The organism is Burkholderia metallica, from assembly GCF_902832845.1.
Taxonomy (GTDB): Bacteria; Pseudomonadota; Gammaproteobacteria; order Burkholderiales; family Burkholderiaceae; genus Burkholderia; species Burkholderia metallica.
Window position 1 is genome coordinate 171,918 of record NZ_CADFDB010000011.1, and the last position, 88,865, is coordinate 260,782.

At 66.7% G+C, this 88,865-nt stretch carries 84 protein-coding genes, 3 tRNA genes and 2 rRNA genes (1 of these 89 only partly in view); 49 read left to right on the forward strand and 40 right to left on the reverse strand.

Features of this window, described 5'->3' with window-relative positions; translation table 11 throughout:
* The 17 genes from HWX08_RS27365 to HWX08_RS27445 form a co-directional block, all read right to left on the reverse strand.
* Positions 1–32 carry the 5' portion of an ATP synthase subunit I gene (locus HWX08_RS27365; RefSeq protein WP_174922545.1) on the reverse strand. 493 nt of this gene lie to the left of the window's left edge, so only the first 32 of its 525 coding nucleotides appear in the window; its start codon is at positions 30–32; its stop codon lies beyond the left edge, outside the window.
* A gap of 540 nt (positions 33–572) precedes the next feature.
* Entirely contained in the window at positions 573–1,703 is a 1,131-nt protein-coding gene (locus HWX08_RS27370) for an SLC13 family permease (protein WP_174922548.1), read from the reverse strand.
* A 10-nt stretch (positions 1,704–1,713) separates the two neighbouring features.
* Positions 1,714–2,607, reverse strand: a complete 894-nt coding sequence (locus HWX08_RS27375) for a ParB/RepB/Spo0J family partition protein (protein WP_069257909.1) — start codon at positions 2,605–2,607, stop codon at positions 1,714–1,716.
* Positions 2,608–2,638: 31 nt separating this feature from the next.
* Positions 2,639–3,418 (reverse strand): ParA family protein, encoded by a 780-nt coding sequence (locus HWX08_RS27380; RefSeq protein ID WP_069255407.1) that lies wholly within the window; start codon positions 3,416–3,418, stop codon positions 2,639–2,641.
* Between the two features lie 51 nt (positions 3,419–3,469).
* Positions 3,470–4,156, reverse strand: coding sequence for a 16S rRNA (guanine(527)-N(7))-methyltransferase RsmG (gene rsmG, locus HWX08_RS27385; RefSeq protein ID WP_107310811.1), 687 nt, complete (start codon positions 4,154–4,156; stop codon positions 3,470–3,472).
* Positions 4,153–6,123 carry a tRNA uridine-5-carboxymethylaminomethyl(34) synthesis enzyme MnmG gene (mnmG, locus tag HWX08_RS27390; protein WP_069255405.1) on the reverse strand — a complete coding sequence of 657 codons (1,971 nt, stop codon included), beginning with the start codon at positions 6,121–6,123 and terminating at the stop codon, positions 4,153–4,155. Before mnmG ends, rsmG begins: the two co-directional genes overlap by 4 nt.
* Positions 6,124–6,693: 570 nt before the next feature.
* A complete protein-coding gene (locus HWX08_RS27395; protein ID WP_174922544.1) occupies positions 6,694–7,449 on the reverse strand; it encodes an ABC transporter ATP-binding protein in 756 nt (251 codons plus the stop codon).
* A complete protein-coding gene (locus HWX08_RS27400) occupies positions 7,449–9,233 on the reverse strand; it encodes a branched-chain amino acid ABC transporter ATP-binding protein/permease (protein WP_174922543.1) in 1,785 nt (594 codons plus the stop codon). The genes HWX08_RS27395 and HWX08_RS27400 overlap by 1 nt, the downstream gene beginning before the upstream one ends.
* Positions 9,234–9,237: 4 nt before the next feature.
* On the reverse strand, positions 9,238–10,293 hold the full coding sequence (locus HWX08_RS27405) for a branched-chain amino acid ABC transporter permease (protein WP_107310813.1): 1,056 nt from the start codon (positions 10,291–10,293) through the stop codon (positions 9,238–9,240).
* Positions 10,294–10,491: 198 nt separating this feature from the next.
* A complete protein-coding gene (locus tag HWX08_RS27410) occupies positions 10,492–11,649 on the reverse strand; it encodes an ABC transporter substrate-binding protein (RefSeq protein ID WP_174922542.1) in 1,158 nt (385 codons plus the stop codon).
* Between the two features lie 82 nt (positions 11,650–11,731).
* Complete coding sequence (locus HWX08_RS27415) at positions 11,732–12,505, reverse strand: hypothetical protein (protein ID WP_174922541.1); 774 nt, start codon at positions 12,503–12,505, stop codon at positions 11,732–11,734.
* 267 nt (positions 12,506–12,772) lie between these two features.
* Entirely contained in the window at positions 12,773–13,747 is a 975-nt protein-coding gene (locus HWX08_RS27420) for a branched-chain amino acid ABC transporter permease (protein ID WP_069257908.1), read from the reverse strand.
* On the reverse strand, positions 13,747–14,631 hold the full coding sequence (locus HWX08_RS27425; RefSeq protein WP_069255400.1) for a branched-chain amino acid ABC transporter permease: 885 nt from the start codon (positions 14,629–14,631) through the stop codon (positions 13,747–13,749). Before HWX08_RS27425 ends, HWX08_RS27420 begins: the two co-directional genes overlap by 1 nt.
* A gap of 129 nt (positions 14,632–14,760) precedes the next feature.
* Complete coding sequence (locus HWX08_RS27430; protein WP_174922540.1) at positions 14,761–15,960, reverse strand: ABC transporter substrate-binding protein; 1,200 nt, start codon at positions 15,958–15,960, stop codon at positions 14,761–14,763.
* Positions 15,961–16,037: 77 nt separating this feature from the next.
* Positions 16,038–16,793: an ABC transporter ATP-binding protein gene (locus tag HWX08_RS27435; protein ID WP_069255398.1), complete on the reverse strand. Its 756-nt coding sequence runs from the start codon at positions 16,791–16,793 to the stop codon at positions 16,038–16,040.
* On the reverse strand, positions 16,790–17,569 hold the full coding sequence (locus tag HWX08_RS27440) for an ABC transporter ATP-binding protein (protein ID WP_107310817.1): 780 nt from the start codon (positions 17,567–17,569) through the stop codon (positions 16,790–16,792). Before HWX08_RS27440 ends, HWX08_RS27435 begins: the two co-directional genes overlap by 4 nt.
* A gap of 459 nt (positions 17,570–18,028) precedes the next feature.
* Positions 18,029–19,714, reverse strand: coding sequence for a GMC family oxidoreductase (locus tag HWX08_RS27445; protein WP_174922539.1), 1,686 nt, complete (start codon positions 19,712–19,714; stop codon positions 18,029–18,031).
* Between the two features lie 183 nt (positions 19,715–19,897).
* On the opposite strand from HWX08_RS27445, the gene HWX08_RS27450 reads away from it, so the two are divergent.
* Together HWX08_RS27450 and HWX08_RS27455 are read left to right on the forward strand one after the other, a co-directional pair.
* Positions 19,898–20,797, forward strand: a complete 900-nt coding sequence (locus HWX08_RS27450; protein WP_069255395.1) for a LysR family transcriptional regulator — start codon at positions 19,898–19,900, stop codon at positions 20,795–20,797.
* 136 nt (positions 20,798–20,933) lie between these two features.
* Positions 20,934–21,467: a class IV adenylate cyclase gene (locus HWX08_RS27455; protein WP_174922538.1), complete on the forward strand. Its 534-nt coding sequence runs from the start codon at positions 20,934–20,936 to the stop codon at positions 21,465–21,467.
* A 40-nt stretch (positions 21,468–21,507) separates the two neighbouring features.
* Here HWX08_RS27455 and HWX08_RS27460 read toward each other — a convergent pair whose 3' ends face one another.
* Positions 21,508–21,993, reverse strand: a complete 486-nt coding sequence (locus tag HWX08_RS27460; RefSeq protein WP_006408082.1) for an Lrp/AsnC family transcriptional regulator — start codon at positions 21,991–21,993, stop codon at positions 21,508–21,510.
* A 139-nt stretch (positions 21,994–22,132) separates the two neighbouring features.
* On the opposite strand from HWX08_RS27460, the gene phhA reads away from it, so the two are divergent.
* On the forward strand, positions 22,133–23,026 hold the full coding sequence (gene phhA / locus HWX08_RS27465; protein ID WP_217468055.1) for a phenylalanine 4-monooxygenase: 894 nt from the start codon (positions 22,133–22,135) through the stop codon (positions 23,024–23,026).
* 106 nt (positions 23,027–23,132) lie between these two features.
* Positions 23,133–23,510 carry a 4a-hydroxytetrahydrobiopterin dehydratase gene (locus tag HWX08_RS27470; RefSeq protein WP_076605843.1) on the forward strand — a complete coding sequence of 126 codons (378 nt, stop codon included), beginning with the start codon at positions 23,133–23,135 and terminating at the stop codon, positions 23,508–23,510.
* Between the two features lie 92 nt (positions 23,511–23,602).
* Here the strand turns inward: HWX08_RS27470 and HWX08_RS27475 are convergent, their stop codons facing one another.
* Positions 23,603–23,833 (reverse strand): DUF3717 domain-containing protein, encoded by a 231-nt coding sequence (locus tag HWX08_RS27475; protein WP_039351485.1) that lies wholly within the window; start codon positions 23,831–23,833, stop codon positions 23,603–23,605.
* Between the two features lie 122 nt (positions 23,834–23,955).
* On the opposite strand from HWX08_RS27475, the gene HWX08_RS27480 reads away from it, so the two are divergent.
* Positions 23,956–24,648, forward strand: a complete 693-nt coding sequence (locus HWX08_RS27480) for a response regulator (RefSeq protein WP_006401494.1) — start codon at positions 23,956–23,958, stop codon at positions 24,646–24,648.
* Positions 24,649–24,770: 122 nt separating this feature from the next.
* Positions 24,771–26,255 carry a sensor histidine kinase gene (locus HWX08_RS27485; RefSeq protein ID WP_069255393.1) on the forward strand — a complete coding sequence of 495 codons (1,485 nt, stop codon included), beginning with the start codon at positions 24,771–24,773 and terminating at the stop codon, positions 26,253–26,255.
* Positions 26,256–26,374: 119 nt separating this feature from the next.
* Here the strand turns inward: HWX08_RS27485 and HWX08_RS27490 are convergent, their stop codons facing one another.
* The 7 genes from HWX08_RS27490 to mnmC form a co-directional block, all read right to left on the reverse strand.
* Complete coding sequence (locus HWX08_RS27490; protein WP_174922536.1) at positions 26,375–26,905, reverse strand: SET domain-containing protein; 531 nt, start codon at positions 26,903–26,905, stop codon at positions 26,375–26,377.
* Between the two features lie 179 nt (positions 26,906–27,084).
* The gene (locus HWX08_RS27495; protein WP_174922535.1) at positions 27,085–28,197 is read right to left on the reverse strand and encodes an NADH:flavin oxidoreductase/NADH oxidase; all 1,113 of its coding nucleotides are present in this window, start codon (positions 28,195–28,197) and stop codon (positions 27,085–27,087) included.
* A 222-nt stretch (positions 28,198–28,419) separates the two neighbouring features.
* The gene (locus tag HWX08_RS27500) at positions 28,420–29,130 is read right to left on the reverse strand and encodes a glutamine amidotransferase (RefSeq protein ID WP_174922534.1); all 711 of its coding nucleotides are present in this window, start codon (positions 29,128–29,130) and stop codon (positions 28,420–28,422) included.
* Between the two features lie 28 nt (positions 29,131–29,158).
* Positions 29,159–29,797 (reverse strand): MarR family winged helix-turn-helix transcriptional regulator, encoded by a 639-nt coding sequence (locus tag HWX08_RS27505; protein WP_027788730.1) that lies wholly within the window; start codon positions 29,795–29,797, stop codon positions 29,159–29,161.
* Between the two features lie 508 nt (positions 29,798–30,305).
* On the reverse strand, positions 30,306–31,421 hold the full coding sequence (locus HWX08_RS27510) for a YbdK family carboxylate-amine ligase (protein ID WP_006490006.1): 1,116 nt from the start codon (positions 31,419–31,421) through the stop codon (positions 30,306–30,308).
* Between the two features lie 14 nt (positions 31,422–31,435).
* Entirely contained in the window at positions 31,436–32,650 is a 1,215-nt protein-coding gene (locus HWX08_RS27515) for a cation:proton antiporter (RefSeq protein WP_069255390.1), read from the reverse strand.
* 673 nt (positions 32,651–33,323) lie between these two features.
* Complete coding sequence (mnmC, locus tag HWX08_RS27520) at positions 33,324–35,294, reverse strand: bifunctional tRNA (5-methylaminomethyl-2-thiouridine)(34)-methyltransferase MnmC2/FAD-dependent 5-carboxymethylaminomethyl-2-thiouridine(34) oxidoreductase MnmC1 (protein ID WP_174922533.1); 1,971 nt, start codon at positions 35,292–35,294, stop codon at positions 33,324–33,326.
* 388 nt (positions 35,295–35,682) lie between these two features.
* Here mnmC and HWX08_RS27525 point away from each other — a divergent pair, with 388 nt between their 5' ends.
* Complete coding sequence (locus HWX08_RS27525; protein WP_006401505.1) at positions 35,683–35,961, forward strand: HU family DNA-binding protein; 279 nt, start codon at positions 35,683–35,685, stop codon at positions 35,959–35,961.
* A 118-nt stretch (positions 35,962–36,079) separates the two neighbouring features.
* On the opposite strand, the gene HWX08_RS27530 is transcribed toward HWX08_RS27525, so the two are convergent.
* Together HWX08_RS27530 and HWX08_RS27535 are read right to left on the reverse strand one after the other, a co-directional pair.
* Positions 36,080–37,375, reverse strand: coding sequence for a GTP-binding protein (locus HWX08_RS27530; RefSeq protein WP_174922532.1), 1,296 nt, complete (start codon positions 37,373–37,375; stop codon positions 36,080–36,082).
* Positions 37,376–37,534: 159 nt separating this feature from the next.
* Entirely contained in the window at positions 37,535–37,984 is a 450-nt protein-coding gene (locus HWX08_RS27535; RefSeq protein ID WP_069255387.1) for a lytic transglycosylase domain-containing protein, read from the reverse strand.
* A 366-nt stretch (positions 37,985–38,350) separates the two neighbouring features.
* Between HWX08_RS27535 and gspD the strand changes: the two genes are divergently transcribed.
* The 3 genes from gspD to gspF are packed head-to-tail and all read left to right on the forward strand — an operon-like array spanning position 38,351 to position 43,414.
* Positions 38,351–40,696 (forward strand): type II secretion system secretin GspD, encoded by a 2,346-nt coding sequence (gspD, locus tag HWX08_RS27540; protein ID WP_174922531.1) that lies wholly within the window; start codon positions 38,351–38,353, stop codon positions 40,694–40,696.
* Between the two features lie 5 nt (positions 40,697–40,701).
* Positions 40,702–42,192, forward strand: coding sequence for a type II secretion system ATPase GspE (gene gspE / locus HWX08_RS27545; RefSeq protein WP_420886978.1), 1,491 nt, complete (start codon positions 40,702–40,704; stop codon positions 42,190–42,192).
* 4 nt (positions 42,193–42,196) lie between these two features.
* Positions 42,197–43,414, forward strand: coding sequence for a type II secretion system inner membrane protein GspF (gspF, locus tag HWX08_RS27550; protein WP_069255384.1), 1,218 nt, complete (start codon positions 42,197–42,199; stop codon positions 43,412–43,414).
* A gap of 35 nt (positions 43,415–43,449) precedes the next feature.
* Here gspF and HWX08_RS27555 read toward each other — a convergent pair whose 3' ends face one another.
* Positions 43,450–43,860: a type II secretion system protein N gene (locus HWX08_RS27555; protein ID WP_069255383.1), complete on the reverse strand. Its 411-nt coding sequence runs from the start codon at positions 43,858–43,860 to the stop codon at positions 43,450–43,452.
* Positions 43,861–44,035: 175 nt separating this feature from the next.
* Here HWX08_RS27555 and gspG point away from each other — a divergent pair, with 175 nt between their 5' ends.
* From gspG to HWX08_RS27595, 8 genes are read left to right on the forward strand one after another with little or no spacing between them, the layout of a single operon-like run.
* Positions 44,036–44,488, forward strand: coding sequence for a type II secretion system major pseudopilin GspG (gene gspG / locus HWX08_RS27560; protein WP_039351904.1), 453 nt, complete (start codon positions 44,036–44,038; stop codon positions 44,486–44,488).
* A 39-nt stretch (positions 44,489–44,527) separates the two neighbouring features.
* Entirely contained in the window at positions 44,528–45,097 is a 570-nt protein-coding gene (locus HWX08_RS27565; protein ID WP_174922530.1) for a GspH/FimT family pseudopilin, read from the forward strand.
* A 2-nt stretch (positions 45,098–45,099) separates the two neighbouring features.
* Positions 45,100–45,501: a type II secretion system minor pseudopilin GspI gene (gene gspI / locus HWX08_RS27570; RefSeq protein ID WP_069257905.1), complete on the forward strand. Its 402-nt coding sequence runs from the start codon at positions 45,100–45,102 to the stop codon at positions 45,499–45,501.
* Between the two features lie 7 nt (positions 45,502–45,508).
* Complete coding sequence (locus tag HWX08_RS27575) at positions 45,509–46,168, forward strand: PulJ/GspJ family protein (protein ID WP_069255381.1); 660 nt, start codon at positions 45,509–45,511, stop codon at positions 46,166–46,168.
* A gap of 2 nt (positions 46,169–46,170) precedes the next feature.
* Entirely contained in the window at positions 46,171–47,301 is a 1,131-nt protein-coding gene (gene gspK, locus HWX08_RS27580) for a type II secretion system minor pseudopilin GspK (protein WP_174922529.1), read from the forward strand.
* 26 nt (positions 47,302–47,327) lie between these two features.
* Positions 47,328–48,689, forward strand: a complete 1,362-nt coding sequence (gene gspL, locus HWX08_RS27585; protein ID WP_069255380.1) for a type II secretion system protein GspL — start codon at positions 47,328–47,330, stop codon at positions 48,687–48,689.
* Positions 48,686–49,192, forward strand: a complete 507-nt coding sequence (gene gspM / locus HWX08_RS27590) for a type II secretion system protein GspM (protein WP_069257903.1) — start codon at positions 48,686–48,688, stop codon at positions 49,190–49,192. Before gspL ends, gspM begins: the two co-directional genes overlap by 4 nt.
* Positions 49,193–49,223: 31 nt before the next feature.
* Positions 49,224–50,012 (forward strand): type II secretion system protein N, encoded by a 789-nt coding sequence (locus tag HWX08_RS27595; RefSeq protein ID WP_069255379.1) that lies wholly within the window; start codon positions 49,224–49,226, stop codon positions 50,010–50,012.
* Positions 50,013–50,034: 22 nt separating this feature from the next.
* Here HWX08_RS27595 and HWX08_RS27600 read toward each other — a convergent pair whose 3' ends face one another.
* Together HWX08_RS27600 and HWX08_RS27605 are read right to left on the reverse strand one after the other, a co-directional pair.
* Positions 50,035–51,600 carry an efflux transporter outer membrane subunit gene (locus HWX08_RS27600; RefSeq protein WP_174922852.1) on the reverse strand — a complete coding sequence of 522 codons (1,566 nt, stop codon included), beginning with the start codon at positions 51,598–51,600 and terminating at the stop codon, positions 50,035–50,037.
* 269 nt (positions 51,601–51,869) lie between these two features.
* Positions 51,870–52,154, reverse strand: a complete 285-nt coding sequence (locus HWX08_RS27605; RefSeq protein ID WP_174922853.1) for a multidrug ABC transporter ATPase — start codon at positions 52,152–52,154, stop codon at positions 51,870–51,872.
* A gap of 174 nt (positions 52,155–52,328) precedes the next feature.
* On the opposite strand from HWX08_RS27605, the gene HWX08_RS27610 reads away from it, so the two are divergent.
* The 3 genes from HWX08_RS27610 (at position 52,329) to HWX08_RS27620 (ending at position 54,766) form a co-directional block, all read left to right on the forward strand.
* The gene (locus HWX08_RS27610; protein WP_069255376.1) at positions 52,329–52,820 is read left to right on the forward strand and encodes a MarR family winged helix-turn-helix transcriptional regulator; all 492 of its coding nucleotides are present in this window, start codon (positions 52,329–52,331) and stop codon (positions 52,818–52,820) included.
* 177 nt (positions 52,821–52,997) lie between these two features.
* Positions 52,998–54,560, forward strand: a complete 1,563-nt coding sequence (locus HWX08_RS27615) for a DHA2 family efflux MFS transporter permease subunit (protein WP_069255375.1) — start codon at positions 52,998–53,000, stop codon at positions 54,558–54,560.
* Entirely contained in the window at positions 54,557–54,766 is a 210-nt protein-coding gene (locus HWX08_RS27620; RefSeq protein ID WP_069257902.1) for a hypothetical protein, read from the forward strand. The genes HWX08_RS27615 and HWX08_RS27620 overlap by 4 nt, the downstream gene beginning before the upstream one ends.
* 95 nt (positions 54,767–54,861) lie before the next feature.
* On the opposite strand, the gene HWX08_RS27625 is transcribed toward HWX08_RS27620, so the two are convergent.
* The gene (locus tag HWX08_RS27625; RefSeq protein ID WP_069255374.1) at positions 54,862–55,788 is read right to left on the reverse strand and encodes a LysR family transcriptional regulator; all 927 of its coding nucleotides are present in this window, start codon (positions 55,786–55,788) and stop codon (positions 54,862–54,864) included.
* 141 nt (positions 55,789–55,929) lie between these two features.
* Here HWX08_RS27625 and HWX08_RS27630 point away from each other — a divergent pair, with 141 nt between their 5' ends.
* The 17 genes from HWX08_RS27630 to HWX08_RS27710 all read left to right on the forward strand — a co-directional run bounded on the left by HWX08_RS27630 (position 55,930) and on the right by HWX08_RS27710 (position 73,986).
* Positions 55,930–56,406, forward strand: coding sequence for a CidA/LrgA family protein (locus HWX08_RS27630; protein ID WP_069255373.1), 477 nt, complete (start codon positions 55,930–55,932; stop codon positions 56,404–56,406).
* A 13-nt stretch (positions 56,407–56,419) separates the two neighbouring features.
* Positions 56,420–57,142: an LrgB family protein gene (locus HWX08_RS27635; RefSeq protein ID WP_069255372.1), complete on the forward strand. Its 723-nt coding sequence runs from the start codon at positions 56,420–56,422 to the stop codon at positions 57,140–57,142.
* A gap of 254 nt (positions 57,143–57,396) precedes the next feature.
* Positions 57,397–57,933, forward strand: a complete 537-nt coding sequence (gene fliL / locus HWX08_RS27640; protein ID WP_069255371.1) for a flagellar basal body-associated protein FliL — start codon at positions 57,397–57,399, stop codon at positions 57,931–57,933.
* 22 nt (positions 57,934–57,955) lie between these two features.
* Positions 57,956–58,954 carry a flagellar motor switch protein FliM gene (gene fliM / locus HWX08_RS27645; protein WP_174922854.1) on the forward strand — a complete coding sequence of 333 codons (999 nt, stop codon included), beginning with the start codon at positions 57,956–57,958 and terminating at the stop codon, positions 58,952–58,954.
* A complete protein-coding gene (gene fliN, locus HWX08_RS27650; protein WP_069255369.1) occupies positions 58,947–59,438 on the forward strand; it encodes a flagellar motor switch protein FliN in 492 nt (163 codons plus the stop codon). The genes fliM and fliN overlap by 8 nt, the downstream gene beginning before the upstream one ends.
* Complete coding sequence (gene fliO, locus HWX08_RS27655; protein ID WP_174922855.1) at positions 59,435–60,016, forward strand: flagellar biosynthetic protein FliO; 582 nt, start codon at positions 59,435–59,437, stop codon at positions 60,014–60,016. Before fliN ends, fliO begins: the two co-directional genes overlap by 4 nt.
* Positions 60,017–60,052: 36 nt before the next feature.
* Positions 60,053–60,814, forward strand: coding sequence for a flagellar type III secretion system pore protein FliP (gene fliP, locus HWX08_RS27660; protein ID WP_174922856.1), 762 nt, complete (start codon positions 60,053–60,055; stop codon positions 60,812–60,814).
* A 20-nt stretch (positions 60,815–60,834) separates the two neighbouring features.
* A complete protein-coding gene (fliQ, locus tag HWX08_RS27665; protein ID WP_006491272.1) occupies positions 60,835–61,107 on the forward strand; it encodes a flagellar biosynthesis protein FliQ in 273 nt (90 codons plus the stop codon).
* Positions 61,108–61,135: 28 nt separating this feature from the next.
* Complete coding sequence (gene fliR / locus HWX08_RS27670; protein ID WP_174922857.1) at positions 61,136–61,918, forward strand: flagellar biosynthetic protein FliR; 783 nt, start codon at positions 61,136–61,138, stop codon at positions 61,916–61,918.
* 296 nt (positions 61,919–62,214) lie between these two features.
* Positions 62,215–63,219 (forward strand): ABC transporter substrate-binding protein, encoded by a 1,005-nt coding sequence (locus HWX08_RS27675; protein WP_069257901.1) that lies wholly within the window; start codon positions 62,215–62,217, stop codon positions 63,217–63,219.
* 121 nt (positions 63,220–63,340) lie between these two features.
* A complete protein-coding gene (locus HWX08_RS27680; RefSeq protein WP_048247995.1) occupies positions 63,341–64,138 on the forward strand; it encodes an ABC transporter ATP-binding protein in 798 nt (265 codons plus the stop codon).
* Positions 64,139–64,176: 38 nt separating this feature from the next.
* Positions 64,177–65,034, forward strand: a complete 858-nt coding sequence (locus HWX08_RS27685; RefSeq protein ID WP_107310438.1) for an ABC transporter permease — start codon at positions 64,177–64,179, stop codon at positions 65,032–65,034.
* Between the two features lie 88 nt (positions 65,035–65,122).
* Complete coding sequence (locus HWX08_RS27690) at positions 65,123–66,490, forward strand: sensor histidine kinase (RefSeq protein WP_174922870.1); 1,368 nt, start codon at positions 65,123–65,125, stop codon at positions 66,488–66,490.
* Positions 66,491–66,502: 12 nt separating this feature from the next.
* Positions 66,503–67,180 (forward strand): response regulator, encoded by a 678-nt coding sequence (locus tag HWX08_RS27695; RefSeq protein ID WP_069255365.1) that lies wholly within the window; start codon positions 66,503–66,505, stop codon positions 67,178–67,180.
* 282 nt (positions 67,181–67,462) lie between these two features.
* Positions 67,463–68,593 (forward strand): porin, encoded by a 1,131-nt coding sequence (locus HWX08_RS27700; RefSeq protein WP_069255364.1) that lies wholly within the window; start codon positions 67,463–67,465, stop codon positions 68,591–68,593.
* A gap of 348 nt (positions 68,594–68,941) precedes the next feature.
* The gene (locus HWX08_RS27705) at positions 68,942–70,960 is read left to right on the forward strand and encodes a site-specific DNA-methyltransferase (RefSeq protein WP_107310437.1); all 2,019 of its coding nucleotides are present in this window, start codon (positions 68,942–68,944) and stop codon (positions 70,958–70,960) included.
* Positions 70,960–73,986 (forward strand): type III restriction-modification system endonuclease, encoded by a 3,027-nt coding sequence (locus tag HWX08_RS27710; protein ID WP_174922858.1) that lies wholly within the window; start codon positions 70,960–70,962, stop codon positions 73,984–73,986. The genes HWX08_RS27705 and HWX08_RS27710 overlap by 1 nt, the downstream gene beginning before the upstream one ends.
* Before the next feature lie 54 nt (positions 73,987–74,040).
* Here HWX08_RS27710 and HWX08_RS27715 read toward each other — a convergent pair whose 3' ends face one another.
* The 4 genes from HWX08_RS27715 to egtB all read right to left on the reverse strand — a co-directional run bounded on the left by HWX08_RS27715 (position 74,041) and on the right by egtB (position 77,144).
* On the reverse strand, positions 74,041–74,292 hold the full coding sequence (locus HWX08_RS27715; RefSeq protein ID WP_069255361.1) for a hypothetical protein: 252 nt from the start codon (positions 74,290–74,292) through the stop codon (positions 74,041–74,043).
* Positions 74,293–74,329: 37 nt separating this feature from the next.
* The gene (locus HWX08_RS27720; RefSeq protein ID WP_069255360.1) at positions 74,330–74,620 is read right to left on the reverse strand and encodes a hypothetical protein; all 291 of its coding nucleotides are present in this window, start codon (positions 74,618–74,620) and stop codon (positions 74,330–74,332) included.
* A 303-nt stretch (positions 74,621–74,923) separates the two neighbouring features.
* Complete coding sequence (gene egtD, locus HWX08_RS27725; protein ID WP_174922859.1) at positions 74,924–75,937, reverse strand: L-histidine N(alpha)-methyltransferase; 1,014 nt, start codon at positions 75,935–75,937, stop codon at positions 74,924–74,926.
* Positions 75,921–77,144, reverse strand: coding sequence for an ergothioneine biosynthesis protein EgtB (gene egtB / locus HWX08_RS27730; RefSeq protein ID WP_174922860.1), 1,224 nt, complete (start codon positions 77,142–77,144; stop codon positions 75,921–75,923). The genes egtD and egtB overlap by 17 nt, the downstream gene beginning before the upstream one ends.
* 580 nt (positions 77,145–77,724) lie before the next feature.
* Here egtB and HWX08_RS27735 point away from each other — a divergent pair.
* Both HWX08_RS27735 and HWX08_RS27740 read left to right on the forward strand, forming a co-directional pair.
* Positions 77,725–78,201, forward strand: coding sequence for a carboxymuconolactone decarboxylase family protein (locus HWX08_RS27735; protein ID WP_174922861.1), 477 nt, complete (start codon positions 77,725–77,727; stop codon positions 78,199–78,201).
* A complete protein-coding gene (locus HWX08_RS27740) occupies positions 78,201–79,082 on the forward strand; it encodes a sigma-70 family RNA polymerase sigma factor (RefSeq protein ID WP_174922862.1) in 882 nt (293 codons plus the stop codon). The genes HWX08_RS27735 and HWX08_RS27740 overlap by 1 nt, the downstream gene beginning before the upstream one ends.
* Before the next feature lie 135 nt (positions 79,083–79,217).
* Here HWX08_RS27740 and HWX08_RS27745 read toward each other — a convergent pair whose 3' ends face one another.
* Positions 79,218–79,721 carry a DUF2628 domain-containing protein gene (locus HWX08_RS27745; protein ID WP_174922863.1) on the reverse strand — a complete coding sequence of 168 codons (504 nt, stop codon included), beginning with the start codon at positions 79,719–79,721 and terminating at the stop codon, positions 79,218–79,220.
* Positions 79,722–80,029: 308 nt separating this feature from the next.
* A tRNA-Val gene (locus HWX08_RS27750) sits at positions 80,030–80,106 on the reverse strand.
* A gap of 587 nt (positions 80,107–80,693) precedes the next feature.
* On the opposite strand from HWX08_RS27750, the gene HWX08_RS27755 reads away from it, so the two are divergent.
* From HWX08_RS27755 to HWX08_RS27765, 3 genes are all read left to right on the forward strand, one after another.
* The gene (locus tag HWX08_RS27755; RefSeq protein WP_174922864.1) at positions 80,694–80,954 is read left to right on the forward strand and encodes a hypothetical protein; all 261 of its coding nucleotides are present in this window, start codon (positions 80,694–80,696) and stop codon (positions 80,952–80,954) included.
* 31 nt (positions 80,955–80,985) lie between these two features.
* The gene (locus HWX08_RS27760) at positions 80,986–81,315 is read left to right on the forward strand and encodes a hypothetical protein (protein ID WP_174922865.1); all 330 of its coding nucleotides are present in this window, start codon (positions 80,986–80,988) and stop codon (positions 81,313–81,315) included.
* Between the two features lie 170 nt (positions 81,316–81,485).
* The gene (locus HWX08_RS27765) at positions 81,486–82,160 is read left to right on the forward strand and encodes a hypothetical protein (protein ID WP_174922866.1); all 675 of its coding nucleotides are present in this window, start codon (positions 81,486–81,488) and stop codon (positions 82,158–82,160) included.
* An 855-nt stretch (positions 82,161–83,015) separates the two neighbouring features.
* Here HWX08_RS27765 and HWX08_RS27770 read toward each other — a convergent pair.
* Positions 83,016–83,774: an anti-sigma factor family protein gene (locus HWX08_RS27770; RefSeq protein WP_174922867.1), complete on the reverse strand. Its 759-nt coding sequence runs from the start codon at positions 83,772–83,774 to the stop codon at positions 83,016–83,018.
* Entirely contained in the window at positions 83,771–84,292 is a 522-nt protein-coding gene (locus HWX08_RS27775) for a sigma-70 family RNA polymerase sigma factor (RefSeq protein WP_034200555.1), read from the reverse strand. Before HWX08_RS27775 ends, HWX08_RS27770 begins: the two co-directional genes overlap by 4 nt.
* A 157-nt stretch (positions 84,293–84,449) precedes the next feature.
* On the opposite strand from HWX08_RS27775, the gene HWX08_RS27780 reads away from it, so the two are divergent.
* The 6 genes from HWX08_RS27780 to HWX08_RS27805 form a co-directional block, all read left to right on the forward strand.
* On the forward strand, positions 84,450–85,544 hold the full coding sequence (locus HWX08_RS27780; protein WP_174922868.1) for a catalase family peroxidase: 1,095 nt from the start codon (positions 84,450–84,452) through the stop codon (positions 85,542–85,544).
* The gene (locus HWX08_RS27785; RefSeq protein WP_174922869.1) at positions 85,544–86,074 is read left to right on the forward strand and encodes a cytochrome b; all 531 of its coding nucleotides are present in this window, start codon (positions 85,544–85,546) and stop codon (positions 86,072–86,074) included. The genes HWX08_RS27780 and HWX08_RS27785 overlap by 1 nt, the downstream gene beginning before the upstream one ends.
* Positions 86,075–86,648: 574 nt before the next feature.
* Positions 86,649–88,181, forward strand: a 16S ribosomal RNA gene (locus HWX08_RS27790).
* Between the two features lie 63 nt (positions 88,182–88,244).
* Positions 88,245–88,321: transfer RNA gene (locus HWX08_RS27795), tRNA-Ile, on the forward strand.
* A gap of 36 nt (positions 88,322–88,357) precedes the next feature.
* A tRNA-Ala gene (locus HWX08_RS27800) sits at positions 88,358–88,433 on the forward strand.
* 342 nt (positions 88,434–88,775) lie between these two features.
* Positions 88,776–88,865, forward strand: a 23S ribosomal RNA gene (locus tag HWX08_RS27805); the annotation flags it as partial.

Sequence of the window (88,865 nt, forward strand, 5' to 3'; positions counted from 1 at the left end):
TCGTGCCTGTCGTCCGGCGCCTGACCCGCCATCGCAATCTTCCGCAAAATCCTTGAACCCGGCCCCAAGCTTTCTGAAAGCTTTCAGGGGTGCCTAGCTAACAAATCCGGGCGATTGTAAGCGATAGTTGCAAGTGATTCAAGGCTTTAGACGCGACAAAAACCTGCGTAAAACGACGCCTCATCATGTGAAAAAAGCCGCGATTCGACGACGTACGATGACAGTTGTAAGGTCGCCTTTTCGCGCCGGTATTTCTTGCCCAAAAAAGTCCGGCGACGACGAAATGGCGAGGAAACGATGCCCGATGCGGGCGCTGGAGAGGTGGCACGATCGCCGCTGAAAATTCAATGTGGCGCGGTTCGCGGGCTCGCGCTGCGCGCGAAGCGCCGGGCAGGCAAAACCGGGGGATCGACAGTCGTGCCGAATGCGCGAAATCCGGACCGACGCCGGCGCGTCGAATCATCCAATCAGTTGTCATGCCGCCACAGTCGATCGACTCTGGATTGCGGCACTTATCGACAGCCCCGTCACCCGCGCGAATGCCGTGCGCCCCGTACCCACTTCCGCCCCGCTCAACCGAGCGCGAGCAGCCACGCGGCAAGTGCGGCGCTCGCGAACGCGAACGGAATCGAGACCAGGTGGAACGGCAGCCACATGCGCGGCTCCTTCGCGAGACGCACAGCGATCAGGTTCGCAAGCGAACCGATCGCAAAGCCGAAACCGCCGACCGAGACACCGAATGCGAGCGCGCGCCAGTCATGCGTGAACTCCGACAACAGGATCGCCGCCGGCACGTTGCTGATGCCCTGCGACAGTACGGCACCGGCCGCGAATACACGCAGCGGCGAATCGAGACTCGCATGCGCGATCGCATCGTGGATGACCGGCAGCGCAGCCGCGCTGCGCAGCACGACGAACATCAGCACGAAGATCAGCAACAGCAGCCAGTCGATCTTCAGGACTGCATCACGTTTGACGGCGAGCAGGACGACGGCGACACCGACGAGCCCCGGCAGCGGATGATGTGCATCCGCGAGCAGCACGAACGCCGCGAACAGCACGGCCGCGATCAGCGCGTGCATCCGTTGCACGGGAACCGTGGCGGCATCGCCGGACAGGTCGAGCGGCTTCGCGCGAAACATGCAGGCGGTCACCACGAGCAGCAAAGCCATCAGCGCAATCGCGAGCGGCCCGAGCGTGACCACGAAGCGGCCGAACGACACGCCGCTCAATTGCCACAGGAAAAGATTCTGGGGATTGCCGAGCGGTGTCGCGACGGACCCCGCGTTGACGGCCAGCGCAACGACGATCACGAGGCGCCGGAACGGCAGCGGCGTCAGCGCACGCAGCGACACCATCAACGGCACGACGACGAACAGGGCGACGTCGTTGGTGAGCCACATCGACAGCACTGCGGCGAACCCGACCAGCAGCATCGCGAGCCCGCGCTCGGAATGCACGTGATGCACGATGCGGTGCGCGAGCCACATCAGGCAACCGGACAACTCGAGTGCCTTGGTCAGCATCAGCAGGCCCGCGAGCGTTGCGACGGTCTGCCAGTCGACGCGATCGGCCAACACGGAAAATGGTTGCGGGCGCAACCATTGCAGCAGGATCAGGCCCAGCGCGAGCACCGACAGCACGGGCTCCTGCGCAAGCCATCCCAACCACCGGCGCGGCACCGACGTGCTCGTCTCCCCCATGTGCGGCCCGTTACTCTTCAGCCGCGACGTTGCCGCGCAGCCGCGCGAGAATGCCCTCGAGCGCATCGAGATTGCCGAAGTCGATCGTCACCTGCCCTCGCCCGCGGCGGCCGAGCTTGATCTTCACGGTCGACGCGAGCAGGTCGGACAACTCCTCCTCGAGACGGCGCGTATCGCGGCCGCCGTCGTCCTTCGCCCGCGCCTTCACGGCCGGCGCTTCCTTCGTCGTATGCGCGACGAGTTTCTCGGTTTCGCGCACCGACATGCGCTTGTTGACGACCTGATGGGCGAGCGTGATCTGCGTGGCCGCATCGACGGCGAGCAGCGCGCGCGCGTGCCCCATGTCGAGATCGCCGGCGAGCAGCATCGTCTGCACCGGCGCTGCCAGGTTCAGCAGGCGCAGCAGGTTCGACACCGCGCTGCGCGAACGGCCGACCGATTCGGCCGCCTGTTCGTGCGTGAAACCGAACTCGTCGAGCAAGCGCTGGATACCGTGCGCTTCTTCAAGCGGGTTCAGATCCTCGCGCTGGATGTTCTCGATCAGCGCCATCGCAGCGGCGGCCTGATCCGACACATCCTTCACGAGCACCGGCACTTCATCGAGGCCCGCGAGGCGCGCCGCGCGGAAACGGCGCTCGCCTGCGATGATCTCGTATTTGTCTGACGAAATGGGGCGTACCAGGATCGGCTGCATCACGCCCTGCGCGCGAATGCTCGCCGCGAGCTCCTGCAGGCTGCCTTCGTCCATCCGCGTGCGCGGCTGGTATTTGCCGGCCTGCAGCTTGCCGAGCGTGAGCGTGTTCGGCGCCCCTTCGATCTTCACCGCTTCGGTGATATCGGCACTGCCGCCGAGCAGCGCTTCGAGGCCACGTCCCAAGCCCTTCTTCTTTGGTACCGCGTTCATGTCTTTCTTCCTCGCTTCGCTCATATCCGGATCACGACACTTCGAACGCACGGACGCGGTCGATCATCTCGGCACCGAACTGGAGATACGCTTGCGCACCGCGCGAGCTGCGGTCGAACACGACGCCCGGCAGCCCGTAACTCGGCGCTTCCGCCAGGCGTACGTTGCGCGGAATCACCGCGTCGAACACCTTGTCGCCGAAGTGCGCTTTCAATTGATCGGAGACCTGCTGCTGCAACGTGATACGCGGGTCGAACATCACGCGCAGCAAGCCGATGATCTTCAGGTCGCGGTTCATGTTCGCGTGAACCTGCTTGATCGTGTTGACGAGGTCCGACAGCCCTTCCAGCGCGAAGTATTCACACTGCATCGGGATCACGACGCCATGCGCCGCGCACAGCCCGTTCAGCGTCAGCAGCGACAGCGTCGGCGGGCAGTCGATCAGCACGAAATCGTAGTCGTCGGCCACGCGCTCGAGCGCCGCCTTCAGCCGGCGCTCGCGGTTGTCGATGCCGATCAGTTCGATCTCGGCGCCGGACAGCTCGCGGTTCGCGGGCAGCACGTCGTAGGTCACGCCTTCCGGACGCACGCGCGCATCGCTCACCGACACGCCGTCGACCAGCACTTCGTACACGGTCGATTCGCACGCGGCCTTGTCGATCCCGCTGCCCATCGTCGCGTTGCCCTGCGGGTCGAGATCGATCAGCAGGACTCGTTGCTCCTGCGCTGCAAGGCTTGCGGCGAGATTGACCGATGTCGTCGTCTTGCCGACGCCCCCCTTCTGGTTCGCAACGCAGAAGATCTTTGCCATCGTTGGTGTGTTCCCTTTACCTTCAAACAAACAGCGCGCTAACGCGCGCCTTCAATCCGCCTCGTCGACGGCCACTTCGAACAGATGCCGTTCGGCATCGAGCATCGGCACCGCCAGCCGGATCGTCTGCTTCACGCGGCTGCCTTCCGGCAATCGTGCAATCTCGTCGTCCGGGTGAACGCCCTTCATTGCCCAGATCGATCCACCCGGCGCGACCAGATGTCGAGCAAGTTTAACGAAGTCGGACAGATCAGCGAAGGCGCGGGAGACGATCATGTCGAATTTTTCCGGCACTTCGACACCCGGCTGCAGCGATTCGACCCGCCCGGTGACCACCGACAGATTCGCGAGCTTCAGCTCCGCGCGCATCTGGGTCTGGAATGCAGACTTCTTCTGCACGATATCGTTCAGTGTGACCTGCCAGTCCGGCTCGACGATCGCCAGCACGATGCCCGGCAACCCGCCGCCCGAGCCGACGTCGAGCACGCGGGCCGAGGCACGGCCACGCAGATGCGGGACGATGGAAAGCGAATCGAGGATGTGCTGAATCAGCATCTGCTTCGGGTCGCGGATCGCGGTCAGGTTGTAGACCGCGTTCCACTTGCCGAGCAGCCCGACGTAGTCGAGCAACTGGTTGCGTTGGGCATCCGTCAGTGCGAGGTCGAGCGCCGTCGTGCCTTCGACGAGCATCTGTTCCAGTACGTCCCGATTAACCGCCGGCGCGCGACGCGCCGTCATTGTTGCGTCGGGACGGTACCGTCCCCCTGCTCCGTTGCCGCTTCGGCAGTGCCAGGACGGCGGCCCAGGCCGCGGCGCTTCAGGTGCACCATCAGCAGCGAGATCGCCGCCGGCGTGACACCCGAGATGCGCGATGCCTGCCCGATCGTCTCCGGCCGGAATTCGTTGAGCTTCTGGCTCACCTCGAACGACAGGCCGCGGACTTCGCGGTAATCGATACCGTCCGGCAGGCGCGTGTTCTCGTTCGCATCGTTGCGTTCGATCTCCGAAGCCTGGCGCTCGATGTAGCCCTGATACTTGATGCCGATCTCGACCTGCTCCTTGATCTGTTCGAGCAGCACCGGATCGTCGGCCAATGGTTCTGCGGGGCCACATTCGCCGCCCTTCAGGCCGCACACGCCGTCATAGCTGATACCCGGACGGCGCAGCAGCTCCGCGAGACTGTATTCGTGATCGATCGCCTTGCCGAGCAACGCGGTCGCCTCTTCCGGCGGCAACGTCTTCGGCGTCACCCACGTCGACTTCAGGCGTTCGGTTTCACGTGAAACAGCGTCGCGCTTCCGGCTGAACGCATCCCAGCGCGCGTCGTCGACGAGGCCCAGTTCGCGGCCGATCTCGGTCAGGCGCATGTCGGCATTGTCTTCACGCAGGCTGAGGCGATACTCGGCGCGGCTCGTGAACATCCGGTACGGCTCGGCCACACCCCGCGTCACGAGATCGTCGACCAGCACGCCAAGGTAGGCTTGGTCGCGGCGCGGGCACCATGCGTCCTTCTCCTGCACATAGCGCCCTGCATTGAGGCCGGCCAGCAAACCCTGGGCGGCCGCCTCTTCATAGCCGGTCGTCCCGTTGATCTGGCCCGCAAAGAACAGCCCGTTGATCGCCTTCGTTTCCAGCGACGCCTTCAGCGCGCGCGGGTCGAAGTAGTCGTACTCGATCGCGTAGCCGGGGCGCAGGATATGCGCGTTCTCGAGGCCGCGCATCGAGTGCACGAGTTCGAGCTGAACGTCGAACGGCAGGCTCGTCGAGATCCCGTTGGGATAGAACTCGTTGGTCGTCAGCCCTTCCGGCTCCAGGAAGATCTGGTGCGATTCCTTCGATGCGAACCGGTGGATCTTGTCCTCGATCGACGGACAATAGCGCGGGCCGACGCCTTCGATCACGCCTGTATACATCGGCGATCGGTCGAGGCCGCCGCGGATGATGTCGTGCGTGCGCTCGTTCGTGTGCGTGACCCAGCACGGCAGTTGCTGCGGATGCTGCTCCGCGCGGCCCAGGAACGAGAACACGGGGATCGGATCAAGATCGCCCGGTTGTTCGTCCAGCTTCGAGAAATCGATCGAACGGCCATCGATACGCGGCGGCGTACCGGTCTTCAGGCGGCCCTGCGGCAGCTTCAGTTCCTTCAGGCGCGACGACAGCGACACGGCCGCCGGATCACCCGCGCGGCCGCCCGTGTAGTTGTTCAGGCCGACGTGGATCTTGCCGTCGAGGAACGTGCCGGCGGTCAGCACGACCGCACGGGCGCGGAAGCGGATGCCGATCTGCGTGACGGCACCCACCACGCGGTCGCCTTCGACCATCAGGTCGTCGACGGCCTGCTGGAACAGCCAGAGGTTCGGCTGATTCTCGAGCCGGTGGCGGATCGCCGCTTTGTACAGGATGCGATCGGCCTGCGCACGCGTCGCGCGCACGGCCGGCCCTTTCGACGAGTTCAAAATCCGGAACTGGATGCCGCTTTCGTCGGTTGCGGCGGCCATCGCGCCACCCAGCGCATCGACTTCCTTGACCAGATGGCCCTTGCCAATGCCGCCGATCGACGGATTGCAGCTCATCTGCCCGAGCGTTTCGATGTTGTGAGTCAGCAGCAGTGTCTTTGCGCCCATGCGGGCAGACGCCAGCGCAGCTTCCGTGCCGGCGTGACCGCCACCGACGACGATGACGTCAAATTCTGTGGGAAAAAGCATGGTGGATTCCGTACGCAGGACGGCGCACGAACCTATCTGAGAAATGTATGGGCCGAATTATAGCGGGTTCGCTTTTCAACCGAATGCCGTCCGAATGGTAGGGTCTGTGCATTTCGACGATTTTCGGCGACGGGCCGAGGAATCTGTGGCCCGGAACCCGCGCCGGCAGTGCGTCTGGACTTCCCGGCCGCACCTCGCGGCGCCTGTGCAAAGATCCGGCTGCCGGGAAGACTCTTGTGGAACACGCGGCCTATTCGATGCCTGTGACCAGCACGGCGCCCCGGACGAACCACCCTGTGCGACCGCACCACCCTCGTCCCCACAGAATTTTCGTCGGTTCGCCCGGCATTTATCCCCTGTGACCCGGCACCCATCGATCTGTGGAACACTCGGCAACCCTGCCGAACGGCCCCTCTTCCGGCTCCGCTGCACAGAACTTCCGACTGCTTTCCTGATACTTATCCCCGGGCTGCGACCCGCTAACGCATCGGCATCACACCCCACCCGAAAACAAAAACGGCGTGTTTCACGTGAAACACGCCGCCCGTTTCCCGCCACCTGCGCCATCGATCAGGCCGTCTTCTTCGCCAACCCAAGGTAGGTTTCGATCACACGCGGATTCTGCGCGAGTTCGGCCGCGGGCCCTTCGAGCGCAAACTCGCCCGTCTCCAGCACATAGCCGTAATCGGAGATCTGCAGCGCCGCCCGCGCATTCTGCTCGATCAGCAGCGTCGCGACGCCCGTACCGCGCAACGCGCTGATGATATGAAAGATCTCTTTGACGATCAGCGGCGCCAGCCCGAGGCTCGGCTCGTCGAGCATCAGCAAGTCGGGCTTGCCCATCAGCGCGCGGCCCACCGCAAGCATCTGCCGCTCGCCGCCGGACAGCGTGCCGGCAGCCTGCTTGCGTCGCTCCTTCAGCCGCGGAAACAGCGCAAACACGTGATCGAGCTGGTCGAGGAAGTTCGCTTCACCGGCCTGCTTGCGCCGATACGCGCCCAGCACGAGGTTGTCTTCGACCGTCATCGTGCCGAACAGCTCGCGTTTTTCCGGGACGAGGCACATCCCGCGCGCGACGCGCTGCTCGACCGGCAATGCACCGACGTCGTGGCCGCGATACACGACCGCGCCCGACGCATGTCCTGTCACCGGCAGCGCGCCCATGATCGCGTTCAGCAGCGTCGATTTGCCGGCCCCGTTCGGGCCGATCACGCTGACAATCTGCCCGGCCCCCACCTTGATCGCCGCGCCGTGCAGCGCCTCCACCTTCCCGTACCGGACCGCCAGCCGGCGTACTTCGAGAATCGGCATCGTCGTGTCCGTCATCACTCCACCCCGCCCAGATATGCTTCGAGCACCGCCGGATCCTGCTGCACGTCCTGCGGCAGCCCTTCCGCGATCCGTGTGCCGAACTCCATCACCACCAGCCGGTCGGTGAGATTCATCACGAAATCCATGTCGTGTTCGACGAGCAATACGCTCATCCCTTCGGCCTTCAGCCGCCGCAGCAGGTCGGCAAGTTGCTGCTTCTCCTGGTAACGCAGCCCGGCGGCCGGTTCGTCGAGCAGCAGCAGCGTCGGATCGCAGCACAGCGCCCGCGCGATTTCGAGAATCCGCTGCTGGCCCAGCGCGAGGCTCCCCGCTTCGTCGTACATGTGCTTTTCGAGCCCGACGCGGCGGATCTGGCGCGCGGCCTCGGCCAGCAACTGCGCTTCCTCACGGGCATTGAGCCGCGCCACGCTGCGCCACACGCCCGTGTGGCCGCGCAGGTGCGCACCGATCGCGACGTTCTCGAGCACCGTCATCGCCGGCAGCAGCTTCACGTGCTGGAACGTCCGGCCGATGCCGCGGCGGACGATCTGGCGCGATGTGAGCCCGTCGATGCGTTCGCCACGGAACGTGATCGTGCCGCCCGTCGGCTTCAGCACGCCCGTCACGAGGTTGAACGTGGTCGACTTGCCGGCGCCGTTCGGGCCGATCAGCCCGATAATCTGCCCCGCTTTCACGTCGAAGCTGACGTCGTTGACGGCCACGAGCCCGCCGAACTGCTTGCGCGCGTTGTCGACGACGAGCAGCGGCTCCCCGGCCGCCGGCTTCGCGCGCTGCGGCAACGGATCGGCGTGCTCGGGCACATGCGCACGCGGCCCGCGCGGGAACAGCCTCGCGACGAACGGCCACACGCCCTGGCGCGCGTACTGCAGTAGCAGCACCATCAGCACGCCGAACACGATGATCTCGAAGTTGCCTTCCGAGCCGAGCAGTTTCGGCAGCAGCGTCTGCAGGTAGTCCTGCAGCACGGTCAGGATCGCCGCGCCGAGCACCGCGCCCCACACGTGCGACACACCGCCGACCACGGCCATGAACAGGAACTCGATCCCGTGGTTCAGCCCGAACGGCGTCGGGTTCACCGCGCGCTGCAGGTGCGCGTACAGGAAACCCGACACGGCCGCGAGCACGGCCGCATAGACGAAGATCACGACGCGCATCCACGCGGTGTTCACGCCCATCGCCTCGGCCATCACGCCGCCGCCGCGCAGCGCGCGGATCGCGCGGCCCGGGCGGCTGTTCAGCAGGTTCTGCACCGACACGATCGCGGCCAGCACGACGGCCCAGATCAGGAAGTACAGGCTGCGGCCGCTTTCGAGCGCGATGCCGAACAGGTTCAGCGCCGGAATCCCGTTGATCCCGTCGTACTTGCCGAGCAGTTCGAGGTTGCCGAACAGGTAGAACAGCGCGAGGCCCCACGCGATCGTGCCGAGCGGCAGGAAGTGGCCGGACAGCCGCATCGTCACGGCGCCGAGCACGAGCGCGACGAGCGCCGTCAGCACGACGCCGACGATCAGCGCAAGCCATGGCGACACGCCGTACCGCGTCGTCAGGAACGCGGTCGCGTACGCGCCGATGCCGACGAACGCGGCCTGCCCGAAGCTCGTCATCCCGCCGACTCCCGTCAGCAGCACGAGCCCGATCGCGACGATCGCGTAGAGGCCGATGTAATTCAGCAGCGTGATCCAGTATTCGGGCACCTGCAGCGCGCCGGGCAGCACCGGCAGCGCGAACAGCACCACGAGAAACACCCAGAAGGTCTTGTTGCGCACTATCGTCTTCATCGTGTCACTCCTCTTCTTCTTCCGCGTGCGGCGTGGCGAAGCTGCGCCACAGCAGCACCGGAATGATCAGCGTGAACACGATCACCTCCTTGTACGCGCTCGCCCAGAACGACGAATACGATTCGAGCACGCCGACGAGCAGTGAGCCGGCGGCCGCGAGCGGATAGCTGACGAGCCCGCCGATGATCGCGCCGACGAACCCCTTCAGGCCGATCAGGAAGCCCGAGTCGTAGTAGATCGTCGTCAGCGGGCCGACGAGAATCCCGGACAGCACGCCGAGCCCCGCCGCGAACGTGAACGCGAGCCGCCCCGCGTCGGTCGTGCCGATGCCGACGAGCCGCGCGCCGAGCCGGTTCACCGACGTCGCGCGCAGCGCCTTGCCGGCGATCGTGCGGCCGAAGTACACGTAGAGCGCACCGATCAGCACGAGCGCCGTCACGACGACGAGGATGCTCTGCACCGACACGGTCATGCTGCCGATCGCGAGCGATGCGTCCGAGAAGCCGTTGGTGCGCGAGCCTTCCGCGCCGAACATCACGAGCCCGAGGCCGACCATCGCGAAGTGGACGGCGACCGACACGATCAGCAACAGCAGCGTCGTGCCTTCGGCGATCGGCTGGTACACGAGCCGGTAGACGAACGGCCCCATCGGCACGACGATCGCGAGCGTCAGCGCGATCTGCGCGAGCATCGGCATCGGCTGCGCGGCGAAACTGCGCGTGATCGCGAACACCGCGAGCGGCAGCAGCACGTAGCGGCTGCCGAGCGTCGCCAGCGTGCGGCCGAGCTGATGGCGGCGCTCGCGATGCCGGATCAGGCCGCCGACTTCGAGCAGGAAGCACGCGATCCCCATCACGAACAGCAGCCAGCAGGTGGCGGGAAATTTCTGCGCCTGCAACGCGGCAAGCGTCAGCGCGCCATAGGCGACGAATTCGCCCTGGGGAATGAAGATCACCCGCGTGACGGAAAACACCAGTACGAGCGCCAGCGACAGCAATGCATAAATGGCGCCGGTCGTGATGCCGTCTTGCGCGAGGATCGCTGCAATCGAGAGATCCATACGTTTCGTGTATCGAGAAGGCTGCGGGGAAACGAAGACGGGAACGGCCGGGGCGCGGGCGGCATGGTCGGCGCGATGGGCGCCATGCCGGCGGCCCCGGCGGTTCCGGGCGACACGGGCGCGGCGCGTCAGGCCCGCCGCCCTGCCGACGGCGCGCACGGCGCCATTCGCGCCGCGCACGCCGGTTTCACGTGATGCTTACTCGGCCTGCAGCTTCCACTTGCCGTCGACGATCTGCACCATCACGCGCGCACGCGTGTCGAAGCCGTTGTGGTCGGTCGGCGTCATGTTGATCACGCCGTGCGACACGGGCAGATCCTTCACGCTCTCGATCGACGCGCGCAGCGCTTCGCGGAACGCCTCGGTGCCCGGCTGGCCCTTCTTCAGCGCGTCCGGAATCGCACGCTGCAACAGCAGCCCGGCATCCCACGCATGGCCGCCGAACGTCGCCAGCGAACCCGCGCCGTATGCCTTCTCGTACGCGGCCTTGTAGCCGAGCGCCGGCTTCTTCACCGGGTTCGAATCGGGCAGCTGGTCGGTCACGAGCACCGGGCCGGCCGGCAGGATCTCGCCTTCGCAATCCTTGCCGCACACGCGCAGGAAATCGTTGTTCGCGACGCCGTGCGTCTGGTACACCTTGCCCTTGTAGCCGCGCTCCTTCAGCGTCTTCGCCGGCAGCGCCGCCGGCGTGCCCGAGCCGGCGATCAGCACCGCATCCGGGTTCGAGCCCAGCAGCTTCAGCACCTGCCCCATCACCGATGCGTCGGTGCGGTTGTAGCGCTCGTTCGACACGACCTTCAGGCCGTTCTTCGCGGCCGCCGCGCTGAACGTGTTGTACCAGCTGTCGCCGTACGCATCGGCGAAACCGATGAAGCCGACCGTCTTCACGCCGTGCTTCGCCATGTAGCCGGCGATCGCGTCGGCCATCAGCTGGTCGTTCTGCGGCACCTTGAACATCCACGCGCGCTTCGCATCCATCGGCGAGATGATCTGCGCGCTCGCCGCGAGCGAGATCGTCGGCGTCTTGCCCTGCGACACCGGATCGAGCATCGCGAGCGAGTTCGGCGTGACGGACGACCCGATGATCGCGTCGACGTGATCCTCGTCGATCAGCTTGCGCACGTTCTGCACCGCGCGGCTCGTGTCGGATGCGTCGTCAAGCACGATGTACTGCACGCTCTTGCCGGCGATTTCCTTCGGCAGCAGCGCGATCGTGTTCTTCTCCGGAATCCCGAGCGACGCGGCCGGCCCGGTGGCCGACAGCGTCACGCCGATCTTCACCTGCGCCGACGCCGTGGCCGCCGCGCACACGAGGCCCGCGGCAAGCACGGCCTCCATCCATCGATTCATCTTCATATACGTTGTCTCCAAACGCTGCTCGAAAAAGCCACGGGTCGCTCGGGCGGCTCCCGGCCCCCAAAACAAGTTAATAATTTAACTATCTCGTGTTGCCACGCCTACGCTCGTTTTCCCGTGAAACGCCGTACCCCGCGACGGCGCCCGAAATGCGGCACCGCGCACGGAGGCACCGCCGCCCGCTCGACACGGTCGTTCGACCGTCACGATGCGCGGCAGCGGTGTCGTCAGGATGAAGAAAGCGGGGAAATGCGCAATCGCGCGCGCACTCGATGCATGCGCAACGACCGACGAAAGCGCCGTCGATCCGGCCTGAAACGGCCAGGCCCGCGAGCGGCGCACGATCGGAAAGCCGGCCGCTCATGCGGATGCGGATGCGAAGACCGATACGGATGCGCGCGCAACGACCGGCGACGACGCGGGAACGCGCCGACGGGCCGCAGAACGGCTCGGGAAGGCCGCAGCGACGCCAGGCCCACCCCATGACGAACGAGCGGCACCTGCCGCCCTTCCTGCCCCGCACCATCGTCCTGCGCTGCTCATCCAACCGTACTCCCTCTTCTGCATTCTGCTTGTAGGAGAACTGCCGACCGTTTTTCCCGACCGCGCGGTCGGCGAAAGCCGAGTGTAACGGACGCGTTTTACGCACGCCAACCGGGTTAGCCCGAACGGCCGGCGTGCGAACGCGCGTCGTCTGCGAACGGATGGCGGAAAACGGAAAAACGGAAGGGAGCGGCGAAGCGCGGAAGAAGCGCGGTGCGAACGCAAGCGCGGGATACGGCCATTGCGCAGGCCGATGCACCATCGGCGGAAATCCGTGCACGCAAATGAAAAAGCGCTGTTGGATTCCGTCCAACAGCGCTTTGGGGTCCGGGCACTTTGTGCCTCGATTGTCTCCTCGTTCTCCACCTGCAAATTCGTTTCGCGGTGCATCAGAACTGAAACGAAGATTAAAGGACCTTTCACCCTGCGACAACTTAGCATTTACCCCTATGGTGCATCGCCGCACGAAAATGGGGCACCAGCGAGCCGCGCGGCGCCGGCCCGTGCCCGTTGCGACGCCCTTCCGGTGCATGGCCGATGGTGCTTCGCATCAACAAGCGGCACCCTGCGCGGCGCGCATTCATGACGCCCTGAGCGGCTTGATCCGCGCGACCATCTCGCCGACGATGCCGCGCCGGAACGCGAGCACGCACGCAATGAAGATCAGCCCCGTGACGATCGTCGCCGATTCGCCGAGCGAGTGGAACCACGCGACGCCCGTCGCCGACGCGAGCCATTCGCCGATGTCGCCGAGCCGGTCTTCGAGCGCGACGATCAGCGCCGCGCCCAGGAGCGGCCCGAACAGCGTGCCCATCCCGCCGACGAGCGTCATCAGCACGACGAGGCCCGACATCGTCCAGTACGCGTCCGACAGCGTCTCGAAGCCGAGCACGAGCACCTTCAGCGAGCCGGCCAGCCCCGCGATGCCGGCCGACAGGATGAACGCGAGCAGCTTGAAGCGGTCGGTGTCGTAGCCGAGCGAGATCGCGCGCGCTTCGTTCTCCTTGATCGCGACGAGCACCTGGCCGAACGGCGAATGCACGACCCGCACGATGAACGCGCACGCGGCGACGACCACCGCGAGCACGACGTAGTACAGCGCGACGTCGTTCGACAGGTCGAGCAGCCCGAACAGGCGGCCGCGCGGCACGCCCTGCAGCCCGTCCTCGCCGTGCGTGAACGGCGCCTGCAGGTAGATGAAGTAGACCATCTGCGCGAACGCGAGCGTGATCATCGCGAAGTAGATGCCCTGCCGGCGGATCGCGAACAGCCCGACGACGAGCCCGAGCAGCGTCGCGGCGACGGTGCCCGCGAGCACGCCGAGCTCCGGCGTGAAACCGAGCGTCTGCATCGAATAGCCGGTCGCGTAGCCGGCCGTCGCGAGGAACATCGCATGGCCGAACGACAGCAGCCCCGTATAGCCGATCAGCAGATTGAACGCGGCCGCGAACAGCGCGAACGTGAGCACCTTCATCACGAACACCGGATACGCGCCGATGAACGGCGCGGCGAGCAGTGCGGCGAGCAGCACGCCGTAGAGCACTTTTCTCTGCATCATTTTTCCTTGCCGAAGAGGCCTGCCGGGCGGAACAGCAGCACGATCGCCATGATCACGAACACGACGGTGGCCGACGCTTCGGGGTAGAACACGCGCGTGAAGCCCTCGATCACGCCGAGCAGCAGGCCCGTGACGATCGAGCCGAGAATCGAGCCCATCCCGCCGATCACGACCACCGCGAACACGGTGATGATCATCGGCTGGCCCATCAGCGGCGACACCTGGATCACCGGCGCGGCCAGCACGCCCGCGAACGCGGCGAGCGCCACGCCGAAGCCGTAGGTGAGCGTGATCATCATCGGCACGTTCACGCCGAACGCCTCGACGAGCTTCGGGTTCTCGGTGCCCGCGCGCAGGTACGCGCCCAGGCGCGTCTTCTCGATCACGAACCATGTCGCGAGGCACACCGCGAGCGACGCGACGACCACCCACGCGCGGTAGTTCGGCAGGAACATGAAGCCGAGGTTGGTCGCGCCGGACAGCTGCGACGGCACGTCGTACGGCTGGCCGGACGAGCCGTAGATCGACCGGAACACGCCTTCGACGACCAGCGTGAGGCCGAACGTGAGCAGCAGCCCGTACAGGTGATCGAGCTTGTACAGCCAGCGCAGCATCGAGCGTTCGATCAGGATGCCGAACGCCCCGACGACGAGCGGCGCGATCGCGAGCATCGCCCAGTACGGCAACCCGAAATACGACAGCCCCATCCACGCGAGCATCGCGCCCAGCATGAACAGCGCGCCGTGCGCGAAGTTGATCACGTTGAGCAGCCCGAAGATCACCGCGAGCCCGAGGCTCAGGATCGCGTAGAACGAGCCGTTGACGAGCCCGAGCAGCAACTGGCTCAGCATCGCCGGCAACGGAATGCCAAAGATTTCCATCGACTTAGCCGTCAGAATGAGTTTCGTTGCGCACGCAACCTTCCGGCATCGCGTACGCGGGCGGCGCAGCGGGCACATCGCTGCGGCCGCCACCGTGCGGCGCGCGCGTCGCGCGCCGCTACGCCCCGCTTACTTCCACAGCGCGCAGCGCGATTCCTGCTTGGTCGCGAACGCCTGTTCGCCCGGAATCGTCGCGAGCACCTTGTAGTAATCCCACGGCTCCTTCGATTCCGACGGCTTCTTCACTTCCATCAGGTACATGTCGTGGATCATGCTGCCGTCCGTGCGGATGTAGCCCTTCGCGTAGAAGTCGCTGATCTTGATCTTCTTCAGTTCGGCCATCACCTTGTCGGAGTCGGTCGTGCCGGCGGCCTGCACGGCCTTCAGGTAGGTCGTCACCGACGAGTAGTCGGCCGCCTGCAGGCTCGACGGCATCTTCTTCATCTTGCCGAAGTAGCGCTGCGCCCACTGGCGCGACGCCGCATCGCGGTTCCAGTACCAGCTGTCGGTCAGCACGAGGCCCTGCGTCGTCTCGAGGCCGAGGCTGTGCACGTCGTCGATGAACATCAGCAGCGCGGCGAGCTTCATCGTCTTCGTGATGCCGAATTCCTTCGCGGCCTTGATCGAGTTGATCGTGTCGCCGCCCGCATTCGCGAGGCCGAGGATCTGCGCCTTCGACGCCTGCGCCTGCAGCAGGAACGACGAGAAATCCGACGCGGACAGCGGGTGACGCACCGCGCCGAGCACCTGGCCGCCGTTCGCCTTCACGACGTCCGACGTGTTCTTCTCGAGCGCCTTGCCGAATGCATAGTCGGCGGTCAGGAAGAACCAGCTCTTGCCACCCTGCTTCACGACGGCCGAACCGGTGCCCTTCGCGAGCGCCATCGTGTCGTATGCGTAGTGGACCGTGTACGGCGTGCACTGCTCGTTGGTCAGCGTGTCGGCGCCCGCGCCGATGTTGATGTAGACCTTCTTCTTCTCGGCCGCGACCTGGTTCATCGACAGCGCGGTGGCCGAGTTCGTGCCGCCCACCAGCAGGTCGAGCCCGCCGCGGTCCATCCATTCGCGCGCCTTCGACGCGGCGATGTCGGCCTTGTTCTGGTGGTCGGCATAGACGACCTCGATCGGCTTGCCGAGCACCTTGCCGCCGAAGTCGGCGACCGCCATGCGGATCGCTTCGAGGCCGCCCTGCCCGTCGATGTCCGCGTAAAGCCCCGACATGTCGGTGATGAAGCCGATCTTCACGGTATCCGCGGCCTGCGCGGCGCCGGCAGTGAACGCGGCAGTCGCGAGCGCGAGACAGGCGTGTGCGAGGGTCTTCATTTTCATTGACGTCTCCTGTTGTTCTGATGCGTTGTGGTTGTTCGATGTCCGCCACGGCCAGCGGCAAGGGAAACGGGGCGGCGTCACACCCCGAGCAGGTCGTGCAGGGTCGGCATCTTGCTTTCCAGTTCGGCCGCCTGGAAATGTTCGACGATGCTGCCGTGCTCCATCACGTAGAACCGGTCGGCGAGCGGCGCGGCGAAGCGGAAATTCTGCTCGACCATCACGATCGTGTAGCCGCGCGCCTTCAGCGCGACGATCATCCGCGCGAGCGCCTGCACGATCACCGGTGCGAGGCCTTCCGAAATCTCGTCGAGCAGCAGCAGGTTCGCGCCGGTGCGCAGGATCCGCGCGACCGCGAGCATCTGCTGTTCGCCGCCGGACAGCCGCGTGCCCTGGCTCTGCCGGCGCGACGCGAGGTTCGGGAACATCGCGTAGATCTCGTCGATCGGCATCGCGTGTTCGCGCGGCCCGATCAGCGGCGGCAGCATCAGGTTCTCCTCGCACGACAGGCTCGAGAAGATGCCGCGCTCCTCCGGGCAGTAACCGATGCCGAAATGCGCGATGCGGTGCGTCGCGAGACCGATCGTCTCGTTGCCCGCGACCTTGATCGATCCGCTGCGGCGGCCCGTGAGGCCCATGATCGCGCGCAGCGTCGTCGTGCGGCCCGCGCCGTTGCGGCCGAGCAGCGTGACGACTTCGCCGCGATGCACGGTCAGGTCGACCCCGTGCAGGATGTGGGATTCTCCGTACCAGGCCTCCAGGCCCGTGATCTCCAGCGCGGGCGTACCGCTTTCGACGCCGCTCAATTCGCGTTCCTCCCGTTCGCTGTGCTTCATGCGTGCGCCCCCGCGAGCGCCGCGTCGGCGCTGCCCATGTAGGCTTCGATGACGAGCGGATTCTTCGACACTTCCGCATACGAGCCTTCGGCCAGCACCTCGCCGCGTTGCAGGACGGTGATCGTGTCGGAGATGCCCGCGATCACGTTCATGTTGTGCTCGACCATCAGGATCGTGCGGCCGCTCGCGACCTTCTTGATCAGCGCGGTCACGCGATCGACGTCCTCATGGCCCATCCCCTGCGTGGGCTCGTCGAGCAGCATCAGTTCGGGCTCCATCGCGAGCGTGGTCGCGATCTCCAGCGCGCGCTTGCGGCCGTACGCGAGCTCGACGGTCGGCACCTGCGCGAAATCGGTGAGGCCCACCTGCGTGAGCAGGTCCATCGCGCGATCGTCGAGCCGCCGCAGCGTGCGTTCGCTGCGCCAGAAATGGAATTCGGTGCCGAGCGCGCGCTGCAGGCCGATGCGCACGTTCTGCAGTGCGGTCAGGTGCGGAAACACGGCCGAGATCTGGAAAGAGCGGATGATGCCGCGCCGTGCGACCTGCGCGGGCCGCTCGTCGGTGATGTCGATGCCGTTGAAGACGATCTGGCCGGCCGTCGGCGTCAGGAATTTGGTGAGGAGGTTGAAGCAGGTCGTCTTGCCCGCGCCGTTCGGTCCGATCAACGCATGGATCGCACCGCGCCGCACACGCAGGTTCACGCCGTTGACGGCCGTGAAACCCCTGAACTCCTTGGTCAGTCCGCGTGTTTCCAGAATCGTGTCGCCGAGAATCATGTTCCCTTCCGTACGAAGTCAGGCGAAGCACCGGGAAAATTCGCGAGAAGCGGCCGCGAAACAAGTCGGCGGATAAGCAGGCTGCCCCGGGCGCCGTGTGACGCCTCGAGGATGGTCTCCCGCGCCGACGCGTATGCACACTGCGCCACATTGTCTCGCCGTTGGTGCAGTGCAATCATCGGGATTTGCACTTATAGGGCCGACCGCCATGTCGCACGCGGCTATGCACGGTTTTTTCACCGCGTTTTTTTGACACGTGCATCATCGACCGTTGCCCTTTCGCACGAGCCGGCAAGCAAGCGACAAAAAAGCCGTGCGGCTGCACGGCTTGCATGGAACTTGCCGGCGACGCGGGACCATCGGCGCGATCGGCACGCGGGTGGCATCGGCCGCTTGTTTCGCATATCGAATCAGCGGGCGGCGCAACAACGGCCCGCTGTCGTGCGGGTCGGCGTTCCGTCACGCAGCCGTCATCGTGGGCTCCGTGCGCACCGGCGTCGCTTCGCGTGCCGCGCGGCGATCGGCGCGGATCATGTCGCTCGCGCGCTCGGCGATCATCAGCGTCGGCGAATTGGTGTTGCCCGACGTAATGAAGGGCATCACCGATGCATCGACGATCCGCAGCCCGGCGATGCCGCGCACGCGCAACCGGCTGTCGACCACCGCACGCTCGTCGTCGGCGCGCCCCATCCGGCAGGTGCCGACCGGATGGAAGATCGTCGTGCCGACCGCGCCGGCCGCATCGATCAACTCGGCTTCGCTCCGGTATTGCGTGCCCGGCAGGATTTCTTCCGGCCGGTAGCGTGCGAGTGCCGGCGCGGACGCGATCCGGCGCGTGAGGCGCAGCGCGTTCGCGGCGACGTGACGATCGTGGTCGGTCGACAGATAGTTCGGCGCGATCGCGGGTGCGACACCCGGATCGGCGCTCGCGATATGCACGCTGCCGCGCGACGTCGGCCGCAGATGGCACACCGACGCCGTAAATGCGTTGAAGCCGTGCAGCGGCTCGCCGAAGCGTTCGAGCGAGAGCGGCTGCACGTGATATTCGAGATCGGGGCGCGTGAGTGCCGGATCGTCTGGATCGGATTTTGCGAACGCACCGAGCTGCGACGGCGCCATCGACATCGGGCCGCGCTGCAGCAGCGCATATTCGGCGCCGATCATCAGCTTGCCCCACCAGTGCGCGGACAGCGTGTTGAGCGTGCGCACGCCTTCCACGCGAAACGCCATCCGCAACTGCAGGTGATCCTGCAGGTTTTCGCCGACGCCCGGCAGATCCTGCACGACGTCGATGCCGAGCGCCTGCAGCCGCCGGCCGTCGCCGATGCCCGACAGTTCGAGCAGCTGCGGCGAATTCACCGCGCCGGACGTCAGCAGCACCTCCGCGCGCGCCCGTGCCACGTAATCGGTGTCGCCGCCGCGATACTCGACGCCGACCGCGCGCCGCCCGTCGAAGATCACGCGTTGCGCCTGCGCGCCGGTGATCACGGTCAGGTTCGGGCGCGCCATCGCGGGCCGCAGGAACGCCTTCGACGTATTCCAGCGCACGCCGCGCTTCTGGTTCACCTCGAAATAGCCGACCCCGGAATTGTCGCCGCGGTTGAAATCGTCGGTGGCCGGGATGCCGGTCTGCTGCGCGGCCTGCGCGAACGATTCGAGGATCTCCCAGCGCAGCCGCTGCTTCTCGACGCGCCAGTAGCCGCCCGCGCCGTGCGCGTCGCTCGCGCCCGCATGGTGATCCTCGCTGCGCTTGAAGATCGGCAGCACGCTGTCCCACGACCAGCCGGCGTCGCCGGTTGCCTGCGCCCAGCCGTCGTAGTCCTCGCGCTGCCCGCGCATGTAGATCATCCCGTTGATCGACGAGCAGCCGCCGAGCACGCGGCCGCGCGGATACGACAGCACGCGCCCGTTGAGCGCCGCTTCGGGCTGCGTCTTGTACAGCCAGTCGGTGCGCGGGTTGCCGATGCAATACAGATAGCCGACCGGGATGTGGATCCAGTGATAGTCGTCCTTGCCGCCCGCTTCGAGCAGCAGCACGTGGATGTCGGGATCTTCGGACAGGCGGTTCGCGAGCACGCAGCCCGCGGTGCCGGCGCCGACGATCACGTAATCGAATTCGCCTTCCAGCGTGCGTTGAGTGCTCACGGCGTGTCCCCTTCTGCGTTGTTGTGCGCCGCGCGGCGCGATGCCGCGCGTCATTTCCAGCATAGTGCGTCGCGAGCCGCGCTTGCGGCCCCGCGCCACGACGATGAAGCGTACTCCGGCGGCCGGCGGCCGATCCAATGAGTTATGCTGAAATGCGTTATAAGCAGCGCTCATATCACGACGATGGATCTCACCCTGCTCCGCGCGTTCGCGACGGTCGCGCGCGAAGGCAACCTGACGCGCGCCGCCGCGCAGCTGCACCTGACGCAGCCGGCCGTCAGCCTGCAGATCAAGCATCTGCAGGAAACGCTCGGCGTCACGCTGTTCACGCGCACGTCGCGCGGGCTCGCGCTCACGCGCGACGGCCAGACGCTGCTGCCGCATGCGGAACGCGCGCTCGCCGCCGCCGCCGACGTGCAGCGCGCCGCTGCTGCATTGCGGCACGAGGTGCGCGGCCGGCTGCGGATCGGCACGATCCTCGATCCGGGCTTCCTGCGCCTCGGCGGCTTCCTGCGCGCGCTCGTCGAAACCCATCCGCAGATCGAGACCGCGCTGCGGCACGGCATGTCCGGCTGGGTGATCGAGCAAGTGCGCACGCAGGCGCTCGACGTCGGCTACTACATCGGCCGGCCGGGCGACGACGATCCGCTCGACGGTGCGCAGTTCCACACCGTCACGCTCACGCATTTCGAATACCGCGTGCTCGCGCCGGCCGGCTGGAAGGAGCGCGTGCAGCGCGCGCACGACTGGCGCGCGCTCGCCGCGCTGCCGTGGATCTGGACGCCGCCGGCGTCCGCGCACCACCGGCTGCTGTCGCGGCGCTTCGCGGAGGCCGGCGCGCAACCGGTCAAGGTGGCCGAGGTCGACCAGGAGCAGTCGATGCTCGATCTCGTCAAATCGGGGATCGGCCTGACGCTCGCGCGCGATTCGACCGCGCTGGCCGAGGCGCACGCGCATGCGCTGACGATCGTCGACCGCGTGACGGTGCCGACCGAACTGACGTTCGTGACGCTCGCCGAGCGGCGCGACGAGCCGGCGATCGCGGCCGCGCTGCGGCTGATCGAAGCGCAGTGGGCGATATGAGCGCGACTGATGACGACATGGCGTGGGCCGCGCGCGTCATCTCGCCACGCCCCGGCCCGTCGTCACGCCACCATCGCGGGCTTTTTGCTAGATTGTGCGTTCGCACACCGCGAGACCCCGATTGAAGGAGACCCGCATGGCCCGCAACATCGAGATCAAAGCCCGCGCCCGCGAATTCGAGCACCTGCGCGAACAGGCGGCCAGGCTCGCGACCGAAGCGCCGCTGTTCTATCGCCAGCAGGATTTCTTCTATGACGTGCCGCGCGGCCGGCTGAAGCTGCGCCGCTTCGAGGACGGCACACCGGCCGAACTGATCTTCTACCAGCGCGACGACCGCGACGGCCCGAAAGCGTCGTACTACACGCGCAGCCCGGTGACGAATCCCGACGCGATGCATTCGCTGCTCGCGACCGCGCTGACCACGCGCGGGATCGTCACGAAGGAACGGCACGTGTATCTCGTCGGGCGCACGCGCATCCACCTCGACCGCGTCGACGGCCTCGGCGACTTCATCGAACTGGAAGTCGTGCTCGGCCCCGACGACGACGAAGCCGGCGGCGAAGCCGAAGCGCACGACGTGTTCGCGAAGCTCGGCGTGTCGCAGGACGATCTCGTCGCGGTCGCGTACGTCGACCTGCTGAACGCCGACACGCAGCACGAAGCGGCCTGATCCGGCCCTGCCCCGCGCCGCCTTCGACGCTGCCGCCGCGTCATGCGGCGCCGGGCGCCAGATGCGCGAGCGGCAGCGCGCCGTTGCGCTTGAAGGTCGTCAGCACGATGTTCGAGCGCACGCTGTCGACGCCCGGCACCCGCATCAGCTTCTTCATCACGAACTGCGACAGCGCGTTCAGGTCGGGCGCGACGATCCGCAGCAGGTAGTCGGCGTCGCCCACCACCGCATGGCACTCGAGCACTTCGGGCAGCACGTCGATCTGCTGCTGGAACTGCTCGATGATCGAATCGCCGTGGTGCTTGAGCTTCAGGCTCGTGAACGCGGTGACGCCGAGCCCGAGCTTTTCGGGGCGCAACATCACGCGGTAGCCTTCGATCACGCCGGCCGCCTCGAGCCGCTGCAGCCGCCGGCCGATCTGCGACGGCGACAGCGGCACCTCTTCGCCGAGCTGCTGGTGCGTCGCGCGGCCGAAGCGCTGCAGCACGTCCAGCAGCGCGAGATCGAAGTGATCGAGTTCCAGCATGAGCATTCTCCGCATTGAATTGTGATTTGATGCGCGATTATCGCATCATCCAACGAATCAACGCCGATATTGCGCCCATTCCGCGCGCAGCCCGCTCTACACTTGCATGGTTCCCTACCGCCACGTGCAGAGCCAGATCATGTCCACCGTCGTCACCGCGAAACTGCAGGAGCAGTTCAATGCGGGCCTCGAAACCCGCGCCGATTTCACCATCGACCAGCCGCTCGCGCGCTACGGCCAGGTCGACCACGCGGTGTGGACGCAGCTCTATGCACGCCAGTCGGCGCTGCTGCGCGGTCGCGCATGCGACGCGTTCGTCGCGGGGCTCGGCAAGATCGACCTGCCGGCCGATCGCGTGCCGTCGTTCGCCGACGTGAACCGCCAGTTGAAGCCGGCAACGGGGTGGGAAATCGTCGCGGTGCCGGGCCTCGTGCCCGATCGCGTGTTCTTCGAGCACCTGGCGAACCGGCGCTTTCCGGTCACCTGGTGGATGCGCCGCCCCGATCAGCTCGACTACCTGCAGGAACCCGACTGCTTCCACGACCTGTTCGGCCACGTACCGCTGCTGATCGACCCCGTATTCGCCGACTACATGCAGGCGTATGGCCGCACCGCGCTCGCGGTCGCCGACGACGCAGCGGCGCTGGCGCGGCTCGCGCGGCTCTACTGGTATACGGTGGAATTCGGGCTGATCCGCGACCCGCGCGGCACGAACGGGCTGTCGATCTACGGCGCCGGCATCGTGTCGAGCAAGGGCGAAAGCCTGTACAGCCTCGAAAGCGCGGCGCCGAACCGGCTCGGTTTCGACCTCGAGCGCGTGATGCGCACGAAGTACCGGATCGACACGTTCCAGAAGACCTACTTCGTGATCGACGATTTCGCGCAGCTGTTCGCGCTCGCCGACGTCGACGGCCGCGCGCTGGCCGACCGGCTGGCGGCGCTGCCCGAGTTCGCGGCCGGCGCGGTGCTCGACACCGATCGCGTGCTGCATCGCGGCACGGGCGAAGGCTGGCGCGACGACGCCGACGCGTGACGCGCGCGGGCGCCCGGACGCGCCGCGGCCGGTCTCCCGATCGCGTTCCCCGGCTGCCTGTTGCCGGCTGCCCGTCTCCGGATGGCCTTCCCGCAACTATGAAACAATGAACGATGCCGGCTTCGCCGCGCGGCGCAGCCGCACGCGAGCGCCGCTATCGAACGAGAGGTGCAAGATGATCCACAAGCTCACATCAGAAGAACGCAAGACCCGGCTCGAAGGCCTGCCACTCTGGACGGCCGTCCCGGGCCGCGACGCGATCCAGCGCAGCCTGCGCTTCGCCGATTTCAACGAAGCGTTCGGCTTCATGACGCGCGTCGCGATCAAGGCGCAGGAAATGAACCACCATCCGGAATGGTTCAACGTGTACAACCGTGTCGACGTCACGCTGTCGACCCACGACGCCGACGGTCTGACCGAGCGCGACATCGAACTCGCGCTGTTCATCGACCGTGCGGGCGCGCACGCGCACCCGGCCGCCTGAAGGGTTCCTCTACCGCCGCGCGTCTTTCGGCGCGCGGCGCGTCAACTTTTCATTTCGATGAACGTTTTCTAGGATGTAGTCAGCGGAAGCCTTCAGCTTTCCAAGCCATCCTTAAGGCGCACGTAAGTCTCGTACGCATTCCGTGCCTTGGGGTCCAAACCTTCCAGTTGCAGCGCGCTTTCGCGCTGTACAATCAGCAGCGCATACGGCTTGGAGAGCGCGCTGGCCTCTTCGCAGAGTTTGAGTTCGTCGCCGCTCGACGGCGAGCGGGCGCGCCAGAAATTGATCGCGGCTTCTAGGTCGTTGATCGAAATATCGGACATGATTGGATTTAATCGTTCGCTGGCCGCCATGCTTGATGTCAGGCTAAGCGGCGCCCCTGTGGAAACGGCGTCGTGCTGTCCGCGTGCCTGAACCGCCAACCCATTGTACTTGAGCGAACTTCATGCGACTCCTTCTGATCGAAGACGACCGCCCCATCGCACGCGGTATCCAGAGCAGCCTCGAGCAGGCTGGCTTCACCGTCGACATGGTGCATGACGGCATCTTTGCCGAACAGGCGCTGGCACAGAACCGCCACGAACTCGTGATCCTCGACCTCGGCCTGCCGGGCATCGACGGGATGACGCTGCTCACGCGTTTCCGCCAGACCAACCGCCACACGCCCGTCATCGTGCTGACCGCACGCGACGAGCTGAACGACCGGATCCAGGGCCTGAACTCCGGCGCCGACGATTACATGCTCAAGCCGTTCGAGCCGGCCGAGCTCGAAGCGCGCATCCGCGCGGTGATGCGCCGCAGCGGCCCGCACAGCGACATGCCGCGTCCGGAAGTGTCGCTCGGCGGCGTCCGCCTGTCGGGCGTCGACCGCCGGATCTTCAACGACGACAAGCCGCTCGAACTGTCGCCGCGCGAATTCGCGGTGCTCGAGATGCTGCTGCTGCGCCACGGCCGCGTGGTCAGCAAGGCCCAGCTGCAGGATCACCTCACGCACTTCGGCGGCGATCTCGGCGACACCGCGATCGAAGTCTACGTGCACCGCGTGCGCAAGAAACTCGAACAGTGCCGTGTCGAAATCGTCACGGTGCGCGGCTTCGGCTATCTGCTGCAGGAAATCCGCCAGACGGCGAGCGTCTGAGCGGCGCCGCGCGCGTCGGCCGGCCGCGGGCCGCCGGCGTGTGCGCGTCCTGCTCCGCGTCATCGCCCGGCGTACGACCGCGCCGCTCCCCGTGAGCGGCGCTTATCCATTTGCCCGTCGAAATGTCTCCTGATCCGGCTGTGACCACCAGCCTGCGCCGCTCGCTGCTTCGGCGCCTCGCCGCCCCGCTGTCGATGCTCGCGCTGATGAGCGGCCTGATCGCCTACTGGCTCGCGTGGCAATACACGCAGCACGTGATCGACCGCTCGCTCGCCGATCTCGCGACCGCCATCTCCAAACAGATCCAGATCGCCGGCCCCGACGCGCCGTTCACGGTGCCGCCGCTCGCGCAGGCGATGTTCTCCGATCCCGCCGAAGCGCTGATCTACCGGATCAGCGACGGCGAACAGGAACTCGCCGGCGATCCGAAGCTGCCGCTGCAGGGCATCAACGTACGCCGCATGCATCATGCGTACGTGTTCGAGGCCGAATACGACAACCGTGCGGTGCGCGTCGCGCAGGTGCGCGTCGACAACGTCGAAGGCGGCAAGCCGATGGTCGTCGAGGTCGCGCAGCCGGTGCGGCACCGCTACCGGATCGCGGCCGAATTCCTCGTCGCGATCATGATGCCGCTGCTGCTGCTGTTGCTCGCGGGCTGGGGCATCGTGTGGCGCGTCGTGAACCAGCAGCTCGGCCCACTCACGCATCTGGCCGATTCGCTGAACCGGCAGACCCACACGTCGCTGGAACCCGTCGACGAAACCGAGGTGCCGCTGGAAATCCGGCCGCTGACGAGCGCGATGAACGCACTGCTCGGCCGCCTGAAGACCGCGCTCGACGCGCAGCGCAAGTTCATCGCCGATGCCGCGCACCAGTTGCGCACGCCGCTCACCGCGGTGAAGCTGCACGCCGAGCAGGCGGCCGTCGCACGCGATCCGCATCAGACCTTCGCCGCGGTGCGCGAACTGCGCGCGGCCGCCGACCGCGCGGTGCGGCTGTCGAACCAGCTGCTGTCGCTCGCCCGTGCGGAACCGGGCGAACAGGCTGCGCGGTTCGTCGACGTCGACCTCGCGGCGATGGCGTTCGAGACGGGTGCCGAATGGGTGCCGCGCGCGCTTGCGTCGCACGTCGACCTCGGGTTCCAGCGCACCGACGATCCCGGTGACGACGAGAAGCTGGTCGTGCGCGGCAACCCCGTACTGTTGCGCGAGGTGATCGCGAACCTGCTCGACAATGCGCTGAAGTACGTGCCGCTCGCACGGCCGGTCGGCGCGCGGATCACGGTGAACGTCGCGCGCAGCGCGCTCGAGGACGGCCAGCCGGCCGCCGAGATCGTCGTCGAGGACAACGGCCCCGGCGTACCCGCCAACCAGCAGGCCGACCTGTTCAAGCGCTTCTTCCGCGGCGACGCGCAAAGCGGCAACGGCGTCGAGACGGGTGCCGGGCTCGGTCTCGCGATCGTGCACGACATCATCGCGATGCATGGCGGCGCCGTGTCGTACGAGGATGCACCGGAAGGCGGCTCGCGCTTCGTGGTGAAGGTGCCGCTGATCGCGCACACCGGGCAGCCGGCCAGCGAAACGCCGGCGGCCGCGTCGACGCACTGAGCCGAGCGATTCGCGGCGGGCCGTCGTCGGCCCGCCGGCCAGCGAACGCGGTAAAAACGGTTGCGACGCGGCAACCGTCCGCCGCGATGACAGCAGCGGCGCATGATGCGCCGCCCGTATTACTTCCTGCTTTTCTTGTCCTTCGACCGGGACTCGGACTTGCCGTCCTTCTTGTCCTTCTTCATTTTCTTCTTCCCGCCTTCGTCCGACGTCGCGAGCAGCGTACCGCGGCACGACTCCGCGCCGCAATGGCACGCGTATTCGCGCTTGAGCTTCTTCGTCAGCTTCGCGTCGATCACGAGGCCGTAGTCGTAGAACAGCTCCTCCTCCGGCCCGATGTCGCGCAGCGCGTGGATGTACACGCGGCCTTTGACTTCCTCGGCTTCGCAGTTCGGCGCGCACGAATGGTTGATCCAGCGCGCGCTGTTGCCGTCGATCTTGCCGTCGATCACGCCGCCTTCGTCGAGTGCGAAGTAGAACGTATGGTTCGGTTCGCTCGGGTCGTGCGGATGGCGGCGCAGCGCCTCCTTCCAGGAAATCCGCTCGCCCTTGTATTCCACTACGCGCTCGCCGGCCTTGATCGGCGCCACGGCGAACACGCCCTTGCCGTGTACTCCCGAGCGGCGCACCGCGATCCTGCGTGAACTCATCGAACGAATCCTTGTGAAGACGACTTGAATGGAAGCGGCCGCAAGCGCGGCTTGGCGTCGCGCCAAACGAAAACGCGGCACCGGTCGGTGCCGCGTCGGGGCATGCGGCGAATCACCCGCATCCTACACGTTCACGATTGCTTCGTTCAACATCATGCGCAATATTGCGCGCCCGGCGCTCAACGCTGGCCGAACGCGACGTCGCCGAACAACGCCTTGTGCTCGCGCGGCTGCGAGCGCCAGTATTGCGGCGGCGCCGTCACCTGCGCGCCGAGCTCGGCCGCCGCATGCCATGGCCAGCGCGGGTCGTACAGCATCGCACGCGCCATCGCGACGAAATCGGCATCGCCGGCCTCGATGAGCCGGTTCGCATGCGCGGGCTCGTTGATCAGGCCGACGGCGATCGTCGGCATGCCGACCGCGCGCTTCACGGCCTGCGCGAACGGTACCTGGTAGCCGGGCGACAGCGGAATCTTCTGCAACGGCGACACCCCGCCGGACGACACGTCGATCCAGTCACAGCCGCGGCGCTTCAGTTCGTGCGCGAACGCGATCGTATCGTCGAGCTCCCAGCCGCCTTCGACCCAGTCGGTCGCGGATACGCGCACGCCGACCGGCCGGTCTTCGGGAAACGCCGCGCGCACGATCTCGAAGATCTCGAGCGGAAAACGCATCCGGTTTTCGAGCGAGCCGCCGTATTCGTCGGTGCGCCGGTTCGCGAGCGGCGACAGGAACTGATGCAGCAGATAACCGTGCGCCGCATGCACTTCGATCGCGTCGATGCCGAGCCGCGCGGCACGCCTGGCCGCGGCCGCGAACGCTTCGCGGATCCGGTTCAGGCCCGCGGCGTCGAGGGCAAGCGGCGGCGTCTCGCCGTCCTTGTGCGGCACGGCGGACGGCCCGTGCGGCAACCAGCCGCCGTCGGCGACCGACACGAGCTGGCCACCCTGCCACGGCACCGCGCTCGACGCCTTGCGCCCCGCATGCGACAACTGCATCGCGACGCGGATCGGCGAATGCTTGCGGATCGCGGCCAGCACCGGCTTCAACGCGGCTTCGGTCACGTCGTCCCACAGGCCGAGGTCGCCCTGCGTGATGCGCCCGTCGGGTTCCACGGCGGTCGCTTCGATGCAGAGGAGCCCCGCGCCCGACAGTGCGAGATGGCCGAGGTGAATCATGTGCCAGTCGGTCGCTTCACCGCGTTCGGCCGAATACTGGCACATCGGGGAAATCACGATCCGGTTCGGAAGGGTCACGCCGCGCAGCGTGAACGGGGAAAACAGCGCAGTCATGGAAGCCGCTCGCCTGGAAGGGAAAGAGCGAACGAGCGTAGCACGCAGGCGGCAAGCGTGCTGGCGGGGCGCGCGGCAGTAAGCGGACGGTCAGGTACGGCGCGCGGCGGGTGGCCGGCAATGCGGGAACGCAGGCGAACGCCGCGCGGACGGCGATGCGTGGGCCGGCAACGGATACGGACGGGCAAGCCCTTCGCGGCTACGGGCGCGCCGCTTGCAGCGTCAGAGCCCGACGCTGTCGAGCCACTCCGCGAACATGCGTCGCGCGGCCGCCTCGAGCGCAGGGCCGTTCTGCGCGGTATCGGCGCGCAGCTGGCGCGCGTCGATGCCGGGCGTCGCCGCGATTTCGCCAGCGTTCGCGATCAGCCACGGTTCGAAGCGCTCGGTGCGGATTTCCGGATGACATTGCAGCGCCAGCACGTGCTGCCCCCACGCGAATGCCTGGTGGCGGCATGCCGGCGTCGACGCGAGATGGATCGCCCCACCCGGCAGGTCGAACGTGTCGCCATGCCAGTGCAGCATCGACGTCGCGGCAGCGTCGAAATGACGCAGCGGCGATGCGCGGCCGGCGTCGGTGAGCGTCAGCGGCGCCCAGCCGAGTTCGTGCTGCGCGGCCGGATAAACACGTGCGCCGAGCGCCCGGGCGACGAACTGTGCGCCGAGGCAGATGCCGAGGATCGGCAGCCCGGCGTCGATGCGCTGGCGCACGAGCGCCAGCAGCGGCGCGATCGTCGGATACTGCGCGTCGTCGTACACGCTGAGCGGCCCGCCGAGCACGACGAGCAACGACGGCTCGAGTACGTCGAGCACTTCGACCCGCGACGAACCGACGTCGACATAGCGCACCCGGCGACCGCGTTCGCCGAGCACCTGCTCGAAGCTCCCGAGATCCTCGAAATGCACGTGGCGGATCGCCACGACCTCAGCGTTCATCATCGGCCTCCCGGTCGATCGACGGACGTCAGCCGGCGAAAATCTTCCAGGTCTTCTTCTGCGTCGCCGCGTCGGCTTCTTCCTGCACCGAGCAGTCGAGACGCAGGTCGCTGTCGGACATCGAGATGTCGAGCGCCGCGCAGTGATGCACGGTCTTCTTCGACAGCTTGCCCGGCTGGAAGTGGGCGCACGTCAAGCACATGCGCTGCGGCGGCGTCGCACCGGCCACCTGCAGCTCGCGCAGTGTCTTCAGCAGTGCGCGATACAGGGCGCCCTGCTCGTCCGCGCCGAGCTTGCCGACGGCTTTCGTCAGGAATTCCGGCCATTGCAGCGCCTTCTTCGCGGCCGTACGGCCACGGGCCGACAGGCGCACGGCCAGCGCGCGGCCGTCGTCCAGCGCGCGGCGCTTCTCGACGAGCCCCTTCGTCTCGAGCGTGCTGACGGCATCGCTCGTGGTCGCCGCGGTCAGCTGCGTCTCGCGGGCGATCTCGCCGAGCCGCATCGGGCCCTTGCGCTGCAGCAGCAGCACGAGAATCTCGCCCTGCGTCGGCGTGAGGCCAGCGCCTTCCGCCCAATCCCATGCCTGGCTTCGCATGGCCGTACTCAACCGCAGCAGGCTGTGGGTCACACGTCCCGAAGCCTGATTCCCGTAAACGCCTTCGCTCATAGTCTTTTCGCTTTGCCGCCGCCCGGTTTGCCGAGCAGCCGTAGTGTGGAGATCGAATGTCTATCTCAAAACAGACACGCTCTTGCGAGGGTGTCAGCACGGCCGTCGCGAGGGCACACGCGGCGGTCGCGTTCGCGGCGACCGGTAAGACACGCATCGTTCCGGTGTCCGCAAAGCCGACATTCTAAGCGAGAGCGGAAAATCGCACAGCTAAGTTATCCCCTTCATTCTGTGGAAAATCGCTGGATAACCATAACTTTTCGTTGTGCCTGCAATGTCGAACGCCCGCCGAACCGTGCGTACGCGCATTTTCCTGTTCGGATCGGCCATCGGGCCGACTCCCCTGATCCACCGGGTTATCCCGTGCACAGATCGTTGACTTTGCAGCGGAATATCCAGTTATCCACAGATTTTCAGGACAACCGGCAACGATTTCGGCGCCGATCGGGGCTGCCGGTCGTTCAGCGAATCGCGACGCGGTCGAGCCCGTAATCTGCAAAACATTTTTTCACTCGCGCCAACGTAAGCACTGCTGGCGGACCGTCTCGTTGAGCGATTTTTCCTGCTTGAAAACGGTTCTCAGCCACGACGCGTCGTTCACGCGCGCCTTGGCGAGCGCGCCGATCTCGTCGAGCGCCGCGCGCGAACCGAGCGCGGCAGCATGCGGCGCGATCCGGTCGAGCGTGTCGAGGATGTCCTCGGCGATCGTGCGGCGCTCACCCGTCTGAGGATTCACGCAGGTGCCCTCAAGCCCGAAGCGGCACGCCTCGAAGCGGTTGAACGTGTAGACGAGGTAGTCGTCCTCCGACAGTTTCAGCGGCCGGTCGGTCAGCAGGTAGCGCGCGAGCGTCTGGATGTAGCACGCGATCGCCGCCGCGCGGTCGACCGACAGCGGTGTGTCCATCACGCGCACCTCGATCGTGCCGTAGCCGGGCTTCGGCCGGATGTCCCAGTAGAAGTCCTTCATCGAATTGACGACGCCGGTGTTCACCATCTTCGTGAAGTACTCCTCGAAGCTGTCCCAGGTCAGCACGAACGGCGCGCGGCCCGACAGCGGAAACGCGAACACCGAATTCAGGCGTGCCGAATGGAAACCGGTGTCGACGTTCTGCACGAACGGCGACGACGCCGACAGCGCGATGAAGTGCGGAATGAAGCGCGACATCGAGTGCAGCAGGAACAGCGCGCTGTCCGGATCGGGGCAGCCGATGTGCACGTGCTGGCCGAACACGGTGAACTGTTTCGCGAGATAGCCGTACAGCTCGGAGATGTACTGGAAGCGCGGCGCATCGTAGATCTGCCGGTCGCTCCATTGCTGGAACGCATGCGTGCCGCCGCCGGCCAGCCCGACGTTGAGCTGGTCGGCCGCCTTCACGAGCACGTCGCGGATCGCGTGCAGCTCGCTCACCGCCTGCTCGTGCGAATGGCAGATGCCGGTCGACAGTTCGATCATGCTTTCGGTGATTTCCGGCGTGATGTTGCCCGGAAAGGTCTCGCCTTGAATCAGCCGCATCAGGTCGGACGCCGCTTTGGTCAGGTCGTAGTTGTGCGTGTTGACGACCTGGATCTCCAGTTCGACGCCGAACGTGAACGGCTCGGAATTGACGAAGGTTTCGAGTGCCATAGCAGGTTCCGGAATCAGTTGCTGTCGCTGCGTTCACCGACCGCCGACAGACAGCGGTACACGATGAACGGGCTGACGAGCTGCAGGACCACGATCGTGCACATCACGATCGCGCGCAGGTGCGGGTCGAAATTCGGATAGAGCTGGTAGGTGTCGTCGACGAGCAGGTACGACAGCGCGGACATCGGCGTGAGCGCGATGCCGAGCGCGACGCCCTGCTTCATCCCGATGCCGCTCGGCTTCGCGAATGCGATGACGCCGGCCAGTTTCGCGACGAGGCGCGTAACGATCAGCACGATCGCGAGCAGCCCGCCGAGCGCGATGTCGCCCCAGGTGAACGACGTGAGCGTGAGCACGAACAGGATCACCGTCAGCAGCCAGCCGGCCGTGCCGAAATGCTCGGGCCACAGCTGCGGGCGCGCCTCGAGGTTTTTCACGATGATGCCGGCGAGCAGCAGCGTGAGCAGCGTCGACAGCTTCAACGCCTGGGCGACCGCGATCGCAAGCATCACGAGCCCGAACAGCGCGACGAACGAATGCTCGTCGCGCATCGTCGAGGTCATGTGGCGGAACAGGTAGTTGCACGAACGCGCGACGACGTACGCGACGAGGAACGAACCGGCGATCAGGTAGAGCGGTTGCAGGATCGTCGCGAAAACGTTGCCGTACGCTTCCTGGTGAAGCCAGCTCGTCACGAGCTTGGTCAGCACGATCGCATAGACGCTGTTGAGCGCGGTAAGCGTGATGAGGCGTTGCGACACCTGCCCTTCCGCGCGCAGTTCGGTCTTCAGCTGGATCACCATCGACGGCGACGTGGCGATCGCGATCGCCGACAGCACGAGCGCGACCATCCCCGATACGCCGAGCGCGAGCATCACGAACAGCACGAGCACGAACGTGAGCGTGGCTTCGGCGAGGCTCGATGCGATGAGCCACGGATTGCGCCGGATCCAGCGCAGGTCGAGGCGGCTGCCGAGTTCGAACAGCAGCAGGCCGAGCGCGACGTCGATCAGCAGCCGGGAAGTTTCGTCGGTGCTGGCGTCGATCACGCCGAATCCGAACGACCCGGCGATGAGACCGATCACCGCGTAACCGGTAATGCGAGGCAGACGCCATGCGCGATAGCAAAGCTCGCCACACAGGCCGGCCGCGAACAGCGCGAGCCCGGCCCAGAACACGGCATCCGGCGTGAGCGGCCAGTTGGGCAGGAATGAGAACGCCGACTTCATCGTGGTGACTTCTCCTTTGGAAGCAACCGCCAGCGACGCGGGGTCAAGCGTCAAAAAATGGATGCGCGCCGGCTGGGTATCGCCCCGAATGTGATTGTTGTGTTCGACGACGGCGGGACATGGGATCCGCCTTTTCCGCCACTCGGCGGAAAGTCGCTCAGGTTGCCGATCTGGATTGTCGGCCTGGTGTGTGAACGGACTGCGCAGTCTCGAAGATTCAGATTCGAAATCGTGCCGACCGTTCCATTGAAGCATGTCCGGCGCCAGGCCGGATGAACGCGAAGGAAACCGATTGTGCCACAGCTTTTTCGTTCCGGAACCGATTGAATCGACTCGCGGCGCTGTGCGGCACCCCAGGTCTTTGGTTTCAAAGGTTTACTTGTATATATACGTAGTAGAAGTTAACAAAGGACCCACAGTTCTGTGGATAACTTCGGTTTTCGCTGATGGATCAATGCGTTGGCGAAACCATAACCGGATGCACAGGCTGTTTGCTCACAGTCGTTTGAGTTGAGCAACTTTTGGGCCGCGTCACAGCTGTGCCGAGTTGCCCAGTTTACGTCCACTGTGATTGCACACGAAGTACGCGCGGATTCCGCGTGGTTATCCACAGCGTTGCGTGGATAACTTCGCGCGAAAAAGTCCGGAAACTGTGAGCGGCTCGGGCGAACGATCAGCCGGCCGGGCCGACGCGGCGTGCGCGCAGCGCGCGGATCAGGAAGCGTGCGGGGTCGACTGCATCGGCGAGCTCGCGCTCGAGCGGCCACGGTTCGCCTTCGAGTTGCGATGCGATCAGCTCGGCGCCGAGTGCGGCCCAGACGAGGCCGCGCGAGCCGAAACCGAACGCGCCGTAGAGTCCGGGCACGCGCGGCAGCTCGCGCGCCTGCGCACCGCTCAGCGCGCGCGCATTCGCGATGGCGCCCGCTTCGTCCGCGAGCGGGCCGATCAGCGGCAGGCGGTCGCCGACGACCCAGCGGAACGCGACGCGGCCTTCCAGTGTGTCGGGATCCGGCAGGTCGCGAAGCAGGCCCGGCAGCAGATGCCGCACGCGGTCGATGTTTTCGCGATGCCCGGCCGCGCGCAGCGCGGGATCGACGTCGTCGGGTTCGAACGTCGCGCCGATCAGCAGCGTGCCGTCGTCGAGCGGCACCGCGTAACCGTCGCCGATCGCCGGGCACGGCAGCGGTGCCGTGGTGCCGGGCGGCAGCAACGTCAGCTGGCCGCGCACCGGCTGCAGCGAGACATGCTGCAGCCCGGCCAGACGCGCGGCCTCGCCGGCATTCGCGAGTACGACGACGGGCGCGTCGGCCAGCGTGCGGCCCGCATCGTCGAGTGCGTGCCATGCGTCGCCCCGCCGTTCGAGTCGCGCCACGGTGGTGGACGCGAGCAGGCGCACGCGCTCGCCGGCCGCCGCGCATTGGGCCGCGCACAGGCCGGCCGGCCAGACGGCGCCGCCGTGCGGGAACAGCAGGCCGCCCTGCGCGACCGGCAGGTTCAGGTGTGCGCGCGCGGCATCGGCATCGAGCAGCGAGACATAGTCCGACGGCGCGCCGAACGCGTCGAACGCGTCGCGCATCCGTGCGAAGTCGTCGGCCGATTCGGCGAGATGGATCATCCCGTGCGTGCTGCGCGCGAACGCATGGCCCGCGCGTTCGAGTGCGCGCCAGCGGGTCAGTGCGTGAAGAAAGCCGCGGCGCGTGAGCCGGCTCGCGATGTTGTCGTCGCGTGTCATCAGCGGATGGAAGACGCCGGCCGGATTGCCCGACGCGTCGCTCGCGATCCGGTCGTGCCGCTCGATCAGCGTGACCGCCCAGCCGCGCGCGGCCAGGCGTTCGACGACCGCGCAGCCGGCCAGGCCCGCGCCGATCACGATCGCGCGACGCTCGGCAACGGGCAGCGCGCTCGGCGGTTCGTGACGGCGCGTGCGCCAGCGCGGCGCGTATTCGCCGACGAGCATCGCGAACTTGCCGGCGAATCCGTCGCGCTTGCGATACGTGAAACCTGCATCGGTGAGCGCCTGTTTCACGGCGCCCGCACTCGAGTACGTCGCGAAGGTCGCGCGCTCGGCCGCGATGCGCGCGAGTGCGCGAAACACGTCGGGCGACCAGAGTTCCGGGTTCTTCGCCGGCGCGAAACCGTCCAGATAAAACGTATCGGCGCGCGCGACGAGTTTCGGCAGCAGCGCGAGCGCGTCGCCGAACGCAAGCGTGAGCACGACCCGGCCTTCGTCGAATTCGAGTCGATGCACACCCGGCACGAGCGTCGGCCACGCATCGGCCAGCAGTCCTGCGTCCGCCGATATGGTTGTGTTCGCAACGATATGGGAAAGCGCGCGGCGCAGGTCGTCGCGCGAGAACGGATGCTTCTCGACCGACACGAAATGCAGCCGTTCGCAGCGCGCGGGGTCGTCGCGCCACGCGGCCCAGGTCGCGAGGAAGCTGGCGCCCACGCCGAAGCCCGTCTCGACGATCGTGAACGTGCGGCGGCCCTGCCAGCGCGCCGGCAACCCGTTGCCCGCGACGAACACGTAGTTCGCCTGAGCGAGCGCACCCGCGACGTTGTGATAGATGTCGCCGTACTGGGGCGAGACGAGCGTGCCGTCGTCGCGGATGGCGAGCGTGGCGGGAACGAGTCGGTCTGTCATGCGAAACAAAAAACGTGGCAGCCAAGCCTGGCAAGGGATTGCGCGGGGTCGTCCGCCCGTCCGTTGGAAAACGGCAACGGGCCGGCGCCCGGGCGGACCGCGCTGCGTATCCTGTCCGGTTGGCGCAGATCAAAAACCGGGCAGTCGGCGATTCATTCGGCGAAATACCGATGAAAATCTTTGAAACCCTTGTCGTTATTGGGTTTGCGCTGCGCTATCATAGCAACGCCGTACCGCGGGGTGGCCGCCGGCTCACCGGAGGGCGCGTCGCGCGGGCCAGGATTCGGCGCTGTGTCGTCGGAGTCTGACTCTCGACGGCACGGTTCGCGCACGTATAATCGGCGCGTTCGCGCTGTTCGTGTCAACCTAACCTGATAAAGGAACCTTAATGAACAAACAGGAACTGATCGACGCCGTCGCCGCCCAAACGGGCGCCAGCAAGGCTCAAACCGGCGAAACGCTGGACACGCTGCTCGAAGTCATCAAGAAGGCCGTGTCGAAGGGTGATGCGGTTCAGCTGATCGGCTTCGGCAGCTTCGGTTCGGGCAAGCGCGCAGCACGTACGGGCCGCAACCCGAAGACCGGCGAAACCATCAAGATCCCGGCAGCCAAGACGGTCAAGTTCACGGCTGGCAAGGCGTTCAAGGACGCCGTCAACAAGCGTTAAACCAGCGCCTGTTCCAGGAAAAACCCGCCTTTCGGCGGGTTTTTTGTTGGGCGCGCGCGGCATTTTCGCCACAGTCCGCGCCCCTCTTGCAAGATTTAACGGTTGTTTTTACAACGCGTTACGCATGCACGATCTGCGTGTCGCCGGGGTCGTCGTCGTGCGAATCGATATCCCACACCGGGAACGGATCGTCGAGCGCGTGCCATCCCGCCGCGCCGAGCGCGAATTCCGCCTCGGTCAGCAGGCATGCGTCGAGTTTCGCGCGCCATGCGTGCGCGTCGAGCGCGATGCCGATCAGCACGAGTTCCTGCCGGCGATCGCCCACGGTGCGATCGTCGAGATCGCCGTGCCATTCGGCACGGATATCCGCGAGCAACTCGTCGTCGTCCGGCCATTCCGCACGATCCTGCGCGGCCCACCAGAGACCCGCCGGGCCATGCCGGCACACACCGCCCGCCTGCGACAGCGAACCCGCGATGTCGTTGCGCGTCGCGAGCCAGAAAAAGCCCTTGCTGCGCAGCACGCCCGGCCACTCCTGATGCAGCAGCGCCCAGAGTCGCGCCGGGTGAAACGGACGGCGCGCGCGGTAAACGAAATTGCCGATCCCGTATTCGTCGGCTTCGCCGTGCACGTGCGCATGCTGTTCGTCGTCGTGATGCGTGTGATCGTGATCGAGCGACGCGAGCCAGCCCGGCGCATTCGCGGCCTCGTCGAAATCGAAGCGGCCGGTGTTCAGCACTTCGTCGAGCGGCACGTTGCCGAACGTCGACACGACCTGGTGCGCGCGCGGATTGAGTCGCGCGAGGATGTGCTGCAGGCGCGCGAGGTCGTCGGCGCCGACGAGGTCGGCCTTGTTGATCACCAGCACGTCGCAGAACTCGATCTGCTCGATCAGCAGCTCGACGAGCGTGCGGTCGTCGTCTTCCGACGCGGCGATGCCGCGCGTCGCGAGCGCGTCGTCCGACCCGTAATCGCGCAGGAAGTTGTACGCGTCGACCACGGTGACGAGCGTGTCGAGCCGTGCGACGGCCGACAGCGACGTGCCTTCGTCGTCGACGAACGTGAAGGTCTCGGCGATCGGCATCGGCTCCGCGATCCCGGTCGATTCGATCACGATCGCGTCGAAGCGGCCTTCGGCCGCGAGCGTGCGGATCTCGACGAGCAGGTCGTCGCGCAGCGTGCAGCAGATGCAGCCGTTCGACATCTCGACGAGGCGCTCCTCGACGTGCGACAGCGCCTGCGCGTCGCGCACGAGCGAAGCGTCGATGTTGACCGCCGCGAGATCGTTGACGATCACGGCCACTTTCAGGCCCGCGCGGTTCGCGAGGATGTGATTGAGCAGCGTGGTCTTGCCGGCGCCGAGGAAGCCGGACAGCACGGTGACGGGCAACGGCTGGTTCATTGCCGGATTCATAGCGATATGCACCAACGGAAAAATTGAGAAAGCGGCCGCGGCGCCCTTCCGGGGCGCGATCGGCGCGCGGACGGGCGAAATTGCGGCGTGAGATCCGCATTGTGCATCAAACGCGCGCCGGCCGGCCGGTGTCGCGTCAGCCCGCGCCGCGGCGCCGCGTCACGGTGCGGGCGGCAGCAGCTTCCACTGGGTCAGGATGCCGGCGATCTGCCGCGCGTACTTGTCGCGCAGCGACGGCGTTTCCGAATGATAGGCGCCGACGGCCTGCCACGTGTTGCCGTAGCGGTTCATCTTCTGCTTCAGATGCCACGCGGCGATGTACACGTTCTTGCACGGTTCCATCAGCGTGTCGCGACCGATCCCGTAGCGCGACAGCGTCGGCAGGTGGATTGAATTGATCTGCATCAGGCCGTAATCGACCGAGCCGTTCGTATTCTTGTTCAGCGCATCGGGCCGGTTGCGCGACTCCTGCCACGCGATCGCGCGCAGGATCAGCGGATTGACCTGCTGATATTTGGCCGCCTCGTCGAAACAGTCCGCGCGAGCGTTCGCGCTGGCGCAACACGCGCCGGCGGCGATCAACGCGATCGAAGCGAACCGTCTGTTCATGGTGCGGAATCGATGGAAATTGCGCAGGGGTCGGGAAAACCCGTGCCTGTTATTCGTGCGACGAGAAACGTGCCGCCCGTATCATACCGACAGTCCGTCAGCTTGTGACATGCAGGAATACGGCCGCCCCGTTATACCGCATTGTCGTGTCGGCTCATCGCGAAATGCGGACGATGGCCGGCATGCCGAGCGTAGTGCAGAATCTTACATCTTGCATACGCTTCGCCGAACAGATGTCGTATGTGAGACAGTCCTCGGATCAATGTGATATTTCGGACATGAAAAACTGCTAATGTCGCCTCTTTCGGACTTGGATTCCAGCACTACCGCCGGAAGTGGCCTGAGCCGGCATCGACCCATTCATCCATGACAAGAAATCGCTTCGTTATGCGGCGTGTCGCCACGACCCTGGTCGTCGCCGGCATCATCGTTTCGCAGGCCGCCTACGCTCAGGTCACGCTCAATTTCGTGAATGCGGATATCGACCAGGTCGCGAAGGCGATCGGCGCCGCAACCGGCAAGACCATCATCGTCGACCCCCGCGTGAAGGGGCAGCTCAACCTCGTGGCCGAACGCGCGGTGCCGGAAGACCAGGCACTGAAGACGCTGCAGTCGGCGCTGCGCATGCAGGGCTTCGCGCTCGTGCAGGATCACGGCGTGCTGAAGGTCGTGCCGGAGGCCGACGCGAAGCTGCAGGGCGTGCCGACCTACATCGGCAATGCGCCGCAGGCGCGCGGCGACCAGGTGATCACGCAGGTGTTCGAGCTGCACAACGAATCGGCGAACAACCTGCTGCCCGTACTGCGGCCGCTGATCTCGCCGAACAACACGGTCACCGCCTACCCGGCGAACAACTCGATCGTCGTGACCGACTACGCGGACAACGTGCGGCGCATCGCGCAGATCATCGCGGGCGTCGACAGCGCCGCGGGCGCGCAGGTGCAGGTCGTGCCGCTGCGCAACGCGAACGCGATCGACCTCGCCGCGCAGTTGCAGAAAATGCTCGACCCGGGCGCGATCGGCAACAGCGATGCCACGCTGAAAGTGTCGGTCACGGCCGACCCGCGCACCAATTCGCTGTTGCTGCGCGCATCGAACGGGTCGCGCCTCGCGGCCGCGAAGCGCCTCGTGCAGCAGCTCGACGCGCCGAGCGCGGTGCCCGGCAACATGCACGTCGTGCCGCTGCGCAACGCCGATGCGGTGAAGCTCGCGAAGACGCTGCGCGGGATGCTCGGCAAAGGTAGCGGCAACGACAGCGGCTCGTCGGCGTCGTCCAACGATGCGAACAGCTTCAACCAGAACGGCGGCTCGTCGTCGAGCGGCAACTTCTCGACCGGCACGTCGGGCACTCCGCCGCTGCCGTCGGGCGGCCTGGGCGGGTCGTCGTCTTCGTCGGCGTATGGCGGTTCGTCCGGCGGCGGCGGACTTGGCACGGGCGGCCTGCTCGGCGGCGACAAGGACAAGAGCGGTGACGACAACCAGCCGGGCGGGATGATCCAGGCCGACTCGGCCACCAACTCGCTGATCATCACCGCGTCCGATCCGGTTTACCGGAACCTGCGCTCGGTGATCGACCAGCTCGACGCGAGGCGGGCGCAGGTCTACATCGAAGCGCTGATCGTCGAGCTGAACTCGACGACGCAGGGTAACCTCGGCATCCAGTGGCAGGTCGCGAGCGGCCAGTTCCTTGGCGGCACGAACCTTAACCCCGGGCTGGGCCTCGGCAACAGCATCATCAACCTGACGGCCGGCGGCCTGACCAATGCCGCAGGCGGGATCACCGGCGGCGGCCTCGCCTCCAACCTCGGGCAGTTGTCCCAGGGGCTCAACATCGGCTGGCTGCACAACATGTTCGGCGTGCAGGGGCTCGGCGCGCTGCTGCAGTACTTTGCGGGCGTGAGCGACGCGAACGTGCTGTCGACGCCGAACCTGATCACGCTCGACAACGAGGAAGCGAAGATCGTCGTCGGCCAGAACGTGCCGATCGCGACCGGCTCGTATTCGAACCTGACGAGCGGCACGACGAGCAATGCGTTCAATACCTACGACCGTCGCGACGTCGGCCTGACGCTGCACGTGAAGCCGCAGATCACTGACGGCGGCATCCTGAAGCTGCAGCTCTATACCGAGGATTCGGCGGTCGTCAGCGGCACCACCAACGCGCAGACCGGCCCGACCTTCACGAAGCGCTCGATCCAGTCGACGATCCTGGCCGACAACGGCGAGATCATCGTGCTCGGCGGCTTGATGCAGGACAACTACCAGGTGTCGAACAGCAAGGTGCCGCTGCTTGGCGACATCCCGTGGATCGGCCAGCTGTTCCGTTCCGAATCGAAGGTGCGCGCGAAAACCAACCTGATGGTATTCCTGCGCCCGGTGATCATCACCGATCGCAACGTCGCGCAGGAAGTCACGGCCAACCGCTACGACTACATCCAGGGCGTGACGGGTGCGTACAAGTCCGACAACAACGTGATGCGCGACAAGGACGATCCGGTCGTCCCGCCGATGCCGATCGGCCCGAGCCAGGGCGGCACGCCCGCGGGCAACCTGTTCGATCTCGACAAGATGCGTCGCCAGCAGTTGCAGCGCCAGGTGGCGCCGGTGCCGGCCCAGCCGTTGCCGGAGGCGACGCCCGCGCAGCCGCAGAGCGTGCCGCAGCAGGCGGTGCCGCAACAGCCGCTGACGGCCACGCCGGGAGCCTCGCAGTGAGCGACGTGCTCGCGTCTTCCTCCCACGACGGCGCGCCGGGCGAACGGCAGCCGCCGTCGCCGCTCGCCGCGCGCCTGTTGCCGTACGGCTTCGCGAAGAGCGGCCAGGTGCTGATCGCGCACCAGCTCGACGACACGCTCGAGGTGTGGATCAGCGAACGCACGAGCGATGCCGCGCTCGCGGAAATCGCGCGCAACTTCGGCTCGATTTCCGTGCATCGCGTGCCGGCCGACGAGCTCGCGCAGGCGATCAACCATGCGTACGCACGCCAGGACGGCAGCGCCGCGCAGGTGGTCGGCGAGGTCGAAGGCGAAGTCGACCTGTCGCGGCTGATGCAGGACATCCCCGAAGTCGAGGATCTGCTCGAATCGGAAGACGATGCGCCGATCATCCGGATGATCAACGCGCTGCTCACGCAGGCGGCACGCGAACAGGCGTCGGACATCCACATCGAACCGTTCGAGAACGCGTCGGTCGTGCGCTTTCGCGTGGACGGCACGCTGCGCGACGTCGTGCGGCCGAAGAAGGCGCTGCACGGCGCGCTGATCTCGCGGATCAAGATCATGGCGCAGCTCGACATCGCGGAGAAGCGCCTGCCGCAGGACGGCCGCATCACGCTGCGCGTCGGCGGCCGGCCGGTCGACGTGCGGGTGTCGACGCTGCCGACCGGGCACGGCGAGCGCGCGGTGCTGCGTCTGCTGGAAAAAGATGCGCAGCGCCTGAACCTCGAAGCGCTCGGGATGGGCCGCGACACGCTCGTGCAATTCGACAAGCTGATCGCGCGCCCGCACGGCATCGTGCTCGTCACGGGCCCGACCGGGTCGGGCAAGACGACCACGCTGTATGCGTCGATGTCGCGGCTCGAAACCGCGACGACCAACATCATGACCGTCGAGGACCCGATCGAATACGACCTCGGCGGGATCGGCCAGACGCAGGTGAACGAGCGGATCGGGATGACCTTTGCCCGCGCGCTGCGCTCGATCCTGCGTCAGGACCCGGACGTGATCATGATCGGCGAAATCCGCGACCTCGAAACCGCGCAGATCGCGGTGCAGGCGTCGCTCACTGGCCACCTCGTGCTCGCGACGCTGCACACGAACGATGCGGCGTCCGCCGTCACGCGTCTGACCGACATGGGCGTCGAGCCGTACCTGCTCGCGTCGTCGCTGCTCGGCGTGCTCGCGCAGCGCCTCGTGCGCCAGCTCTGCCCGGTCTGCAAGGAAGAGCGGCACGAGGACGGCCGTACCGTGTGGCATCCGGTCGGCTGCGACAAGTGCGGGCATTCGGGCTACTCGGGCCGGCGCGGCGTCTACGAACTGCTGCTGGTCGACGACTCGATCCGCGCGCTGATCCACCGCAACGCGGCCGACGCGGAGATTCTCGCCGCCGGCCGTGCGGAAGGGATGCGCACGCTGCGCGACGACGCCGAGCGCTGGCTCGCGTCGGGCGCGACGTCGCTCGAGGAAGTGCTGCGCGTGACGGGAGGCGCATAGCGCGATGCCGGCATTCCGTTTCGAAGCAATCGATTCGGCGGGACGCGCGCAGAAAGGCGTGATCGATGCCGACAGCGCGCGGGCCGCGCGCGGCCAGCTGCGCACGCAGGGGCTCACGCCGCTCGTCGTCGAGCCGGCCGCCAGCGCGACGCGCGGGGCGCGCTCGCAGCGGCTCGCGTTCGGCCGCAAGCTGTCGCAGCGCGAACAGGCGATCCTCACGCGCCAGCTCGCGAGCCTGCTGATCGCGGGGCTGCCGCTCGACGAGGCGCTCGGCGTGCTGACCGAGCAGGCCGAGCGCGACTACATCCGCGAACTGATGGCCGCAATCCGCGCCGAGGTGCTCGGCGGCCATTCGCTCGCGAATGCGCTGGGCCAGCATCCGCGCGATTTCCCCGAGATCTACCGCGCGCTCGTCGCGGCGGGCGAGCATACCGGCAAGCTCGGCATCGTGCTGTCGCGTCTGGCCGACTACATCGAGCAGAGCAACGCGCTGAAGCAGAAGATCCTGCTGGCGTTCACGTATCCGGGGATCGTCACGCTGATCGCGTTCGGCATCGTCACGTTTTTGCTGAGCTACGTCGTGCCGCAGGTCGTCAACGTGTTCGCGAGCACGAAGCAGCAGCTGCCCGTGCTGACGATCGTGATGATGGCGCTGTCGGATTTCGTGCGGCACTGGTGGTGGGCGATCCTGATCGCGGTCGGGCTCGTCGTGTGGTTCGTGAAGGCGACGCTGTCGCGCGCCGGGCCCCGGCTCGCGTTCGACCGCTGGGTGCTGACCGCGCCGCTCGCGGGCAAGCTCGTGCGCGGCTACAACACGGTGCGTTTCGCGAGCACGCTCGGCATTCTCACCGCGGCCGGCGTGCCGATCCTGCGCGCGTTGCAGGCGGCCGGCGAGACGCTGTCGAACCGCGCGATGCGCGCGAACATCGACGACGCGATCGTGCGCGTGCGCGAAGGCTCCGCGCTGTCGCGCGCGCTGAACAACGTGAAGACGTTTCCGCCGGTGCTCGTGCACTTGATCCGTTCGGGCGAAGCGACGGGCGACGTGACGACGATGCTGGATCGCGCGGCAGAAGGCGAAGCGCGCGAGCTCGAGCGCCGCACGATGTTCCTGACGAGCCTGCTGGAGCCGCTGCTGATCCTGGCGATGGGCGGCATCGTGCTCGTGATCGTGCTGGCCGTGATGCTGCCGATCATCGAGCTGAACAACATGGTGCAGTGACGGCCTGAGCGTCGGCCCGGCCGCCCGCTGCGGCTTCAGCGCATGTAGATCGCCGGGGACGGCGTGTTGGCGGGGAGCTGGATTTCGGCGCGGGCGCCGTTGCGCTCGACGATGATCGAGCGGGGGCGCACTTCGGCGAGCTTCGCGCCGGACGTGACGTCCGCGCCGAGCGACACGGCACGCGGCGGTTCGCCGCCGACGCCGACGATCGCGGCGCCGCCGTGGTCGAGCGCGAGGATGCCGAACAGGTGGATGTCCTGCACGGGATTCTTGTCGAGCTGACCGCCGAAGAGCGCCGCGGCGTCCTCGGTGCGGATCGGCAGCCGCGCGGCGGCGGCGGGCAGCGGCGCTTCGCGGGCCGACAGCGTGACGACCCAGTAGGTGGCCGTCGCGCACAAACCCGCGAAGAGGGCTAGGGAGAGGATCCGGATCGAGAGCGCGTTCATGCGCGCTATTGTACGGATGTATGTGAAATTTGCGTTGGGTGAAAGCCCTCGGCAATGCGCGCCTTACAATGCGTGCTCCGCGCCCGCGGGTCCGGAAGGTTGCCGTCAGGCAATCGTCCGGAGCGCCGGGTGCGTTACTCAACCGACGACATTTTTTGGAAAGAGGTAGTCAGTCATGCAAACGTGGATCACTCGCCGCAACGCGGCCGTGCGTCGTCAGCGCGGTTTCACGCTGATCGAGATCATGGTGGTGGTCGCGATCCTCGGGATCCTGGCGGCGCTGATCGTGCCGAAGATCATGAGCCGCCCGGACGAGGCGCGCCGCATCGCCGCGAAGCAGGACATCGGCACGATCATGCAGGCGCTCAAGCTGTACCGTCTCGACAACGGCCGTTACCCGACGCAGGACCAGGGCCTGAACGCACTGATCCAGAAGCCGACCACCGATCCGATCCCGAACAACTGGAAGGACGGCGGCTATCTCGAGCGCCTGCCGAACGATCCGTGGGGTAACGGCTACAAGTACCTGAACCCGGGCGTGCACGGCGAGATCGACGTGTTCAGCTACGGCGCCGACGGCAAGGAAGGCGGCGAAGGCAACGACACCGACATCGGTTCGTGGCAGTAAACGCGCGCTGACCGTCCCGGCGCTTCCGCCCCGTTCTTCATGCTCGCCACTCGCACGACCTTCCGCTGCGGCCGCGATCGCCGTGTGCGTCGCGGCGCGGCGTCGTCCGTGCCGGCGCGTGCCGACAGTGGCCCGGCGTCGCACGGGGCGCGGCGTTACCGCGCGCGCGGCTTCACGCTGCTCGAAATGCTGGTCGTGCTCGTGATCGCGGGGCTGCTCGTATCGCTCGCATCGCTGTCGCTCACGCGCAATCCGCGCACCGACCTGCGCGAAGAAGCGCAGCGCGTCGCGCTGCTGTTCGAGAGCGCCGGCGACGAAGCGCAGGTGCGCGCGCGGCCGATCGCGTGGCAGCCGACCGCGCACGGCTTTCGTTTCGACGTGAGCTCGCCCGACGGCTGGCGCACGCTGCGCGACGACCTGCTGCGCCCGCGCGACTGGGACGGCGGCGTCACGGGCGCCGACATCGACTATCCGGGGTCCGACACGCGCGCGAGCCGCGTCGTGTTCGGCACCGAAAGCATCGACACGCCGGTGCGCGTGACGCTGCATTCGGCCGCCGGCAGCGCGACGATCGTCGGCACCGGCAACGGCCGCTACGAGGTGCAATGACGATGCGTCGTCGCCTGCCCTTTCCCGGCACTTCATCCCGCGGCTTCACGATGATCGAAGTGCTGGTCGCGCTCGCGATCATCGCGGTCGCGCTCGCCGCGTCGATCCGCGCGGTCGGCACGATGGCGACCAATGCGTCCGACCTGCACCACCGGCTGCTGGCCGGCTGGAGCGCCGACAACGCGCTCGCGCAACTGCGGCTCACGCACGCATGGCCCGAGGTGGGCGAGCAGAGCTTCGACTGCTCGCAAGGCAACGTGCAGCTCGTCTGCACGCAGCGCGTGAGCACGACGCCCAACCCGGTGTTCCGGCGCGTCCGGATTTCGGTGAGCATGCCTGGCCGCGCCGGCGTGCTCGCGCAGATGGTGACGGTGGTCGCGAATGAAACCAGTCGTCCGCTCTGACAAACCGATGCGACGCCCGCTCGCCCGCCCCGCCCGCGGCTTCACGCTGATCGAGCTGATGATCGCGATCGCGATCCTCGCGGTGGTCGCGATCCTCGCGTGGCGCGGGCTCGACCAGATCATGCGCGGTCGCGACAAGGTCGCGGCCGCAATGGAAGACGAGCGCGTGTTCGCGCAGATGTTCGACCAGATGCGCATCGACGCGCGGCTCGCCGCGACCGACGACGAGGCCGGCCAGCCGGCGATCGGCGTCGCCGGCAATACGCTGCAGATCGTCCGCGAACTCGACGTGCCGGGCGCCGCGCCGCGGCTGCAGGTGGTCCGCTACCGGATCGCCGGCGGACGCGTCGTGCGCTATGCGTCGCCGCCGATCGACGACGCGAACCGGCTGCGCACGATGCTGAAGGACAGCAGCGTCGAAGGCTGGAGCTGGGTCGCGCTGATGGGCGGCGTCGGCGCGATCGACGCGAAGCTGTACGTGCCGCGCGTGGGCTGGACCACCAACCTGCAGACGGCCGACGAAGCGCTCGCGCAGAACAACGACGCGCTCAAGGTGCCGCAGATCGGCAACGCGCCGCCTGCGCGCGCGGTGACCGGGCTGCAGGTCAGCATCGGCGCGACGTCGCTGCGCGTGCCGGTCACGCGCATCTTCCTCGTCGGGGAATGACGATGCGTGCTCGCCCTGCCCGTCGATCCGCGTTCAACCGTGCGTCCGCACGCAGGCGGGCACGCGCGCGCCAGCGCGGCGCGGCGATCATCACCGCGCTGCTCGTCGTCGCGCTGTCGGCGATCCTGGTCTCGGGGATGCTGTGGCGCCAGCAGGTGCAGATTCGCCGCATCGAGAACCAGCGCGTGCTCGCGCAGGCGCAGTGGGTCGCGCGCGGCGCGCTCGACTGGACGCGGATGATCCTGCGCTCGGAAGGCGACACGGCGCCCGGCATCACGTATCTCGGCGGGATCTGGGGCGTACCGATCGCGAAGACGAAACTGTCGGACTTCCTCGGCCGGATCGGCGCGCCGAACGACACCGGCGGCGAAGACACCTATATCTCCGGCTCGATCGAGGACGCGCAGGCGAAGTTCAACCTGCGCAACCTGGTAGCGTCGCCGGCGCCCGGCGTGCTGCAGTTGAACGTCACGCAGGTCCAGGCGTTCCAGCGCCTGCTGACGACGCTCGGCTACGACGGCGCGTTCGCGAAGCGCATCGCGCTGCAGGTGCGCGCGGGCCTGCTGCATTCGGCGACGCGGTTCCAGATGCCGACGCTGCCGGGTGGCGGCACCGCGCCGCCGGTCACCGCGCCGGTGACGACCGATCAACAAGGCGGCGGCGGCTTCACCGACGATCCCGGCATGACGGGCGGCGACCGCGGGCCCGCGCCGCTGATGATGACGGGCGTCGACAGCCTGCTCGACGTCGACGGCGTGACGCCCGAGATGGTCGCGCGGCTGCGCCCGTTCGTCACCGTGCTGCCGACCACGACGCCCGTGAACATGAACACCGCGCCGGCCGAGGTGATCGCGGCGCTGATGCCGGGGATGAGCGTGTCGTCCGCGCAGGCGCTCGTGTCGCGCCGCGAGACCGTGTTTTTCCGTAACGTCGGCGACGTGCAGCTCGCGCTGCGCGGCGCCGGCGCACCGAACGTGACGCTCGACTCGAGCCTCGTCGACGTCAATTCGAGCTATTTCATCGTGCATGGCCGGATCCAGCACGAACGCGCGGAGGTCGATCGCACCTCGCTCGTGTATCGTGATCCGACCACGCATTCGACACGGGTCGTGCGCATCCGCGACCAGCTATAACGACGCCAATCGGGAGAGGAGCTCTTGTGAGCACGTTGATTGTTTCTTTGCCGCCGCGCGAGCCGGCCGTGCCGCTGCAGGAATGGCAGTGGCCCGAGCTGCCGTTCACGCTCGTCGACAAGGCCGGCCACGTGCAGCGCGCCGGCCGCGCCGCGCTCGCGCTGCTGCCGCGCGCGAATGCGACGGTGCTGATCGTCGCCGCGCGCGACGTGCTGCTGCTGGCCGCGACCGTGCCGCCGCTGAAAGGGCCGAAGCTGCGCCAGGCGCTGCCCAACATCGTCGAGGATCAGCTGATCCAGGATCCGCTCGGCTGCCATATCGCGCTCGATCCGGACGCGCTGCCCGACGGGCGCCGCGTGCTGGCCGTCATCGATCGCGCGTGGTTCCGCACGATCTGCGACGCGTTCACGGCGGCCGGCCACCGGCACCTGAGCGCGGTGCCCGCGACCCGCTGCTTGCCGGCGCCGCACGTATCCGCCGCGCCGGCCGGCAGCGAAATCGACGTCGCCGCGGTGGCAGCGGACGCCGTCGAAGCGCCGCCGGCGCGCCCGGCGACGGTGGCCGCGGTGCTCGGGCTCGCGGCATCGGTCGAACAAGTGCTCGTCGAGGCCGGCGCGCAGCCGGCCGCGGCCGGTGCGCCGCGCCTCGAACTCGCGGTCGCGCGTGGCGCGCTCGGCGAAGGCTTCGCGGCGCCTGCGTCGCGCGCGGCCGGCACGCTGGCTGCGCTGGCAGGCGGCGGCGACGTCGAACTGTACGAACTCGGCGAACCGGGCGCGGAGCCTCGCCTGGCATCGGTCGGACACAGCGACGGCGGCCCGCTGCTGCCGGGCGCCGCACCGCTGTCGTTCGACGCGTTCGCGCGGCGCGCGCTGACCGAGAAGTTCGATCTGTGCCAGTTCGAATTCGAATCGCAGCCGTGGCGTTTCGACCGCGCGACGCTGAAGCGCCTGCGCGTGCCGATCGCGCTCGCCGCGGCGACGCTCGGCGTCGCGGTGATCGGGATGAACCTGCACTGGTGGAAGCTGTCGCGCGAGCGCGATGCGCTGTCCGCGCAGATCACCGAGACGCTCTTGTCCGCGTTCCCGAAGACGACGACGGTGCTCGATCCGCCCGCGCAGATGCAGCGCCAGCTCGACCAGTTGCGCGTTGCGGCCGGCGAGCTGTCGCCGAACGATTTCCTCGCGCTGTCGAGCGGGCTGTCGCGCTCGATGGGCGCGCTGCCGCTGAACGGCATCGCGTCGCTCGACTATCACGACCGGCGGCTCGACGTCGGCTTCAAGCCGGAGGTGAAGGTCGATCCCGATTTCACGCAGCGCCTCGCACGTAACGGACTGTCCGGCGAAGTCGACAGCAACACGGGCAAATGGACGATCCGGAGCCGCTCATGAAGACGGAACAACTGAACCAGACGCTGGCCCAGTTCTGGGGCGAGCGCTCGCCGCGCGAAAAGACGCTGCTCGGCTGGGGCGGCGCCGTGCTGGCGGTCGCGATCGCGTATTCGGTGCTGTGGTCGCCCGCGCAGGAAGGCCGCGCACGGATCCAGCGCGAACTGCCGACGATGCGCCGCGAGCTTGCGCAGATGACCGCGCAGGCGAACGAGGCGAAGTCGCTGACGGCCGCCGCGCAGGGCGTGGCGCCGACCGGCCTCGCGCTGAAGGATGCGCTGACCGCGTCGCTGTCCGATCACGGGATGCAGGGCGCGCAGGTGCAGATCGTCGGCAACGGCGTGCAGATCCAGATGAAGAACGTGTCGTTCCCCGCGTGGACGCAGTGGCTCGACGATGCGCGCCGGCAGTTCAAGGTGCAGGTCGGCGAGGCGCATGCAACGGCGCTGAAGGACGACGGCCAGGTCGACCTGACGGCCGTGATGCAACCGTCTACGCAGAAATGACGCAGTGGATGACGCAAGTGGAAGGCGGCCGATGAGGCCGGGACTCAGGCGGCTCACCGCCGCATTGCCGTGGGTACTGGCGGGCGGGCTGGCGACGGCGGTGACGCTCGTCGCGCTCGCGCCGGCCGCATGGATCGCGCCGCAGTTCGCGCGGGCGACCGGCGGCCACGTGAATCTCGTCGATCCGGACGGGTCGCTGTGGCGCGGCTCGGGCACGCTGATGCTCGCGCCGGGGGCCGACCAGAGCGCGGCGACGCTGCTGCCGGGCCGGGTCGAATGGACCACGGGCTTCTGGCCGCTGCTGACCGGGCGCGTGCGGATGCGCATGCGTCAGACCGAGGCGATGCCCGATGCGGTCACGCTCGATGCGACGTGGCGCGGCGCGGTGCTGTCGGCGGGCACGATGGCCGTGCCCGCGTCGCTGCTCGCGGGGCTCGGCACGCCGTTCAACACGCTCGACCTGCAGGGCGACGTGCGGCTCGGCTGGAGCGACTGGCGGCTGATCGGCAACAACGCGTTCGGCCAGCTGACGGTGACGATCGATTCGATGAGTTCGCGCGTCTCGCGCGTGAAGCCGCTCGGGTCGTACCGCGCGGTGCTGCAGGCGAAGGGGGCCGGCGCCGATCTCGACCTGTCGACGACGCAGGGCCCGCTGTTCCTCGACGGCCACGGCAGTTTCGGCCCGGGCCAGGGATCGTTCCGCGGCACCGCGCATGCGGCGCCCGAGCAGCAGGCGAACCTTGCGGGGCTGCTGAACCTGCTCGGCCACCCGATCGGGAACAACGAGGTGTCGCTGATCTTCGGCGACGCGCAGCGCTGACGCGCGCGTCGCCCTTTCCTGCCTACTGCTGCGCGAGCGGCGCAGCGACCGACGGTGCGGCGGCCGCGGGCGCGGCCGCACCGGATGCCGGCACGGGCGCCGGCGCCGCCATGTCGCCGTTCTCGCGCGCCATCTCCGACACATTCCAGCCGCCGCCGAGCGCCTTCACGAGCCCGACCGACGACGTCATCCGCTGGCCGGCGATCGTCGCGAGCTTCTGCTGCGCGGTGAAGGCGGTGGTCTGCGCGGTCAGCACGTTCAGGTACGCGACCGTGCCGGCCTTGTACTGGTTCGTGACGATCGCGAGCGCATGCTCGGCGCTGTCGACGGCCTGCCGCTGCACGTCGATTTCCTGCGCCAGAATGCGTTGCGACGCGAGGTTGTCCTCGACGTCCTGGAACGCGGTGAGCACCGCGAGGCGGTACGCGGCGACGTCCTGGTCGTAGGTCGCGCGCGCGGCGTCGGTCTGCGCGGCGCGCAGCCCTGCGTCGAACAGCGTGGCCGCGAGTTGCGGGCCGACCGTCCAGAAGCGCGCCGGCAGCGTGAACAGCTGCGACCACACCGAGCTCTGGAAGCCGCCGCTCGCCGACAGCGTGAGGGTCGGGAAGAACGCGGAAATCGCGACGCCGATCTGCTCGTTCGCGGCCGCCGCGCGGCGCTCGGCCGCCGCGACGTCGGGCCGGCGCTCGAGGATCGCGGACGGCACGTCGACCGGCGTGATCGGCGGCTCGGCCGTGAGCGGATTCGGCGGCAGCGAGAACGCCGACGCCGGTTGGCCGATCAGCGTCGCGATCGCATGCTCGTACTGCGCGCGCGCGACGCCGTTGTCGATCGATGCGGCCTGCGCGCTCTGCAGCTGCGTCTGCGCCTGGATCACGTCCGCGCGCGCGGCGACGCCCTGCGCGTACTGGTTCTGCGTGAGTTTCAGGGACTGTTCGTACGCTTTCACGGTGTCGTCGAGCAGCTTCTGCAGCGAGTCGGACGTGCGCAGCTGGAAATAGGTCTGCGCAAGCAGCGCCTGCTGCGACAGCCGCGCGTTCGCGAGGTCGGCCGCGGCGGCCGCCTCGCCGGCGCGCTGCGCGCCGACGGTGCGGCTCACCTTGCCCCACAGGTCGGGTTCCCAGCTCGCGTCGAGGCCGACGCTGTAGCTGTTGCTGATCGACGAACTGCCGCCGAAACTCGATGAAGATCCCGACGACACCGACGCGCGCGGCGTGCGGGCGCGTGAGCCCGATGCGGTCAGCCCGACGGTCGGGAAGTATGCGGCACGCGCCTCGGCCACGAGCGCACGCGCCTGCCGGTACGCGGCCGCCGATTGCGCGATGGTCTGGTTCGACGTGTTGAGCTTGTCGATCAGCGCATCGAGCTGCGGATCGTTGTAGACCGTCCACCACGGGCCGCGGTCGGTGCGGTCGGCGGGCTGCGCGACCTTCCAGCCGGCCGGCGCTTCCTTGTAGGCGGCGGGGATCGACGTGTCGGGCCGGTGATAGTCGGGCCCGACGGCGCAGCCGGCGAGCAGCACGGCCGTCGCGACGGCGACGGCGGCGCTCAGCGGGCGAAAGGCGCGCGGGAAGGGGGCGTACGGCATGGTGATATTCCTGTCTGGGCGGGACGTCCGGCGAGCGGCGTCGCGCGATGCGGTCGTCGTGCCGCTGGCGGACAAATGGTAACTGACGGCGGGAAAGCTGCGCAGCCCCAAGGGTACGGTGCGCGGCGACAGGAATGTGTTACCGGCGCGGGCGGCCGGTTTACCGGGGATTACGACCTGGCGGGAAGACGGGCAGGCGACGCCGGCCGTACGGGGCACGGCCGGCGCTCAGCCGGCCGAGCGGTCGTGAAGGCGGCAGACGCGCGGCGTCAGTGGCAGCGCGCGGGCAGCGGGAGCGGTTCGGCGGCGGACCGCCATGTCGACGGCTCCGTCGCGGCCGGCTGGCCCGTGCGGCGCACGCCGTCTTTCGCGTTGCGCTGCCGGCGATGATCGAACCATGCGAACCCGATCGCCGCGAGCGAGCCGCCCGGCACCACCAGCATCGTCACGTACAGCGCGATCTTCCAGCCGCGGTGCGGCCCGGAAAACACATGATGAGCGGTATCGGTCAGGTTGCGGCGCAGCGCGCCGGCGGCATTTTTCAGGAACAGCATCGCGAACATCCTCGGGTGCCCGGCAGCGCGGGCGATTCGGTCAGAACATAGTCTCCGGCAGTGCAACATGCACGTCGTAACTGGTTGCCTTAAATAATATTGACTAAGCAATCATTTTTCAAGATACTGGGCGCGTTCAAATCCGAAACGCACTATTGCTGCGCGCGCAATCGCATGACCGGCGGCCTCTACGATCCCGAGAACATCGAGCTGGAAAAGAGCCTCGGCTACTACCTGTCGAAGGCGAAGCAGGCGCTCGTCGAGCGGATGGACCGTGCGCTCGAGCCGCTCGACCTCACCGCGCAGCAGATCGGCGTGATCCTGCTGCTGTCGCGCGGCTATGCGCGCACGCCGTTCGAGCTGTCCCGCAAGATGTCGTACGACAGCGGTTCGATGACGCGGATGCTCGACCGGCTCGAACGCAAGGGGCTCGTCGCCCGTTCGCGCAGCGAGCAGGATCGCCGAATGATCGAGCTGACGCTGACCGAGCGCGGCGCCGAAGCTGCGCGGGCGTTGCCGTCGCTGATCGCGACCGCGCTCAACGCGCAGCTCGACGGGTTCTCGGCCGACGAGCTCGCGACGCTCACCGGTCTGCTGCAGCGCTTCATCGCCAACGGGCCCGGCCCGGCCGGCTGCCCGGCACCCGACGACGAAGCGGGCGGCTGACGTGCGCGGCGGCCCGATGTCTAGGTTAAGCACTCGCTTATTTGTCTGTCTGGGCAGAAGATGACCGTGCACGCGCTCTCCGTTTCCCTTTATCCGTTCCACCCGGCCGGGTTGCGCTGCGGCGCACACCCGTGCGTTGTGCCGGCGCGCCGCGCGCGCCGCGTCTAGGAGATTCCGATGTCCGCCACCCCGGCATCCGCCGCCTCCCCTGCCGCCGAGCCCGCGCCGCTGTCCGGCGGCGCACTCGCGCTGCTCACCGTCGGGCTCGCGCTCGGCACGTTCATGGAAGTGCTCGATACGTCGATCGCGAACGTCGCGGTGCCGACCATTTCGGGCAGCCTCGGCGTCGCGACGAGCGAAGGCACCTGGGTGATCTCGTCGTACTCGGTCGCGTCCGCGATCGCCGTGCCGCTCACCGGCTGGCTCGCGCGGCGGGTCGGCGAGGTGCGCCTGTTCACGCTGTCGGTGCTCGCGTTCACGATCGCGTCGGCGCTGTGCGGCCTCGCGACCAACTTCGAGACGCTGATCGCGTTCCGGCTGCTGCAGGGCCTCGTGTCGGGGCCGATGGTGCCGCTGTCGCAGACGATCCTGATGCGCAGCTATCCACCCGCGAAGCGCGGGCTCGCGCTGGGGCTATGGGCGATGACGGTGATCGTCGCGCCGATCTTCGGCCCGCTGCTGGGCGGCTGGATCAGCGACAACTACACGTGGCCGTGGATCTTCTACATCAACCTGCCGATCGGCATCTTCTCTGCGACCTGCGCGTATTTCCTGCTGCGCGGCCGCGAGACGAAGACGACGAAGCAGCGGATCGACGCGATCGGCCTCGCGCTGCTCGTGATCGGCGTGTCGTGCCTGCAGATGATGCTCGATCTCGGCAAGGACCGCGACTGGTTCAACTCGTCGTTCATCGTCGCGCTGGCGCTGATCGCGGTCGTGTCGCTCGCGTTCATGCTCGTGTGGGAGGCCACCGAGAAGGACCCGGTGGTCGACCTGTCGCTCTTCAAGGACCGCAACTTCGCGCTCGGCGCGATGATCATCTCGTTCGGCTTCATGGCGTTCTTCGGCTCGGTCGTGATCTTCCCGCTGTGGCTGCAGACGGTGATGGGCTACACGGCCGGCAAGGCCGGCCTCGCGACCGCGCCGGTCGGGCTGCTCGCGCTCGTGCTGTCGCCGCTGATCGGCCGCAACATGCACCGGCTCGACCTGCGGATGGTCGCGAGCTTCGCGTTCATCGTGTTCGCCGGCGTGTCGATCTGGAATTCGACGTTCACGCTCGACGTGCCGTTCAACCACGTGATCCTGCCGCGACTCGTACAGGGGATCGGCGTCGCATGCTTCTTCGTGCCGATGACGACGATCACGCTGTCGAGCATCCCGGACGAGCGGCTCGCGAGCGCGTCCGGGCTGTCGAACTTCCTGCGCACGCTGTCGGGCGCGATCGGCACCGCGGCCAGCTCGACGTTCTGGGAGAACGACGCGATCTACCATCACGCGCGGCTGTCGGAATCGGTGAGCGTGTATGCGCAGGGCACGACCGACTACCAGGGCGCGCTGTCGCAGCTCGGCATCGTCGGCCAGACGGCCAATGCGCAGCTCAACCAGCTCGTCACGCAGCAGGGCTTCATGATGGCGACCAACGACTTCTTCCTGCTGTCGGCATTCATGTTCGGCGCGCTCGCGGCGCTCGTGTGGATCACGAAGCCGAGGAAGGGCGCGGGGCCGGCGATGGGACATTGAGCACGCGCGGCGACGTGTCCTGCGCGTCGCGGACTGTCGGGGCGGCCAAGGCTGGCAAGCCGCTGGTCAAGGTGGTACCGATCGATGCGCCCGAAGTCGCTGCGCCGTCCCGGATCGGCTTCATGAAGGGGCAGATTCGGGTCCCGGACGACTTCGACACGATGGGGGACGATGCCGTCCGGAAGCTGTTCGAGGGTGACGCGTGAAACTGTTGCTCGACACCCACTGGTCACGCACGACCTGACCGTTGCCCGGTACCCGGGGCCGGTCCAGCACGTCTGATCGTCGGGTAGCGCAGCCGTCACTCCCGCGCGCGCAATCCGCCGAACGCCAGATCGTCGACGGGCGCGACCGGCAGCGTCGCCCGCGCCACGTCGAGCCACGCCCGCGCCGCGTGCGACAGATACCCCTTCTTCAGCCAGCCGAGCGCGATCGCCCACGTGATCTCCGGCTCGACGATCGGCCGGCACGTGAACTGGCCCGCGTCGAGCCGCCGGCAATACGGCTCGGGAAGCAGCGCGATGCCGACGCCCGCATGCACGAGCGCGGCCATGAAATCCCAGTGGCCGCTGCGGCTCACGATCGACGGCGTAAAGCCGACCTGCCGGCATGCGTCGAGCACCGCGTCGTGCAGCGCGAGACTTTCCGCGTAGAACACGAACGACTCGCGCGCGAGATCCGCGAGCGGCACGGCCGCATGCTCCTCCCAGCGCGACTCGCGCGGCGCGACGAGCCACAGCGGCGCGCGCACCATCGGCAGCCGCTCGAAGGTGCCGGGGTCGACCGGCTCCAGCAGCCCGCCCAGCTCCAGCTCGCCCGACATCAGCGCGGCCTCGATCATCCGCGCGCCCTGCTCGAACAGCTTCAGCTCGATGTTCGGATAGCGCTGCTTGTAGGCGGCGATGATCGGCGTGAACAGCGAGCCGCCGAGCGGCGGGATCCCGATCGTCAGCTCGCCGCGCCCGAGCGTGCCGAGATCGTTCAGCTCCGACTGCAGCTGCGCCTGCGCGGCGAGCACGTCCTGACCGCGCTGGAACACGATCCGCCCGGCGTCGGTCAGCACCATCTGCCGGCCGTCGCGCAGCAGCAGCGGCGAACCGATCTCGTCCTCCAGCGCCTTCACCATCTTGCTGATGGTCGGCTGGGTCACGAACAGTTTGTCGGCGGCCGCCGTGAAGCTCTGCTGGCGGACCACCTCGACGAAGTACCGCAGTGCGCGCAATTCCATCGATGACTCCCCAAAGTGGTGCGGCGATCCCAAAGCGAATTCCTAAATGGAATGATAAGGATAGAGACAAGTCATTTTATTTATGGTTAGGGGAAACCCTATACTCACACCATCAACGGAATCATCCGCAGGGAGCCCGCCATGACCAAGCCGACCGCCGCACTCGCCAACCGCCCCGCCGCATCGGGCGGCATCGCACGCACGGGCCGGATCGTGCTGCAGGCCGCCGCGCTCGGCGCGCTGTGGATGGCGGTCGACTGGGCCGTGCGCAAGGTCGGGCTGCCGATCCCGTCCGGCGTGATCGGCCTCGCGGTACTGCTCGTGCTGCTGTTCTCGGGCCGCGTCGCACCCGCGTGGGTGAAGGACGGCGCGAACTGGCTGCTGTCCGACATGCTGCTGTTCTTCGTGCCGGCCGCCGTCGCGGCCGTGCAGTACGGCGGACTGTTCCGCGAGGACGGCTGGCGCATCGCGCTGGTGATGCTCGCCGGTACCGCGTTCGTGATGGTCGCGGTGGCCGTCGCGGTCGATCTCGCCGCGAAGCTCGAGCGCCGGCTCGCCGCGCAGCGCGTGTTCGCCGAACGCCGCCGCGCACGGCTGAGCGCCGTGTCCGCGCACTGAGCCGGAGCCCGCGATGCTGGCCGCATTGTCGAACCTGTCCGCCGAAAACGCGAACACCGCGATCTCGTTCGGCTGCTTCGTGCTGACGGTCGCACTGTATTTCGCGTCGAAGCGGCTCTACGCGTTCAAGAAGACGCTGCTGTTCTCGCCGCTCGTGTTCGTGCCGGGCGTGCTGGTGCTGCTCGTGCTGCTGACCGGCATCCCGTATTCGGTCTACTTCCACGACACGCGCTGGCTGATGTGGCTGCTCGGCCCGGCGACGATCGCGTTCGCGGTGCCGATCTACGACTATCGCGACCTGATCCGCCGCCACTGGCTGTCGCTGTCGGTGGGCGTCGCGGTCGGGATCGGCGCGGGCGTGTGCGGGTCGCTGCTGCTCGCGAAGCTGCTGCATCTGTCGCCCGAGCTGCAGCGCTCGCTGATGACGCGCTCGGTGTCGACGCCGTTCGCGCTCGCCGTGTCGGACAAGATCCACGCGCCGAAGGATCTCACCGCGCTGTTCGTGATCGCGACCGGCATCTGCGGGATGCTGCTCGGCGAACTGGTGCTCGCGCTGGTGCCGCTGCGCACGCGGCTCGCGCGCGGTGCGCTGTTCGGCGCGGCCGCCCACGGCGTGGGCACGGCGAAGGCGCGCGAGATCGGCAGCGAGGAAGGTGTCGTGTCGAGCCTCACGATGATGATCGCGGGCGTCGCGATGGTGCTGATCGCGCCGCTGCTCACGCTGTTGCCGATCTGACCGCGCGGCCGGCACGAAGCGAACGTGCCGCCCGCGATCGGCGCGGCCCGCTCCGCGCGGCGGCAACGGCGCCGCCTCCCGTCCGCGCCCGCTCCGCCCGTTCCCGCCTGCCCGGCGGCCTTTGCGCACCCGGCATGACCGCCCGCCCCCGCCCCACTAACCTGCATCGGGCCGACACCCGGCCGACAATCGGCTGAGATAGCCGCAAATCCCCCCTCTTTTCCGCCCATCGGGCTCGGCCCGGATGCCGAACAATGCATGCTACGAGACATCACGCACGCATTCACATGGCCTCCACGACCGCAAACCCGCCCGCCGACAAGCCGGCTTCGTCCGGCAAGTTCAAGCGCATCGCGCTCCTCGCCGTCATCGCGCTGGGCGCGGCCGCCGCTGCCGCCGGCGGCATGTACGTGTTTCTGAGCAAGGCGGGCGTCGGCCATGCGAGCGCGCCCGCCGAGCCGGCGCCGCTTGCCGCGCCGGTGTTTTTCCCGCTCGACCCGCTGACCGTGAACCTGCAGTCGGACGACGGCGCGCAGCACTACCTGCGCGTCGGCCTGTCGCTGAAGCTCACCGACCCGAAGGCGCAGGAGCAACTGACCGCGCGGATGCCGGAGATCCGCAGCCGGATCCTGCTCGCGCTGTCGAACAAGCATCCCGAGGATCTCGCGACGCCGGACGGCAAACGTTCGCTCGCGAAGGAACTGCGGGAGCTGATCGAACAGCCGACGCAGCCGGGCAACCAGCGCGCGAAGGTCGACGACGTGCTGTTCACCGAGTTCGTCGTCCAGTAACGCGGCCGAGAAAGGAGCGCGTATGGGTCACCAGGAGTTCATGTCCCAGGAGGAGGTCGATGCCCTCCTCAAGGGCGTCACGGGCGAAGCCGATTCGGTCGACGAGCAGCGCGACACGTCGGGCGTGCGCCCCTACAACATCGCGACGCAGGAGCGGATCGTCCGCGGCCGGATGCCCGGTCTCGAGATCATCAACGACCGCTTCGCGCGCCTCTTGCGGATCGGCATCTTCAACTTCATGCGGCGTACGGCGGAAATCTCCGTCAGCCAGGTGAAGGTGCAGAAGTACAGCGAGTTCACCCGCAACCTGCCGATCCCGACGAACCTGAACCTGGTGCACGTGAAGCCGCTGCGCGGCACGTCGCTGTTCGTGTTCGATCCGAACCTCGTGTTCTTCGTCGTCGACAACCTGTTCGGCGGCGACGGGCGGTTCCACACGCGCGTCGAAGGCCGCGACTTCACGGCCACCGAGCAGCGGATCATCGGCAAGCTGCTGAACCTCGTGTTCGAGCACTACACGAGCGCGTGGAAGAGCGTGCGGCCGCTGCAGTTCGAATTTGTGCGCTCGGAGATGCACACGCAGTTCGCGAACGTCGCGACGCCGAACGAGATCGTGATCGTCACGCAGTTCTCGATCGAGTTCGGGCCGACGGGCGGCACGCTGCACATCTGCATGCCGTATTCGATGATCGAGCCGATCCGCGACGTGCTCAGCTCGCCGATCCAGGGCGAGGCGCTCGAAGTCGACCGCCGCTGGGTGCGCGTGCTGTCGCAGCAGGTGCAGGCCGCCGAAGTCGAGCTGACCGCGAATCTCGCCGAGATCTCGTCGACGTTCGAGAAGATCCTGAACCTGCGCGCCGGCGACGTGCTGCCGCTGGAAATCGACGACACGATCGTCGCGAAGGTCGATGGCGTGCCGGTCATGGAATGCGGCTACGGAATTTTCAATGGTCAATATGCATTGCGCGTGCAGAAGATGGTCGGCGCGGGCGATGCGATGAAGGAAGGTGGATATGAGTGAGCTGAACCAGACGCCCGACGACGACATGCAGGCGATGGCCGACGCGGCCCTCGCGGCGTCGGCCGCCACCGCGCAGGCGGCGCCGGCTGCGGCGGAGGAGGATCCGGGCATGGACGACTGGGCGGCCGCGCTCGCCGAGCAGAATCAGCAGCCGGTGCAGGCGGGCGCGACGGGCGCCGGCGTGTTCCAGCCGCTGTCGAAGGCCGCGGCCACCTCGACACACAATGACATCGAGATGATCCTCGACATCCCGGTCAAGATGACCGTGGAGCTCGGCCGCACGAAGATCGCGATCCGCAACCTGCTGCAGCTCGCGCAGGGCTCGGTCGTCGAGCTCGACGGCCTCGCCGGCGAGCCGATGGACGTGCTCGTGAACGGCTGCCTGATCGCGCAGGGCGAAGTCGTGGTCGTCAACGACAAGTTCGGCATCCGCCTGACCGACATCATCACGCCGGCCGAACGCATCCGGAAGCTCAACCGATGAACGTGGCGACGCCCGGCCGCCGCGCATGCAACGCGACGGCAGCGGCGGCGCTGGCCGTCGCCGCATCGCTCGCGTGCGCGCCGGCCGGCGCCGCCGACATGAACGCGGTGAACCATCCGGGCTCGATCGCATCGAGCGTGGTGGTCGGTTCGGCCGCGCCGTCGCTCGGCATCGGCGCGGTGCTGCAGACGCTCGTCGGGCTCGCGGTCGTGATCGGTCTCGTGTTCGCCTGCGCGTGGCTCGCGCGCCGTTTCGGCTTCCAGCATGCACGCGGCGGCGGCCCGCTGAAGGTCGTGTCCAGTGTCGCGGTCGGCGGGAAGGAGAGCGCGACGATCGTCGAGATCGGCGACACCTGGCTCGTGCTCGGCGTCGCGCCGGGCAACGTGCGATTGCTGCACACGCTGCCGGCCGGTTCGGCCTCGGCTGCCGCGACGGCGGCTTCGGCTTCGGCCTCGGGCGACACGCCCGCCGGCACCGCTTCTTCCGAAAGCGGCCTGCCCGGCACGTTCGGCTCGCGGTTTCGCGACGCGCTCGCGGGCGAAGCCGCGAAGCGCCTCGGTCGCGGCAAGGACCGCTGACATGGCGCCGCGCCTTCTTTCCGACTCCGCATTCCGATGAAATACGCATTCCTGCATCGCGCGGCGCGCTGCGCGCCCGTGCTGATCCTCTGCCTCGCCCCCGCGCTCGCGTACGCGCAGGCGAACGGCCTGCCCGCGTTCAACGCGAGCCCGGGCACGCATGGCGGCACCACCTATTCGCTGAGCGTGCAGACGATGCTGCTGCTCACGATGCTGTCGTTCCTGCCGGCGATGCTGCTGATGATGACGAGCTTCACGCGCATCATCATCGTGCTGTCGCTGCTGCGCCAGGCGCTCGGCACCGCGACGACGCCGCCGAACCAGGTGCTCGTCGGCCTCGCGATGTTCCTCACCTTCTTCGTGATGTCGCCGGTGCTCGACCGCGCGTACAACGACGGCTACAAGCCGTTCTCCGACGGCTCGATGCCGATGGAGCAGGCCGTGCAGCGCGGCGTCGCGCCGTTCAAGACCTTCATGCTGAAGCAGACCCGCGAGACCGATCTCGCGCTGTTCGCGAAGATCTCGAAGGCCGCGCCGATGCAGGGGCCCGAGGACGTGCCGCTGTCGCTGCTGGTGCCCGCGTTCGTCACGAGCGAGCTGAAGACGGGCTTCCAGATCGGCTTCACGGTGTTCATCCCGTTCCTGATCATCGACATGGTCGTCGCGAGCGTGCTGATGTCGATGGGGATGATGATGGTGTCGCCGTCCACCGTGTCGCTGCCGTTCAAGCTGATGCTGTTCGTGCTGGTCGACGGCTGGCAGCTGCTGATCGGCTCGCTCGCGCAGAGCTTCACGTAAGCCGCGGAGGAACACGCACGATGACGCCCGAACAGGTGATGACGCTCGCGCACCAGGCGATGATGGTCGGCCTGCTGCTCGCCGCCCCGCTGCTGTTGGTCGCGCTCGCGGTCGGCCTCGTCGTGAGCCTGTTCCAGGCCGCGACGCAGATCAACGAAGCGACGCTGTCGTTCATCCCGAAGCTGCTCGCGGTGGCCGCGACGCTCGTGATCGCCGGCCCGTGGATGCTGACGACGATGCTCGACTACCTGCGGCAGACGCTGCTGCACGTCGCGACGCTCGGCGTCGGCTGAGCCGCGCGCCCGGCGCCCTTCCACCGCGATGTTCTCGGTTACCTACGCGCAGCTCAACGGCTGGCTCACGGCGTTCCTGTGGCCGTTCGTGCGGATGCTCGCGCTCGTCGCGACGGCACCCGTCGTCGGGCATGCGGCGGTGCCCGTGCGCGTGAAGATCGGGCTCGCCGCATTCATGGCGCTGGTCGTCGCGCCCACGCTCGGCGCGATGCCGGACGTCACCGTATTCTCCGCGCAGGGCATCTGGATCCTCGTCACGCAGTTCCTGATCGGCGTCGCGATGGGTTTCACGATGCAGCTCGTGTTCGCGGCCGTCGAGGCGGCCGGCGATTTCATCGGACTGTCGATGGGGCTCGGCTTCGCGACGTTCTTCGATCCGCATACGAGCGGCGCGACGCCCGCGATGGGCCGCTTCCTGAACGCGGTCGCGATGCTCGCGTTCCTCGCGGTGGACGGCCACCTGCAGGTGTTCGCCGCGCTCGCCGCGTCGTTCCAGTCGCTGCCGGTGTCGGCCGACCTGCTGCACGCGAGCGGCTGGCGCACGCTCGCCGCGTTCGGCACGACCGTGTTCGAGATGGGGCTGCTGCTCGCGCTGCCGGTGGTCGCGGCGCTGCTGATCGCGAACCTCGCGCTCGGCATCCTGAACCGCGCGGCGCCGCAGATCGGCGTGTTCCAGGTCGGCTTTCCGGTGACGATGCTGGTCGGGCTGTTGCTCGTGCAACTGATGATCCCGAACCTCGTGCCGTTCGTGTCGCACCTGTTCGACATGGGGCTCGACGCGATGGGGCGCGTGCTGATCGGGTGGCGCTGAGGCGGCGATGCCTGGCAGGCGTGCGGGATATTCGCGCTGCCCCCTTGCTTTTCGAGCCACACCGGACGGAAATCCGGCGCGCATCGACGTCAGCGGCCTTGCTCCGTTTTGACCCACCGGCCGCGCCACACGACGCCTTCTGCCTCCCGCCCCAGGCCGCCGCAAGGAAATTGCTGGAAAACCCCTAAACGAACCGCCCCCCCGCGAAAGGTAGCGGAAGGCTTCGCGTCCCTATACTCGTCGTGACGATGCAGCAAGCATCGCGCCACACGAATACAACGAACGGAGACGACCCGATGCGACCCATCCTGCGCACCCTCGCCGTGGCAGCCAGCCTGAGCTGCACGCTTGCCGCTCATCCCGCTTTCGCCGACGACGGCGGCAAGATCACGATCATGGTCGGCGGGATCGCGAAGCTGATCTACCTGCCCGCGCGGCTCACGCAGGAGCTCGGCAACTTCAAGGCCGAAGGGCTCGACGTCGAGCTGCTGTCGCAGCCGGCCGGCGTCGACGCCGAGAACGAGCTGCTCGCGGGCGCCGTGCAAGGCGTGGTCGGCTTCTACGACCACACGATCGACCTGCAGAGCAAGGGCAAGGACGTGAAGGCGATCGCCGTGTTCGGCCAGGTGCCGGGCGAAGTCGAGATGGTGTCGACCAAGGCCGCGCCGACCTTCAAGTCGATGGCCGACGCGAAGGGCAAGACGCTCGGCGTCACGGGCCTCGGCTCGTCGACGAGCTTCCTCACGCAATACCTCGCGCTCGCGCACGGCGTGCCGTCGACGCAGTACACGATGCTGCCGGTCGGCGCCGACGCGAGCTTCATCGCCGCGATCAAGCAGGGCCGCATCGACGCCGGGATGACGACCGAGCCGACGGTGTCCGCGCTCGAGAAGATGGGCGACGCGAAGGTGCTGGTCGACATGCGCACGCTGGAAGGCACGCGCGCCGCGCTCGGCGGCACCTACCCGGCCGCGAGCCTGTACGTGCAATCGGCGTGGGCCGATTCGCACAAGGAGCAGGCGGTCAAACTCGCGCACGCGTTCGCGAAGACGATGCAGTTCATCCATACGCACAGCGCCGAGGAGATCGCCGCGAAGATGCCGGCCGACTACCAGAAGGACAAGGCGCTGTACGTGAGCGCGCTGAAGGCGTCGCTGCCGATGTTCACCGCCGACGCGAAGATGCCGGCCGACGGCCCGGCGACGGTGCTGAAGGTGCTGTCGGCGTTCAACCCGTCGGTGAAGGGCAAGCACATCGACCTGGCGCGCACCTACACGAACGATTTCGTGAACGCGAAGTAGTCGATTCCAGTAGCGGCGCCGGCGGCGGCGATCCCGCCGCCGTGCGTGCCCCGTTCCGGCCCGGTTGACCGGCCCGGCGTCGCCACGATGCGGCGCCCTCCTCACCCGCAGGACGAATGCGATGAACCAGGCAGTTTCTCCGAGCACACCGGCGATCGAGTTTCGCAATGTGTCGTGCCGCTTCATTTCGCCGGAAGGCAAGGCCACCGTCGCGCTGCGCGACTTCAGCATGAGCGTCGCGCGCGGCGAATTCATCGCGATCGTCGGGCCGACCGGCTGCGGCAAGTCGACGACGCTGAACCTGATCACCGGGCTGCTCAAGCCGGTGTCGGGCGAAGTACGCGTGATGGGCCGCCCGGTCGACGGGATCGACCCGCGCATCGGCTTCGTGTTCCAGGCCGACGCCGTGTTCCCGTGGCGCAACGTGATCGACAACGTCGCGGCCGGCCCGCTGTTTCGCGGCCGCTCGAAGGACGTCGCGTATGCGCAGGCCGAGGAATGGATCCGCAAGGTCGGCCTCGACAAGTTCACGAAGCACTACCCGCACCAGCTTTCCGGCGGGATGAGAAAGCGCGTCGCGCTCGCGCAGACCTTCATCAACCAGCCGGAAATCCTGCTGATGGACGAGCCGTTCTCCGCGCTCGACATGCAGACGCGCACGCTGATGCAGGACGAACTGCTGCAGCTGTGGTCAGCGAACAAGGGCTCGGTCGTGTTCGTCACGCACGACCTCGAGGAAGCGATCGCGCTGGCCGACCGCGTGTTCGTGCTGACCGCGCGCCCCGCCACGCTCAAGCGCGTGTACGAGATCGACCTGCCGCGCCCGCGCGTCACGTCGGAAATTCGCTACGACCCGCGCTTCATCGAAATTTCCAAGGACATCTGGCACGACCTGCGCGAAGAAGTGCAGATCGGCTGACGCGTACGCCGCACGGCAAGAACCGCAAGGACAGGAGCATGACCGACATGACGCTTCCCCCCACCGCCCTTCCGGCGACGACGCTCGAGGACGACGAGCGCGCCGCGCAACGCCGGCTGCGCCGCCGGCGCAACCTGATCGTCACGCTGCGGATCGCCGTGCTCGTGATCGTGCTGGGCGGGTGGGAACTCGCCGCACGACTGAAGTGGATCGATCCGTTCTTTTTCTCGATGCCGTCGCTGATCTTCGCGCAGATCCAGGACTGGTTCGTGAACGGCACGTCGCAGGGCCCGCTGCTCACGCAGGTATGGGTCACGCTCGAGGAAACCGGGATCGGCTTCATCATCGGCTCGGTCGCCGGCGTGATCTGCGGGATCGTGCTCGGCCGCAACAAGCTGATGGCCGACGTGTTCGGCCTGTATATCCAGATCGCGAACTCGATTCCGCGCGTCGTGCTCGGCTCGATCTTCGTGATCGCGCTCGGCCTCGGGATGGCGTCGAAGATCGCACTGGCCGTCGTGATGGTGTTCTTCGTCGTGTTCGGCAACGCGTTCCAGGGCGTGCGCGAAGCCGACCGCTACCTGATCGCGAACGCGCAGATCCTCGGCGCGTCGCGCCGGCAGATCACCACGGCGGTCGTGATCCCGTCCGCGCTGAGCTGGATTCTCGCGAGCCTGCACGTGAGCTTCGGCTTCGCGCTGGTCGGTGCGGTGGTCGGCGAATTCCTGGGTTCCAAGCAAGGCATCGGGCTGCTAATCTCCACCGCCCAGGGCGCGTTCAACGCGAGCGGCGTGTTCGCGGCGATGATCGTGCTGGCCGTGGTCGCGCTGGCCGCCGACTACCTGCTGACCTGGCTCGAGAAGCGGCTCTTGAAGTGGCGCCCCGCGGCGTTCTGAACGCGGCGTCCGGACGCCTGACATGACACTCCCGACCGCGCCGGCGACCCCGGCGCGGTTCGGCATTTCGAAGAAGGAGCGCAACCGGATGGCGCACAGCCTGCGCGGACGGCTGCTGTGGTGGCTGCTGCTGCCGCTCGCGGTGTTCGTGCTGATCGCCGGCGCGATGTCGTACGACACCGCGCGGACCACGGCCGGGCTCGTGCAGGACAGCGCGCTCGTCGCGTCCGCGCGCACGATCGGCGAGGACATCGAATGGCGCAACGGCCTGCCGGTCGCCGACGTGCCGCCGGCCGCGCTGGAGATTTTCGAGTCGCCGGCGGGCGATTCGGTGTTCTACAAGGTGGTCGACGGCCACGCCCGCCTGCTCGCCGGCAATCCGGCGCTCGACCTGCCCGCGCGGCACGGCGTCGAGCCGACGCTGTACGACACGTCGCTCGACGGCGTGCCGCTGCGCGCGGTGGCCTACGATCGCCAGCTGTACGACGAGGGGCAGGTCGAAACGGTCACGGTGGTCGTCGCGAAGACGACGCGCTCGTACGGCGCGATGATCGCGACGATCTGGCGGCCGCAGCTCGTGCGCCTGTCGCTGATGCTGGCGCTCGCGATGGTGCTCGTCTATCTCGGCCTCACCTTCGAGCTGCGTCCGCTGATGAAGCTGAAGGACGACGTGGCCGACCGCGGGCCGATGGAACTCGAGCCGATCCGCCCCGAACGGCTGCAGCACGAGCTGCGGCCGATCGTCGACGCGATCAACCAGTGCATCGCGCGGCTCAACACGCATACGGCCACGCAGCGGCGCTTCATCGCGGATGCCGCGCACCAGTTGCGCACGCCGATCGCGGTGCTCGACACGCAGATCCAGTACGCGCAGCGGCGCGGGCACGACGACGCGGAACTCGCGTCGGTGCTCGACAGCATGCAGCGCAGCAGCCGCAAGATGGCCGACGTGACCGACAAGCTGCTGCTGCTCGCGCATGCGGAAGCGACGCCGTCGACGCTGCTGACCCATCGCGTCGATCTCGCGGCTGTGGTGTCGAGCGTGCTGGAGGAAACGATCGTGCTCGCGCAGCGGCGCGATATCGACCTCGGCGCCGACCTCGGCGAGCGGCTCGACGTCGCGGGCAGCGACAGCCTGCTGACCGCGCTGGTGATGAACCTCGTCGACAACGCGGTGCGCTACACGCAGCCGGGCGGCTGCGTGACGGTCGCCGCGCGGCGCGACGGCGACGCGATCGTGCTCGACGTGGTCGACAACGGCCCGGGCATTCCGGCCGAGGCTCGGCCGCACGTGTTCAAGCGGTTCTACCGCGTGTCGACCGACACCGAAGGCTCGGGCCTCGGCCTCGCGATCGTCCGCGAGATCGCGCAGGCGCACGGCGGCAGCGTGTCGCTCGCGCCGGGGCCCGGCAATCGCGGTATTGTCGTGACGGTACGGCTGCCCGCCTACGATTGAAGAGATGTCGCCATGAAACTCCTGCTGGTCGAAGACAACGCCGAACTCGCGCACTGGATCGTGAACCTGCTGCGCGGCGAGGATTTCGCGGTCGACTGCGTCGGCGACGGCGAGCGCGCCGACACGGTGCTGAAGACCGAACGCTACGACGCGGTGCTGCTCGACATGCGGCTGCCCGGCATCAGCGGCAAGGAGGTGCTCGCGCGGCTGCGGCGCCGCAACGACAACGTGCCGGTGCTGATGCTGACCGCGCACGGCTCGGTCGACGACAAGGTCGACTGCTTCGGCGCGGGCGCCGACGACTACGTCGTGAAGCCGTTCGAATCGCGCGAGCTGGTCGCCCGGATTCGCGCGCTGATCCGCCGGCAGGCCGGCGTCGGCACGACGCAGCTCGTGTGCGGCGATCTCGTCTACGCGTTCGGCACGCGCGAATTCCGCTGCGGCGAAACGGTGCTGACGCTGCGCCGCCGCGAGCACGCGATCCTCGAAACGCTGATGCTGCAGCAGAACAAGACGGTGTCGAAGGCGCGGCTGATGGACAGCGTGTTCGCGCTCGACGACGAGCCGAGCGCCGACGCGATCGACATCTACATTCACCGGCTGCGCAAGCATCTCGCGGGTAGCACGGCCGAGATCATCACGCTGCGCGGGCTCGGCTATATCCTGCGCGCGAAGAGCACGCAGGACTGACGGGCGCGCCTGCGTCACCGCCGAACATCGATTCGTATCACGAAACGCATCGACCGCCTGCCGGTTGGCGGCGTGGCGCGTCTCCGCACGCGCTGCCGATCCGTGACGATTGCGCGTTCGGTGTTTTCACCGATCCGGTTCTTTCCTCCGGGAAAGCGGCGTGAAGGATTGCACCCTCTACGATGCTACGCGTCGGCCCTCTCGCTGTGGCCGGCAAGAGTCGGCATACATTACGTACTGCCAACGACAGAATTTCAATGCGGCAGCTCGGAGGAGACGATCTTGAAACGAAAAACCCTTGCCCTTTCCATCGCGGCGGCCGGCCTGTGCGCCGGTACCCAGGCGCACGCGCAATCGAGCGTGCAGCTCTATGGCCTGATGGACCTGAGCTTTCCGACCTACCGGACCCACGCCGACGCGAACGGCAAACACGTGATCGGGATGGGCAACGACGGCGAGCCGTGGTTCAGCGGCAGCCGCTGGGGCCTGAAAGGCGCCGAAGACATCGGCGGCGGCACGAAGATCATCTTCCGCCTCGAGAGCGAATTCGTGGTCGCGAACGGCCAGATGGAAGACAGCGGCCAGATTTTCGACCGCGATGCGTGGGTCGGCGTCGAGGACGAGCGCTTCGGCAAGCTGACGGCCGGCTTCCAGAACACGATCGCGCGCGACGCGGCGACGATCTACGGCGATCCGTACGGCTCCGCGAAGCTTTCGACCGAGGAAGGCGGCTGGACCAACTCGAACAACTTCAAGCAGATGATCTTCTACGCGGCCGGCCCGACCGGCACGCGCTACAACAACGGCATCGCGTGGAAGAAGCTGTTCGCCAACGGCATCTTCGCGAGCGCCGGCTACCAGTTCAGCAACTCGACGCAGTTCGCGACCGGCTCCGCGTACCAGGCCGCGCTCGGCTACAACGGCGGGCCGTTCAACGTGTCGGGCTTCTACAGCCACGTGAACAACGGCGGCTTCAGGAACCAGACGTTCTCGGTCGGCGGCAACTACACGTTCAGCATCGTGCGCCTGAATGCCGGCTACTTCCGCTACAACGGCGACCAGGGCTCGCTCGGCCAGCGCCACGACGATTCGTGGACGGTGTCGATGAAGATCGCCCCGAAGGGCGCGCTCGACTACGAGCTCGGCTACCAGCAGATGCGCGTGAAGAACGCCGCGAACAACGCGGACGGCTTCACGCCGAATGCCAACCTCGGCGCGTTCAGCCTGACCAACGGCGTCGCCAACGGCTTCAAGGAGACGATCTACGGGTCGGTGTTCTACCACCTGAGCAAGCGCACCGAGGTGTACCTGGCCGGCGACTACATGAAGCTGCACGGCGGTTACACGGTGTCGTCGACGTTCGGCGCGAAGAACCAGCTCGAACTGACGTCGGGCATCCGCACGCGGTTCTGACCGCGGGGCGCCATCCGGGCGGCGCCCACCGGGCTCCGTCCCCTCCATCCGGGATTCTCCATGCGGGCACGCCGGCGCACTGCGCCGACCGTGCCCTTTTTTTCGGCGGCGCCGCCGGTTGGCCGGAGCGCCCGGCAAGCCAGCGCCGGCCGGCCCCGGGCGCGACGCCGCCGGAAGCCGCTTGCGGCCCGTCCGGTGGCCGACGAGCGGCCGAAACCCGCCCGATCGCCTCACATCGGCGCTTGACCTGCGCCGATCGACTCGCTAGCGTTTCGGGTTTGCCCGGGCGGCCATTGCCGCCGGTGCCGTGAGCGCGCCCGACGTCCTGGCGCGCACGGCCGGGCTCCGATGGAAAAGACGATGCAGAAACTCGATGCGGCCAGCCCGCAGGCGATGTCGACGGATTTCACCGCCGACAACGTCGCGCGCCTGAAGGCGCTGTTCCCCGAACTCGTGACCGAAGGCCCCGCCGGCGCGTCGGTCGACGTCGACGTGCTGAAGGCGCTGATCGGCGAACGCACGGTCGGCGACGCCGACGAGCGCTACGGTTTTCACTGGCACGGCAAGCGCAGCGCGCGCCAGGCCGCGCTCACGCCGTCGACGGGCACGCTGCGCCCCTGCCCCGACGACAGCGTCGCGTGGGACGACACGCGCCATCTCGTGATCGAGGGCGACAACCTCGACGTGATGAAGCTGCTGCACAAGAGCTACGCGGGCAAGGTGAAGCTCGTCTACATCGATCCGCCGTACAACACGGGCAGCGATTTCGTCTATCCGGACGACTTCAGCGACAGCATCCGCCACTACCTGGCGATGACGGGCCAGACCGAAGGCGGCGTGAAGCGCAGCACCAACACCGAGGCGAACGGCCGGTTCCACACCGACTGGCTGAACATGATGTATCCGCGCCTGAAGCTCGCGCATGCGCTGCTGTCCGACGAAGGGCTGATCGCCGTGCACATCGACGAGCACGAAGTGCATGCGCTCGTGCTGATGCTGCGCGAGATCTTCGGCGAGGAGAACGAGCTCGGCGTGGCCGTGTGGGACAAGCGCAATCCGAAGGGCGACGCCCGCGGCATCGCGTACCAGCACGAATCGCTGGTGCTGTTCGCGCGCAACGCCGAGACGCTGCTCGAACAGGCGCCGCTCAGGCGGCCGAAGCGCAACGCGCAGCGCATGCTCGACGCCGCTCATGACGCCGTCTACCGCAGCGGCAACGCGAAGGACGCGCAGAAGGCGTACCGCGCATGGTTGAAGGCGCAGACCAACCTGTCCGGCGGCGAAGTGATGTACGACCGGCTGTCGGAAGACGGCCGCGTGTACCGCCTCGTGTCGATGGCCTGGCCGAACAAAAAGAAGGCGCCGGACGAGTATTTCACGCCGCTGATCCACCCGGTCACCGGCAAGCCGTGCGCGATGCCGGCGCGCGGCTGGCGCAACCCGCCCGCGACGATGCAGGCGCTGATCGAGCGCGGCCAGATCGAATTCGGCGCGGACGAAACCACGCAGCCGCAGCGGATCTACTACCTCGATGAGAACATGTACGAGAACGTGCCGTCGGTATTGCCGTTCGCCGGCTCCGACGACGCGCTGCTCAAGGCGCTCGGCATCCCGTTCGACCTGCCGAAGCCGGTCGATTTCGCGGCGGCCGTGATCGGCTGGTGCACGCGCGGCGACGACATCGTGCTCGACTGCTTCGCGGGCTCCGGCTCGACCGGCCACGCGGTGATGCAGGTGAACGCGACCGACGGCGGCGCGCGCCGCTACATCCTCGTGCAGCTGCCCGAGGCGCTCGACCGCCGCGACAAGACGCAGCAGGCGGCCGCCGATTTCTGCGCAAAGCTGAAAAAACCGCTGACGCTCGCGGAAATCACGAAGGAGCGCCTGCGCCGCGCCGCGCAGCAGGTCGCGCGCGACTACCCGGAAAGCTATGGCGACCTCGGCTTTCGCGTGTACCGGCTCGACACGACCAACGTGATCGAGTGGGACCCGCGCCGCGACGACTTCGACCACGCCCTCTTCGCGTCCGTCGAGCACGTGAAGACCGGCCGCACCGAGGATGACCTGCTCGCCGAGCTGACGCTGAAGCTCGGCCTCGACCTGTGCACGCCGGTCGAACATCACACGATCGCCGGCAAGACCGTGCACCTGATCGGCCGCTCGATCGTCGCGTGCTTCGATGCGCGCATCGCGCGCGACGACGCGGGCCCGCTCGCCGACGGCATCGTCGACCTGCTCGACGCGAGCGGCGCGACGCGCGACGTCACGTGCCTGTTCCGCGACAGCGGCTTCGTCGACGACGTCGCGAAGCTCAATCTCGCCGCGCTGCTCGAACAGCACGGCGTGAAGCGCGTGCGGAGCCTGTGATGCGGCTGCATTTCGAAGCGGATCTCGACTACCAGCGCGAGGCAATCGACGCCGTCTGCGACCTGTTTCGCGGGCAGGAGTCGTATCGCGGCGACTTCAGCGTGCTCGCGAACGCCGCGCCCGGCACGACGGCTGCGGCGCAAGGCTCGCTCGGCTTCGCGGTGTCGGAGCAAGGCGTCGGCAACCGGCTGTCGCTGACCGACGACGCGCTCGCGCGCAATCTCGCCGACGTGCAGCTGCGCGGCGGGCTGCCGCCGTCCGGCCTGCCCGGCTCGCGCGACTTCACCGTCGAGATGGAAACCGGCACCGGCAAGACCTACGTGTACCTGCGCACGATCTTCGAGCTGAACCGCCGCTACGGCTTCACGAAGTTCGTGATCGTCGTGCCGTCGATCGCGATCAAGGAAGGCGTGCACAAGACGCTCGCGATCACCGAGGATCACTTCCGCGCGCTGTACGCGGGCGTGCCGTACGACTACTTCCTGTACGACTCCGCGAAGCTCGGCCAGGTGCGCCACTTCGCGGCGAGCGCGGCGATCCAGATCATGGTGATGACGGTTGCCGCGATCAACAAGAAGGAGATCAACAATCTCTACAAGGACAGCGAGAAGACCGGCGGCGAGAAGCCGATCGACCTGATCCGCGCGACGCGCCCGATCGTGATCGTCGACGAGCCGCAGAGCGTCGACGGCGGCCTCGAAGGCCGCGGGCGCGAAGCGCTGGCCGCGATGGCGCCGCTCTGCACGCTGCGCTATTCGGCCACGCACGTCGACCGTCACCACATGGTGTACCGGCTCGACGCGGTCGACGCGTACGAGCGCAAGCTCGTCAAGCAGATCGAGATCGCATCGGCGATCGTCGAGGATGCGCACAACAAGCCGTACGTGCGGCTCGTCGGCGTGTCGAACCGGCGCGGCGCGATCAGCGCGCGCATCGAACTCGACGTCGCGACGGCGGCAGGCGTGAAGCGCCAGATCGTGTCGGCCACCGACGGCGACGATCTCGAACGCCTGACCAGGCGCGCGCTGTACGCGGGGCTGCGGATCGGCGAAGTCCACGCGGTGAAGGGCGCCGAATACGTCGAGCTGCGCCATCCGGAAGGCGAGGCGTTCCTGTCGCTCGGCGAGGCGTTCGGCGACATCGACACGCTCGCCGTGCAGCGCGAGATGATCCGCCGCACGATCCGCGAACATCTCGACAAGGAATTGCGCCTGGCCGAGCGCGGCGTGAAGGTGCTGTCGCTGTTCTTCGTCGATTCGGTCGAACGCTATCGCCGCTACGACGAAAACGGAATGCCCGTGAAAGGCGACTACGCGCTGATCTTCGAAGAGGAATATGCGCGCGCGGCCCGCGTGCCGGCCTACCGCGCGCTGTTCGACGGCGTGGACGTGGCCCTCGAAGTCGAGCGCGCGCACAACGGCTACTTCTCGATCGACCGCAAGGGCGGCTGGACCGACACGAGCGAAAGCAGCGCGGCAGCGCGCGAGAACGCGGAGCGCGCGTACGGCCTGATCATGCGCGAGAAGGAAGCGCTGCTGTCGTTCGACACGCCGCTGAAGTTCATCTTCTCGCACTCGGCGCTGAAGGAAGGCTGGGACAACCCGAACGTGTTCCAGATCTGCACGCTGCGCGACATCCAGACCGAACGCGAGCGCCGCCAGACGCTCGGCCGCGGGCTGCGCCTCGCCGTCGACCAGGACGGCGAACGCGTGCGCGATCCGGGCGTGAACACGCTCACCGTGATCGCGACCGAGCGCTACGAGTCGTTCGCGGAGAACCTGCAGAAGGAAATCGAGGCCGACACGGGCATCCGCTTCGGCATCGTCGAGCAACACCAGTTCGCGGCGCTGCCCGTGCAGGAAGGCGACGGGCCCGCGCATGCGCTCGGCATCGAGCTGTCGCGCGTGCTGTGGAACCACCTGCACGAGCAGGGCTACGTCGACGCGCAGGGCAAGGTGCTCGACCGGCTCAAGGATGCGCTGCGCCAGAGCGCGCTGGTGCTTCCGGGCGCGTTCGAGATGCTGCGCGCGCCGATCGTCGCGACGCTGCGCAAGCTGTCGGGCCGCTTCGCGGTGCGCAACGCCGACGAGCGCCGCGCGATCGCGTTGCGGCGCGATGCGTCGGGCAAGGCCGTCGTGTTCGGCGAGGATTTCCGCGCGCTGTGGGACCGCATTCGTCATCGCACCGTGTACCGCGTCGAGTTCGACAACGCGAAGCTCGTCCGCGACTGCACGGCCGCGTTGCGCGACGCGCCGGACATCGCGCGTGCGCGGCTGCAGTGGCGCAAGGCCGAGATCGACATCGGCAAGGCCGGCATCGAGGCGATCGAGGTGGGCGGCGCCGGCACGGTGCTGCTCGACGAAGGCGAGTTGCCGCTGCCCGACCTGCTCACCGAGCTGCAGGACCGCACGCAGCTCACGCGCCGTTCGCTCGCGACGATCCTGGCCGACAGCGGCCGGCTCGACGATTTCCGCGTGAATCCGCAGCAGTTCATCGCGGTCGCGGCCGACGCGATCAATCGCTGCAAGCGGCTCGCGCTCGTCGCGGGCATCGCGTACCGCAAGCTCGGCGAGCGCCACGTGCATGCGCTCGAATCGTTCGAGAGCGAGGCGCTGACCGGCTACCTGCGCAACCTGCGGCCCGATGCGCGGAAGTCGATCCACGAAGCGGTCGTGTGCGAGACGGATGCGGAGCGCGCGTTCGCCGATGCGCTCGAGGCGCACGACGGCGTGAAGCTGTACGCGAAGCTGCCCGCGTGGTTCCGCGTGCAGACGCCGCTCGGCAGCTATCATCCGGACTGGGCCGTGCTCGCGGAGCAGGACGGCGGCGAGCGGCTGTACTTCGTCGTCGATACGCCGAATGCGGACGGCCACGTGCCGAGCGAACACGAGCGCGCGAAGCTCGCGTGCGGCGAAGCGCATTTCCGCGCGCTGGTGGACGGCGACGATGCGGCGCGCTTCGTGCGCGTCAGGCAGGCCGATGCATTGTTCGAGCCGGCGGTACCGCCGGCGAGCGCCGGGCGATAAGACGAAGGGCGGCATCGAGCCGCCCTTTTTTCATGGAACGCCGCGCGCGCGAGGCTATTGCGCCGGCTGCCCGCCCTGCACCGCGGCCTTGTGCTGCGCGGCCTGCTCCTGCGCCTGCTTCTTCGCCATGTGGTGGCCGACGATACAGCCGCCGACCGCGCCGACGACCGCGTGGTGCCCGGCGTAGTGGCCGGCTACGCCGCCGACCACCGCGCCCTTCATGCAGCCCGCCGCGTGCGCGCTGCCGATCGTTGCGAGCGCAACGACGGCGGCGGCGCACAGCCTGATGTGTCGAATGGGCATCATGTCTTCATGCTCCTCTTGTCGCGATCAGCGGAACCGCTCAATTCCAGCGGTCGCCGTGCCAGCCGCCGCGGTCGTGGTCGCGCCACTCGTGCTCGCGCCATTCACGGCGACGCCACTCGTGTTCGCGCCACTGACGCGCGCGCCAGTCGTCGTAGCGGTAGCCGACCGGCGCATACGCGACCGGCGGCGGAGCCACGTAGACGGGCGCCGGCGCCGCGTAGGCCGGCACGCCGATGCCGACCGACAGGTCGACGTGGGCCGATGCGACGCCCGAGGCTGCCAGCGCCGCTACACCGAGAACTGCACCGAGAATAAGTTTCTTGCTCATCTCGCGACTCCCTGCACGTGTCGTGCGTCTTGTGAATACGGTTTGGAGTCTAGGCACCGGACACTGACACAGGTGAAACGGGTCTGCGAGACAGGTAACGGACGTTTACAGGCGCCCGCAAAGCCTTGCCGGGCAAGGGAGAGCGCACACTCCAGACACCGTTGCAACGGTGCATCGGGCCGGTAAAAAAGGGTTGTCGGCGCGAATCGGGGCGATTCGATCGCGCTCGCCGGCGTGCACGAGCGTGCACCGGAGGCGGAACCGCCCGCCCGCTGCGGCGCGAGCGGTTCGCAGCGGTGCGCGTTACGCGCGGATATCGTCGACGCTGCGCAGCCAGTGCACGCTGAACAGGTTGTCGGCGTCGGTCCATACGGTATCGGGCTCGAATCCCGCGCGGCGCGCGATCGCATGGAAGCCGTCGATCGTGAACTTGTGCGAGTTCTCCGTGTGGATGTGCTCGCCGGCGTCGAAGCGGAACGTATGGCCGCGCACGTGCACGGTCTGCGCGACGTCGCTGACGAGATGCATTTCGATGCGCTGCCGCTCGCGGTCGTAGAACGCGCAATGCGAGAACGCGTCGACGTCGAAATCGGCGCCAAGTTCGGCATTCGCGCGCACGAGCAGGTTCAGGTTGAACTGCGCGGTCACGCCCTGCGCGTCGTTGTACGCGTCGTGCAGCGTACGCTCGTCCTTCACGAGATCGGCGCCGACCAGCAGGCCGCCGCCGCGCAGCAGCCGCGCGGCATCGCGCAGGAACGCATCGGCCTCTTCCGGCGAGAAATTGCCGATCGTCGAGCCGGGAAAGAAGCCGATCCGCCGCCGCGGCGTGTCGGTCAGCGCGGCCAGCTGCTCGGCCTTCGTGTAGTCGGCCGCGAGCGGCGCGACGTCGAGCCACGGATAGGCCGAACGCAGCCGCGCGGCCGCGCCGTGCAGGTAGTCGGCCGAGATGTCGACCGGGATGTAGCGCGCCGGCGCGTTCGCGTAGTTGCCCGCGAATGCGTCGAGCAGCACGCGGATCTTCTCGAGCGAGCCCGCGCCGAATTCGACGATGTCCGCATGCGGGCCGACGCGCTGCACGATCTCGGCCGCGCGATCGCGCAGGATGCCGAGTTCGGTGCGCGTCGGGTAATACTCCGGCAGCTCGCAGATGCGGTCGAACAGCGCGGAGCCGGCCGCATCGTAGAAGTATTTCGGCGAAATGCTGCGCGATGGGCGCGACAGTCCGTCGATCAGGTCGCGCTCGAACGCGCTCGGCCGCGAATCGCGGGCGGGTTGCTGGCCACCGCTCGTGGCCGTCTGGTCAGACGTCTCGCGCAAGTCGCACTCCCGTGAATTGCCAGCGTGCCGCCGGCGGAAAGAAATTGCGGTACGTCGGCCGTTCGTGCCCGGGCGGCGTCGCGATGCTGCTGCCGCGCAGGACCTGCTGGCCGACCATGAACTTGCCGTTGTATTCGGCAGCGACGCCCGCGAGCGGCCGGAAGCCCGGATACGGCTCGTAGGACGAACGCGTCCACTGCCAGACGTGCCCGAGCATCTGCCGGATACCGTCGGCGGCGAACGCGGTTTCCCATTCGAATTCGGTCGGCAGCCGCGCGCCGGCCCATTCCGCATACGCGGCCGCTTCGTAGAAGCTCACGTGGCATACCGGCGCATCGGGTGCGAGCGGCTCGACGCCGTGCAGACCGAACGTGCGCCGCACACGCGTGCCGGCCGCATCGTCGTCGTCGGGCATCCAGTACGCGGGCCCTTGCCACCCTTCCCGCTGCACCGTCGCCCAGCCGTCCGACAGCCAGAACTCGGGGCGCGTATAGCCGCCGTCGGCGATGAACGCCGCGAATTCCGCGTTCGTCACGAGACGGTTCGCGATCTCGTACGGCCGCACGAGCGCCGTATGGCGCGGCCGTTCGTTGTCGAACGAGAACGCGTCGCCGTCGTGGCCGATCTCGACGAGCCCGCCCGGCTGGTGCAGCCAGCGCAGCTCGCCGGCGTCGCCCGCGGCCATCGCATCGCCGTCCATCCCGTTGCGCGGCCGGAACGCCGGCTTCAGCGGGTTGCACGAGAACGCATGCAGCATGTCCGTGACGATCAGCTCCTGGTGCTGCTGCTCGTGATTCAGGCCGAGCACGACCTCGGGCGCCATCGCGTCGAGCAAGGCCGCATCGGCGCCGGCCAGCGCGCGCAGCATCGCGTCGTCGACGTATTGCCGGTACGCATGCACTTCGTCGAGCGACGGACGCGTGAGCAGCCCGCGCTGCGGCCGCGGATGGCGCGGGCCGAGCGCTTCGTAATACGAATTGAAGAGGAACTGGAATGCCGTGTCGAACGGCGCGTAGCCAGGCACGCGACGCATCAGCACGACGGTTTCGAAGAACCAGGTCGTATGCGCGAGATGCCATTTGGTCGGACTCGCGTCGGGCATCGACTGCACGGCCTGGTCTTCGGCGGACAGCGTCGCGGTCAGCGCGACGCTATGGGTGCGCACGTCCTGGTAACGGCGCTGAAGCTGTGATGCAAGGAGGCTCATCGGTTTACCGTCCACGTCGCGATTCGCTGCGTTGCGTTGCCGGAAAAGGGAAAGCCTTGCGCTCGGGATGCGCGCGGCTGACGTGCGACCTGCTGCTGCGTCGTCGGGCAGCCGGCGCGCGCGCCGGGCCGCGGATGCGGCGTCACTTCGTCTGCCCGTGCAGAACAGTATGGGCCAGAAATGTGAACGTCGCGAATCGGATTTCGGGTGAAACGATTGCGAAAGAAAAATGAAAGCATCGGGGCCGTGCCTGTCGCAGATTGGGCAAACCGCCGGCGCCTGTCGCGGCGGGGATGGCCGAGCGACGCAATGCGCATGCCCGCACCTGCACGCTACTGACGCCCCGTGACAGCCGTCCGGCGCGCACGAAAGGAGTCCGGCACGGATTCGTCGGAGAAACTGTGTCATGCAGCCGATGCGTGCGCGGGTATCGCGGTCGTCGGCGCCCCGCCCGGCCGCACTGCCCGCCGCTCGTCGCCGCATGCTTTATCGGGTTTTCGAAAATTTTTCGCATCGATGTCACACGCGCGGGGGGCTCGCTCGTCATATCACCGGAACCCACACGAAAGGAGAAGGAACCATGACTGCGAAACTCAATCCGTTTGCCGCCGCTCCCGCGCTGATGAAGAACTGGATGACCGTGTCGGTCGCCGTTGCCGGGAGCCTCGAGCCGACGCTGGTCGAGCTGGTCAAGATCCGCGCGTCGCAGATCAACGCGTGCGCGAACTGCATTAACATGCACACCGCCGAGGCGCGCGGGCAAGGCGAGACCGAGCAGCGCATCTACCTGCTGTCGGCATGGCGCGAAGCGCCCTGCTACACCGACCGCGAACGCGCGGCGCTCGGCTGGACCGAGGCGCTCACGCGGCTGTCGGAAAGCCATGCCGCGCACGAAGCGGCCTACGCGGCGCTGAACGACCACTTCAGCCAGGAGGAACAGGTGAAGCTCACGCTGATGATCAACGTGATCAACGGCTGGAACCGGCTCGCGGTCGGCTTCGGGCTGTGGATCGAGCCGGCCGATGCGAAGGCCGCCGCCGCGAAGATGGTGGCCTGATGACGAACCTCGACCCGGCCAAGGGCAGCGCCGAAGCGCGGGCCGACGCGGCGGCGAGCTTCGACCCGCTGCGTCGCACGCTGATCCGCGTCGCGTACCGGATGCTCGGTTCCGTCGCGGATGCCGAGGACATGGTGCAGGACGCGTTCATCCGCTGGATGGACGTCGAGCGCACCGAGGTACGCGTGCCCGAGGCGTTCCTGCGCCGCATGGTGATGCGCATGTGCCTCGACCAGCTGAAGTCCGCGCGGCACCAGCGCGAGACCTATATCGGCCCGTGGCTACCCGAGCCGGTCGTCGAGGAAGACGAACAGGAAGACGTCACGCTGCCGCTGCTGCTCGCGCTCGAACGGCTGTCGCCGCTCGAACGCGCGGCGTTCCTGCTGCACGACGTGTTCGGCCTCGAGTTCGACGAAGTGGCCACGACGATCCAGCGCGAGCCGGCCGCATGCCGGCAGCTCGCCGCACGGGCCCGCACACACGTGCGCGAAGCGCGGCCGCGGTTTCATGTCGAGAAGCAGCGCGGAATCGAACTGGCGGAGGCGTTCTTCGCGGCGTCACGCAGCGGCGACATGCGCGCGCTCGGCGCGATGCTCGCCGAGGACGTGAGCCTGCATTCCGATGGCGGCGGCAAGCGCACGGCGGCCGGCAAGCCGGTGTTCGGCTTCGAGCCCGTGATGAAGGTGCACGAGTATCTGGCCGGGCTGTTCGCCACGCATGCGTCGAAGCTCGTGCGGGCGTGCTTCATCAACGGACTGCCGGGTTTCGTTACGCTGGAATCGGATGGCGAGCTGCAGACGACGGCGCTCGAGATCGAGGACGGGAAGATCGTCGCGATCTATGTCGTGCGTAATCCAGACAAATTGAAGCATCTGCATTGACGGTGGAGGGAGCCCGCGCTGCATGCCGTGCGAGCGCATGGCGGCGGTGCGCCCTGCCCGATTCTTCGTGTCGTTTGTTCGTATCGTTACGTCCGGCTTCGCCTGTTATCGGTTGGCCGTTGCCGGTCGTCGCGATCAATACGGCCCGTGCAACATCATCATCAGGACGCCGAGCAACGGCGTCGCGACCGCGAAACCGGCCGCCGCGAGCCAGTTCGTGCCGCCCTGCGCTTTCAGCAGCGCGAGAAACGATTCACGGGACGTCGCGTTCGGACGCAGCTTGTCGATCCTGCGTTCGACGTGCGTGCGGTAGAGGCTGTTTCCGCACCAGCCGATCGCGACCGCGATCCCGATCGTGACCGGATCGATCGTGCTCGATTCGAAGTATGTCGGGAAGTACAGCAATTCGACCAGCGTGATGCCGAGCGTCGCGCCGAGCACGGCGGCCGCCTGCCAGTACATGCCGCGATACGCCATCCAGACCGGGCCCAGGACGCACGCGGCCCAGTTCCAGGACTGCCGGTTCTTTCGCGACGCGGCGATCGCCCATTTCTTCTCGAACCAGTCGGCTTTCTTGCCGACGTAAGCGGCGATCTCGTCGTTGCTCGCGGACGATGTGGCGGTCGTAACGTCGGACATGGTCGTGTGCTCTCGGTCGCGCGGATCGCGCGTCGTTGTGTCGTGATGCGGTGGAAATCGAGCGACGTGCGACGCGGCCGCTTCGATGCGCACACGATTCTACTCGCCGTGAGGCGGCCGTCGTATGGCAGATCGGGATGTCGACGAGGATGCGATGCCGGGGTTCGCGCGACGCATCGGGGCGTCATGCATCGTTTCGGACCGGAAAAAGAAAAACGCCACGCGAAGTTGCCGCGTGGCGTTTGTATGTTGGCGAGCCGCATTGCCTGTAGGCAAGTTGTGCTGCCAGACCCCTTCATTTTGTTCGTTGGTAGGCTCGATTGGATTCGAACCAACGACCCCCACCATGTCAAGGTGGTGCTCTAACCAACTGAGCTACGAGCCTAAGAAGCCGCGAATTATAGAGAGGGTTTTTGAGGAGCACAAGCCCCTTCGTGAAAATTTTTTGAATCGCGGTGCGCGGAGGTCGACGATCGATGTTGCGTGGCGATGCCGCGCAAGTTGATCTCGCCGCTTCGCGTCACAGCAAAACGCGTCGATGCACTGTGGTGTTATCCACATTGCCCTCTGGATAACCATCCGGCAAGCCTCTGGATTCACAGTGGAACGATTGAGGATATGTCGCCGCGGCTGTGAATCGACGAAAAGTTGTTCTGTGCTGCGCTGAGCTGTTCACGTGGCTCACCCATGGTTATGCATTCTGCTTCCCGCTGGAAATTCAGTGCGTTACGGAGGTTATCCACTGTGACGCACAGGACTTGTTAACTATCACTACGTATATATACGAACCCTGTTAACACCTTTGGATAAGCACAGTCCGTCGACTGTGATCCGCGCGGGATATGCACTGCTTGCAGTGAACGGATGAAGGAAGCGGAACGCTGTGGAGCGATCGCGCGATACGTGAGCCGTCATGTCTGTAGAATCGCCTGCATTCAGGATGCAAGAGCCTGACGCACAGGCTCACGACACATGACCGATGCTTCGTGGACGCGGCTCGACGCACTCGATATCGATGCAGTCGTACACCGGTTGCAGCAACAGCCTGGCGACATCGTGTTCGAGCAACGCGTGTCGATCCCGGAGGCCGAAGTCCTGTGTTGCCGCTACAAGGGCGAGCGATTCAACGTGAAGTTCGATCTCGACTACGGGGTGTTCGTCGATCGCGTCGGGAAGCTGTCGGACGAGGACATCGCGGAGATCGTGAGATGGCTCACGAAAGAAGCAGAGTGACGACAGCGGACAAAACTGGACGAGGGGATCGATGCAGATGCCTGTCGACGAGGTGCTGGTGACGGATATTGCCGGCCACGTTGCGGTTGTCGTGACCGACGTGATGGCTGCCGCCTATGTGCTGACGCAATTGGGCTTTGCTCGGCAATCCGATCGCTGGGAACGCGCGATCGCAGACGATACCGACCGCCAGGCACTCGTTGCCGCGCTTGTTGATCTGGATGTGCTGTTCTCCGCAGGTCGCGACTGGAGCCCGCAGGCGCTCGTCGAGTATTACCGGGAGATCGGCGTCGTGCGGCGCGGGTACCGTTCGGTTGCGTGGCGCGGGCCGACGCAATACGTGATCGAGCAGCATGACTGAATCACGCGAGGCAAGGTCATGACATACAACGTGCGTTCGAACCCTGAGCCATCGATGAGAATGACCGACACGATGAAACCCAAGAACCACCCGGGCGACATGAGCACTGCCCGCAACCGGAGCCGCTAATGGGCCCCCTTCATTGCCGTCGGCACGGTCGCGACAACGGGATGACGACATCGGCGGGCATTGCCGCGCTCATCCGGCAGCGTGGGCAATGCTTGTCCGGCGAGCTCGTGAAGGTTTCGCTCGATCGGCCGAAATACAGCCGGGAAATGTGGATGCTGCGTGCCGAACTCGACGAGCACGAGGTCGATGCGACCTTTATCGACCGGGTCGCACACGTGAAGGCGTTTCCGAAGATTGCGGCGCTGGAGCGCTTGCGCGAGCATCTGTGTTCGGCATGCCTGGACGAACTGCTCGTGCGTTCCGGCGAGATGCCTTATAAACCGACGACGCTGGAGCAGGCGTTCGACACGTCCGTCGTCGCGGCGAATGCGAAATGGTCGCGCGACGTCGCGCGCTGCGAGTTGCACGGGTTGATCCGGCCGACGCGGACCTCACCGGATATCGAGGCCGCGATCTTGTCGATCGACGTGATCCGCGATTGTCACGTCGTGCAGGTGACCAATGCCAGCGTGCAGCACGAAACCAAGCATTGGTTTGGCGAAGCGTTCTTGCACAAGGTGCTCGGGATGGATATCGACATCGTCGAATCGACGTTGCGCATCGATGATCGGGCCATGTTCAGGCAGATGTGGGACGCCGGTGAGCTCGTGTGTCCGGACTGCCTGCGGGAGGTGTTGGAACGTAGCGGTCTGCGCAACAGAGGTACGCGGACGTGAGCGTAGCGGAGCGAGCGTGACGGACACGATCAAGCAGGATGCCGCCCGGCATGTGCGGGCTCGGCGTTGTATGTGTGGATAACCCCGGAACAAAACGACGCGAAACGCTGTGCGAGCAAAAGGTGAGCATGCGCCCGGATCGCAAGTCGGGTGCGGATCCCGGCGAATTCGTGCCGCGACGAACCGGTCCCAATGCACACGCGCAAGACTGGACGGAGAGCCGCCGGCTCTACGATGTGAGCGCTGGTGGAATGTGCATCGCGTTCGCGCGCTTCTCGGCGGGCCGGATGTGGACAACCCGCATACGCAACCAGTCGAATCGCTGTGCATCGAACCGGTGAGCATCTTGCATTCAACCGCACGAATCATCGCGAACGCCTTGTCTGGCAGAGCTTTGCCGGAGTAGAGCGGACGATGCAGTTGGCTTTCGCACGATCCGCCGCGATCGAATGGCTTGTGGATATCGAGAAGTCAAAGCATTCGAAGTCCTGTGCGTTCAGCGCGTGAGGGTAATCGAATTCGCAGCGGATGTTCGCGTTATCTCACGGGGTGTGGATATCACACACCGAAACAACCCGAAAAGCTGTGCGCGCCCAAGATGAGCGAGTCGACCGGCGACCGCATGCGGTGTCGCCGTGATCGATGTGGATATCCTGTTCCGCGGCGACTCGAAACGCTGTGATTCAAAAAAAGGTGAGGGCACCAGAGGCACACCGATGTGGACAACAGACCAGTAAGCCAGTCGAAACGCTGTGCAAACGACTGGTGATCGTGCCACGCCCAAGCCGGCAAAGCCGCATCATTCCGGGCGCTTGAGGCCATCGAGCGCCGCCGGCAGGGCGCGCATCGTACCACTCAAGTCTGCTGATCGAGCGCCTGCACGACTGCTTTCTCTGCGAGGCTCCCGGCCGGCCCGACCACCGCATAGTTGAGCCCGTTCACCGATCCATACCGCGCGAGCAGCGCACCATCCACACGTTGCCCGCTCGGCAGCAGTCGATGTTTCGATTCCGCCGGCCGCAGATAGAAGCTCAGCGTCCGCCCGGCTGCGTCCTCATAGAGCACCATCGCAGCCGTGGCGCCACTGTCCGTCGTGAACAACCGTCCGCCGACGGGCCTGAACCCCGCCGCGCTCAGATCCGGCAGCTTCGCCGACGCGCCCACGCGCGTGGTGAGCCACCCCTGCAAATCGCCCGCACCCGTCGGCCGGTAATCGACCTTCGCCGTCTGATCGACCACCATCATCCGGTAAGCCTCGACCGCATCACTCATCGGCGCGATGGGCGGCGGCGCGTTCCACCCGCGCGCCTGCCACCCGCCGAAGGTCCCCAGCCCGACGCAGAACACGAACGAAGCCGCCATCGCGAACCGCATCCGCGTGCGCTCCACGCGCCGTCCGCGAATCGCCGCCGGATCCAGTGCAGGGTTATCGGCCGGCATCCGCACGCTTTCCAGCGCGGTCCGCAACCGCTGCGCATCCTGCTGCCATTGCTTCACCTGTTCCGCGCGCTCCGGGTGCAGCGCGAGATAGCGCTCGACCGCGACGCGCGCATCGTCGTCGAGCTGGCCGTCCACATAGGCCTGAAGGTCGTGTTCGTTCGGAGGCGTGTTCATTTCTTCATCAAGCGGAGAGAAGGAGCGGGAAGCTCGCCGTCGCTGAGCTGGCGCAGCGCCTGGCGTGCGCGGGAGAGTCGCGACATCACGGTGCCGATCGGCACGTCGAGCAGGTCGGCGACTTCCTGATACGTGAAGCCTTCGACCGCGACGAGCAGCAGCAGGCTGCGCTGTTCATCGGAGAGCCGGCCGAACGCTTCGAGCGTCGCGCGCGCCGCGAATTCGCGTTCGGCGGACGGCCAGTGTGCTTCGTCATCGTCGCGGATGCGCCCAAGCAGCCACGCGTAGCGCTTCGCGCTACGTTTGCCGTCGAGAAACTGCCGATACAAGATCGTGAAGAGCCAGCTGCGCAGCGACGCATCGTCGCGACGGCTCGTCCAGCGCGACAGCGCGCGCTCGAGCGTCGACTGGACGAGGTCGTCGGCCGCGTGGACGTCGCGCGCGAGCCAGAGCGCGAAGCGTCGCAGCCTGGGGATGAGTTCGCGCAGTGCGTCGTCGTCGAGGGCGGTGGAGGGCATGGCCGGGCCGGTTGCCGAAAGGGTCGAGATGCCGCGTAAGACGCCGGTCGGCGCCGCTTATTCCACCAGCATAGGGGAAAAATTTTTCGTGGAATAAAGCGGCGCGGGCGGCGTCCTACGCGGGTTCGACAATGATCTGACGATCGGGAGCACATTCATGGAGCGATCTTCTTCCTCTTCTTCGCCGCAGCGCGGGCCCGGGCGCGGGTGGTGGCGCTGGGCCGCGATCGGCGGCGCGGTGGCCGGCGTGGCCGTGGCGTTCGGGTATGTCGGCGGCTGGCTCGCGCCGGCGCGTCTGACCCCGCACCGCGTCGTCGATGCGCTGCAGACGGCCGGCGGCGGCATTCATCCGGGCTTCCGGCGCAATCACGCGAAGGGTGTGTGCGTGACCGGTTACTTCGAAGGCAACGGCGCCGCGAGCGCGTATTCGGTCGCGCCGTTCTTCAAGGCGGTGCGCACGCCGGTGGTCGGGCGCTTCGCGTTGCCCGGCGGGAATCCGTATGCGCCCGACAGCAGCGTGCCGATCCGCAGCCTCGCGCTGAAGCTCACCGCGCCCAATAGCGAGCAATGGCGCACCGGGATGAACGCGATGCCGGTGTTTCCGGTCGCGACGCCGCAGGCGTTCTACGAACAACTGATGGCAACCCGGGCCGATCCGAAGACGGGCAAGCCTGATCCGGCGAAGGTGAAGGCGTTTTTCGGCGCGCATCCGGAGACGGCCGCGTTCCGCGAATGGGTGAAGGGTGCGAAGCCGAGCGCGAGCTACGTCACCGAAAGCTATTACGGATTGAACGCGTTCTACTTCGTCGATGCGGCCGGCAAGCGGCAGGCGGTGCGGTGGCGCGTCGTGCCGGAGCAGACGGTCGGCGCCGGCGACGTCGCGACGGCCGCGGATCCAAACGTGCTGCAGCAGGACGTGACGCGGCGCATCGCGGCCGGTGTGCAGAAGTGGAAGCTGCTGGTCACGCTGGCGGAGCCCGGCGATCCGGTGGACGACGCGACGAAGGTCTGGCCCGCGCAGCGCACGACGATCGACGCGGGCACGCTCGTGCTCGACCACGTGGAGGCGCAGGACAGCGGGCCGTGCCGCGACGTGAATTACGACCCGACGGTGTTGCCGCAGGGGATTCAGGTGTCGGGTGATCCGCTGCTGGCGGCGCGGTCGGCCGCGTATGCGGATTCGTATCTCCGCCGCACGAGCGAAGAGGCCGGAGTGGCGGGCGTGGCGCGATTGAGTGGGGAGGGACGGTGATGAAGGCTTCGACGACGTTTAGTTTGCCGGCGCGGGTGCTGCACTGGGTGATGGCCGCGATGATCCTCGCGATGCTGTTCATCGGGGTGGGGATGGTGGCGTCGGTGTCCGAGCGGCATGCGGTGCTGGTGGCGATTCACAAGCCGCTGGGTGTGGCCGTGCTGGTGCTGGTATGTGTGCGGATCGTGGTGCGGGTGCTGTCGACGCCGCCGGCGTTGCCCGAAGATCTGCCGTGGTGGCAGAAGATGGCTGCGCACGGATCGCATCTCGTGCTGTATGCGCTGATGGTCGCGATGCCGCTGATCGGGTGGGCGATGCTGTCGGCGGGCGGGTATCCGGTGACGCTGGGCGGCGGCGTGCAGCTGCCGGCCATCCTGTCGGCCGATCCGGTTGCATTCGCGTGGCTTCGGGTTGCGCATCGCGTGTTGGCGTATCTGTTCTTCGCGACGTTCCTCGCGCACTTTGCGGCGGCGCTGTATCACGGGCTGATTCGGCGCGACGGCGTGGTGAGGGCGATGGTGGGGCGCTGAGCGACGGCGGGTTGCGTTCGATGCCGCAGGGCTGTTCACGGGCGACCGGGACAGCGCCTGCCGTGTCGCTTATATATGACCGCTGGAGAGGTCCTCGGCGCCCCCGGAACTGCATGTCAAAAATATTTCACGAAAGGGGTTGCGCAGAGCGGGACCGGTGCTTAGAATCTCGCCTCTTTCGCGCTAACGGAAACACGGCGCGGGGGAAGAAGGGAAGCGGTGCTGTCGATGTCGGTTGTAGCGACTCCAGCGCACACGAAATTAAACCGCAGTCGTCGCAACGAAGTAGTTTAAAAAGTTGTTGACGGATTTAAAAAAACGGTTAATAATCTCGCTTCTCTGCTGCTGAAAACGCAGCGCTGCCGGGAAACTTCAGGTTTCTCGCAGAAATGCTCTTTAAAAATTAACAGCCGATAAGTGTGGGCGCTTGATGAAAGCGAGCTGATCCTCGGATCAGATAGCGAAAGTATCAAGAGTCTCACACTAAAGTAAGTCAGGTTTATGAAGTGATTCATATTCCTGTCAGCTTTGAGTGAGCGACCGGTTCGAAAGAACCGAAAACAGTAACAGGTTTAAACTGAAGAGTTTGATCCTGGCTCAGATTGAACGCTGGCGGCATGCCTTACACATGCAAGTCGAACGGCAGCACGGGTGCTTGCACCTGGTGGCGAGTGGCGAACGGGTGAGTAATACATCGGAACATGTCCTGTAGTGGGGGATAGCCCGGCGAAAGCCGGATTAATACCGCATACGATCTACGGATGAAAGCGGGGGACCTTCGGGCCTCGCGCTATAGGGTTGGCCGATGGCTGATTAGCTAGTTGGTGGGGTAAAGGCCTACCAAGGCGACGATCAGTAGCTGGTCTGAGAGGACGACCAGCCACACTGGGACTGAGACACGGCCCAGACTCCTACGGGAGGCAGCAGTGGGGAATTTTGGACAATGGGCGAAAGCCTGATCCAGCAATGCCGCGTGTGTGAAGAAGGCCTTCGGGTTGTAAAGCACTTTTGTCCGGAAAGAAATCCTTGATTCTAATACAGTCGGGGGATGACGGTACCGGAAGAATAAGCACCGGCTAACTACGTGCCAGCAGCCGCGGTAATACGTAGGGTGCGAGCGTTAATCGGAATTACTGGGCGTAAAGCGTGCGCAGGCGGTTTGCTAAGACCGATGTGAAATCCCCGGGCTCAACCTGGGAACTGCATTGGTGACTGGCAGGCTAGAGTATGGCAGAGGGGGGTAGAATTCCACGTGTAGCAGTGAAATGCGTAGAGATGTGGAGGAATACCGATGGCGAAGGCAGCCCCCTGGGCCAATACTGACGCTCATGCACGAAAGCGTGGGGAGCAAACAGGATTAGATACCCTGGTAGTCCACGCCCTAAACGATGTCAACTAGTTGTTGGGGATTCATTTCCTTAGTAACGTAGCTAACGCGTGAAGTTGACCGCCTGGGGAGTACGGTCGCAAGATTAAAACTCAAAGGAATTGACGGGGACCCGCACAAGCGGTGGATGATGTGGATTAATTCGATGCAACGCGAAAAACCTTACCTACCCTTGACATGGTCGGAATCCTGCTGAGAGGCGGGAGTGCTCGAAAGAGAACCGGCGCACAGGTGCTGCATGGCTGTCGTCAGCTCGTGTCGTGAGATGTTGGGTTAAGTCCCGCAACGAGCGCAACCCTTGTCCTTAGTTGCTACGCAAGAGCACTCTAAGGAGACTGCCGGTGACAAACCGGAGGAAGGTGGGGATGACGTCAAGTCCTCATGGCCCTTATGGGTAGGGCTTCACACGTCATACAATGGTCGGAACAGAGGGTTGCCAACCCGCGAGGGGGAGCTAATCCCAGAAAACCGATCGTAGTCCGGATTGCACTCTGCAACTCGAGTGCATGAAGCTGGAATCGCTAGTAATCGCGGATCAGCATGCCGCGGTGAATACGTTCCCGGGTCTTGTACACACCGCCCGTCACACCATGGGAGTGGGTTTTACCAGAAGTGGCTAGTCTAACCGCAAGGAGGACGGTCACCACGGTAGGATTCATGACTGGGGTGAAGTCGTAACAAGGTAGCCGTATCGGAAGGTGCGGCTGGATCACCTCCTTTCCAGAGCTTCTCGCAAAGTTGAGCGCTCACGCTTATCGGCTGTAAATTTAAAGACAGACTCAGGGGTCTGTAGCTCAGTCGGTTAGAGCACCGTCTTGATAAGGCGGGGGTCGTTGGTTCGAATCCAACCAGACCCACCATTGTCTGGCGGTAGTACCCTGAAGTTCTCTGTACATGGGGGCATAGCTCAGCTGGGAGAGCACCTGCTTTGCAAGCAGGGGGTCGTCGGTTCGATCCCGTCTGCCTCCACCAATCACCAACGCTAAGGGCTTGGTTCAGACATTGAACCGAGAATTTTGCATTGGCGATTGAGCCAGTCAGAGGATATCAACAGATATCGGCTGTCGTTCTTTAACAATCTGGAAGAAGTAAGTAATTTGGATAGCGGAAGCGTCTTGAGATGGACGTGGAAACTATCCGGGTTGTGATTGTATCGATGTATCTCAAGATGATTCGAACTCTATGTTTGACTCAATTGGAATACGGCACAACGCGAGAACTCAACCTGTAGCGGCTGTCGTCCCCCATGCGGGGATGGGGCCCTCGTAAGCGCTAAAGCGCTAACGATGGCCGACAGAGACAGACTCGTTATAGGGTCAAGCGAACAAGTGCATGTGGTGGATGCCTTGGCGATCACAGGCGATGAAGGACGCGGTAGCCTGCGAAAAGCTACGGGGAGCTGGC

Coding starts and splice junctions, on each gene's coding strand:
- HWX08_RS27370 (WP_174922548.1), bottom strand. CDS start 1,703: ATGGGGGAGACGAGCACGTCGGTGCCGCGCCGGTGGTTGGGATGGCTT.
- HWX08_RS27375 (WP_069257909.1), bottom strand. CDS start 2,607: ATGAACGCGGTACCAAAGAAGAAGGGCTTGGGACGTGGCCTCGAAGCG.
- HWX08_RS27380 (WP_069255407.1), bottom strand. CDS start 3,418: ATGGCAAAGATCTTCTGCGTTGCGAACCAGAAGGGGGGCGTCGGCAAG.
- rsmG (WP_107310811.1), bottom strand. CDS start 4,156: ATGACGGCGCGTCGCGCGCCGGCGGTTAATCGGGACGTACTGGAACAG.
- mnmG (WP_069255405.1), bottom strand. CDS start 6,123: ATGCTTTTTCCCACAGAATTTGACGTCATCGTCGTCGGTGGCGGTCAC.
- HWX08_RS27395 (WP_174922544.1), bottom strand. CDS start 7,449: ATGACGGACACGACGATGCCGATTCTCGAAGTACGCCGGCTGGCGGTC.
- HWX08_RS27400 (WP_174922543.1), bottom strand. CDS start 9,233: ATGAAGACGATAGTGCGCAACAAGACCTTCTGGGTGTTTCTCGTGGTG.
- HWX08_RS27405 (WP_107310813.1), bottom strand. CDS start 10,293: ATGGATCTCTCGATTGCAGCGATCCTCGCGCAAGACGGCATCACGACC.
- HWX08_RS27410 (WP_174922542.1), bottom strand. CDS start 11,649: ATGAAGATGAATCGATGGATGGAGGCCGTGCTTGCCGCGGGCCTCGTG.
- HWX08_RS27420 (WP_069257908.1), bottom strand. CDS start 13,747: ATGCAGAGAAAAGTGCTCTACGGCGTGCTGCTCGCCGCACTGCTCGCC.
- HWX08_RS27425 (WP_069255400.1), bottom strand. CDS start 14,631: ATGGAAATCTTTGGCATTCCGTTGCCGGCGATGCTGAGCCAGTTGCTG.
- HWX08_RS27430 (WP_174922540.1), bottom strand. CDS start 15,960: ATGAAAATGAAGACCCTCGCACACGCCTGTCTCGCGCTCGCGACTGCC.
- HWX08_RS27435 (WP_069255398.1), bottom strand. CDS start 16,793: ATGAAGCACAGCGAACGGGAGGAACGCGAATTGAGCGGCGTCGAAAGC.
- HWX08_RS27440 (WP_107310817.1), bottom strand. CDS start 17,569: ATGATTCTCGGCGACACGATTCTGGAAACACGCGGACTGACCAAGGAG.
- HWX08_RS27450 (WP_069255395.1), top strand. CDS start 19,898: ATGGATCTCACCCTGCTCCGCGCGTTCGCGACGGTCGCGCGCGAAGGC.
- HWX08_RS27455 (WP_174922538.1), top strand. CDS start 20,934: ATGGCCCGCAACATCGAGATCAAAGCCCGCGCCCGCGAATTCGAGCAC.
- HWX08_RS27460 (WP_006408082.1), bottom strand. CDS start 21,993: ATGCTGGAACTCGATCACTTCGATCTCGCGCTGCTGGACGTGCTGCAG.
- phhA (WP_217468055.1), top strand. CDS start 22,133: ATGTCCACCGTCGTCACCGCGAAACTGCAGGAGCAGTTCAATGCGGGC.
- HWX08_RS27470 (WP_076605843.1), top strand. CDS start 23,133: ATGAACGATGCCGGCTTCGCCGCGCGGCGCAGCCGCACGCGAGCGCCG.
- HWX08_RS27475 (WP_039351485.1), bottom strand. CDS start 23,833: ATGTCCGATATTTCGATCAACGACCTAGAAGCCGCGATCAATTTCTGG.
- HWX08_RS27480 (WP_006401494.1), top strand. CDS start 23,956: ATGCGACTCCTTCTGATCGAAGACGACCGCCCCATCGCACGCGGTATC.
- HWX08_RS27485 (WP_069255393.1), top strand. CDS start 24,771: ATGTCTCCTGATCCGGCTGTGACCACCAGCCTGCGCCGCTCGCTGCTT.
- HWX08_RS27490 (WP_174922536.1), bottom strand. CDS start 26,905: ATGAGTTCACGCAGGATCGCGGTGCGCCGCTCGGGAGTACACGGCAAG.
- HWX08_RS27495 (WP_174922535.1), bottom strand. CDS start 28,197: ATGACTGCGCTGTTTTCCCCGTTCACGCTGCGCGGCGTGACCCTTCCG.
- HWX08_RS27500 (WP_174922534.1), bottom strand. CDS start 29,130: ATGAACGCTGAGGTCGTGGCGATCCGCCACGTGCATTTCGAGGATCTC.
- HWX08_RS27505 (WP_027788730.1), bottom strand. CDS start 29,797: ATGAGCGAAGGCGTTTACGGGAATCAGGCTTCGGGACGTGTGACCCAC.
- HWX08_RS27510 (WP_006490006.1), bottom strand. CDS start 31,421: ATGGCACTCGAAACCTTCGTCAATTCCGAGCCGTTCACGTTCGGCGTC.
- HWX08_RS27515 (WP_069255390.1), bottom strand. CDS start 32,650: ATGAAGTCGGCGTTCTCATTCCTGCCCAACTGGCCGCTCACGCCGGAT.
- mnmC (WP_174922533.1), bottom strand. CDS start 35,294: ATGACAGACCGACTCGTTCCCGCCACGCTCGCCATCCGCGACGACGGC.
- HWX08_RS27525 (WP_006401505.1), top strand. CDS start 35,683: ATGAACAAACAGGAACTGATCGACGCCGTCGCCGCCCAAACGGGCGCC.
- HWX08_RS27530 (WP_174922532.1), bottom strand. CDS start 37,375: ATGAATCCGGCAATGAACCAGCCGTTGCCCGTCACCGTGCTGTCCGGC.
- HWX08_RS27535 (WP_069255387.1), bottom strand. CDS start 37,984: ATGAACAGACGGTTCGCTTCGATCGCGTTGATCGCCGCCGGCGCGTGT.
- gspD (WP_174922531.1), top strand. CDS start 38,351: ATGACAAGAAATCGCTTCGTTATGCGGCGTGTCGCCACGACCCTGGTC.
- gspF (WP_069255384.1), top strand. CDS start 42,197: ATGCCGGCATTCCGTTTCGAAGCAATCGATTCGGCGGGACGCGCGCAG.
- HWX08_RS27555 (WP_069255383.1), bottom strand. CDS start 43,860: ATGAACGCGCTCTCGATCCGGATCCTCTCCCTAGCCCTCTTCGCGGGT.
- gspG (WP_039351904.1), top strand. CDS start 44,036: ATGCAAACGTGGATCACTCGCCGCAACGCGGCCGTGCGTCGTCAGCGC.
- HWX08_RS27565 (WP_174922530.1), top strand. CDS start 44,528: ATGCTCGCCACTCGCACGACCTTCCGCTGCGGCCGCGATCGCCGTGTG.
- gspI (WP_069257905.1), top strand. CDS start 45,100: ATGCGTCGTCGCCTGCCCTTTCCCGGCACTTCATCCCGCGGCTTCACG.
- HWX08_RS27575 (WP_069255381.1), top strand. CDS start 45,509: ATGCGACGCCCGCTCGCCCGCCCCGCCCGCGGCTTCACGCTGATCGAG.
- gspK (WP_174922529.1), top strand. CDS start 46,171: ATGCGTGCTCGCCCTGCCCGTCGATCCGCGTTCAACCGTGCGTCCGCA.
- gspM (WP_069257903.1), top strand. CDS start 48,686: ATGAAGACGGAACAACTGAACCAGACGCTGGCCCAGTTCTGGGGCGAG.
- HWX08_RS27595 (WP_069255379.1), top strand. CDS start 49,224: ATGAGGCCGGGACTCAGGCGGCTCACCGCCGCATTGCCGTGGGTACTG.
- HWX08_RS27600 (WP_174922852.1), bottom strand. CDS start 51,600: ATGCCGTACGCCCCCTTCCCGCGCGCCTTTCGCCCGCTGAGCGCCGCC.
- HWX08_RS27605 (WP_174922853.1), bottom strand. CDS start 52,154: ATGCTGTTCCTGAAAAATGCCGCCGGCGCGCTGCGCCGCAACCTGACC.
- HWX08_RS27610 (WP_069255376.1), top strand. CDS start 52,329: ATGACCGGCGGCCTCTACGATCCCGAGAACATCGAGCTGGAAAAGAGC.
- HWX08_RS27615 (WP_069255375.1), top strand. CDS start 52,998: ATGTCCGCCACCCCGGCATCCGCCGCCTCCCCTGCCGCCGAGCCCGCG.
- HWX08_RS27625 (WP_069255374.1), bottom strand. CDS start 55,788: ATGGAATTGCGCGCACTGCGGTACTTCGTCGAGGTGGTCCGCCAGCAG.
- HWX08_RS27630 (WP_069255373.1), top strand. CDS start 55,930: ATGACCAAGCCGACCGCCGCACTCGCCAACCGCCCCGCCGCATCGGGC.
- HWX08_RS27635 (WP_069255372.1), top strand. CDS start 56,420: ATGCTGGCCGCATTGTCGAACCTGTCCGCCGAAAACGCGAACACCGCG.
- fliL (WP_069255371.1), top strand. CDS start 57,397: ATGCATGCTACGAGACATCACGCACGCATTCACATGGCCTCCACGACC.
- fliM (WP_174922854.1), top strand. CDS start 57,956: ATGGGTCACCAGGAGTTCATGTCCCAGGAGGAGGTCGATGCCCTCCTC.
- fliN (WP_069255369.1), top strand. CDS start 58,947: ATGAGTGAGCTGAACCAGACGCCCGACGACGACATGCAGGCGATGGCC.
- fliO (WP_174922855.1), top strand. CDS start 59,435: ATGAACGTGGCGACGCCCGGCCGCCGCGCATGCAACGCGACGGCAGCG.
- fliP (WP_174922856.1), top strand. CDS start 60,053: ATGAAATACGCATTCCTGCATCGCGCGGCGCGCTGCGCGCCCGTGCTG.
- fliQ (WP_006491272.1), top strand. CDS start 60,835: ATGACGCCCGAACAGGTGATGACGCTCGCGCACCAGGCGATGATGGTC.
- fliR (WP_174922857.1), top strand. CDS start 61,136: ATGTTCTCGGTTACCTACGCGCAGCTCAACGGCTGGCTCACGGCGTTC.
- HWX08_RS27675 (WP_069257901.1), top strand. CDS start 62,215: ATGCGACCCATCCTGCGCACCCTCGCCGTGGCAGCCAGCCTGAGCTGC.
- HWX08_RS27680 (WP_048247995.1), top strand. CDS start 63,341: ATGAACCAGGCAGTTTCTCCGAGCACACCGGCGATCGAGTTTCGCAAT.
- HWX08_RS27685 (WP_107310438.1), top strand. CDS start 64,177: ATGACCGACATGACGCTTCCCCCCACCGCCCTTCCGGCGACGACGCTC.
- HWX08_RS27690 (WP_174922870.1), top strand. CDS start 65,123: ATGGCGCACAGCCTGCGCGGACGGCTGCTGTGGTGGCTGCTGCTGCCG.
- HWX08_RS27695 (WP_069255365.1), top strand. CDS start 66,503: ATGAAACTCCTGCTGGTCGAAGACAACGCCGAACTCGCGCACTGGATC.
- HWX08_RS27705 (WP_107310437.1), top strand. CDS start 68,942: ATGGAAAAGACGATGCAGAAACTCGATGCGGCCAGCCCGCAGGCGATG.
- HWX08_RS27710 (WP_174922858.1), top strand. CDS start 70,960: ATGCGGCTGCATTTCGAAGCGGATCTCGACTACCAGCGCGAGGCAATC.
- HWX08_RS27715 (WP_069255361.1), bottom strand. CDS start 74,292: ATGATGCCCATTCGACACATCAGGCTGTGCGCCGCCGCCGTCGTTGCG.
- HWX08_RS27720 (WP_069255360.1), bottom strand. CDS start 74,620: ATGAGCAAGAAACTTATTCTCGGTGCAGTTCTCGGTGTAGCGGCGCTG.
- egtB (WP_174922860.1), bottom strand. CDS start 77,144: ATGAGCCTCCTTGCATCACAGCTTCAGCGCCGTTACCAGGACGTGCGC.
- HWX08_RS27735 (WP_174922861.1), top strand. CDS start 77,725: ATGACTGCGAAACTCAATCCGTTTGCCGCCGCTCCCGCGCTGATGAAG.
- HWX08_RS27740 (WP_174922862.1), top strand. CDS start 78,201: ATGACGAACCTCGACCCGGCCAAGGGCAGCGCCGAAGCGCGGGCCGAC.
- HWX08_RS27745 (WP_174922863.1), bottom strand. CDS start 79,721: ATGTCCGACGTTACGACCGCCACATCGTCCGCGAGCAACGACGAGATC.
- HWX08_RS27755 (WP_174922864.1), top strand. CDS start 80,694: ATGACCGATGCTTCGTGGACGCGGCTCGACGCACTCGATATCGATGCA.
- HWX08_RS27760 (WP_174922865.1), top strand. CDS start 80,986: ATGCAGATGCCTGTCGACGAGGTGCTGGTGACGGATATTGCCGGCCAC.
- HWX08_RS27765 (WP_174922866.1), top strand. CDS start 81,486: ATGACGACATCGGCGGGCATTGCCGCGCTCATCCGGCAGCGTGGGCAA.
- HWX08_RS27770 (WP_174922867.1), bottom strand. CDS start 83,774: ATGAACACGCCTCCGAACGAACACGACCTTCAGGCCTATGTGGACGGC.
- HWX08_RS27775 (WP_034200555.1), bottom strand. CDS start 84,292: ATGCCCTCCACCGCCCTCGACGACGACGCACTGCGCGAACTCATCCCC.
- HWX08_RS27780 (WP_174922868.1), top strand. CDS start 84,450: ATGGAGCGATCTTCTTCCTCTTCTTCGCCGCAGCGCGGGCCCGGGCGC.
- HWX08_RS27785 (WP_174922869.1), top strand. CDS start 85,544: ATGAAGGCTTCGACGACGTTTAGTTTGCCGGCGCGGGTGCTGCACTGG.